This is a genomic window from Bacteroides congonensis, from assembly GCF_900130125.1.
Classification (GTDB): Bacteria; Bacteroidota; Bacteroidia; order Bacteroidales; family Bacteroidaceae; genus Bacteroides; species Bacteroides congonensis.
In genome coordinates this window covers 57,672-173,014 of sequence record NZ_FQXY01000009.1, presented here as the reverse complement: position 1 = coordinate 173,014, position 115,343 = coordinate 57,672, and the positions used below count along the sequence as shown (strand labels likewise).

At 45.1% G+C, this 115,343-nt stretch carries 98 protein-coding genes, 2 tRNA genes and 1 pseudogene (2 of these 101 cut by a window edge); 50 read left to right on the top strand and 51 right to left on the bottom strand.

The window, feature by feature from the left end; genetic code table 11:
• Window positions 1–1,569: the 3' portion of a PD-(D/E)XK nuclease family protein gene (locus BQ7997_RS07435; RefSeq protein ID WP_073345085.1), read on the top strand. 1,311 nt of this gene lie to the left of the window's left edge; only the last 1,569 of its 2,880 coding nucleotides appear in the window; its start codon lies beyond the left edge, outside the window; its stop codon occupies window positions 1,567–1,569.
• 204 nt (window positions 1,570–1,773) lie between these two features.
• On the opposite strand, the gene BQ7997_RS07430 is transcribed toward BQ7997_RS07435, so the two are convergent.
• Both BQ7997_RS07430 and BQ7997_RS07425 read right to left on the bottom strand, forming a co-directional pair.
• Window positions 1,774–2,907: a hybrid sensor histidine kinase/response regulator gene (locus tag BQ7997_RS07430; RefSeq protein WP_073345083.1), complete on the bottom strand. Its 1,134-nt coding sequence runs from the start codon at window positions 2,905–2,907 to the stop codon at window positions 1,774–1,776.
• Between the two features lie 30 nt (window positions 2,908–2,937).
• On the bottom strand, window positions 2,938–3,867 hold the full coding sequence (locus BQ7997_RS07425; protein ID WP_022139759.1) for a UDP-glucuronic acid decarboxylase family protein: 930 nt from the start codon (window positions 3,865–3,867) through the stop codon (window positions 2,938–2,940).
• A gap of 201 nt (window positions 3,868–4,068) precedes the next feature.
• Between BQ7997_RS07425 and BQ7997_RS07420 the strand changes: the two genes are divergently transcribed.
• Both BQ7997_RS07420 and BQ7997_RS07415 read left to right on the top strand, forming a co-directional pair.
• Window positions 4,069–5,028, top strand: coding sequence for a hypothetical protein (locus BQ7997_RS07420; protein WP_073346431.1), 960 nt, complete (start codon window positions 4,069–4,071; stop codon window positions 5,026–5,028).
• A gap of 239 nt (window positions 5,029–5,267) precedes the next feature.
• The gene (locus BQ7997_RS07415; protein ID WP_073346428.1) at window positions 5,268–6,227 is read left to right on the top strand and encodes a hypothetical protein; all 960 of its coding nucleotides are present in this window, start codon (window positions 5,268–5,270) and stop codon (window positions 6,225–6,227) included.
• Between the two features lie 78 nt (window positions 6,228–6,305).
• Here the strand turns inward: BQ7997_RS07415 and BQ7997_RS07410 are convergent, their stop codons facing one another.
• The 10 genes from BQ7997_RS07410 to BQ7997_RS07365 form a co-directional block, all read right to left on the bottom strand.
• Window positions 6,306–7,262, bottom strand: coding sequence for a FimB/Mfa2 family fimbrial subunit (locus tag BQ7997_RS07410; RefSeq protein ID WP_073345080.1), 957 nt, complete (start codon window positions 7,260–7,262; stop codon window positions 6,306–6,308).
• A gap of 138 nt (window positions 7,263–7,400) precedes the next feature.
• A complete protein-coding gene (locus tag BQ7997_RS07405; RefSeq protein ID WP_073345077.1) occupies window positions 7,401–9,035 on the bottom strand; it encodes an Mfa1 family fimbria major subunit in 1,635 nt (544 codons plus the stop codon).
• Between the two features lie 36 nt (window positions 9,036–9,071).
• Window positions 9,072–10,592 (bottom strand): DUF3868 domain-containing protein, encoded by a 1,521-nt coding sequence (locus BQ7997_RS07400; protein WP_073345075.1) that lies wholly within the window; start codon window positions 10,590–10,592, stop codon window positions 9,072–9,074.
• Window positions 10,593–10,599: 7 nt separating this feature from the next.
• Window positions 10,600–11,172 carry a DUF3575 domain-containing protein gene (locus BQ7997_RS07395; protein WP_073345072.1) on the bottom strand — a complete coding sequence of 191 codons (573 nt, stop codon included), beginning with the start codon at window positions 11,170–11,172 and terminating at the stop codon, window positions 10,600–10,602.
• 20 nt (window positions 11,173–11,192) lie between these two features.
• Window positions 11,193–13,034: a DUF4906 domain-containing protein gene (locus tag BQ7997_RS07390; RefSeq protein WP_073345070.1), complete on the bottom strand. Its 1,842-nt coding sequence runs from the start codon at window positions 13,032–13,034 to the stop codon at window positions 11,193–11,195.
• A complete protein-coding gene (locus tag BQ7997_RS07385) occupies window positions 13,031–15,826 on the bottom strand; it encodes a hypothetical protein (protein ID WP_073345067.1) in 2,796 nt (931 codons plus the stop codon). Before BQ7997_RS07385 ends, BQ7997_RS07390 begins: the two co-directional genes overlap by 4 nt.
• A 405-nt stretch (window positions 15,827–16,231) precedes the next feature.
• Window positions 16,232–16,774 (bottom strand): IbrB-like domain-containing protein, encoded by a 543-nt coding sequence (locus tag BQ7997_RS07380; protein ID WP_022139768.1) that lies wholly within the window; start codon window positions 16,772–16,774, stop codon window positions 16,232–16,234.
• Window positions 16,771–18,075 (bottom strand): DUF3440 domain-containing protein, encoded by a 1,305-nt coding sequence (locus tag BQ7997_RS07375; RefSeq protein ID WP_022139769.1) that lies wholly within the window; start codon window positions 18,073–18,075, stop codon window positions 16,771–16,773. Before BQ7997_RS07375 ends, BQ7997_RS07380 begins: the two co-directional genes overlap by 4 nt.
• Window positions 18,076–18,078: 3 nt before the next feature.
• Window positions 18,079–18,486, bottom strand: coding sequence for a hypothetical protein (locus tag BQ7997_RS07370; RefSeq protein ID WP_044653825.1), 408 nt, complete (start codon window positions 18,484–18,486; stop codon window positions 18,079–18,081).
• A gap of 111 nt (window positions 18,487–18,597) precedes the next feature.
• Window positions 18,598–19,005 carry a hypothetical protein gene (locus BQ7997_RS07365; RefSeq protein WP_073345065.1) on the bottom strand — a complete coding sequence of 136 codons (408 nt, stop codon included), beginning with the start codon at window positions 19,003–19,005 and terminating at the stop codon, window positions 18,598–18,600.
• Between the two features lie 472 nt (window positions 19,006–19,477).
• Here BQ7997_RS07365 and BQ7997_RS07360 point away from each other — a divergent pair, with 472 nt between their 5' ends.
• Both BQ7997_RS07360 and dnaB read left to right on the top strand, forming a co-directional pair.
• Window positions 19,478–20,095, top strand: a complete 618-nt coding sequence (locus tag BQ7997_RS07360; protein ID WP_073345062.1) for a hypothetical protein — start codon at window positions 19,478–19,480, stop codon at window positions 20,093–20,095.
• A 9-nt stretch (window positions 20,096–20,104) separates the two neighbouring features.
• Window positions 20,105–21,484, top strand: a complete 1,380-nt coding sequence (dnaB, locus tag BQ7997_RS07355; RefSeq protein ID WP_073345060.1) for a replicative DNA helicase — start codon at window positions 20,105–20,107, stop codon at window positions 21,482–21,484.
• A gap of 106 nt (window positions 21,485–21,590) precedes the next feature.
• On the opposite strand, the gene BQ7997_RS07350 is transcribed toward dnaB, so the two are convergent.
• Entirely contained in the window at window positions 21,591–21,854 is a 264-nt protein-coding gene (locus tag BQ7997_RS07350; RefSeq protein ID WP_022139774.1) for a DUF4248 domain-containing protein, read from the bottom strand.
• Between the two features lie 217 nt (window positions 21,855–22,071).
• Between BQ7997_RS07350 and BQ7997_RS07345 the strand changes: the two genes are divergently transcribed.
• From BQ7997_RS07345 to BQ7997_RS07335, 4 genes are all read left to right on the top strand, one after another.
• Window positions 22,072–22,554, top strand: a complete 483-nt coding sequence (locus BQ7997_RS07345) for an HU family DNA-binding protein (protein ID WP_073345057.1) — start codon at window positions 22,072–22,074, stop codon at window positions 22,552–22,554.
• Window positions 22,555–22,621: 67 nt separating this feature from the next.
• Window positions 22,622–22,723, top strand: a complete 102-nt coding sequence (locus BQ7997_RS25465; protein ID WP_159436750.1) for a smalltalk protein — start codon at window positions 22,622–22,624, stop codon at window positions 22,721–22,723.
• A 25-nt stretch (window positions 22,724–22,748) separates the two neighbouring features.
• The gene (locus BQ7997_RS07340) at window positions 22,749–23,207 is read left to right on the top strand and encodes an N-acetylmuramoyl-L-alanine amidase (RefSeq protein WP_073345055.1); all 459 of its coding nucleotides are present in this window, start codon (window positions 22,749–22,751) and stop codon (window positions 23,205–23,207) included.
• A gap of 323 nt (window positions 23,208–23,530) precedes the next feature.
• Window positions 23,531–24,535: a beta-ketoacyl-ACP synthase III gene (locus BQ7997_RS07335; protein ID WP_073345052.1), complete on the top strand. Its 1,005-nt coding sequence runs from the start codon at window positions 23,531–23,533 to the stop codon at window positions 24,533–24,535.
• Window positions 24,536–24,619: 84 nt separating this feature from the next.
• Here the strand turns inward: BQ7997_RS07335 and BQ7997_RS07330 are convergent.
• Window positions 24,620–24,693, bottom strand: a tRNA-Asp gene (locus BQ7997_RS07330).
• A 155-nt stretch (window positions 24,694–24,848) separates the two neighbouring features.
• On the opposite strand from BQ7997_RS07330, the gene BQ7997_RS07325 reads away from it, so the two are divergent.
• On the top strand, window positions 24,849–26,165 hold the full coding sequence (locus BQ7997_RS07325; protein ID WP_073345050.1) for a pyridoxal phosphate-dependent aminotransferase: 1,317 nt from the start codon (window positions 24,849–24,851) through the stop codon (window positions 26,163–26,165).
• Window positions 26,166–26,259: 94 nt separating this feature from the next.
• On the top strand, window positions 26,260–26,850 hold the full coding sequence (locus BQ7997_RS07320; RefSeq protein WP_073346425.1) for a YqgE/AlgH family protein: 591 nt from the start codon (window positions 26,260–26,262) through the stop codon (window positions 26,848–26,850).
• A gap of 12 nt (window positions 26,851–26,862) precedes the next feature.
• Here BQ7997_RS07320 and BQ7997_RS07315 read toward each other — a convergent pair whose 3' ends face one another.
• The 3 genes from BQ7997_RS07315 to recR are packed head-to-tail and all read right to left on the bottom strand — an operon-like array spanning window position 26,863 to window position 28,531.
• Complete coding sequence (locus BQ7997_RS07315; protein ID WP_044654032.1) at window positions 26,863–27,399, bottom strand: GNAT family N-acetyltransferase; 537 nt, start codon at window positions 27,397–27,399, stop codon at window positions 26,863–26,865.
• A complete protein-coding gene (locus BQ7997_RS07310) occupies window positions 27,396–27,854 on the bottom strand; it encodes a hypothetical protein (protein WP_073345047.1) in 459 nt (152 codons plus the stop codon). Before BQ7997_RS07310 ends, BQ7997_RS07315 begins: the two co-directional genes overlap by 4 nt.
• Before the next feature lie 59 nt (window positions 27,855–27,913).
• Complete coding sequence (recR, locus tag BQ7997_RS07305) at window positions 27,914–28,531, bottom strand: recombination mediator RecR (protein WP_022139783.1); 618 nt, start codon at window positions 28,529–28,531, stop codon at window positions 27,914–27,916.
• 90 nt (window positions 28,532–28,621) lie between these two features.
• Here recR and BQ7997_RS07300 point away from each other — a divergent pair, with 90 nt between their 5' ends.
• The 7 genes from BQ7997_RS07300 to BQ7997_RS07270 all read left to right on the top strand — a co-directional run bounded on the left by BQ7997_RS07300 (window position 28,622) and on the right by BQ7997_RS07270 (window position 35,762).
• Window positions 28,622–30,076 (top strand): sodium:solute symporter, encoded by a 1,455-nt coding sequence (locus BQ7997_RS07300; protein WP_073345045.1) that lies wholly within the window; start codon window positions 28,622–28,624, stop codon window positions 30,074–30,076.
• Window positions 30,077–30,200: 124 nt separating this feature from the next.
• Window positions 30,201–30,803 carry a ribosome biogenesis GTP-binding protein YihA/YsxC gene (gene yihA, locus BQ7997_RS07295; protein WP_022139785.1) on the top strand — a complete coding sequence of 201 codons (603 nt, stop codon included), beginning with the start codon at window positions 30,201–30,203 and terminating at the stop codon, window positions 30,801–30,803.
• A gap of 14 nt (window positions 30,804–30,817) precedes the next feature.
• Entirely contained in the window at window positions 30,818–31,417 is a 600-nt protein-coding gene (locus BQ7997_RS07290) for a DUF4923 family protein (protein ID WP_073346423.1), read from the top strand.
• A 99-nt stretch (window positions 31,418–31,516) separates the two neighbouring features.
• The gene (locus BQ7997_RS07285) at window positions 31,517–31,912 is read left to right on the top strand and encodes a DUF1573 domain-containing protein (RefSeq protein ID WP_022139787.1); all 396 of its coding nucleotides are present in this window, start codon (window positions 31,517–31,519) and stop codon (window positions 31,910–31,912) included.
• A gap of 104 nt (window positions 31,913–32,016) precedes the next feature.
• Window positions 32,017–34,005 carry an OPT family oligopeptide transporter gene (locus BQ7997_RS07280; protein WP_073345042.1) on the top strand — a complete coding sequence of 663 codons (1,989 nt, stop codon included), beginning with the start codon at window positions 32,017–32,019 and terminating at the stop codon, window positions 34,003–34,005.
• A gap of 6 nt (window positions 34,006–34,011) precedes the next feature.
• Complete coding sequence (locus BQ7997_RS07275; RefSeq protein ID WP_073345039.1) at window positions 34,012–34,794, top strand: DUF1460 domain-containing protein; 783 nt, start codon at window positions 34,012–34,014, stop codon at window positions 34,792–34,794.
• 2 nt (window positions 34,795–34,796) lie between these two features.
• Entirely contained in the window at window positions 34,797–35,762 is a 966-nt protein-coding gene (locus BQ7997_RS07270; RefSeq protein WP_073345037.1) for a PorV/PorQ family protein, read from the top strand.
• Here BQ7997_RS07270 and lipB read toward each other — a convergent pair.
• Complete coding sequence (lipB, locus tag BQ7997_RS07265) at window positions 35,719–36,402, bottom strand: lipoyl(octanoyl) transferase LipB (protein WP_073345035.1); 684 nt, start codon at window positions 36,400–36,402, stop codon at window positions 35,719–35,721. The genes BQ7997_RS07270 and lipB overlap by 44 nt on opposite strands.
• A 66-nt stretch (window positions 36,403–36,468) precedes the next feature.
• Between lipB and BQ7997_RS07260 the strand changes: the two genes are divergently transcribed.
• Complete coding sequence (locus BQ7997_RS07260; protein WP_073345033.1) at window positions 36,469–37,308, top strand: helix-turn-helix domain-containing protein; 840 nt, start codon at window positions 36,469–36,471, stop codon at window positions 37,306–37,308.
• Between the two features lie 136 nt (window positions 37,309–37,444).
• Here BQ7997_RS07260 and BQ7997_RS07255 read toward each other — a convergent pair whose 3' ends face one another.
• The 4 genes from BQ7997_RS07255 to BQ7997_RS07240 all read right to left on the bottom strand — a co-directional run bounded on the left by BQ7997_RS07255 (window position 37,445) and on the right by BQ7997_RS07240 (window position 42,871).
• The gene (locus BQ7997_RS07255) at window positions 37,445–39,661 is read right to left on the bottom strand and encodes a heavy metal translocating P-type ATPase (protein ID WP_044654024.1); all 2,217 of its coding nucleotides are present in this window, start codon (window positions 39,659–39,661) and stop codon (window positions 37,445–37,447) included.
• A gap of 100 nt (window positions 39,662–39,761) precedes the next feature.
• Window positions 39,762–40,085, bottom strand: a complete 324-nt coding sequence (locus tag BQ7997_RS07250) for a heavy-metal-associated domain-containing protein (protein WP_022139794.1) — start codon at window positions 40,083–40,085, stop codon at window positions 39,762–39,764.
• A 33-nt stretch (window positions 40,086–40,118) separates the two neighbouring features.
• The gene (locus BQ7997_RS07245) at window positions 40,119–42,341 is read right to left on the bottom strand and encodes a TonB-dependent receptor (protein ID WP_073345030.1); all 2,223 of its coding nucleotides are present in this window, start codon (window positions 42,339–42,341) and stop codon (window positions 40,119–40,121) included.
• Between the two features lie 131 nt (window positions 42,342–42,472).
• Entirely contained in the window at window positions 42,473–42,871 is a 399-nt protein-coding gene (locus tag BQ7997_RS07240) for a hypothetical protein (protein WP_044654035.1), read from the bottom strand.
• 125 nt (window positions 42,872–42,996) lie between these two features.
• Here BQ7997_RS07240 and BQ7997_RS07235 point away from each other — a divergent pair, with 125 nt between their 5' ends.
• From BQ7997_RS07235 to gcvP, 5 genes are all read left to right on the top strand, one after another.
• Window positions 42,997–43,230: a YecH family metal-binding protein gene (locus BQ7997_RS07235; RefSeq protein ID WP_073345028.1), complete on the top strand. Its 234-nt coding sequence runs from the start codon at window positions 42,997–42,999 to the stop codon at window positions 43,228–43,230.
• A 223-nt stretch (window positions 43,231–43,453) separates the two neighbouring features.
• Entirely contained in the window at window positions 43,454–44,305 is an 852-nt protein-coding gene (locus tag BQ7997_RS07230; RefSeq protein ID WP_073345025.1) for a DUF3298 and DUF4163 domain-containing protein, read from the top strand.
• Window positions 44,306–44,417: 112 nt separating this feature from the next.
• A complete protein-coding gene (gene rsmG / locus BQ7997_RS07225) occupies window positions 44,418–45,038 on the top strand; it encodes a 16S rRNA (guanine(527)-N(7))-methyltransferase RsmG (RefSeq protein ID WP_073345022.1) in 621 nt (206 codons plus the stop codon).
• A gap of 42 nt (window positions 45,039–45,080) precedes the next feature.
• The gene (locus BQ7997_RS07220) at window positions 45,081–45,719 is read left to right on the top strand and encodes an MBL fold metallo-hydrolase (protein ID WP_044655322.1); all 639 of its coding nucleotides are present in this window, start codon (window positions 45,081–45,083) and stop codon (window positions 45,717–45,719) included.
• A 21-nt stretch (window positions 45,720–45,740) separates the two neighbouring features.
• Window positions 45,741–48,590: an aminomethyl-transferring glycine dehydrogenase gene (gcvP, locus tag BQ7997_RS07215; RefSeq protein ID WP_073345020.1), complete on the top strand. Its 2,850-nt coding sequence runs from the start codon at window positions 45,741–45,743 to the stop codon at window positions 48,588–48,590.
• A 152-nt stretch (window positions 48,591–48,742) separates the two neighbouring features.
• Here the strand turns inward: gcvP and BQ7997_RS07210 are convergent, their stop codons facing one another.
• The 16 genes and pseudogenes from BQ7997_RS07210 to BQ7997_RS07130 form a co-directional block, all read right to left on the bottom strand.
• Window positions 48,743–49,312: a nitroreductase family protein gene (locus tag BQ7997_RS07210; protein WP_073345017.1), complete on the bottom strand. Its 570-nt coding sequence runs from the start codon at window positions 49,310–49,312 to the stop codon at window positions 48,743–48,745.
• A 30-nt stretch (window positions 49,313–49,342) separates the two neighbouring features.
• Window positions 49,343–50,428, bottom strand: a complete 1,086-nt coding sequence (locus BQ7997_RS07205) for an HpaII family restriction endonuclease (RefSeq protein ID WP_073345015.1) — start codon at window positions 50,426–50,428, stop codon at window positions 49,343–49,345.
• Window positions 50,429–50,479: 51 nt separating this feature from the next.
• On the bottom strand, window positions 50,480–51,262 hold the full coding sequence (locus BQ7997_RS07200) for a C39 family peptidase (RefSeq protein ID WP_073346420.1): 783 nt from the start codon (window positions 51,260–51,262) through the stop codon (window positions 50,480–50,482).
• A gap of 139 nt (window positions 51,263–51,401) precedes the next feature.
• Window positions 51,402–52,016, bottom strand: coding sequence for an IMPACT family protein (locus tag BQ7997_RS07195; protein ID WP_022139805.1), 615 nt, complete (start codon window positions 52,014–52,016; stop codon window positions 51,402–51,404).
• 283 nt (window positions 52,017–52,299) lie between these two features.
• Entirely contained in the window at window positions 52,300–53,547 is a 1,248-nt protein-coding gene (locus BQ7997_RS07190; protein ID WP_022139806.1) for a DUF1015 domain-containing protein, read from the bottom strand.
• Between the two features lie 85 nt (window positions 53,548–53,632).
• Window positions 53,633–54,553: an NAD(P)-dependent oxidoreductase gene (locus BQ7997_RS07185; protein ID WP_073345012.1), complete on the bottom strand. Its 921-nt coding sequence runs from the start codon at window positions 54,551–54,553 to the stop codon at window positions 53,633–53,635.
• A gap of 98 nt (window positions 54,554–54,651) precedes the next feature.
• A complete protein-coding gene (gene serC, locus BQ7997_RS07180; RefSeq protein WP_073345010.1) occupies window positions 54,652–55,719 on the bottom strand; it encodes a 3-phosphoserine/phosphohydroxythreonine transaminase in 1,068 nt (355 codons plus the stop codon).
• A 262-nt stretch (window positions 55,720–55,981) separates the two neighbouring features.
• On the bottom strand, window positions 55,982–57,316 hold the full coding sequence (locus tag BQ7997_RS07175) for a DEAD/DEAH box helicase (RefSeq protein ID WP_073345007.1): 1,335 nt from the start codon (window positions 57,314–57,316) through the stop codon (window positions 55,982–55,984).
• A gap of 6 nt (window positions 57,317–57,322) precedes the next feature.
• A complete protein-coding gene (locus BQ7997_RS07170) occupies window positions 57,323–57,502 on the bottom strand; it encodes a hypothetical protein (protein WP_022137688.1) in 180 nt (59 codons plus the stop codon).
• Window positions 57,503–57,800: 298 nt separating this feature from the next.
• Window positions 57,801–59,075: an NADH:ubiquinone reductase (Na(+)-transporting) subunit F gene (gene nqrF, locus BQ7997_RS07165; RefSeq protein ID WP_073345004.1), complete on the bottom strand. Its 1,275-nt coding sequence runs from the start codon at window positions 59,073–59,075 to the stop codon at window positions 57,801–57,803.
• 18 nt (window positions 59,076–59,093) lie between these two features.
• A complete protein-coding gene (gene nqrE, locus BQ7997_RS07160) occupies window positions 59,094–59,720 on the bottom strand; it encodes an NADH:ubiquinone reductase (Na(+)-transporting) subunit E (RefSeq protein WP_005676340.1) in 627 nt (208 codons plus the stop codon).
• A gap of 42 nt (window positions 59,721–59,762) precedes the next feature.
• The gene (locus BQ7997_RS07155; RefSeq protein ID WP_073345002.1) at window positions 59,763–60,446 is read right to left on the bottom strand and encodes an NADH:ubiquinone reductase (Na(+)-transporting) subunit D; all 684 of its coding nucleotides are present in this window, start codon (window positions 60,444–60,446) and stop codon (window positions 59,763–59,765) included.
• Window positions 60,447–60,464: 18 nt separating this feature from the next.
• Window positions 60,465–61,139 (bottom strand): Na(+)-translocating NADH-quinone reductase subunit C, encoded by a 675-nt coding sequence (locus BQ7997_RS07150; RefSeq protein WP_022137691.1) that lies wholly within the window; start codon window positions 61,137–61,139, stop codon window positions 60,465–60,467.
• Between the two features lie 13 nt (window positions 61,140–61,152).
• Entirely contained in the window at window positions 61,153–62,325 is a 1,173-nt protein-coding gene (locus BQ7997_RS07145; RefSeq protein ID WP_022137692.1) for an NADH:ubiquinone reductase (Na(+)-transporting) subunit B, read from the bottom strand.
• Between the two features lie 121 nt (window positions 62,326–62,446).
• Window positions 62,447–63,918: pseudogene (locus BQ7997_RS07140) on the bottom strand (Na(+)-translocating NADH-quinone reductase subunit A).
• Window positions 63,919–64,159: 241 nt separating this feature from the next.
• Complete coding sequence (locus BQ7997_RS07130) at window positions 64,160–65,560, bottom strand: C1 family peptidase (protein WP_073344999.1); 1,401 nt, start codon at window positions 65,558–65,560, stop codon at window positions 64,160–64,162.
• 165 nt (window positions 65,561–65,725) lie between these two features.
• On the opposite strand from BQ7997_RS07130, the gene BQ7997_RS07120 reads away from it, so the two are divergent.
• The 7 genes from BQ7997_RS07120 (at window position 65,726) to BQ7997_RS07090 (ending at window position 74,778) form a co-directional block, all read left to right on the top strand.
• Window positions 65,726–66,997, top strand: coding sequence for a BamA/TamA family outer membrane protein (locus BQ7997_RS07120; protein WP_073344997.1), 1,272 nt, complete (start codon window positions 65,726–65,728; stop codon window positions 66,995–66,997).
• 243 nt (window positions 66,998–67,240) lie between these two features.
• Window positions 67,241–67,987 (top strand): TolC family protein, encoded by a 747-nt coding sequence (locus BQ7997_RS07115; protein ID WP_073344994.1) that lies wholly within the window; start codon window positions 67,241–67,243, stop codon window positions 67,985–67,987.
• Window positions 67,988–67,999: 12 nt separating this feature from the next.
• Window positions 68,000–70,219 carry a GumC family protein gene (locus BQ7997_RS07110; protein WP_073344992.1) on the top strand — a complete coding sequence of 740 codons (2,220 nt, stop codon included), beginning with the start codon at window positions 68,000–68,002 and terminating at the stop codon, window positions 70,217–70,219.
• On the top strand, window positions 70,206–71,516 hold the full coding sequence (locus BQ7997_RS07105) for an O-antigen ligase family protein (protein ID WP_022140243.1): 1,311 nt from the start codon (window positions 70,206–70,208) through the stop codon (window positions 71,514–71,516). The genes BQ7997_RS07110 and BQ7997_RS07105 overlap by 14 nt, the downstream gene beginning before the upstream one ends.
• Window positions 71,513–72,436: a glycosyltransferase family 2 protein gene (locus BQ7997_RS07100; protein ID WP_073344989.1), complete on the top strand. Its 924-nt coding sequence runs from the start codon at window positions 71,513–71,515 to the stop codon at window positions 72,434–72,436. Before BQ7997_RS07105 ends, BQ7997_RS07100 begins: the two co-directional genes overlap by 4 nt.
• Window positions 72,437–72,441: 5 nt before the next feature.
• Window positions 72,442–73,638 carry a glycosyltransferase family 2 protein gene (locus BQ7997_RS07095; RefSeq protein ID WP_073344987.1) on the top strand — a complete coding sequence of 399 codons (1,197 nt, stop codon included), beginning with the start codon at window positions 72,442–72,444 and terminating at the stop codon, window positions 73,636–73,638.
• 21 nt (window positions 73,639–73,659) lie between these two features.
• Complete coding sequence (locus tag BQ7997_RS07090) at window positions 73,660–74,778, top strand: glycosyltransferase family 4 protein (protein WP_073344984.1); 1,119 nt, start codon at window positions 73,660–73,662, stop codon at window positions 74,776–74,778.
• A 108-nt stretch (window positions 74,779–74,886) separates the two neighbouring features.
• On the opposite strand, the gene BQ7997_RS07085 is transcribed toward BQ7997_RS07090, so the two are convergent.
• The 3 genes from BQ7997_RS07085 to BQ7997_RS07075 form a co-directional block, all read right to left on the bottom strand.
• The gene (locus BQ7997_RS07085) at window positions 74,887–75,336 is read right to left on the bottom strand and encodes an N-acetylmuramoyl-L-alanine amidase (protein ID WP_044655078.1); all 450 of its coding nucleotides are present in this window, start codon (window positions 75,334–75,336) and stop codon (window positions 74,887–74,889) included.
• A 241-nt stretch (window positions 75,337–75,577) separates the two neighbouring features.
• The gene (locus tag BQ7997_RS07080; protein WP_044655077.1) at window positions 75,578–76,105 is read right to left on the bottom strand and encodes an HU family DNA-binding protein; all 528 of its coding nucleotides are present in this window, start codon (window positions 76,103–76,105) and stop codon (window positions 75,578–75,580) included.
• A 224-nt stretch (window positions 76,106–76,329) separates the two neighbouring features.
• The gene (locus BQ7997_RS07075) at window positions 76,330–77,214 is read right to left on the bottom strand and encodes an Rpn family recombination-promoting nuclease/putative transposase (protein WP_073346418.1); all 885 of its coding nucleotides are present in this window, start codon (window positions 77,212–77,214) and stop codon (window positions 76,330–76,332) included.
• 227 nt (window positions 77,215–77,441) lie between these two features.
• On the opposite strand from BQ7997_RS07075, the gene BQ7997_RS07070 reads away from it, so the two are divergent.
• Window positions 77,442–77,699: a DUF4248 domain-containing protein gene (locus BQ7997_RS07070; protein WP_022140237.1), complete on the top strand. Its 258-nt coding sequence runs from the start codon at window positions 77,442–77,444 to the stop codon at window positions 77,697–77,699.
• Between the two features lie 121 nt (window positions 77,700–77,820).
• Here the strand turns inward: BQ7997_RS07070 and BQ7997_RS07065 are convergent, their stop codons facing one another.
• Both BQ7997_RS07065 and BQ7997_RS07060 read right to left on the bottom strand, forming a co-directional pair.
• On the bottom strand, window positions 77,821–79,617 hold the full coding sequence (locus tag BQ7997_RS07065; RefSeq protein WP_073344982.1) for a toprim domain-containing protein: 1,797 nt from the start codon (window positions 79,615–79,617) through the stop codon (window positions 77,821–77,823).
• Between the two features lie 339 nt (window positions 79,618–79,956).
• Window positions 79,957–80,934: a DUF7833 domain-containing protein gene (locus BQ7997_RS07060; protein WP_073346415.1), complete on the bottom strand. Its 978-nt coding sequence runs from the start codon at window positions 80,932–80,934 to the stop codon at window positions 79,957–79,959.
• Between the two features lie 151 nt (window positions 80,935–81,085).
• Between BQ7997_RS07060 and BQ7997_RS07055 the strand changes: the two genes are divergently transcribed.
• The 11 genes from BQ7997_RS07055 (at window position 81,086) to BQ7997_RS07005 (ending at window position 94,449) form a co-directional block, all read left to right on the top strand.
• Window positions 81,086–81,418, top strand: coding sequence for a helix-turn-helix domain-containing protein (locus BQ7997_RS07055; protein ID WP_073344979.1), 333 nt, complete (start codon window positions 81,086–81,088; stop codon window positions 81,416–81,418).
• 90 nt (window positions 81,419–81,508) lie between these two features.
• On the top strand, window positions 81,509–82,627 hold the full coding sequence (locus BQ7997_RS07050) for a glycosyltransferase family protein (RefSeq protein WP_073344977.1): 1,119 nt from the start codon (window positions 81,509–81,511) through the stop codon (window positions 82,625–82,627).
• Window positions 82,628–82,669: 42 nt separating this feature from the next.
• A complete protein-coding gene (locus BQ7997_RS07045; protein WP_073344974.1) occupies window positions 82,670–83,617 on the top strand; it encodes a glycosyltransferase family 2 protein in 948 nt (315 codons plus the stop codon).
• A gap of 71 nt (window positions 83,618–83,688) precedes the next feature.
• A complete protein-coding gene (locus BQ7997_RS07040) occupies window positions 83,689–85,143 on the top strand; it encodes a lipopolysaccharide biosynthesis protein (RefSeq protein ID WP_073344971.1) in 1,455 nt (484 codons plus the stop codon).
• Window positions 85,144–85,145: 2 nt separating this feature from the next.
• The gene (locus tag BQ7997_RS07035; RefSeq protein WP_073344969.1) at window positions 85,146–86,057 is read left to right on the top strand and encodes an SP_1767 family glycosyltransferase; all 912 of its coding nucleotides are present in this window, start codon (window positions 85,146–85,148) and stop codon (window positions 86,055–86,057) included.
• Between the two features lie 55 nt (window positions 86,058–86,112).
• The gene (locus BQ7997_RS07030) at window positions 86,113–87,237 is read left to right on the top strand and encodes a glycosyltransferase family protein (RefSeq protein ID WP_073344966.1); all 1,125 of its coding nucleotides are present in this window, start codon (window positions 86,113–86,115) and stop codon (window positions 87,235–87,237) included.
• 49 nt (window positions 87,238–87,286) lie between these two features.
• Window positions 87,287–88,441 carry a glycosyltransferase family 4 protein gene (locus BQ7997_RS07025; protein WP_073344964.1) on the top strand — a complete coding sequence of 385 codons (1,155 nt, stop codon included), beginning with the start codon at window positions 87,287–87,289 and terminating at the stop codon, window positions 88,439–88,441.
• A 14-nt stretch (window positions 88,442–88,455) separates the two neighbouring features.
• The gene (locus BQ7997_RS07020; protein ID WP_073346413.1) at window positions 88,456–89,313 is read left to right on the top strand and encodes a glycosyltransferase family 2 protein; all 858 of its coding nucleotides are present in this window, start codon (window positions 88,456–88,458) and stop codon (window positions 89,311–89,313) included.
• A gap of 56 nt (window positions 89,314–89,369) precedes the next feature.
• Window positions 89,370–90,584, top strand: a complete 1,215-nt coding sequence (locus tag BQ7997_RS07015; RefSeq protein ID WP_073344961.1) for a glycosyltransferase family 2 protein — start codon at window positions 89,370–89,372, stop codon at window positions 90,582–90,584.
• A gap of 74 nt (window positions 90,585–90,658) precedes the next feature.
• Entirely contained in the window at window positions 90,659–93,265 is a 2,607-nt protein-coding gene (locus BQ7997_RS07010; RefSeq protein ID WP_073344957.1) for a PAS domain-containing hybrid sensor histidine kinase/response regulator, read from the top strand.
• 83 nt (window positions 93,266–93,348) lie between these two features.
• Window positions 93,349–94,449 carry an endonuclease/exonuclease/phosphatase family protein gene (locus BQ7997_RS07005; RefSeq protein WP_073344954.1) on the top strand — a complete coding sequence of 367 codons (1,101 nt, stop codon included), beginning with the start codon at window positions 93,349–93,351 and terminating at the stop codon, window positions 94,447–94,449.
• A 98-nt stretch (window positions 94,450–94,547) separates the two neighbouring features.
• On the opposite strand, the gene BQ7997_RS07000 is transcribed toward BQ7997_RS07005, so the two are convergent.
• From BQ7997_RS07000 to ettA, 4 genes are all read right to left on the bottom strand, one after another.
• On the bottom strand, window positions 94,548–97,838 hold the full coding sequence (locus BQ7997_RS07000) for a TonB-dependent receptor (protein ID WP_073344952.1): 3,291 nt from the start codon (window positions 97,836–97,838) through the stop codon (window positions 94,548–94,550).
• Window positions 97,839–98,033: 195 nt separating this feature from the next.
• A complete protein-coding gene (locus tag BQ7997_RS06995) occupies window positions 98,034–99,944 on the bottom strand; it encodes a choice-of-anchor J domain-containing protein (protein WP_073344950.1) in 1,911 nt (636 codons plus the stop codon).
• A gap of 14 nt (window positions 99,945–99,958) precedes the next feature.
• Window positions 99,959–102,700 (bottom strand): TonB-dependent receptor, encoded by a 2,742-nt coding sequence (locus BQ7997_RS06990; RefSeq protein ID WP_073344949.1) that lies wholly within the window; start codon window positions 102,698–102,700, stop codon window positions 99,959–99,961.
• 219 nt (window positions 102,701–102,919) lie between these two features.
• Window positions 102,920–104,611, bottom strand: a complete 1,692-nt coding sequence (gene ettA, locus BQ7997_RS06985; RefSeq protein ID WP_022140219.1) for an energy-dependent translational throttle protein EttA — start codon at window positions 104,609–104,611, stop codon at window positions 102,920–102,922.
• A gap of 121 nt (window positions 104,612–104,732) precedes the next feature.
• Between ettA and BQ7997_RS06980 the strand changes: the two genes are divergently transcribed.
• Window positions 104,733–104,805: transfer RNA gene (locus tag BQ7997_RS06980), tRNA-Lys, on the top strand.
• A 52-nt stretch (window positions 104,806–104,857) separates the two neighbouring features.
• Here the strand turns inward: BQ7997_RS06980 and BQ7997_RS06975 are convergent.
• The gene (locus BQ7997_RS06975; protein ID WP_073344948.1) at window positions 104,858–106,726 is read right to left on the bottom strand and encodes a PAS domain-containing sensor histidine kinase; all 1,869 of its coding nucleotides are present in this window, start codon (window positions 106,724–106,726) and stop codon (window positions 104,858–104,860) included.
• Between the two features lie 193 nt (window positions 106,727–106,919).
• Window positions 106,920–108,305, bottom strand: coding sequence for a GDSL-type esterase/lipase family protein (locus tag BQ7997_RS06970; RefSeq protein WP_073344946.1), 1,386 nt, complete (start codon window positions 108,303–108,305; stop codon window positions 106,920–106,922).
• A gap of 91 nt (window positions 108,306–108,396) precedes the next feature.
• Between BQ7997_RS06970 and BQ7997_RS06965 the strand changes: the two genes are divergently transcribed.
• The 3 genes from BQ7997_RS06965 (at window position 108,397) to mtgA (ending at window position 111,352) form a co-directional block, all read left to right on the top strand.
• Window positions 108,397–109,749, top strand: a complete 1,353-nt coding sequence (locus BQ7997_RS06965; protein ID WP_073344945.1) for an MATE family efflux transporter — start codon at window positions 108,397–108,399, stop codon at window positions 109,747–109,749.
• Between the two features lie 162 nt (window positions 109,750–109,911).
• Window positions 109,912–110,628 (top strand): YiaD family glycine zipper/OmpA-like lipoprotein, encoded by a 717-nt coding sequence (locus BQ7997_RS06960; protein ID WP_044654338.1) that lies wholly within the window; start codon window positions 109,912–109,914, stop codon window positions 110,626–110,628.
• Complete coding sequence (gene mtgA / locus BQ7997_RS06955; protein ID WP_073344943.1) at window positions 110,606–111,352, top strand: monofunctional biosynthetic peptidoglycan transglycosylase; 747 nt, start codon at window positions 110,606–110,608, stop codon at window positions 111,350–111,352. Before BQ7997_RS06960 ends, mtgA begins: the two co-directional genes overlap by 23 nt.
• A 379-nt stretch (window positions 111,353–111,731) precedes the next feature.
• Here mtgA and BQ7997_RS06950 read toward each other — a convergent pair whose 3' ends face one another.
• Window positions 111,732–112,235 (bottom strand): RNA polymerase sigma factor, encoded by a 504-nt coding sequence (locus tag BQ7997_RS06950; protein WP_022140214.1) that lies wholly within the window; start codon window positions 112,233–112,235, stop codon window positions 111,732–111,734.
• Window positions 112,236–112,475: 240 nt separating this feature from the next.
• Here BQ7997_RS06950 and BQ7997_RS06945 point away from each other — a divergent pair, with 240 nt between their 5' ends.
• The 3 genes from BQ7997_RS06945 to BQ7997_RS06935 all read left to right on the top strand — a co-directional run bounded on the left by BQ7997_RS06945 (window position 112,476) and on the right by BQ7997_RS06935 (window position 114,722).
• Entirely contained in the window at window positions 112,476–113,036 is a 561-nt protein-coding gene (locus tag BQ7997_RS06945; protein ID WP_022140213.1) for a LemA family protein, read from the top strand.
• A gap of 35 nt (window positions 113,037–113,071) precedes the next feature.
• Window positions 113,072–114,034, top strand: a complete 963-nt coding sequence (locus tag BQ7997_RS06940) for a M48 family metallopeptidase (protein ID WP_073344942.1) — start codon at window positions 113,072–113,074, stop codon at window positions 114,032–114,034.
• Between the two features lie 193 nt (window positions 114,035–114,227).
• Window positions 114,228–114,722 carry a DUF4251 domain-containing protein gene (locus BQ7997_RS06935; protein ID WP_073346411.1) on the top strand — a complete coding sequence of 165 codons (495 nt, stop codon included), beginning with the start codon at window positions 114,228–114,230 and terminating at the stop codon, window positions 114,720–114,722.
• A 4-nt stretch (window positions 114,723–114,726) separates the two neighbouring features.
• Here BQ7997_RS06935 and BQ7997_RS06930 read toward each other — a convergent pair whose 3' ends face one another.
• Window positions 114,727–115,343, bottom strand: partial view of a trimeric intracellular cation channel family protein gene (locus tag BQ7997_RS06930; RefSeq protein WP_073344941.1) — the 3' portion only. It continues 22 nt past the right edge of the window; 617 of the gene's 639 nt are visible here — the last part of the coding sequence; its start codon lies beyond the right edge, outside the window — the gene reads right to left on this strand; the stop codon is at window positions 114,727–114,729.

Here is a 115,343-nt window from a genome sequence, read left to right as displayed (position 1 = left end):
AATTTGTGTGATTACCTTGTCGGATTAATTAAAGACATCTCAACCATATACCGCAAAGAAGGAGAATATAACGATATTTTCAACCAACTTTATAGAGAATCCCTCTTCCAAAGCCATCTTAAAATCAACCGTCTTTACAGTTTGATTGAAAGTGGAGAACTAAACGTGCGCACCGATACATTGAAAAGACTGATTAGCAAAGTGCTGACTTCTTCCAATATCCCTTTCCACGGCGAACCCGCTATCGGAATGCAAGTAATGGGAGTACTGGAAACACGTAACCTCGACTTCCGCAACCTGATAATGCTATCTCTCAACGAAGGACAACTACCTAAATCCGGTGGGGAATCCTCATTCATTCCATATAATCTCCGGAAAGCCTTCGGAATGACGACTATCGAACACAAGAATGCAGTATATGCCTATTATTTCTACCGTCTGATACAACGGGCAGAAAACATCACCCTTCTCTATAATACCTCTTCAGATGGTCTGAACCGTGGAGAAGAATCCCGCTTCATGCTGCAACTATTAGTAGAAGGCCCTCACGAAATCACCCGTGAATACCTGGAAGCCGGACAATCTCCCCAAAGCACCCAAGAGATACAGATTGAAAAAACACCGGAAGTACTAAGACGCATCCATCGTGCTTACGATAGCAGTAATCCAAAATCTGTAATCCTTTCCCCCTCTGCCCTCAACGCCTACCTCGATTGCCGGCTGAGATTTTACTACCGATATGTAGCCGGACTGAAGACACCGGACGAAGTCAGTGCGGAAATAGACTCCGCCTTGTTCGGGACAATCTTCCATCTCTCCGCCCAACTGGCATATACCGACCTGACAGCCAATAGGAAAATGATACAGAAAGAAGATCTGGAACGCTTGCTGCGTGATGAAGTAAAGCTGCAAAGTTACGTCGACCGTGCATTCAAGCAAGAATTATTCAAAGTGGCTCCCGAAGAAAAGCCCGAATACAACGGAGTGCAACTCATCAACTCCAAAGTCATTGTCTCCTATCTGAAACAGTTGTTGCGTAATGACCTTCAGTATACTCCTTTCGAAATGGTCGCCATGGAAGAAAAAGTTTCGGAAGAAATAACCATCCAAACCGGACAAGGGCCGTTCACTCTCCGTTTGGGTGGAACAATAGACCGCATGGATGCGAAGGAAGGCACGCTGCGAATCGTTGACTACAAAACCGGTGGAAGTCCTAAAACGCCCGCCAACATAGAGCAATTGTTTACCCCGTCGGAGACACGCCCGAATTACATCTTCCAAACATTTCTATATGCCGCCATTATGAGCCGGAAACAGCCGCTGATGGTAGCTCCCGCCCTGCTTTATATCCACCGTGCAGCATCCGAGAGCTATTCACCTGTCGTTGAAATGGGAGAACCCCGCAAGCCCAAAATACCTGTGAATAACTTCGCTTTCTTTGAAGATGAGTTCCGCGAACGCCTGCAAGCACTATTAAAAGAGATTTTCGATGAGAAAGAAGCCTTTACGCAGACAGAAGACATAAAGAAATGTTCATACTGCGACTTCAAAGCTATTTGTAAACGATGATTTTCACCACGGATTATACGGATTCACACAGATTAGAATTCACGTACCGATTAAAATTCACGAGCCAATTAAAACTTACAACTTGAATTCCGTAGCAACCATTCTCTCATCAGGATGAAAATAAAAAAGCACGATTTGCATATCCATGCAAACCGTGCCCCATTATTTTCTAATCTGTGTGAATCCGTGTAATCTGTGGAAAACTTATCTTTCCAACAACGGAACCGAGAAGCTGAATGTAGACCCCTCGCCTTTCTTTGAAGTAAACCAAAGTTTACCACCATTCTTGACAACAAAGTCCTGACACAACAACAGTCCGAGTCCTGAACCTTCTTCATTGTTTGTACCGAAGGTACTATAATGAGTATCCGTATGCAGCAACTTCTTCTGATTCTCTTCGTCAATACCGCAACCACTGTCCTTCACGCTGACGATTGCCATGCCATCTTCTTCCGTCAATGACACTATCACTTCCGCACCCTCGTTACTAAACTTGATCGCGTTGCTGATTAAATTACGGATCACCGTCTTAATCATATCAATATCAGCACGCACAGCTACACCTGCCACAGGCACATCCTGTACAATCTTAATATTTTTCAAACTCGCCACCATCGTGAAGATTTCACTCACACCCTCTACGACCTCTACCATATTGATATCCTGATAAACCACCTTCAGCTTGCCAATCTGGCTCTTCGTCCATTTCAGCAAGTTATCAAGCAATGAGAATACATCCTCGGTCGTTTGGTTAGCCATCGTCAGCAGTTCATACATCTCTTCGCCGATTGTTTCACTCGGCAGATTCAGGATCAGCATATTCAGTACCATCTTGATAGACCCCATCGGCGAACGTAAGTCATGCGCAATCACAGAATAGAGTTTGTCACGTCCCATGATCGTCTTGCGCAACTCTTCCGTTTGCGCCACGATAATCCGCTTCGCGGCAACCAGTGAAATCTGGTGCGTCACACGGATAATCAGTTCTTCCTTATTGAACGGCTTCGATATGAAGTCATTCCCACCCACCTGGAATCCTTTCACGATGTCCGCGGTGCTATTAAGTGCAGTAAGGAAAATGATAGGGATCTCAGACATTTCCGGATCCGCTTTCATCTGCTGCGCCACTTCAAACCCACTGATATCGGGCATCATGACATCCAGCAATACAAGATCCGGCTTTTCCTTCTTTACCTGTTCCAATGCTTGCGTACCATTGCCGGCAGTCACAATATTGAATTTCTCATTGGTCAAAAGTACCTTCAGCAAAAGCACGTTTGAGATCACATCGTCCACAATGAGTACTTTATATTCAGAAGGATTAATTTCCATATTCATAATAATCGCGTTATAATATTTTTTTACACATCAAACTTTTTTAAAATACTCAATCATGCGCTTCAACCCATCTTCCAGTTCGATGGTCGGTTCCCAATCGAGTTTTCTTTTTGCCAGTGTTATATCCGGTTGGCGTTGTTTCGGATCATCGTCCGGCAAAGCCTTGAATACAATTTTTGAAGAAGAGCCGGTCATGCTGATTATTTTCTCCGCCAAACCGAGAACCGGAAATTCATTCGGGTTCCCGAGGTTCACAGGCCCGGTAAATTCATCTTCCGTATCCATCATTCTTATCATCCCCTCAATCAAATCATCAATATATTGGAAACTGCGTGTCTGTTTCCCGTCACCATAAATGGTAATGTCTTCATTATTCAATGCCTGTAAAATAAAATTAGAAACCACCCGTCCGTCATTCGGCAGCATCCGCGGCCCATACGTATTAAAAATACGGATAATCTTCACACGTACTTCGTTCTGACGGTGATAATCCATAAACAAGGTTTCCGCACAACGTTTCCCCTCATCATAACATGAGCGATATCCTACCGGGTTTACGTTTCCCCAATAAGTCTCCGGTTGAGGATGTACAATCGGATCTCCATACACTTCACTGGTAGAAGCCTGTAATATTTTGGCATTCAGCCTCATTGCCAGTCCCAACATATTGATAGCTCCCATCACAGATGTCTTGGCCGTCTGGATCGGGTCATGCTGATAGTGGATAGGAGATGCCGGACAAGCCAGATTATAAATTTCATCTACTTCAGCAGAATAAGGGTAAGTGACATCATGCCTTACTACCTCAAAATGATGGTTGTTCATCAAATGGGCGATGTTATCTTTCGAACCCGTAAAAAAATTATCAAGGCATATCACTTCGTGACCGTCGTTTATAAGCCGTGTACAGAGATGTGAGCCTATGAATCCGGCTCCCCCACTTACCAATATTCTTTTCATTATACGTTTTTCTATTGTTTACTAAAGAGACGATGTCTCTCCGTTTTGTTTATGGTCACAAATGTAACCGATTTGATTAATATACACAATTTTCGGAAAGGATATTTTCTAAAAAAGAAGAATTAAATACTCTCATATTCTAAAACAAGTTGCCGCCGACACATGTTTATAATAGAAAAGTATTATTTATTCCCGATTATTATGATGACAAATAGTCCAAATGCAAACCTCATAGAAGCGATGAAGGATAAACTTCCGGTCAAAGGTAAACTGGCAGACATGTTAATGGATACGCTATATATAGGCAAAGAAGCTGTATATAGAAGACTGCGCGGCGAAGTCCCTTTCACCTTTCAGGAAGCGGCTCTCGTTTCAAGAAAACTGGGGATATCCCTGGATACTATTATAGGAAGCAGTTTTAAAACCAACGCGATGTTTGATATGAATATTGTAGATTACGACCATCCGTTCGAGAGCTACTATGACATATTGCACAAGTATGTCACATTGATTAATACATTGGAAGACGACCCGGATTCTTCAATGGGAACTTCCTCCAATATCATCCCCCAAACACTCTACCTGAAGCACGACCTTCTGGCAAAGTTCCGCTTATTCAAATGGATGTACCAGAATAAATATATCCAGTGCAAAAACTTCGAAGAACTGGAGATACCGCAGAAACTCGTCGACATCCAAAAAGACTACGTGAGTATGACACGGCATTTCCATTCCATAGATTACATATGGGACAATACGATTTTCCAGCATCTCATCAATGACATCCAATACTTCTACAGTATCCATCTTATTTCGGACGAAGCCAAAGAGGAAATAAAAAACGAGCTGTTCCTGCTTGCGGACGAACTGGAAGAACTCGCTACCAAAGGAAAAACGGATGATGGCGGCAAAGTCCGTATCTATGTGTCGCATATCAACTTCGAGGCGACATACAGCTATGTGGAGACTAACAATATCCAGCTCAGCCTGATACGTGTTTACTCTATTAACTCCCTTACCACGATGGATGCCGGAATTTTCCGCAGCTTGAAAGAATGGATTCAATCTTTAAAGAAATTTTCCACGCTGATTTCCGAAAGCGGTGAAATGCAGCGTATCCAGTTCTTTAAACAACAGAGGGAAATTATTGACACTCTATAATTTCATTCTTTTCGCAAAAAAGGAATATCCAGACTCCATAATTTCAATAAATGAAAGTAGATAAGCATATTATCTACTTTTTTTTCATTAAATGCCTTCAACTTCCGCCAATCCTATTAAATCAGAAAGACCATCTCCACCTCATACCTGTTTTCCCACACAAATCTTTCAAAGACAAGGCTTAATTTTGCATTAAATGTATCACGATGATTATTAATTTAAAAACCGAAGAACAAACAATGAAAAATGGTATTTTGAATGAACTGATTACAGTTATGAAAGAACGGGTTCCCCATGGACAAAATCTTGCCAGTATTCTGGCGGACATTTTGTGTATGGGCAAAGAAGCCGTTTATCGCAGGCTCAGAGGTGAAGTTTCTTTTTCCATTGAAGAGATAGCTGTTATATCGTCCAAATTAGGAATTTCTATTGATCAGGTTGTTGGCAGCCACAATTCCAATAAGGTAACTTTCGACTTGAACCTGCTTCATACGTCCAATGCGATAGAGAGTTATTACGAGATTCTGAACCGTTACCAGCAAATATTCGAATATGTGAAGGACGATAGTACGACAGAAATATATACTGCCGCCAATCTACTGCCTTTCACTCTTTATTCTTCATACGAATATTTGTCCAAATTCCGGCTCTGCCGATGGCTATACCAGCACGGGCAGGTCAGGACTCCCCATTCACTGTCGGACATGTATGTAGAAAAACGGATAGAGCAGGCACACAAGAGACTGAGCGAAAGTGCCAGGCAATTGCCGAGAACATATTTTATATGGGATGCCAACATCTTCCGTTCTTTCGTTAATGAAATCAGGTATTTTGCCAGCCTGAATCTTATTTCAGCAGAAGACGTGCGGTATATAAAAGAAGAACTTCACCAATTACTGGCAAGTATCGAGAACCTGTCAAGCAAAGGCGAGTTCAGTGAAGGACACAAGGTGTACTTCTACCTGTCCAACATTAATTTTGAAGCGACTTACAGTTATATTGAAAAAACGAATTATCAGATCAGTTTGCTGCGGGTGTACTCCATCAACTCAATGGACTCACTGAATCCGCATATCTGCCAGATGCAACGTGACTGGATTCTATCTTTGAAACGTCATTCCACCTTAATCTCGGAAAGCGGAGAAGCGCAACGCATTGTTTTCATGCAGAAACAACATGAAATAATCAATACCCTGTAAAAAAAAGACAGGTCGGGTTTATCAACAACCCGACCTGTCCGCTTTTCTCTCTCTCCTTTCTCTCTATATACTATCTTCTTACAACTCCCCCTCTATTTGAGAATAAACAGTCCATCCATTGATGATAATCCTCATGGCAAGCCAGGAATCAGATACAAAGAAAACGATATGGTAATTGCTCTGACGGTCAAAATATTCCTGCATTCCGATTTTCTGATCCTCCATATTAGTCATGGCAAGATAATCAATCAGATTGATGTCGAATACTCTTTTCCCCGAGCCTTTCTCCGTCACTACCAGGCGGGCTTTCCTGTCTTTCATCAACCGCATCGTGTTCAGGTCTACTGAAGCTGCCGAGGGATTCACCTGCTCTTTACGATAAGGCTGAAAACTCAGGATATCATCTTCCAGCAAAGAGTTATCATGCCCCAAATACCCGTTGGATTCTTGAATCTCATAATTGTAATCGTCTACATTCAGTTCCCAGTCATTGGTATAACCCTGAAAGATAAACCGTACTCTCTTTGTATCCCTTATCAGGTTGATTGTCTCCGTCTGATGAGCTGTACCGGAAAAATTCACATTAATAATCTCACCGTACCAAAGCGTCTCCAGTTGTTTGTCAATAATAAGGGATTCCTCACGTTTCAACTGCAATTTCAAGTCCGTAAGAGTAGAAACACCGGGAGTTAATGAAGTAATATCATATGAATCACGTGCACCTGCCCATGCCATAAACTGATACTCCCCCACCGGCAATGCCACTTCCATCAAATAATTCCCCGTCGACAGCGAACTGCCCTCTTCTGCCTGCTTGAACAGGAACTTTCCTTCCTTATCAAAAACATAAAGTTCCACTTTATCGACCTGCATATGAAAAGCATCTGCAAATTCCATATTATAGTCGTATTTAAACTTTACAGACAAGCGGCATTCCGGCAAATCTTCGTTAAAACTGTCGCAAGAAGTCATTATCCAGGAACCAACAACGAGAACTCCTAAGGCAATATGACATATAAGGCTTTTTAGGTTCATACTTATATACTTCTAAATTCTATCAATCTATTATTTTTCAATTTATTGATAGTTTTCGATTTCTTCTATTGTTTGTTTTATAGGTAAAGAGAGTTTCCCCTCTTTACCCCGATTTGTAATTAAACAATGAATATCAGTTTATAGAGGTTCAACTTGAGAATACCAAGTCCATGGGTTAACCTCAATCTTGATAGATAAATAACGGTCTTCTTCTTCATCCGGCGCACTTGGATCCGGATCCGGGATAGAAGGATAACCGGGATTGTTGATCTTGTTTACGGTAATATCATACACAGAGTTACGAACTACACCGAATTCACCCAGTTTATTCATTACGGTAGGACTGTCATCATGCTTAATCATAATTTTGTAATAACAGATACCTTTCGAATAATATTCAACACCTTTCAGGGCTTTACCACCTTCACTTGCTGTTGCAATACTGGCAGCCAATACCTCAAATTTGCCTTTAAGTTCTTCAGCCATTTCCTCCGCTGTTTTAGCATCGTCCTTGGCAGCAGGAATAGTTACCGGAGTCAGAGAAAGCGCTTCTATATATTCATTATAAGCATCCGTTATGTCCGTAGCATACTCAGCCGGTGCCTTGTGAGTATATTTATTTGTCAATTCTTCTTCAATATAAGTCAAGACCGAAGCCTGCGTATAGAATATACCATTCATATTGAACCAGTCTGTCCCATTGGCCAAAGTTACTTTTGTGTCATCCGCATTAGTAATAGTCGAAGGGGCATAACTGACTTTCAGCAAAGCCTGCGTTGTATAAGCGTGCTTATTGAAATCCTCATCCTGCGTATTCTCCAAGCAATATTTAGCAGTAGTATTCACTTTATTCCAAGCTATATCAGTATCTTTAGTAGCAGATGATACATAAAAATAGTTTTCAGCATATACACTCGGGTCACTATCACTCCATGCGCCGATAGCAGTACCCGTTCCGAAATTCGGATCTTTTCTGTACGAGCCAAGCCCATATTGGTCATAGGGTGTCCATGTGTTCATTGCAGTTTTCGTCCTTTTTGACGCAGGATAGAACTTTTTGTTCGTTACATTGAGATACCATCCTGTCCCGTCTGTGTCTATAGTAGCCACGTCACTGAGTTCTTCACCGCTATCCGCCTTTACATAAACGCGTACTTTAGCCGACACACGGTCAATTCTGATTGTCAGAGGAGAACTTGTCGCGGCAGTAGCCGTGCTAAACAATTCCAAGTCCTTCGGGCTACCGTCAGTATCCGACGGTTCCAAATCACCTTTAGCGTTTGTCATGACAAACCCGCCTGATTTTGCGACACCGGTGGTAACTTCAGCTTCCGTTGTGAGCGTCACAACCTTATTCACAGTCCCATAGGTATCATTCTCCTGGATAGTACGGTTCAAATTCTGCGGATTAGCGATAATCAATACAGCCTTCGACGTTTTAGGCACTTTGAATGCACTCGTTCTATTAGGCAGATTAGTAATATCATCATCCGTGAATTTTACAATTCTCGTTACTACACTCGCATCAGTGTGCCCAGTAAAAAAGACTGCGCTAACAGCAGTAATCGTACTTTCATCGGGCGTACCGTTTTCCTGGTTCGGAGTGTTTATCGCACGAGTTTTCGTTGATTGAACACTTAATGCAACCCATGCATCTCCTTCCAGGTTCACTACATCGTTATTATCCTCCCCACCAGGCACGATGTCTTCATTACTACATGCTGCAAATGTAAAAGCAGCAAGTGCCAACACTAAAAAATTCTTTTTCTTCATTGTCTACAATTTAAAATAAAAGCGTTTGTAATTAATTTATTTATCCCTATTTTTCTTTTCAATTTCCGCTGCGTTAGCCCTCTTCACGGCCAGTTCTTTCAGATTGAGTCCGGCAGCTTCAAGACCCTCTCTGTTTGCGTCATTCAGATATTTCTCCGCATATTCATATTCTCCTTTCAGTAACATTAGTACTCCCATTGCATTGCTATATTCCGGCAAGTTCTTTTTCAAACCGACAGCCTTCAGATAGCGTTCGGCAGAAACAAGGTCATTGCGTGAAAGAGCGGCAGTAGCAGCATTTATATTCGCAATCTCATCCTTCGGATACATCCTGACTGCCGTTTCAAATACATCAATAAAATCCTGAGAACCTGCCGGATAGGTATTGGCAACCAAGAACATCTCATTCAGGCTCAGATTCTGCGGACGTTTCTTTATTTCCTCCTTTGCTTCATCCACATTGAAGTTTCTGACTTCGTAATTCACTTTGCAGATGGCTACGCGCAGACTTGGAAATATATATTTCAGCAAGTACCGGTAAGGTGCTCCCCCACGTAGCTGCATCAGTTTTGTTTCTCTTCCTTTTTCAACCGGTATATTCCGGATAATATCCAGTACTTCATCCTTATATTCTATTTCAACCTTTTCAAGCGCCTTTTCCAGTCCTTCCCAGTTCTCACCGCCAAAGATGATAGAATACTGGTTTCGAGAAAAATCATATCTGGAAGCCAGATAATCACGCAACGCCATGGCACGTCCTTCGGACAAGCGCTTGTTAGCCGCCAATGTCCCTTCGGGAGAAGCATAACCTATTATATCCAACCGGTTCACTTTCACATTCGGATCCGACTTCAGTTCGTCTATCATCTTGCGGATTTTAGCCAGTTCCTGAGGATTGTTCATATATTCGGGACGGATATGTATCTTGTTCACTTCAAAATCGAGAAAACATTCCGCCTGTATATCCCGTTGCTTGATTTCTTCGGCCTTTGGCTGCAAATAAGCCAAATGAGGCGTTACGGCATAGGGCAGCAATACACGTTCCAATGTAACCTTATCTACCAAATGCTCTACCTTCATCAACTTGACCTCACCGCAACCGCACTCGTCACGCTGCACATCCAACCGCGCATTTTCCATCCACGGCTCGTAACGCACCACATATCTATATGGCAGAGTCCCGCTTTTCAGTTTGCTTCCCTTTTCTACCGTATATGGCTTGTCATAGTTCTTTTTCTCTTTTGCGCCCATCACCGCAATCCGGCGTTCATATGCCAGATACTCATCCCTCCCCTTAATAGATACTTTCGGAAGATTGAGCGTGCGTCCGGGAGCTACCAACCGGGGAATAAAGTCCACTCCACGGGCAGATTTCACTTTCACGTCCTTCAGGTCGAAATCAATGTCAACATGAAGAAAATCACCTTTTTGTTCCAGTAGCACCGGTTTCACGATGACAGTACCGTCATAAGAACGGGTCTGAGCCATAGCCGGAACAACATTCAGGCACAGGACAACCAACAGGCATACGGTGAAGTATATATTTCTTTTCATCATGATTCTACTATTTGATTACATAAATAAGTGATACACTTGCCTTGGTAGGCCCGAAATAATTCTTGCTTGTATCCTTTGATTTAGTACCACACGTTGCGCAAGGATATTTCTCATAGACGATATGCGCATACCCCAGTCCGACAGAGGCTTCAACGCTCCACCGCTTTTTCAGTATCCACGAATGTCCCACCGAGAATCCGGCGCCATACAAATGCCCCTGATAACGGTTCTTCTGCATATTCGTGCTGATAAACGACCAGTCGGGCCAACCGCCTACATTAAAATCGGCATAATGCCCGTGCAGTCCGATAAATGTCCGGTTGAAACGTTCGCAGAACCAGTAACGGACTTCCGGCTGAATCCCCCAGTGGCGCAGACGTTTACCGTCTTCCGGCTTCCAGGGATTATAGTTGACGGGGATATCCAGAGTCCATTTACGTGCCAGCCCTATCTCCAGTCCCAAGTTCAGGGTAGTGGTGGCATCATACAGAAGGTTGCTTTTAAGCGCGACTTTCTGGGCATGACTCTCAAGGACGAAACCTCCGGACATTAACAATATGAGTATAAGAACTTTCTTCATTTATAATATGGCTTTTACATTCATTGGGTTTTTCCCAATTGAGTAATATTGATTTTTATACGTTGCACACGATTATCCTCAGGCGTGCTATACGGAGTTATAGTAGCCAATGAAACACTGCCGGTTCTCGGCGAAGAATCTTCATTTGGCAGTATCTGGATGAAAATCTTTCCATCTTCTACAATGATATGGCCTGTATCTTCCCGGTCGACCATTGTAGACGGACGCAACTTAATCCAGTTCTTAGGATTGTCACCCTCTTCTTCCACCCTGCCTGTCAGGCAGAAATAATTCACTTCACTCACCGTCGGGTCTGTATTGCCGGTAGGCATAAATTTCAATACTGTCCCTTCCGGCGCTATCGCTTTCCTTTGTCTTATATGAACCTGTTTTTCCAAATTTCCAAGTTTTAATGTTATATATCCATTTTTTCTCATTACTCCGTCATCTCCCATAATGCCATCCTCATACCACATCAGCCAGTTCGTAATACGTACACCGATGGCAGTCGTACGTGGAGAGGAAATACCCGAACTTACTATCGGAATCTTTCCGTCGGCAGGACTCTCCAGTCTGAATGAACCGGGAGCTATTTCCGCAGAATTGTCAGTTATTGTCCTTGCGTCCGGAAATTCTACCGTACAATCCGTTATCAGGCTGAACGCCTCGTTGTAGATTGTAGTCACATTGGTATATGCCATAAAGACCGAATTACTCACTCCCAGAAAATAATCATTATTGGCGATAATCTCATAAGCATCACTCTCGTCTACCTGAATCCTGAAATCCAAAGCTGTATTTGACGCCTTCGATGCTTTGGCATCCTCCACCGTATCATATCCGGGCCCTTTGACTTTCGATATTGTAAATGTGTACTCACGGTTCCGCAATATGTCCATCAAATAACCATCCTTGTCAATGACAGCCATCTTGTAGTAATAATCTTTATTGGCATACGTCCCCTGAATAATCAGATATGTATTATTCCCTGTTGCCGATTCATAAAGGTACACCGGTTCGTCTTTCGTACTTTGCCCTCCGTCTGCCACAGCCGCGCCGGCTACAGGCGCCGAATACCCGGCATCATACTGATATTCCGTCAGGCCGGACGCGGTCGTGAGAGTGGTGACATCAAGATTGTGCAACCGCCCTTGCCGGGGTACATTGACTACGGCCGTAATCCCTTTCAACGTAAATTCAGGCGCAGTATTTACAAGTACCAACTTTGCTATGGCACGTGTCAGTCCCAATGGCGTCCCGTCACTATTCTCTATCTTTATGGAATTATCCACCCCGTCCACCGGAAGAAGATAACTCATCGGTATCGTATCAGCAGGGTTACTATAAGGAATAGCGCCGGCCGACGGGCTTGCCAACGGAGCAGTCATCATATCCCGACAGACATCCGACAATTTCGTTGTTCCGGCAATGATTTTCTCTTTTATCTTTGTGATATTGAATTCATACCCCGTCACGGCATCCCCATAATAGAACTTTTCCACAGGGTTGGCCAGAATCAAAAGCTGATATTTGCTGCCGTCAGTCTGCCTTGTCAACAATACATACCTCTTCCCGATAAGTTCAAAGGCCTGCACGGCTTCCACAAAAACGGCATCCGTCCCTTCTCCTCTGAACACGAACACCCAGGGATGCATGCCGACCGCATACTCGTTCCCTACCGCCCTTGTAGCAGGCAGGTTGTAGGATTTCGCCCGGGTAAATATCTCTATCCGCACTTTATCTTCCGGTATTTCCTCCTGTCCCGACGGAACCGAAATATCGGTTTCATGGACACAGGCCGATACCCCCAAAAGCAGGAACAGGCTGATTACTATATTTATATATACGAAAATTCTTCTCATTTCTTCTTCACACAACGAATTGAATAACCGAATTGGTGACCTGATGACATCGGGGTCGGAGTGGCATAACACAACTGTACTGCCCATATATTGCCATACCGGGCTCCTTTCTCTTCACCACTGCTCACGTCTGTCCATCCCGGAGCTACCGAGGAAGACCAATAATACCCCGTTTCGCTGGCAAACTCCAAACTGCCGTCCGAGTGCCATCTTCTTCCGGCTGCCGGAAAAAAGACAGAAGCTTTGGTATCGGGATTAAAAATCAATGTTCCAATATATGCCGCTTCCGTAGTATCGAGTGATACCCCTCTATATTGGCTGGTGGTTCCCGTGCCCCTTTCCAGTCCATTAATCATCGTCCTTTGCTGTATAGGCCGTCTGTCAAAATAGCCATCCGCATAGAATCCGTACATCACCTCTTCAAGAGGGGCAGCGTTATAAAATTCTGTTTTATACTCCGGATAAAACGGCATCTGGCTTGTTGTATAGTAACCATCCCCTCTCATCGGAGTGCGGAATATGGACATTCTCCAGTCCGACTGATAGATCTGATTACCATAACTGGGGTTACTGTTTACCACCATCCGGTCGGTCGGCCCGTCAGTCGGCCGGTAATATCCCTCAGGACATATTTCATATTCGTCCTCATATCCTTTTTCGGTATCCGTGCCTACCCAATACTTGTCCTCAGTCATAAATTTCATCGGCCAATAGGATGCTTCCCATTGAGTAGTATAGTTCTTATTAGTGGGATGATACGCATAGCGGGCTTCTTCGGCGTCTTTCATCGGCAGTCCCCAACGGAAATGCGCGCCTGCCTGAGTAGGGTATTCCACAAAGTCAACTTCATCCTGCAGATTACTATAATCAATCTTATACGCCTCCAGATCCGTTCCGGGATTTCTCCTGAACTCCTTGACAGTCAGGTTATACACAGAAAACTTGCTTCCATAATCCATGCCGGATGTACCGTCCCTCATAAGATAATCCGGCTCATCCCCCTGACGGATGAATAATTGAGTGTTAACAGGAGTATCCCCTTCATAATACACCAAATTCACCACACCATATTTCGGCTTACCCGTATCATTCTTACTTTTCAGCCCGATTCTGAAATAGATTCTTCCTCTTCCTGATACAGCAGTCCCATCTTCACCCTTCAACCCGTTGGGTACAACCGGATAATCTTCCGGATCTCCCGGATTATCAGTACCTACATGAGGGTCAAAGCTCGGACTGGTGCTCAGCACAATCCAATCCTGATACTCCGGCGGAACAGATACACTCCATCCCCACCAATAAGACCACCTTATACCACTAATTATCCTTTCCCCCACTTCATCATCTTTCCAGAAAGCCCCGATATAAGGAGTTGACCATAAATGCGCGGGGCCATTCTTATAAAACGGATACCTTGTACCCTCCTGTTTTACATGAACCTTGATTGTACGTTGCAATGCATTCGTGCCTTCATAATCTTCCGCAGCCATCAAGGTAAGCTCATAAGTTTCCTCACCTACCGTATTGGGCAAATCCAACAGGATGTCCATATACCCGGAACCTGTGCGCGGATTATATGAAATTCTTTCATCACCGTTCGGTTTCCATTCCTGACTGGACAAGGCATTGAACACATCATTGGTCAACGGAATCTCTCCGGTGCTTTTCACTTTTACATTTTCGAGCACCCGCACCACCGGCATATTCGACCAGAAAGAAATCCTCGCTCCATTAAAGTCCGTAATCCAGACTTCCGTATCCGACACATTCAGCATCCGGTTGCCCGAGATTTCCCATCCGTTTCCTGCCTTATCCCATTCCGATGCCTTGATATTTACTTCCAACGGCTCTTTGATAATCCCGTGGAAATCGAGCATAGTATTAACAGGAAGGCTGTAATTGACTGTCGGTTCAGGAGCAATCTTCAACTCGCAGGACGGACTGTAATTTTTTCCCATATTGACTGTGAAGACAACCGCTTTCTCTTTTTCATCGACCGAACTCAGTTCATTGGCCGGCAAAATAATCCGGGACACTTTTTTAGCCCACGCATTTCCTGTTGCAGGCGTCCCGTCAGAGAAATAGTTTCCGTCATCCTCGCGTGTAAACTTACGTATTTCCTCCCATTTTACTTTCGTTTCCTCACTATCCGCCACATAATTTGCCGTCAGAGGTACCCAATTAGGAATATTGCTGAATGTAACCCCTTCAAAAACTTCATCAAAATCATCTTCAGCTTCCAACAATACCTCTACTCGCACGGCCAACCGGTCAAGAGCCAGTTGCAGAATGGCAACCTCTGTGTTATCACTTAGTTTCGCACCTTTCCCGTCCGCCAACACCGTCACATCTTTTATTTCCTGAATCATCGGAATCAACTGGTCGGAAGAGAAGTAACTTGCCGGATAAGCGATATGATTCAAATCCGTGTAGACGGAAACGGCATTCAACTTATTTATAACAGGAATATTGGCAGGTTCATTGGCAAGGAACACGAAATCGTAATTGCCCACATCAATCTGATGACGTATGATGTCACCCTCCCATGCGCTGTATTTCTTGTTGGATTTGCATTCACCGGTCGCCTTGTCGAACGCCAGAATACGGAAATTACGAATGATGTAATCTTCCGAGCTTCCATAATCCGTCGATTTTTGAAGTCCTATCCCTCTTACCGAAATATATGTTCCTTCCACGTCACCAGTGTTGGTGAAAGTCTCATCAATGCAAGAAGAGAAAAACCATAAAATGCAAACTATACCTATATTTATCTTACCTATTTTCACAATCATCTAATAACCTTAAATTCGCGAGACTAAATTTTGTATCAATCTCATATTGCAAATTTCGGAATATTAAAGGAGATACAGAATTGTATTCATTTCTGTTACAGAGAATTGGAATCGGGAAATAAGGCTATTAATGTGATTTGCGCCCCGCGGGATTACGGAATATAAAATAAAAGGGCGGAATAAAAGGATTTTTTGCAGTATCCGCACGCTTTAAGAAATAACAGTTGCGAATATCAAAACAAACGAATAAGCAATGACTGATAATTTTTCATATCATATAGATACGATTCAGGCACAAATCAGACAAACATAAAGACGTATTTCGGGAGAAAAACGCTCCATATCTGGAATGATTTGTGCCTAAATGGTTAAATGTTGAAATCCTGTATATATATAGCTATCAGATTATAACACTTTACGCTCCGTTTCCGTAGGCGCCACCTCGTCAGGGATACTGAACTCACGGTTGGCAAAGAGGTCGGCAAGTCCTGAAATCTGTTTCAGGCGTAACAACTCGTCACGATCCATACCGATATTCTTCATAATCCACTGGTCGGACATGCCCGCCTTGTCGAGTTCCGCAACAATGTTGCACATCAATTCGATGTTATGCATCCCACGGGCACGGTTATGCCGGATCGTCGAACTCATACGGTTCGACAAATCCTTGTCTATCACCACAATCGGGAGCAGCCCGTTCTCGCGCTTGTAGATACGCTGTGAAGTTTTCAGTACCGTATAGCGGTGATAGCCGTCTACCAGGATATAACGGTCTTCATCCTTATTATAATAACATACACATGGCATCGTAAAGCCATCTTCCCAAATAGAAAGTTCGAGCAACTTCATTTCAGGCGGCGCAACGACATTCGGATTATAATCGTTCGCATATACTTTTTCTACCGGTACCGCCTTTACCTCGTAAACAGGGCTTTTATCTACACTCATGATACTATGATTCTATATTGTTCCATAATTTGACTTCTCTTACTCATCTCTTCCTTTGTCGGCGAGAATCCCATATACTTGCAGGCATGGTCATTCTTGATGATGCAGACGCACATCCGCTTGTAGGTAGGTATCTCCCTGAACTCGGGAATGTCAATATCATCCTGATATTCCATACGCACCGGCTTCTTCAGCGTCTTATAATTACTGTTGTCCATAACGATAATCGGCACTTTGGCATCAATCAATTTTTTGATGGTGGACTCACTCAGGCATCCGCCTTTCGTCCGCCAGAAGTTCACGCTCACCGACAGTTTGCGGAGATAATTCTTCCGTGCCCGTTCAGGCAGGGTGGACAACAGGAAGTACATGAACTCACGCCACGTATAGCCTTCGGGAAGTTTCACCGACTGCCATCCCATGGCATGCGTACCGCCATACATTCCGGTAAAGTTGACACCATTCACCCGTCCTATCATCTTGCCCCACGTATTGGGGTCGAGCACCCGGTAGAGCTGAAGGCTCTCCTGCGCCTCATTGATAAAGGGACTTGCCACACGCTGACGTTCCAGATTGACGCCCGCACGGTAATAAAGGTCATACAACGTATTATAATCCCATTGGAATTTTCCGTTGGCCGTCCATACGTCCGTCGTTTTCCAGTCGTAGATAGGATAAGCGTTATAAATGTCATTCCCTACTTTCGACGTCCATTTATACTTGTGATACATCTGGAACTTACGGCTCATATAGATACAGCGCCATCGGTTGAAACTCTCCTGGGTGCGGATACCGATCAGGCAACAAGTACGCACCGCATCTTTTTTATTATGTATCCATTGCGCGAAACGCATCTGGAATTCATAATCCCACATCGATGTGTTATAAAAAGGAAAATCATCTTTGGTCATCGCCTTTTTAGGCATGGAGCGCACCCATAGCTTCTTCTTGCTGTCCTCCCAGGGACGCCAGAATGACTGGTACATGGACGTACATGTGGCCACGCGGAAAGGAACACAAACGCGATATACGTCCAGAATGTCCTTATTCGCCTCCAGTATCCGGTCTACATAGTCAATGGTCATCTTATATTGAATCTCGTAATCCATATGAAAGACCCCGAGACGTATCTTCAGGTTATTCTTGCGGATATAGTCGATACACATACTCAGGAGTACCCCGCTGTCCTTTCCCCCTGAGAAAGACACATAGATATTATCAAATTCGTTAAATATAACTTTCAGTCGTTCTTGTGCTAATTCATATACATTCTTCGTTCCCGCTATTTTCTTTTTCCCCATATATCATCTATACATTTTAACATACCGTGTCCATTTCTTGTCCAGGGATGTAAATTCAAACTTCTCGAATATCTCTTTGTCTTGTATCAGTGTGATTGAATTGAGCAACCAGCTTTCCGGTTCGAATTCCGCTGTGACGGCAGGCAACAGAAGAGACAGTATTTCCTCCCGTTCGGCGCCTTCCGCCTTCACATAATAATTATTGATTACAGCTTTCTTCCGGTTCTTCTGCTCCACCGGAATGAATCCCACCACTTCCCTTTCTCTCAGCGCAATGAACCACACATACTCTTCGCTTGTTTTGAAAGGGTAATTATTATTGGCGCGTATTACTTCAGGATCCATAACCATCGGTGCCAAAAGCCGATACAAGTGTTTGTCTTTTCCTTTTAATTGTATTATCTGTATCATATCATTCAAAAATGGACATACAAAAATAAGGAAAAAATATCAATATAGTCACTTCTGTTCCTAAAACATTTGTTTTTCATGTTATTATCATTATATTCAATATTTTTAATGTCACGCATTTACCATTCCTCTTTCGCGTTTGAAGTAGGCCAGCACGGTGGCAAAACTGAGGTATTTCTGCCCGGGAGAGTGCGACCGGCTCCTGAATTTATAACGGGAGCATATAACCTCACATGCCAGTTTATATTTAAAAGTCTGATGCAAGCGGCGATGCAGATAATCGAACATCCGGGAGAAACAAGCAAAAGCGTCCCTCACTTTATCGTAGGCAATCTCCCGTGCTTCACGATTTGCCTTCTCCAGATGTTCCATCTCGCTTTGAAGGTATTCCAATTGCGTTACCTCTTCTTCCGTGTTTTGTATTGTGCGCTTCATTTGTTCCAATTTCTCGTTTTGGTGAATGAGTTGTTCCCGTTTTAATTGTAAACGTTCCTTTACTGTTTTTGATTCTTTCAAAATTATAAGTTTTAGTTATACATACATACTTCTACTTCGCTGCCAGTCAATCGGCGACAAGGTCATATAAAATCTATTTACGTATGCAAATATAGAGAAGATTGTTTAAATAATTAGATTTTCTTTTAAAAATATTCATACTAACCGCACTTTTAAATTACCGGCATCAAAAACTCGGTTTTTCCCTACAGCGCAATAAGGCTTACTTTTGCGGAGAATTAAAGATTGCGGACAATGATACGCGAAGAAAAGACGATGCCAGGCGAGGGAAAAATATAATGTATTTTAATACATTCTTTCTTTACTATATATATTAAGGGACGAAAAGGGGGCCGAAGTGAATTTACAGCAGCAACGCTCTCCCCCTTCAACAGGGCATTTGAGAGAAAATGGAAGTGGTCGGTTCAGGCGGTTCAAAAAAAACGTGCCAAACGGGCGGGACACTGTCATATAACATTCATAAATAATATAAATTATGAGCAAACCAACAGCAGAAATGCTAAAAAAGGGATATCTCCTCTTCCCTAAAGTATTATTCGAGGAGCAGATGAAGGCGACCAAAGGCGCAACGGGAAGTTTCGATGCCTTTATCCTGGTATTGACCCATGTCAATTACAGCACCACGACGTGTTGCATACACAATCACACGTTCGAGTGCCATCGCGGCGAATCCGTGATGTCGCTCACTCATTGGGCGAAATTGTTCGGATGGAAACGCAGCCGTACACGGTATTTCTTCAATAAGATGTACGAAGAGGGTATTATCGAGAGATTAAGCAACCCGTATATCACTCACATACGTATTCCCGATTACGATATGTTAGTCGGACAGAAACGCCGGGAGAATGCCCGCGAAGAAGCGGACGGGATGACTTTTGAGGCATTTTGGGAGAAGTATCATGAGGTGACCCGCACACCCAAGCGCAATATCGGGCGCGCGCGCCGTGAATGGAAGAAACTGTCCGCCCGCGAACGGAGTCTCAGCCTGAAGAATATTGATGAATATTATGACAACCTGAAAGATACGAAGTACTGTATGCAGGCAAGCACGTATCTGTCGGACAAGGCGTTCATGAATGAATATGATTATTAAGAAAAGAAAATGAGTGAAATTTTAAACCCGCAGGATGCCGAGCTCGAGGAAGTCGTACTCGGCGCCTGCCTGCTGGAAAGCAAAGCTATCACACTGGTTGCCGACATATTGCGACCGGAAGTATTTTACAATGAGGTAAACCGTGAGATTTATTCCGCCTTGCAGAGCATGTATCGTGCCGGAAAGGCAATAGACATCATTACCGCCAAAGAGGAACTGGCGCAACGCGGCAAACTTGAGTTCGTAGGCGGGGCTTACACAATAGTACGCGTCAGCTCCCGTGTAGTGTCCAGTGCCCATCTGGAATACCATGCCCGGATACTGAAACAGAAATATATCCGCCGTGAAGCGATTCTGGGATTCCACAAACTCCTGGCACTGGCGGCTGATGAATCAACCGACATAGATGATACGTTGGCAGACACCCATGCCCTGCTCGACCGGTTGGAGAAAGAATGCGGCAATGCCGAACATCTCCGTTCCATGGTGCAGCTTATGGAAGATACCGTCAGGCAGATAGAAGTCCGCATTGCTTCCAACAAGAATGGCGTCACGGGGATACCGACCGGATTTGCCGACCTCGACAGTCTGACGTGCGGCTGGCAGAACGGTGACGAGATAGTTTTCGCCGCCCGTCCCTCGGTAGGCAAAACGGCCGTCGCCCTGCACATGGCACGCGCCGCCGCCCTTGCCGGATACCATATCGCCGTATATAGCCTGGAGATGCAAGGTGAACGACTGGGCGACCGCTGGTTACTGGCTGCCGCTCCGAGGGTCAATCCCGCACATCTCCGCAGCGGACAGCTTACTCCCGACGAGGTACAGCAGATACACGAAGCATCCATAGAGTTGTCACGCCTGCCCATCCACATTGACGATAATCCGTCAGTGAGCATGGATTATGTACGCTCTTCCGCAAAACTGCTGCACAGCAAAGGGCAATGCGACGCCGTCATCATCGACTACCTGCAACTGTGTGACATGAAAAGTGACCAGAACAACCGCAACCGTGAGCAAGAAGTAGCCCAGGCAAGCCGTAAAGCCAAGATGGTGGCAAAAGAGCTGAATATCCCCGTGATACTTCTCAGCCAGTTGAACCGCAACGTGGAAGGGCGTCCCGACAATCGTCCCAGCCTGAGCGACCTACGCGAAAGTGGAGCTATCGAACAGGACGCGGACTTGGTGCTGATGCTTTCGCGCCCCGCCCTTTCCGGCCGTGAGACTGACCGCAAGAGTTCATATCCCACCGAAGGACTAGGCGTGATAGATGTTGTCAAACACCGCAACGGAACGACTAAGGAGCTTTACTTCAGACATGATCCGAGCATGACAAAACTGGAAGACTACGTACCCGGAATAGAGTGGATGAAAAAGAATACAACCGCCTGATTGTTCCCAACCAAGCGGTCGTTTTCATGCAAACGACCGTATATTTACAGCAAAACGACCGCTCCTTTCTATCAAAAAGAGCGGCCGTTTCCACATAAAGGAGCGGTCATTCCGCATCCATATGCTCATGCATGAGGAGATAGCCGTCCGGCTCTCCCAGATAACGGACGATAAGGCGGACTTCCCGTGCACTGAACATCTTCAGTTTCGGATGAAAATCTCCCGCCGTCAATTCTTCCATCAAAGGCATACAGTTACGCATCCAGCGGCGAAGTTTCGCAACGGATACGGGGTTACTCAAATTCGGGAAATACATCCTCGCCAATTCTATCTTATCATAGCATCTCACGCAAAATCTGACTTCTTCCATTTTAACCGGATTGTTTTGTTATTAATGCTATAAAGGTAGTCTTTTCTCCGTATATCAGCAAGCATTCAGTCAAAAATAATAACCATCGTCCAGTGTCGTTCACTGGCGTTCACTCCCCTTTTCCGATGTGGTATCTTTGCAGTGTAATCGATTACAGGAATATGTTTTTCAAGTAGTAAGTTTCAAGTATTCATTATTAATTAAAAAAGAAAGAAGTATGGCACAGAAGTATGTAGTGGTGGAGCGCAGAAATCCGTTGAAACCACAAGAACCTGCTAAGTTTTACGCGATGGCACGTAGTAACCGCAAGGTGGATACGGACGAGATTATCAGTCGTATCTCAGAGCGCTCTTCCTTTTCCATCGGTGAGCTGAAGGGTTGTATCACTGAGTTTTTGTTGGAAATGAAGAATCAGTTGGCGTTGGGTAATATTGTTCTCTTGGGTGATATGGGAAGTTTCCGTATAACGATTGCCACCAGTAACGCAACCGAAACGGCGGAGAAGTTCAAGGCTGCCACTTGCATCAAGATATCGCGTGTCCGTTTCCATCCGGGAGCTATGCTTACGGATATGTGCAAGGCGATGAAGTACACCTTAATCAAACCGGGGAAAGAGGAAGACGCCGGTGGTGATACCGAAATTCCTGATCCGAATCCGGACGACGGCAACGATGGCGAAACGCCGGATCCGGCCGCATAACGGCAACCGGTCAGTCTCATTCTTTATTCATCACGTATCATTATTCACTATCTAAAATAAAAAAATCATGAAAAAGTCAATCTGGAAACAAATCCTGCAAGTTATTATCACAGTAGCCACTTCTATCGTATCCGCCCTGGGAGTAACCTCTTGTATGGCTCAAATTTAAGCATACGGAAATCGACAGTATCATTATGAAAGAGCTGAAAGAGTTTTCATTGAAGGAAGAATATGTCCCGCGCAGCATTCAGTATATCGTCGTGCATTGCAGTGCTACACGGGTAACTATTCCCTTCACAGAGGAGCAATTGCTCCAATGCCACCTGAAACGGGGGTTCAAATGTATCGGGTATCATTTTTATGTGACAAAGGATGGGGTGCTCCACCACACCCGCCCGATGAGTGAGATCGGAGCTCATGCGCTGGGATTCAACTTACATAGTTTGGCCATCTGCTATGAAGGCGGACTGGATGAATCGGGAAAGCCTGCCGACACAAGGACTCCTTTACAAAAAGAGACGCTCCGGCGGGTATTGGGCGAATTGAAAGGGCTTTATCCCGAAGCGCGGATTGTAGGGCATTATCAGTTGAGCGCGGATGTCCACAAGGCTTGTCCTTGCTTTGACGCGAGAAAAGAGTATTCACAAATCTAGCCGGACATCCTAGTTACAAAAGGCGGGGGAACAGCATACGTTGTCTCCCGCCTTTTTACATTTTACTGATAACCAAGTGGAAAACTCCAAAGAAAAAGTATCAAGGCAGGAAGAAGCGTCAGACGCAATTCTTTCGGGCAAATAAAAAAATGCGACCAAATATTTTGCTAAAATTTGGTCTAATATTCCTTTTTATTAATTAAAAAGGAAACTGTTTACTAGACGTTTATTGTATTTCAGTCTCTTTTCTATATATTTGCGCCCGCATTTAGCATTTCTATAAACTACCTTATTCAAAAAAACAGCTAGATAAAATAGAACCGATGGATAAAATAAACGCAGTAATTACAGGAGTTGGCGGATATGTACCCGATTATATCTTGACTAATGATGAGATTTCCAAAATGGTTGATACCACCGACGATTGGATTATGGGACGCATCGGAATCAAGGAAAGGCATATCCTGAAAGAAGAAGGACTCGGCACTTCATATATAGCGCGCAAAGCGGTGAAGCAATTGATTCAACGCACGCAAACGAATCCGGATGATATTGACCTGATTATTGTCGCTACTACTACGCCTGACTACCGCTTTCCTTCGACTGCTTCTCTTCTATGTGACAGGCTGGGATTGAGAAATGCTTTCGCTTTTGATATGCAGGCCGTGTGCAGCGGTTTCCTGTATGCGTTGGAGACGGGGGCGAATTTCATCCGTTCGGGAAATTATAAGAAAGTGGTGGTCGTAGGGGCTGAAAAGATGTCGTCCATCATCAATTATACGGATCGGGCCACTTGCCCGATTTTTGGTGACGGCGGGGCGGCTGTCATGTTAGAGCCTACCACTGAGGATTTGGGTATCATGGATGCCGTGCTGAGAACAGACGGCAAAGGCTTGCCGTTCTTGCATATAAAAGCCGGTGGTTCGGTATGCGCCCCTTCTTATTATACATTGGATAATCAAATGCATTATATCTATCAGGAAGGACGTACCGTATTCAAGTATGCGGTAGCCAATATGTCTGACGCCTGCGAAGCCGTAATCGAAAGAAACCATTTGAACAAGGAAGATATCGACTGGGTGATTCCCCATCAAGCCAACCAACGAATCATCACTGCCGTGACCCAACGTCTGGAAATACCATCAGAAAAAGTAATGGTTAATATCGAGCGTTACGGTAACACAAGTGCCGGGACACTCCCGCTTTGCATGTGGGATTTCGAGGACAAATTCAAAAAGGGAGACAATGTGATCCTTACGGCGTTCGGAGCAGGGTTTGCCTGGGGAGCTATTTATTTGAAGTGGGGATATGACGGTAAGAAGGAATAAAAAAACAGGACTGTTCAGTTATAAAAGAAACCGCCTGATTCACTATGAGTCAGGCGGTTTCTTGTTTTTATTTCCTTTAAGAAGCGGTGCGTACGGGACTCGAACCCGTGACCCCATGCGTGACAGGCATGTATTCTAACCAACTGAACTAACGCACCAGAATTTCTTTTTAATCGCATCTCTCTCGATTGCGGTTGCAAAGGTAGATATTTTTTTGAAACCTGCAATAGCTTTCGTATCTTTTTTCTGAAAAAGTGGTTTTATTAAGAATTATCGTGTACATTTGCAGCTATTACATAAAATAGAAAATAGAATGAAAAATACACCAATTGAGCGACATCTGATTGATGAAACCATCAATGAGTTTCAAATTGTCGATTTTTCCAAAGCTACCATCCGGGAAGTAAAAGCTATTGCTTCTAAAGCGGAAGCAGCATCGGGAGTTGAATTTATCAAGATGGAAATGGGTGTTCCGGGACTTCCGCCGTCCGCCGTAGGTGTAAAAGCGGAAATTGAGGCATTGCAGAAGGGTATCGCCAGTTTATATCCTGACATTAACGGGTTGCCGGAACTAAAAAAGGAGGCTTCCAACTTTATCAAGGCATTTATTAATGTAGACTTGAGTCCGGAAGGATGTGTACCCGTGACAGGTTCCATGCAGGGAACATTCGCTTCTTTCCTCACTTGCAGCCAATGCGATGAAAAGAAAGATACGATTCTGTTTATCGATCCGGGATTTCCGGTGCAGAAGCAGCAGTTGGTAGTGATGGGGCAAAAATATGAGACGTTTGACGTATACGACTATCGGGGCGAAAAACTGAGAGAGAAACTGGAAAGTTACCTGAAAAAAGGAAATATATCGGCGATTATCTATTCAAATCCGAATAATCCCAGTTGGATTTGCCTGAAAGATGAAGAATTGAGAATCATCGGTGAGTTGGCTACACAGTATGATGTCATCGTTCTGGAAGATTTGGCATACTTCGCGATGGATTTCCGCCAGAATTTGAGCAAGCCGTATCAAGCACCGTTCCAACCGTCGGTTGCCCATTATACCGATAATTATGTATTGCTGATTTCAGGTTCAAAGGCATTCAGTTATGCCGGACAGCGTATCGGTGTGAGCTGTATTTCAGACAAGCTGTATCATCGGAGTTATCCGGGGCTGACCAAGCGTTATGGCGGCGGTACATTCGGTACTGTTTTCATTCACCGCGTGCTTTATGCGCTTTCTTCCGGTACAAGCCATTCCGCACAGTTCGCCATGGCCGCCATGCTGAAAGCTGCCAATGAGGGACAATACAATTTCCTCGACGAAGTGAAGATATATGGTGAAAGAGCGAAAAAGCTAAAAGAGATTTTCCTTCGTCACGGATTCCATCTGGTATATGACAACGATTTGGGCGACCCCATTGCGGACGGATTTTATTTTACCATCGGGTATCCGGGGATGACCAGCGGTGAATTGGCTAAGGAATTAATGTATTATGGTGTAAGCGCCATCTCGTTAGTTACCACAGGAAGCCATCAGGAAGGTCTGCGTGCATGTACCTCTTTTATTAAAGACCATCAATACGCGCAGCTTGACGAAAGGATGAAACTATTTGCGGAAAATCATCCGGCAGGCTAATCGTTTGGCAGAAGATATTCATAAAAGCTACACTTAAAATGAAAAAAAACGGAAAGAACGATTGTTATTCCGTTTTTTTTATTACTTTAGTGGCATGAATATAGACCTTGATATATTTAAGATTCAATCGAATAATGTGCTTCCGTCAAGAGGAAAGATTTTAATATCCGAACCTTTTTTACGTGACGCGACATTCGGCAGGTCTGTGATATTACTGGTCGATCATACGGAAGAAGGAAGTATGGGACTGATTATCAACAAGCAATTGCCGCTTCTACTCAATGATATTATCATGGAATTCAAGTATCTCGATGAGATACCTTTATATAAAGGTGGGCCTGTCGCCACTGATACATTGTTTTATCTCCATACATTAGCGGAAATTCCCGGTTCTATTTCTATCAGCAAAGGTCTTTATCTGAATGGAGACTTTGACGCAATAAAGAAATACATATTGCAGGGGAATAAAATAAGTGAATGTATCCGCTTTTTTCTGGGGTATTCCGGTTGGGAAAACGAACAGTTGCACAATGAGATTAAAGAGAACACATGGCTGGTTTCCGAGGAAGGGAAATCTTACCTGATGAAGGATAACACCAAAGACATGTGGCGGGAAGCACTGGAGAAGTTAGGCAGCAAGTATGAAACGTGGTCACGTTTCCCGCAAGTGCCTACTCTCAACTGATTGCTTCATTTCTTATTTCTTAGGATTCAAACACTGAAGGAGTGCCGCGTCTTTATAGCGACCCTCTACTTGCAGCCAGTTCTTTAATAATCCGCATTGGATGAAGCCACAAGAGGTGAACAGCTTCATGCAGACTTCGTTGTCTACTGCCACGTGTGCGTAAAGCTGATTGAAAGACAGGAAATCAAACGCATACTCACAAAGTAATTTCAATGCATCGGCGGCATATCCTTGTCCGCGGTAGTCTTTATGAATGGCAATTCCCACTTCTCCGCGTGAATGGAGAGGGACAAAATCCGTAATATCAATCGTGCCAAGTATACGATGGTCGGACTTGCCGGCAATCATCAGGCGCAACTGCTTGTCCGCAAACACATCACATTGCGAACCCTCGATATACTGGCGCAGCACGTAGCGGGAATAAGGAACTGTAAAGTTACTGATGTCCCACATGGAAGGGTCATTTTCCATCTCGTACATAATATCCATATCTTCCGGTTCTACCGCACGAAGATAGACACGGTCGTTCATCAAGAAAGATTGTCTCATTCGTCTTTTTCTTTGGTGATGTGAAGTTCGCTACGCAGTTTTTTCTCGCCCGGCAGACAGAAAAGGGAAGCTGTCAGCCCAATGAGCATACAAAGGTTGCCCGTGCTGCTCAACGTCAGGTAATAGCACAGGAGATTTACGACGACGGCAATTTCAAGTATTCCCAACCGGACGATGCTCATCTGCACATAACGTTTCAGCGCAAGGGTAATGGTCATGTGGTCTATCTTCTTTTTCAGTACAAGGCTGAATAGTTTCAGGGAAAGAGGTATGCACAAGGCCGTCAGCAGGATACCGGCCGTTTCAAAGTAATAAGTAGCCTGCACGTTCCCTTCAAGGATTCCTACAGGAATAAGTTCAAACTCTCCTGCCCCAAGCAGAAACGCAGGGAGCACCCAAAAGAGAACATAACTGATATTCAAGTTTCTGACAGCGCGTTTTATCTGTTCTTCCATGTTCGTTCTTAATTCTAAAGTTTTAAATTCTAATGTTCTTAATTCTAAAGTTTATTTGATTATATAGTTCCGGTGAAAACGGTACGGTTCACGATGCTGCGTCCCAAAGTCACCTCATCGGCATATTCCAGTTCGTCGCCAACGGATATACCGCGCGCGATTACACTCAGTTTGACTCCCAGTTTATCCAGTTTGCGGTAGATATAAAAGTTCGTGGTATCCCCTTCCATGGTAGTGCTCAAGGCTAGGATTACTTCCTTGATGCCCCCTTCGGATACCCGTTGTACGAGACTCTCTATTTGCAGGTCGCTCGGCCCTACCCCATCCATCGGAGAAATGACGCCGCCCAGGACATGATACAGCCCCCTGTATTGCTGGGTTGCTTCTACCGCCATCACGTCACGGATATTTTCCACGACACAAACAGTAGACGCGTCCCGTTGCGGATTCGCGCAAATCTGGCAAGTTTCGGTATCGGATATATTATGGCAGACTTTGCAATATTTCACCTCACGTTTCAGGGTGATGATGGAACTTCCGAACGCTTCCACGGTAGCCGTGTCCTGGCGGAGCAGATGCAGGACAAGCCGCATAGCCGTCTTACGCCCGATGCCCGGAAGTTTTGAAAATTCGCCGACTGCCTTTTCAAGCAGTACGGAAGGATATTGTTGGTTCATAGATAATAATTGCTATTCTATCGATATTTTGGCGCAAAGATACAGATTATTGTTTTAATACCTGCAAAAAATACTACCTTTGCAGCCGTTATGATGATACTTATTACTATTATAGGTTACTTTGCGGTATTATTATTAATAGCCCGTATCACCGGACGCAAAGGCGGTTCGAACGCAGCATTCTTCAAGGGAGAGAACAAATCGCCCTGGTATGTAGTCTCTTTCGGAATGATCGGCGCTTCCATTTCCGGAGTTACTTTCGTCTCTGTGCCGGGCATGGTACGCGGGATGGATATGACTTACATGCAAACGGTATCCGGATTCTTTTTCGGATATATGGTAGTGGCGCATGTGCTGCTTCCTTTATATTATAAGCTCAATCTGACAAGCATATACGGCTATCTCGGCACACGCATCGGAACACGAGCCTATCGCACGGGTTCTTTTTTCTTTCTATTATCGCGTATGCTGGGAACGGCCGCAAAGCTCTATCTGGTCTGCCTGATTCTCCATACTTATGTATTTCAAGAGATGCATGTTCCTTTCTGGGCGATTGCCGTCGGTTCGGTGGCACTGGTATGGATATACACTCATAAAAGCGGAATAAAAACCATTGTATGGACAGATACCTTGCAGACTTTCTGCTTGATTGCCGCGCTGATTTTCATCATTTATTTCACAATTCAGAAATTGGACTTGAATTTCAGCGGTATTGTCCGGACTATTCAGAGCAGTGAATACAGCCGGATTTTCGTACTCGATGACTGGGTATCCCGGCAAAACTTCTTCAAGCAATTCTTTAGTGGCATCTTTATCGTGATTGTGATGACGGGACTTGACCAGGACATGATGCAGAAGAATCTTTCCTGCCGCAACCTGCGCGAAGCGCAAAAGAATATGTATTGTTACGGATTCTCATTCATCCCGCTGAACTTTCTTTTCCTGTGTCTGGGAATCCTGCTGATAACACTGGCCGGACAGATGCACCTGGAACTACCTGCCATGAACGATGATATTCTGCCGATGTTCGCTACACAAGGTTATTTGGGACAATCCGTCCTGATACTCTTTACAATCGGAATCATTGCGGCTGCTTTCAGCAATTCGGACTCCGCCCTGACAGCCATGACGACAAGCGTATGCGTCGATTTGCTCGACACTGAAAAGGATACCGAAGAAGTAGCCCGCCGTAAAAGGAACAAGGTGCATTTATCGCTTTCGATTCTACTTGCTTTCTTCATTTGTCTGGTCGAAATGCTGAATAATAAAAGTGTAATTGATGCTATCTACATCATCGCTTCCTATACATACGGGCCGCTGCTCGGAATGTTTGCTTTCGGACTGTTTACCCGCAGGCAGACCAACGACCGCCGGGTGCCTTTCATAGCCATCGCCTCTCCCTTGCTCTGCTATGCCCTGGACTGGTGGATAGCCAAAGAAACCGGATATAAATTCGGTTATGAATTGCTAATATTAAATGGAACACTTACCTTTGCAGGATTAATAATAATGTCTCGAAAAGAGAAAACGCTGAAAGTACCATGAAAACAAGTACTCCAGCGTTTATAATAAATAATGGTAGAGTTTATTATAAACGACGCGATAGTTTATTATAAACGATGAACGAGTTTATTATAAATAATAGAACGAAGAAATAAATGACAAGAATATGGAAATATCAAGTGCAGAATTTGTGATTAGTAACACGGACGTGAAGAAATGTCCGGCAGGTATTTTCCCCGAATATGCCTTTATCGGCCGTTCCAACGTGGGCAAGTCCAGCCTTATCAATATGCTGACCAACCGTAAGGGGTTGGCTATGACTTCCGCCACACCGGGAAAGACGATGCTTATCAATCACTTTCTGATTAATAAGAACTGGTATATTGTCGACCTTCCGGGATATGGCTATGCCCGACGCGGCCAGAAAGGCAAAGATCAGATACGTACCATCATCGAAGACTACATTCTGGAACGGGAGCAGATGACAAACCTGTTTGTCCTGATAGACAGCCGTCTCGAACCGCAAAAGATAGACCTGGAATTTATGGAATGGCTGGGCGAAAACGGTATTCCTTTCGCCATCATCTTCACCAAGGCGGACAAGCTCAAGGGCGGACGCCTGAAAATGAATATCAATTCATATCTGCGCGAATTAAGAAAGCAATGGGAAGAACTCCCGCCTTATTTCATTTCTTCTTCGGAAGACCGTACAGGACGTAAAGAAATACTTGACTACATAGAAAACATAAACAAGAGTATCAATCAATGAAAAAGAGAATGAAAATGAAAAAGATTTTTTTATCACTTGCCTTTATGGCAGCATTCATGCTGACGGCTACTGACAGCCACGCGCAATCATGGGCGGACTTGTTGAACAAGGACAACATTTCAAAAGTGGTGAACGCCATTACCGGCAATACAGCGTCTATCGACATGACCGGAACATGGAGTTATCAAGGTTCAGCCGTCGAGTTCGAATCGGACAACCTGTTGATGAAAGCGGGCGGAGCTGCCGCAGCTACCATGGCGGAAAACAAACTGAACGAACAGTTGAGCAAAATCGGTATCAAGGAAGGCCAGATGAGCTTTACCTTTAATGCCGACAGTACTTTCACCAGTACCGTAGGAAAAAAGAAACTGAATGGTACTTACTCCTACAATGCTTCTACCAAACAGGTAGACTTGAAATACCTGAAATTGCTGAACCTGCACGCAAAAGTGAATTGCACTTCCAACTCACTGGAACTACTGTTCAACTCGGACAAGTTGCTGAAACTGATGGCTTTTATCGGCAGCAAGAGCAACAGCACCGCACTGAAAACAGTCAGTTCACTGGCCGACAACTATGACGGAATGATGTTGGGATTCCAACTCACCAAATAGCAAAAACGGAGCGTTTAATACTATTTCGCACTCCATAGAGTATATTTTAGGGGAAAAAGCATTACCTTTGGCACTTGTAATCAATAAAGAGAAGGAAAAATGAAAAAGATACTTTTTTTAATGACCTTATTAGTTATGGGTGTAAGTTTTGCATTTGCGCAAACAAATGCGGACATCAAGTTTGACAAGACAACTCACGATTTCGGTAAGTTTTCAGAAAACAGTCCGGTGGTCAGTTGCACGTTTACCTTCACTAATATAGGTGATGCTCCTTTGGTAATTCACCAGGCAGTAGCTTCTTGCGGATGTACCGTACCCGAATATACGAAAGAACCGATCATGCCGGGCAAAAAAGGCACAATCAAGGTGACTTATAACGGAACGGGTAAATATCCAGGACACTTCAAGAAGTCAATCACCCTGCGTACCAATGCCAAAACTGAGATGGTAAGATTGTATATCGAGGGCGATATGGAAGCAAAAGACGCAAAGTAGGAAAAAATAGACTATTACATAAAGGAGAATCTTTCGGTTCTCCTTTTTTTTTGTTTACTTTGAGGACGGAAATGTAAATTGACACATTAGCAAATTATAAAACTATGAAACAAGAAGAAGACAAATTCACCGGGCTACCCGAGAATGCGTTCAGAGAGTTGAAACCGGGGGAAGTATACAACCCGTTGATGAGTCCCTCGAAAAATTATCCGGAAGTTAATTTCTGGTCAGTAGCATGGGGTATCGCCATGGCAATCCTTTTCTCCGCCGCCGCAGCCTATCTGGGCTTGAAGGTGGGGCAAGTATTTGAAGCTGCTATTCCGATTGCGATTATCGCGGTAGGTGTATCAGGGGCAGCCAAGAGGAAAAATGCGTTGGGAGAAAATGTAATCATCCAGTCTATCGGAGCTTGCTCGGGAGTGATTGTGGCGGGAGCTATCTTTACCCTGCCCGCTCTTTATATCCTTCAGGCCAAATATCCCGAAATGACGGTTACTTTCATGCAGGTGTTCATCAGCTCTCTGCTGGGTGGCGTATTGGGTATCCTGTTCCTGATTCCTTTCCGGAAATATTTCGTCAGTGATATGCATGGCCAATATCCTTTCCCGGAAGCAACGGCTACCACACAGGTGCTGATTTCCGGCGAGAAAGGCGGTAGTCAGGCCAAACCGTTGTTGATGGCGGGTATGATTGGTGGATTATATGACTTTGTCGTAGCTACATTCGGCTGGTGGAACGAGAATTTCACGACGCGTGTATGCAGTGCCGGAGAGATGTTGGCAGAAAAGGCCAAACTGGTATTTAAAGTGAATACGGGTGCTGCCGTGCTGGGTTTGGGATATATCGTCGGACTGAAATATGCTTCTATCATTTGTGCCGGTTCACTGGCTGTATGGTGGATTATCATTCCGGGAATGTCCGCTATCTGGGGAGACAGTGTGCTGAATGCATGGAATCCCGAAATCACGTCTACCGTAGGAATGATGAGCCCGGAAGAGATTTTCAAATATTACGCGAAGAGTATCGGTATCGGCGGTATCGCCATGGCGGGTGTGATTGGTATCATCCGTTCCTGGGGTATTATTAAAAGTGCTGTCGGACTGGCTGCCAAGGAAATGGGTGGCAAGGGTAATGTGGAAAAGAGCATTATGCGTACACAGCGTGACCTTTCAATGAAAATTATCGCCATAGGTTCTATCATTACACTGATATTGATTGTATTGTTCTTCTACTTTGACGTAATGCAGGGTAACTTGTTGCATACATTGGTAGCGATTGTCCTGGTGGCAGGTATTTCATTCCTGTTCACCACAGTAGCTGCCAACGCGATTGCTATCGTAGGGACGAATCCTGTATCGGGAATGACGTTGATGACACTGATTCTGGCTTCTGTAGTAATGGTGGCTGTCGGTCTGAAAGGCCCTTCGGGAATGGTTGCCGCATTGGTGATGGGTGGTGTAGTATGTACCGCACTTTCAATGGCGGGTGGTTTCATCACTGACTTGAAAATCGGTTATTGGTTGGGAAGCACTCCTGCCAAACAGGAAACATGGAAGTTCCTGGGAACTATCGTATCGGCTGCAACCGTAGGCGGTGTGATGATTATCCTCAACAAGACATACGGATTTACGAGCGGCGCACTGGCTGCTCCGCAGGCAAACGCGATGGCAGCCGTTATCGAACCGTTGATGAGTGGTGTAGGTGCGCCCTGGTTGCTATATGGTATCGGTGCTGTGTTAGCTATTATTCTCACTCTTTGTAAAATTCCTGCATTAGCTTTTGCATTGGGTATGTTTATTCCTTTGGAACTGAATGTGCCGTTGGTAGTGGGTGGAGCTGTCAATTGGTTTGTGACCACTCGTAGCAAAGATGCAACATTGAATACGGAAAGAGGAGAAAAAGGAACATTGCTGGCTTCCGGTTTCATTGCCGGTGGTGCATTGATGGGGGTTATCAGTGCCGCTATGCGTTTCGGCGGAGTCAATCTGGTGAATGAAGCATGGCTGAACAATACCTGGTCGGAAGTGTTAGCATTAGGAGCATATGCGCTGCTGATTCTTTACTTTATCAAGGCTTCAATGAAAGTTAAATAAAATAGTATGAGGAGACTTTTATCCGTCATAGTATCGCTTGTCAGTGTAATGACCTTTGCACAGAAACAGTCTGCGGAGCTTGCTCCGCAGGACTCCGGCGATATGCTGCGAATCGGAAAGTCTTATCTGGGGACAAAATATGTAGCCAATACTTTAGACCGGGATGGAGAGGAAGAACTGGTCATCCGGACGGATGCGGTGGATTGTCTCACGTTCGTGGAATATACGTTGGCACAGGCCATCAGTCCTTCCTTTACAGAAAATCTGCAAAAGATACGGTATCGTGACGGTATCATCGACGGTTATCCTTCGCGATTGCATTATACGTCCGACTGGATTGAAAATGGTGTCCGCAATGGTTGCCTTACAGATGTCACTGCCGGGAACAGTACGTCTACAATGAAATTGTCCCTTTCATACATGTCCACCCATCCCAAACAATACAAGAAATTGGCTGATTCGCCGGAAAATGTGTTACGGATGGCTGAATATGAGAAAGCATTATCAGGAAAAACAGTACATTGGCTGCCGAAAAGCAAATTGCCGGAAAACGGATTGCCGTGGATTATGGATGGAGATATTATTGCTATCACAACAAAGTTGCCCGGACTGGACATTGCTCACGTAGGAATAGCGGAATATAAACGGGAAAAGTTACATCTGCTGCACGCTTCTTCTACATTAGGGAAAGTGGTTGTCAGCGATACGCCTCTCCGCCACATGCTTGACAACAATAAATCGTGGACAGGCATCCGTGTCGTCCGGATGTCGCACATTAAAAACAACTGATTATGAAACGAGTAAAACATTTCCTTTTTATTTTGTGCTTATTTCCTGTCTTAGCGGGAGCACAAAAAAGGGCAGGCGTTGACCTATTGGCATCAATTCCAAGTGCCTATTTTCTGGAACTTACCCCAGATGCTCAATCGGCGGGTATGGCAGGTACAGGATTGGCTATCACTGACAACGGAAGTACAGCAATCTTTCATAACGCTTCTGCTCTTGCATTCTCTATGGAAACAATGGGTGCAAGTTATTCATACGCCGACATTAATAAAGATTATGCGTTGCACAGCGCATCTCTCTTTTATAAGATCGGAAGAGAAGGGAAACACGGCTTTATGGTAGGATTCCGCCACTTCAAAGACCCGAAACAGGAATTAGACGGGGGGCTTAATACCGGTTTTCGTCCCTACATATGGGATTTAGAAGCCGGATATTTTAGAAATGTAGCAAAAAACCTGTCCCTCTCCTTAACTCTCAGATATTTGCAATCCAAATCCTGGCAAAGTGCAGACAGTGAGAATTCTGTTTGTCTGGATTTTGGGGCTACATACCACCGCAATATGGCTCTTTTGGACGAAATGGCATCATGGAGCATCGGTTTCCAGGCTGCTAATATAGGGAAAAAGTTGGACGGATATAAACTTCCCGCCAAGTTAGGATTAGGGGGAGCAATCGACCTGCCATTCAGCATGGAGAACCGTTTGCAGGTAGCACTTGACTTCAACTATCTGCTTCCTTCCGAAATCCGCCATTTGCAGGCAGGTATAGGAGCGGAATATAACTTCCTGAAATACGGAGTAGTCCGTGCCGGATATCATTTCGGAGACAAAGACAAAGGCGTAGGCAACTACGGCACTCTAGGCTGTGGAATCAACTTCTGGCCTATACGTGCCGATTTCTCTTACGCACTGGCAGATAAGGATTGCTTTATGCACCGAACCTGGCAGTTGGGAGTCGGAATAGTATTCTAAGCTCTTCTTCGAGGCGTCGCTTCACTTCGTCCATCGGCACATCGTGCTTCAGTTCCTGACGAAGTGAAGTGACGCCTTTGTCTATAAACCCGCAAGGATGGATATAGCTGAAATATCGTAAATCCGTATTTACATTCAAAGCCAGTCCGTGCATGGTGACATAGTGGCTGCTCCTCACTCCTATCGCACATATCTTACGGGCACGGGGGCTATCGCCTTCCAACCATACGCCCGTTGCTTTCTCCAGTCGTCCCGCTTCAATGCCATAAGATGCGCAGACACGTATCACTGCTTCTTCCAACAGATGGACGTATTCTTTCAGTCCTAACCCGAATTCTTCAAGATTCAGTATCGGATAGCACACTAATTGCCCCGGGCCGTGATAAGTGATGTCTCCTCCCCTGTCTATGTGGTAAAGGGTCGCATCAATCGCTTTCAACTGTTCGTCACTCAGCAACATATTATTTTCTTTCCCGCTACGTCCCAAAGTATAGACGTGGGGATGCTCGCACATAATAATACGGTTCTCATAGGCTTCATCCTGTGCTTTTGCACGGACAACGCCGTCAAACCATTCCGTCTGCCGTTGCCAGGCTTCGGCATACGGTATCAAATTCCAATCGACAAAAACTGTTTTCATAAAAACAAAGGTAAGAAATAAAAAGAAAATGTGTACATTTGTTGGCCGAATATAACAAACACAACTATGAAAATGGACTTTCCACAGGTAGACTTGCCTACCGAAGTATTAGCATGGACGAATGTCACGGAAGATATTCTGAACATTTATAAGCAATCCTGCCGACTGCAGGCATGTATTGTAGCTATTTGCACCGAAGGCTCGATGAAAGCTTCCATCAACCTGCTTGATTATGAAATACGCCCCAATGACCTGATCACATTATTGCCGGGAACCATCATCCAGTTCCGGGAGAAGACAGAAAAAGTATGTCTCTGTTTTGCCGGATTCTCCGCCCATTGTGCCGGACGAATCAATCTGATGAAAAGTATCGGAAATGCTTATCCTAAACTTATCGAACAACCGGTAGTTCCGCTTAATGAGGAAGTAGCCAGTTATCTGAAGGATTACTTCGCCCTGCTATCACGAGCCAGTTGCAATGAGAACTTTGATATGGATCCTGAACTGGTAGAATTGGCGCTTCAGACTATCCTGACAAGCATACGGCTGATATATCATAATTATCCGGGAGAGAGCAACAGCTCAAACCGTAAAAAGGAAATATGTCGGGAACTGATTCAATCTATCACCGAGAATTACAGAAACGAACGCCGTGCGCAGTTCTATGCGGATAAGTTGGGGGTATCTCTCCAACATCTGAGCACTACGGTGAGACAAGTGACAGGGAAAAGTGTATTGGATACGATTGCTTATATCGTTATCATGGATGCCAAAGCTAAATTGAAGGGTACGAATATGACTATCCAGGAAATTGCTTATTCGCTGAATTTCCCCAGTGCTTCTTTCTTCGGCAAATATTTCAGACGATATGTGGGAATGACGCCATTGGAATTCAGAAACGGGTAATAATATTTTCAGGCACGGATTACACGGAATACGCGGTTGCTTTGTACAACCATATTTCAGAAAACCGTGAAAACCGTGAAATCCGCGTAATCCGTGCCTGATTAAAACAGAATTATTTATTTTGAACCATCGCCAATTACAATCTCCTTTTTCCCAAACTCAGTGAATTAAGCACTACACTCACACTGGAGAAAGCCATAGCGGCACTTGCCAGCATCGGGTTCAATAACAAACCATTCAATGGGAACAGGATTCCGGCAGCGATAGGAATACCTATCAGATTATAAATAAATGCCCAAAAGAGGTTCTGATGAATCAGTTTGACTGTCTGCTTCGATAACTGGAAGGCTTTGGGAAGCAAGAGCAGGTCGGATGTCATTAAAGTAACCATGGCAACGTCCATGGCAATATCCGTGCCTTTTCCCATAGCAATGCTGACGTCAGCCAATGCCAAGGCTTGCGAGTCATTGATTCCGTCACCTACCATAGCGACTTTCTTTCCCTGCAATTGCAGTTCGCGTACAAAGTCGGCCTTATCGTCCGGCAGTGCGTCGGCAACGAAACGTTCGATTCCCAAACGGGAAGCGACAGCCAGGGCCGTCCGTTGTCCGTCGCCGGTCAACATACAGATGTCGATACCCTGACGTTTCAACTCTTTCACCGCTTCGGCAGAGGTCGCCTTTATCGGGTCGGAGACGGCAATGATAGCCAATAGTTCGTTCTCACGACCAAAATAGATGATGCCATTACCATCCGATTCGTAACGAACCAACATATCAGCCATTACATCACTCATCGTAGCGCTGAAATCCCTTAAAAGTTTATGGCTTCCTACCCAGTACACTTGTCCCTGATAGGAAACTTTGATACCTTTTCCTGTGATACTTTCAAAGCTATCCAATTTGGCGGGAGTTATCTTTTCCTCGTCCTGAAGCGCAGCGACGATAGCACCTGCGAGAGGATGTTCCGATTTCATTTCCGCAGCGAGGAGTACATCTTTATAATGTGGTTCCTGTGATTGCGCCCATAGCCATCCGGTAGCTGTGGGATGTCCTTCGGTCAGCGTTCCGGTTTTATCCAGTATTACGACATCGACCTTGCGCATTTGTTCCAAAGCGACGGCGTCCTTAATCAGTATATGCTGATTGGCCGCCTTACCGATTCCCACCATCAATGCGGTTGGCGTGGCAAGCCCTAAAGCACACGGACAAGCAATCACGAGAACAGACACAGCGGACAGAACTCCATAAGATATATATTCGCTGCCGCCAATGGTAATCCACAGGATAAATGTCAGGATGGCTATACCAAGCACGACAGGTACAAAAATACCGGTTATACGGTCAACGATACGCTGTACAGGCGCTTTACTGCCTTGTGCTTCCTGTACCATATGGATGATACGCGCCAATACCGTCTCACTGCCGACCTGTGCCGCGCTGATAATGAACGAACCGCGCTGATTGATAGTTCCCGCCAATACTTTATCGCCTTTCTTCTTTTCTACCGGAATAGGCTCACCGCTTATCATACTTTCGTCGACATATGAATCGCCTTCGGAAAGTTTACCGTCTACAGGTATCTGCTCTCCCGGACGAACGACTACCAAATCACCGACTTGCAGTTGCTCGATCAGAATCTCCTCTTCTACTCCGTTGCGCAGCACACGGGCTACTTTAGGTTGCATCCCCATCAGTTTGCGGATAGCGGTGGATGTATTTCCTTTCGCACGTTCTTCCATCAGTTTTCCGGTCAGTACGAAGGCGATAATCACCGCAGAAGCTTCATAATAGACGTGCGGTTCCAATCCACGGGCATACCAGAATTCAGGAAAGAAAGTATTAAACAGGCTGAACAGAAACGCAATGGAAGTACTCAGTGCAACCAAAGTATCCATATTGCTCCGCCCCATCTTCGCCTGTTTCCACGCTCCGGTAAAGAAGCCACCGCCGAAAAAGACCATGACAGGGATAGCAAGTACCAACTGAATCTCGTTAGAGTATGGCATATGCATCAATATCATGGAAAATACCAGTAATGGTACTACCAAAATCCATGCACCAATCACTTTCCGTTTCAAGCGAACGTAGCGTTTATGCTGCTCTTCTTCCTGACGTTCCTCTTTATGGGCTTCTTCTACAATCAGGTCGTAACCTGCCGAAAGCACCGCCGCACGGATTTCTCCGGGAGTCAGTTTGTCTTTCTCGTAAGAAATAGTCAGCATATTGGTGGCAAAATTAACGGAAGCCTCCATGACTCCCGGCAATTTTCTTACTGTTTTTTCTACATTATTAGCACAACCCGCACAATGCATATTGAGCACGGGAAATGCCTTTTTTACCATATTACCCATATATATTATTATTTTTCAGTCTTTCCCTGCACCTTTGATAAAGAACAGGGAAAGACCATTATTTACTTATAGAAACAAGCCAATACGGGTATTTGTTCAATTACTTCTTATCCGCTTTCTTATCGTCCTTCTTCGTTTCTTTCACAAATTCGGCTTCATAATTGAACTTCTTGAATCCCGCTTGCAAGTTCTTTACATTTGTCTTTTCAGCATCGTATGTGATAGTGACAGTCCGGTCTTTCACGACAGTGGAAACATCTTTCAGACCTTTCTCAAAACGCATGTTGTCCTTCACTTTCTTTTCACAGTTTTCGCAGTGCATCTGAGTCACTTTGAATACTACTACACGAATATCTTTCGCCATTACGGCAGCTACACTCAAAAGAGCCACCACGCAAGTGGCCATCCATCTTTTTGTTCTCATTTTTCTTATCAGTTTAAATGTAAGTTATTCTTTTTATTCACTGTTTCTAGCCAAGTTGAAACGCAGTCCGATATACGCCTTCGCACCGTGCATCGGCCCCCATATCATGGTAGAGTCAAAGTTATCTCCCCAAGGATTGGCTGCGTCGATAATCGGGTTCTTCTGCTTGAAGTTTGTCAGGTTCTCGCCGCCTACGTAGATAGACCAGCGACGGAAATAACGGGTTACTTGCAGGCTAAGTTGCTCAAAGCTGCCATAACGGCGATTCCATGACAGTTGCCCGTCTCCAAGTTCGTAAGGGGAAGGCATTCTGCCGCCGCCATTCAATTGCAACGTTGCGTCAAATTGCCATATTCCCAGTGGAGTTTGGTAAGAGGCAGTCAGCAGACCTTTGTATTTACTGGTCAGAGGTCTTTCCATCCGCTCGCCTTTGTAGGTGGTTTGCGCATCCGTCAGTCGGTAGGCACCCGTCAAGGTGAATCCCTTGAAGAACGGATAGCTTGCTTCTACCTGGAATACGTGCGAATATGAACGACCGTCCAAATTATAGAAAGATACTCCGTGGGGATTGCTATCCATATCTACTACGACTTGTTTCAAGAAGTCCGTATAATAGTACTCAGCGTTTATATTCAATGTTTTACCGAATATCGGGATGTAGGTAGACACACTTGCGCCATAATTCCATGCTTCTTCCATGTCCAGATTCTTCGCAATCTCCACTTTACGGCTACTGGAGAGCAGATAGTTATTTTCTGCCAGTACATGATTCGTCCGGTAGCCTTTTCCGGCAGAGAGACGGAAGTTTACATACTCATTCGGATTGTATTTGAGGTGCGCACGGGGAGTTACAAAGAATCCATGCTCGTTGCTATAATCCCCGCGAAGACCTGCCATCAGCATCCATTGGTCATTCAGATTCAAAGTGTACTGCACGTAAGCTCCAGGAACAGCTTCTTTCTCAAAGGCTTTGAGAGGAGTGTTATCCGCGTTGTTTTCCAAACGGTAGTGTTGGTCGTAAGCATCATAATTGAAACTTAATCCTGCGGAGAAACTGTTCTGTTTATTGAACTCCGTTTCGAACATCAATGAAGCGTAGACATTGGTTTGGTCTACGTTATAGAGTTTCAGTCCGTAATTGGCATCCTGATTATGTAAACTGGCAGAGAGAATCAAAGCCAGGTTGGTATTCTTCTCCTTATTAAATATATAGGCGTTCTTGGTGAAGAATTCATAGCGTTCGGTATCAATGTTCACTTTATAAGGGTTGTCGAAATGCATTCCGCCATGATTGGCTTGTCCGCTGGTACGTGTTTCGGAAAGGGCTTTGATGCCTGCCTGAAAGACATAATGATCGCCCATATACGCCCACCGGTTCCACACATTATATTGCTCCACCTGCGGAATATCTACAAATCCGTCGTCATTACCATCGTGAGCTTTCGTCTCGTTTTCATAATGTGCCAGCAGAGAAGTGCTCCAACGTTTGGAGATTTTCAGCGTGGCATCCGCATTGGCTTCATAACGATTGGTAGTGCTTGCGAAAAGATTGGCAGACACCCAGTCGGCTTCCGGCAATTGGGGTTTCTTGAACTCGACATTAATCTGTCCCGTAATGGCTTCATAACCGTTTTTTACGGAAGAAGTTCCTTTGGATACCTGTATGCTCTGCATCCATGGGCCGGGGACATAGCCCAAACCATAAGGAGCAGCAGCCCCGCGATAGTTCGGAATATTTTCCGTCAGCATTTGTACATAAGTACCGGAAAGTCCCAACAATTTGATTTGCTTGGCTCCCGTTGCCGCATCGGAATAACTCACATCAACCGAAGGATTCGTCACGAAACTTTCTCCCAGGTTACAACAAGCGGCTCTGCTCAACTCGGCACTGCTTATCATATCTTCATTCATCACGCTGCTACGCAGTTTCATTGTTCCCAGTCTTCGACTGACTACATTTACTTCATTCAGTTCCACTCCATCACGAAGCACAATATCCAGTTTCTGATTCTTACCGTTCACATGAACCGTATCGTTCTGAAAACCGATAAAACTGACTATCAACATATGGCTTTTTGAAGGTTTGGCGATAGAAAAACTTCCATCTTCCTTAGTAGTCACGCCTTGTCCCGTATTCATCCAAAATACGTTTGCTCCCGGAATAACCTCTCCGGTACTATCTTTTACCGTTCCGTGTACTTGCGCATGCATATTGCCGGCAAACAACAGGAACAGTCCTATTATCATATATTTCATTCTTTCTAAACTTTCTTTCGAGATACAAAATTAATTCATTTCTCATGCAACTTGGTTGCATTCAATTACACCTCACTTTCCTGCTTTAAATGCAGCAGAAAGCAAAGTCCCTAAAAAGAAAGATTTAGTGGCTAAATAATATAGGTGGAATATAGTGCCAGCTTCTGTCGGGAACAGAGAGGTGGCGGCGAAGTAATGGTAGTATATTCTACCGGTTTATCGAAATACGTAGAAGTCAGCAGATAGCAGAACTGTGCACAGAAAAGGTCGATCGCCTGAACTGAAACATTGAGTTCAGTAGTATGTTTCATCAAGTCCAGCTTATAGATAGTAGCCGTACAACCTTTTGCTTTGCAATCCTTTTTTGAGTCGCAAGTATGTGTTTTCTTACATTTCGGACAGCCTGTGTCACAACAGCTTTGCACCGTTTCGCAACGGGCACAGCAATAGTGCATAATAGATACTCCCGCTCCCGAATAAATAATCAAGAGTGAAAGAACCAATGCTGTTATGTAAGCTAACCTTTTCATATCAAGGGACAAAGATAATAATAAAATCAAATTAAATGCATATTTTTGCAAAAAAGAAGAAGAATGTCACATATGTTACAATCTATAAGTTATCTCATCCCTATCTTTGCAAAAAAAGATAGATTATGGAACAGTTACATGCACATGAAGTCCTTCACATGATGGAAGGAAATAGCTACTCGGAATCATCATTGCGAGCAGCAATCATCAAAAGGTTTGGTGAACAGCAACATTTCTACACTTGCTCGGCAGAAGATATGGATGTGGATACCCTTATAGAGTTCCTTAAGATGAAAGGGAAATTCATGCCTGCTGAAGATGGATTTACGGTAGATATAACAAAGGTTTGCAATCACTGATTCTTTTTTCTACCATTTTAAAAAGGAGAAGCTATGTACTTATTGTTTAGCATACATAAGTACATAGCTTTTTTCTTTAATCAGACCGACAATATCCGATATGCCTGTCTAAAGAAAAATAGCTGAATATTTTTCTGTTTTTATTAGTCCGATTCATGAATTTCATCTATATTTGTCAATAGTGAATGAGACAGTAAATGTGTAATTTATAGAAAAAACGAGTATGAAAAAACAATATGTCAGCCTGCTTGCTATTATACTTTCGGTAAGCGGCTTTTTGTTTTCTTGTCATGACAAGATGAACAAAAATACAGGCGCGTTACAATTCGATAGTATTCAGGTGAATGAGACGGCACACCTGTTCAACGATACAGCCAAACCGGCTTGTAATATTATTATCAATTTCGCCTATCCCGTCAAGTCATCGGATGATATGCTGAAAGACAGTTTGAATGCTTATTTCATTTCCGCCTGTTTCGGTGATAAGTACATCGGGGAAAAGCCGGAAGAAGTGATAAAACAATATACTGAAAATTATATCAGTGAATATCGCCGCGACCTGGAGCCGATGTACACAGAGGATGAAAAAGACAAGGAAGACGAAGCTTCCATCGGTGCCTGGTATTCTTATTATAAGGGTATCGAAAGCCACGTGCAATTGTATGAGAAAGACTTGCTTGTATATCGTATCGACTATAATGAATACACCGGCGGTGCACACGGCATCTATATGACAACTTATCTGAATATGGATCTTACTCTGATGCGCCCGCTTCGTCTTGATGATATCTTCGTCGGAGATTACAAAGACTCATTGACCGACCTGCTCTGGAACCAGCTCATGGCCGATAACAAAGTGACGACCCACGAAGCTTTGGAAGACATGGGATATGCTTCAACCGGTGACATTACCCCGACCGAGAATTTCTATCTAAGCAAAGAAGGTGTCACCTTCTACTATAATGTATATGATATTACCCCTTATTCCATGGGCCCCGTAAAGGTGACAATTCCATTCCCTATGATGGAACACCTTCTCGGCAGCAACCCGATTTTGGAAGAGCTGAAAGATTAAACTTCATAAAAGAACAAAACCCAATGAATATCCTGTTGTTACTACGCCAATAGTAATTATGAAGGATATTCATTTACTATAATTTATAATCCGTAATTTGTAATTAATAAAAGTGGAAATCATACAGAAATACTTCCCTGAGCTGACAGAAGAGCAACGCAAACAATTTGCGGCTCTATATGACCTCTATATCGATTGGAATTCGAAAATCAACGTTATTTCACGCAAGGACATCGAGAATTTGTATGAGCACCATGTGCTCCATTCGTTAGGCATTGCCAAAGTAATCCAGTTCCGTCCCGGAACCAGCGTCATGGACTTGGGTACGGGCGGCGGTTTCCCCGGCATTCCATTGGCTATATTATTTCCTGAAACAAAGTTTCATCTCGTGGACAGCATCGGCAAGAAAGTACGTGTAGCGACAGAGATAGCCAATGCCATCGGACTGAAGAATGTCACTTTCCGCCATGCCCGTGCGGAAGAGGAAAAACGTACATTCGACTTTGTTGTCAGCCGTGCCGTGATGCCTTTGACGGATTTGGTCAAGATTATCAAAAAGAATATTTCTTCCAAACAGCAGAACGCGTTGCCCAACGGGCTAATCTGTCTCAAAGGCGGCGAGCTGGAGCATGAGACAATGCCGTTCAAGCATAAAACAATGATTCACAGCTTGAGCGATAACTTTGAAGAAGAATTCTTTGAAACTAAAAAAGTGGTATATGTTCCGATTTAAAGACTATTAGTTCCGAATAAGATTTAATCATAGAAAAGAACCATGAAAATAAAAAGGTTTGAATTTAATATGTTTCCCGTAAATTGCTACGTATTATGGGACGAAACAAAAGAAGCAGTCGTCATTGATCCGGGCTGTTTCTATGAAGAAGAGAAACAAGCACTGAAGAAGTTCATTCTTACGAACGGACTCACCGTGAAGCATCTTCTGAATACTCACTTACATTTGGATCACATCTTCGGAAATCCTTTCATGCTGAAAGAATTCGGTCTGTCGGCAGAAGCCAACAAAGCTGACGAATACTGGATTGACGAAGCGCCGAAACAAAGCCGGATGTTTGGTTTCCAGTTGCAGGAAGCACCTGTCCCGTTAGGGAAATATCTGCATGATGGTGATATCATCACTTTCGGACACACCCAACTGGAAGCAATCCATGTACCCGGACACTCGCCCGGTAGCCTGGTGTATTATTGCAAAGAAGACAACTGTATGTTCTCCGGCGATGTCCTGTTCCAAGGCAGTATCGGCCGCGCCGACCTTACAGGTGGCAACTTCGACGAACTGATAGAGCATATTTGCAGCCGTCTTTTCGTCCTTCCTAACGAGACAGTCGTTTATCCGGGACATGGCGCTCCCACGACCATCGGAATGGAAAAAGCAGAGAATCCATTTTTCAGATAACACATAAAAATCCCTCATAATATGAAAACCGATTTGTTAGCTAGCCGTCACATCGGCATCAATGAACAAGACACAACCGTGATGCTCCGCAAAATCGGAGTAGAATCACTGGATGAACTTATTGACAAAACAATTCCTGCCAATATCCGGCTGAAAGAACCGTTGGCATTGACGAGCCCATTGACGGAATACGAATTTGGAAAACACATTGCCGCATTGGCAAGCAAAAACAAACTGTACACCACCTATATCGGACTGGGTTGGTATAATACAATCACGCCCGCCGTTATCCAACGGAATGTATTCGAGAATCCGGTGTGGTACACTTCTTACACTCCTTATCAGGCGGAAGTGTCTCAAGGACGCCTGGAAGCATTGATGAATTTCCAGACAGCCGTGTGTGACCTCACCGCCATGCCGCTTGCCAACTGTTCATTGCTGGACGAGGGAACTGCCGCTGCCGAAGCTGTCAGCATGATGTATGCCCTGCGCTCCCGTGCCCAACAGAAATCGGGTGCAAACGTTGTCTTTGTAGACGAAAACATTTTCCCGCAAACACTGGCTGTCATGACTACACGTGCCGTGCCGCAAGGTATCGAACTGCGCGTAGGTAAATATAAAGATTTCGAATCTTCACCGGAAGTATTCGCCTGCATCCTGCAATATCCAAATTCCAACGGAAGTGTAGAAGATTATGCCGCATTTACAGAAAAAGCACATGCGGCTGATTGCAAAGTGGCTGTTGCCGCCGATATTCTAAGTCTCGCCTTGCTGACTCCTCCGGGAGAATGGGGAGCGGATATCGTATTCGGAACAACTCAACGCCTGGGCACACCGATGTTCTATGGTGGCCCGTCCGCTGCTTACTTCGCCACACGGGATGAATACAAACGGAATATGCCGGGACGTATCATCGGATGGTCGAAAGATAAATACGGCAAGCTCTGTTACCGGATGGCTTTGCAGACACGCGAGCAGCATATCAAGCGCGAAAAAGCGACATCGAATATCTGCACGGCTCAAGCCCTGCTCGCCACAATGGCAGGTTTCTATGCTGTCTATCACGGCCAGGAAGGTATTTCAACCATTGCTTCACGCATCCACAGCATCACAGTTTTTCTTGACAAGCAACTGAAGAAATTCGGATATACGCAAGTCAACGCACAATATTTCGATACATTGCGTTTTGAACTGCCCGAACACGTTTCGGCACAGCAGATTCGTACGATTGCACTTAGCAAAGAAGTAAATCTACGTTATTATGAGAATGGGAATGTAGGTTTCAGCATTGACGAAACTACTGATATCGCAGCCGCTAACGTGCTGCTTTCCATCTTTGCCATTGCCGCCGGAAAAGATTATCAGAAAGTAGAGGATATTCCCGAAAAAAGCAATATCGACAAGGCGTTGAAGCGTACGTCTCCTTTCCTTACTCACGAAGTATTCAGCAAGTATCACACGGAAACGGAAATGATGCGCTATATCAAGCGTTTGGATCGCAAGGATATTTCATTGGCTCAATCTATGATTTCCCTTGGTTCTTGTACAATGAAGTTGAATGCCGCTTCGGAGATGTTGCCTTTGAGCTGTTCCGGATTTATGGGTATGCATCCGTTAGTTCCCGAAGATCAGGCAGAGGGATATCGTGAATTAATAAAGAATTTAAGTGAAGACTTGAAGATTATCACCGGCTTCGCAGGAGTCAGTTTACAGCCGAATTCGGGTGCTGCCGGAGAATATACCGGTCTTCGCGTGATTCGCGCTTATCTTGAAAGTATCGGTCAGGGACATCGTAACAAAGTTCTGATTCCGGCATCGGCTCACGGAACGAATCCCGCATCGGCTATCCAGGCAGGATTTACGACCGTCACTTGTGCCTGCGACGAGTTGGGAAATGTGGATATGGACGACTTGCGTGCCAAAGCTGAAGAGAATAAGGATGAATTAGCCGCATTAATGATTACCTATCCTTCCACTCACGGTATTTTTGAAACGGAGATAAAGGAGATTTGTGAAATAATTCATGCCTGTGGCGCACAAGTATATATGGATGGCGCCAATATGAATGCACAAGTAGGATTGACCAATCCGGGATTCATCGGTGCGGATGTCTGCCATCTGAATCTTCATAAGACCTTCGCTTCCCCTCACGGTGGCGGTGGCCCGGGAGTAGGCCCTATCTGTGTGGCGGAACACTTGGTGCCCTTCCTGCCCGGACATGGCATCTTCGGCAATTCACAGAATCAGGTTTCTTCCGCCCCGTTCGGCAGCGCAGGTATTCTGCCTATCACATATGGATATATCCGGATGATGGGTACGGAAGGTTTGACACAGGCAACTAAAATTGCCATTCTGAATGCCAATTACCTGGCTGCTTGCCTGAAGGACACTTATGGTGTCGTCTATCGCGGAGCAAATGGCTTTGTAGGACACGAAATGATTTTGGAATGTCGCAAAGTACACGAAGAAACCGGTATTTCGGAGAATGATATTGCAAAGCGTCTGATGGACTACGGTTATCATGCTCCTACCCTATCTTTCCCTGTTCACGGTACACTGATGATTGAACCGACGGAAAGCGAGAGCCTTGCCGAACTGGATAACTTTATAGATGTCATGCTGAATATCTGGAAAGAAATCCAGGAAGTGAAGAACGGCGAAGCGGACAAGAATGACAATGTATTGATTAATGCCCCTCATCCCGAATATGAAGTGGTTAATGACCGTTGGGAACATTCATACACACGTGAAAAGGCAGCTTATCCGATAGCAAGTGTACGTGACAATAAATTCTGGGTAAACGTAGCACGTGTAGATAATACCTTGGGTGACCGCAAACTGTTGCCGACCCGATATGGAACATTCGATTGATTATGTGTCTCTGAGGTAACTTGGAGAACATGACGTTTCATAAAATATAAAGCGGCGTTTTAGGAGTCCTAAAGCGCCGCTTTAAATGTTGTAAAGCACCGCTTTATGAATCGTAAAGCGTTGCCTCAAAATAATAAGTCGGCTGATATTCTCTATTTGACAATCGTCACCGTACCCGCCTTCACTTTTTTCTCTTTCATCGGAATCTTTGGGTCAGCATATCCCAAAGCTACGCAACCATACACCTTATGATTTTCCGGTACTCCAAGTGAAGTAATAAATTCGCGGACTTCAGGATCATCACACGTTGTACCTAACTGATTAATCCAACAAGAACCGATTCCCAAAGACTGGGCGGCAAGGAACATATTCTCGATTGCACAGGCACAATCCATACCTGCCCACCATTGGGTGGGTTCATTAGATACAATCACCAAAGCCGGAGCATGATAATAACAACAATAAGTCTTGCTATGACCACGTTCCTGCAAACGGGTATCATCACTTTTTGCGAAAGCTCCCTTAATACGTTCGTTCAGTTCCGCCAGTTTGTCGGTATTCTGAATAGCCGTGAAATGACAGGTTTCCAAATGCATTCCACTCGGAGCATAAGTCGCCGCTTCCAAAATCGCCTGCAAATCTTCTTCTGAAACTTGTTGATTCGTATAGGCCCGTACACTACGACGTGCTTTGATGTTTTCTAAAATCTCATTTGTTTTCATACTATGTTTTGAGCTTATCTTGTTTAGAACCTATCTTTTAACCAGACCAATCTTCGCATTCAGCTTGAAATAATATACTCCGTTCTCCCTTTCCAGGAATCCGTATTTATCCTTATCCAAAGAACCTTTCTCCAGCCGGGTATTCAGGAACAAGAAGTCTTCCATCACTTGTTTCTCCGATTTATGATAACAGAGTACATTGCCGTTGCCATCCACCAATAGTATACCTTCTACTGCCGAATCCTGTCCGTTATAGATTTTCGCAGGACGCATACCCAATGCCAGTGCCATCAAGAACTGCTTCATCTTAAATTCATAGAACTTATGCTTGTTTATCAGTTCATCTTTAATCTTCAACGGGTTTATCTGTTTGATAATCTCCGTCAGTTCACTGATACGGGATATACCATCCAGATGCATGATGCGCACCATTTCCGTCAAGACTCGCGGGAAATGCAAGTCAATCATCAACAGATTGCTACGGAATACACGGTCGGCCACATCCGAATATTTGAGTACACCACCCAAACGTTCAATCATCATCATTCGCTCGGCTACCTCATTAGGAGATTCAGGCAAAGCATTAATCTTGTTCACTGTCGGAGTGGCAAATTTAATTCCACTCTGTTCCAACTTAAGATTCGCGGCACGTCCCCCATCCAACAACGGATTCATTGCACTCAATCGGGAACGGACATTAAATCCTCTCAACGGTGCTTCCGGATGCCAAAAAGCGACAGAGAAGTCTGTACGGTCTTCCGTCTTTGCTTCCAAATCGTAGATACCCGCTTCGTCCAAAAACTCTTCCACTCCGTCCGGTGAGGTAACGTCATTCTCCGAAGAAGATTTAACGGCCTGTAATATCAATTCGGCCACAATGCCGAAATCCTCGCGAGGCATGGACTTAATCCCTGTTTCTCCTTCGATGCGAATCGTTTCTTCTTCAATATAATACCGGCGTGTTCCGTCATGTTCTTCCCGTTGAATCATTGCCACAGGCCAGGAAATCTCTCCTGCTTTCGCCTCTGCCGTACCTAATACAACCTTCCCGTCCGCCAACAGGCGGAAGAAAGTATATAGTTCACACCACTCTTTTTTAGTTGCTTCAAATGCCATATATCTTGTTCTTCTTTATTTTACTAATGATGTTTTATAAATGCATTGCTTTTATTGACTGATAACCCGTGGCAACTCCATAGACGAAATAAAAGGGGGAACTACATAAGTCACCTCTTCCAATGGCGGCAATTTTCCCACTTGTGCAAAGAGCGGATTACGTATCCATTCTTTGGGGGTAACCACGATAAAACGCCCTGTCCAGCAGCCATCAAAATAAGAGGGATTACCCGTTTGTTTCTTTATGGGATAGCAGATATTCTCACCTTTACTCCGCATCTCCGGCGAACGGCCGGGGTCATTCACCCACACATGTTTATCATCAATGCCGCGAAGTACCATCCAATGTCCTCTCGGCCCGGGACGCAAGCCACGAACTGCACCTGTATATCTTACATTCACCAACACAGGAATACCACGGTCGATATAATCTTTCAATATCCGGTAATCTTTCTTTTGGAAATGCTCGGCACTTACCATATTTTCGTAATAACGCGCCAGTGAATCTATCTCGAAAGAATAATAACCACCCTGCCCTATCGAAGTACGCCGACGGAAAGGAGCACGCTTTTTCAGGAAGTAGTTCCGCTGATATTCTACCAGTTTCTTTTCCGCATCTTGAGCCGACCGTTGTTTGTCGGTCGTCATCCCTTTAAAATAGTCGAATACCATCAAAGAGGAAGCCAGGGAACAATGCGAATAAGGACACCCCGTGATTTTCTGCGAATACCAGGGAACGGGAATATTATTAGGAGCTGACTTCTGCGCTTCCTGAGGCTTCTGCGTCTCCTGAATCTTCCGAGTCTCTTGAGTCGTTCGAGTCTCCTGAATCATTTGAGTCTCCTGTGCACAAACAACCCGAGCACTCCCCCATGCAAGGAAACTCAAAAGCAGAATATAAAATATGCAGTATTTCTTTCTCATTCAAATTCAATCTAATCGACCTGTTCCAACTATCACTACTTTCTACACGTCAGTTCTCTTCATCATCAAGAATCCGCGCTGTCTCCACCTTTTCCAGTCGTGCACGCAGTTTCGGCATCATCGAACGGCGAATCCGCAGTGTCATGCTGCAATCCATGTCATACGACTGGTTGAGAATCTCCGGTTCTTCTTCTTTTACAATGCGCATGATGTCATTCATAAAAGGATATTCGAACATGACTGTCACATCATCATCTACCGTTTTCTCTATAATCGTAGCGGCAGCGATAGCTTCGGCAGCAGCAGCCTTATAAGCAACAATCAATCCACTGGTTCCTAACTTGATTCCACCGAAATAACGGACTACGATAATCAGAATATCCGTCAGTTCATTGGAATTAATCTGTCCGAGAATAGGCTTGCCTGCCGTGCCGGAAGGTTCTCCGTTGTCATTGGCACGAAAATCCTTGCGTGCCGCACCCAACATATAAGCATAACATACATGGCGGGCATCATAATACTTCTTCTGATACGTTTCAAGATGTACCTTTATCTCGTCGATAGTACGCACAGGAAGGGCGATAGCAATGAACTTGCTTCGCTTTTCTGTATAAATACCTTCGGAAGGTTCTGTAATGGTTTTATAAGTATCTTCAGCAGTCATGGCGCAAAGATACGGCTTTATTGAGAAAATTCAATCTATCATTTGGAAATATTAAGTGATGTTCATTCATCAATATGCGGTCGAATTGATGCAAACGAGCGGTCGTTTCAGTATAAATGAGCGGTCGTTTTACTGCAAACAAACGGTTATTCTATTACAAACGAACGGTTATTCCATTATAAACGAACGGTTATTCCATTATAAACGAACGGTCGAACTGCTACAATCGGTTGTATGATTGTAACGGTTCGACCGCTTGATTTTATTAAATAAGATTTATTCTTTAATCCAACTTATGAATAACCAGTCCCGAGCGGAGTTTAGGTTCAAACCAAGTGGTCTTGGGCGGCATGATATTACCTGTATCCGCAATATCCATCAGTTGTTTCATAGACACAGGATAAAGTGCCAGAGCAACTTTCATTTCACCGCTATCCACACGTTTCTTGAGTTCGCCCAATCCACGGATACCGCCAACAAAGTCGATACGCTTATCCGAACGCAAGTCTTTTATTCCCAGGATTTCATCTAAAATCAGATTAGAAGAAATGGTAACATCAAGTACACCGATAGGGTCATTATCGTTGTATGTTCCGGCTTTGGCAGTCAGGCTGTACCATTTATCATTCAAGTAAAGAGAGAAGTTATGCAAACCGGATGGTTTGTAAATATCCGCACCTTTCTCTTCTACGACAAAGTTCTTTTCCAATGCAGCAAGGAACTGTTCGGGAGTCAATCCGTTGAGGTCTTTCACTACACGGTTGTAATCAATGATAGTCAGTTGATTGGCGGGGAAGCAAACGGCCATGAAGTAATTATATTCTTCATCACCGCGATGATTCGGGTTCTGCTTCGCTTTCTCTGCCCCTACCAATGCGGCAGCAGCGGAACGGTGATGCCCGTCGGCGATATACAGAGCCGGCATCTTCGCAAATTCAGCCGTAATGACAGCAATATCCTCGTCCTGGTCAACAATCCAAAAAGTATGGCCGAAACCATCACCCGGAGCTATAAAGTCATAGACAGGCTTTTCCGCAGTATATTTTTTGATAATGGCATCCAACTTATCGTTATCAGGATAAGCGAAGAAAACAGGCTCGATATTCGCATTATTCACACGGACATGCTTCATACGGTCTTCTTCCTTGTCACGACGGGTAAGTTCGTGCTTCTTGATAACTCCATTCATATAATCGGGAACATAAGCACCGACAACCAGTCCGTACTGTGTTTTCCCATTCATCGTTTGAGCGTAGATATAATAGTTTTCCTTCGTATCCTGCACCAACCAGCCTTTGTCCTGAAACGCCTGGAAGTTCTCGGCAGCCTTGGCATACACCGGCTCGTCATGTTCGTCCGTGCCAACGGGAAAATCAATTTCAGGTTTAATGATATGATAAAGAGACTTTTCGTTACCTTCCGCTTCAAGGCGGGCTTCTTCTGAATTCAAGACATCGTAAGGACGGGAAGCAACCTGTTCCACCAACTCCTGCGGTGGACGAATGCCCTTAAAAGGTTTAATTATTGCCATGATATTAGTATTTAATATGTAAAAAATTAAAGCCACAGACTTATTGAAAATCTGTGGCTCAAATATACTACTATTTCTATGAATATTATTTATTCACGCGGAATTTTTCGCAACCGTCTTTCAAGAAACCAACGATTTGTTGGGCAGCAGCAATACCGGCATTGATATTTGCTTCGGCAGTCTGTGCACCCATCTTCTTCGGAGTTGAGAAATAACGTCCGGCAAACTTCTCCGCAAATTCTGCGTTGGCAGCAGGCATGATGTCTGTGATGTATTTGAAGTCGTCACGGTCTTCCATCAACTTAATCAGTTCGGCTTCATTGATAACTTCCTTACGGGCAGTGTTTACCAACATCGCGCCCTTCGGCATATCTTTCAGCAAAGCATAATTGATAGAATTCTTAGTTTCGGCAGTTGCAGGAATATGCAAAGATACAACCTGGCAAGTCTTATAGAGTTCTTCTGCCGAATCAAGTGCTTTCACACCGTCTTTTTCGATTACTTCTTTCGGGCAGAATGCGTCATAAGCATACACTTCCATTCCGAAGCCTTTGGCAACACGAGCCACATTGCGGCCTACGTTTCCATAAGCGTGGATACCCAGTTTCTTGCCCATCAATTCCGTACCGGAAGTTCCGTTATAGAAGTTGCGAACAGCATACACCATCATGCCCAAAGCCAGTTCGGCAACAGCATTCGAGTTCTGTCCCGGAGTGTTCATCACACATACATTGTGGGCAGTGGCAGCAGCCAGGTCTACGTTATCGTATCCGGCACCGGCACGAACTACAATCTTCAGTTCCTTGGCAGCGTCAAGCACTTCGGCATCAATAATATCACTACGGATAATGATAGCGTTAGCATCTTTCACTGCATCCAGCAACTGAGCTTTATCTGTATATTTCTCGAGTAAAGCAAGCTCATATCCGGCTGCTTCTATTTCTTTACGAATACCGTCTACCGCAACTTTTGCAAACGGTTTTTCAGTAGCTACAAGTACTTTCATAATTTAATTCTGTTTATAAAGACTCACCACAGGTTACCCGGATTCTCACAGAATTAAAAAATCTGTGTCCATCTGTGTAATCTGTGGTGAAAATATTATTAATGAAGTTTTTCAAATTCCTGCATGCAATCAATCAAGGCCTGTACGCTTTCTTTCGGCATAGCGTTGTAGCAAGATGCACGGAAACCACCTACTGAACGGTGTCCCTTGATACCTACCATACCCTTTTCAGTAGCAAACTTCATAAAGTCAGCTTCAAGGTCTTTGTATTCGGGAGCCATTACGAAACAGATGTTCATGCGTGAACGGTCTTCCTTGGCAGCAGTACCTACGAACATTTTGTTGCGGTCGATTTCCGCATACAGCATATCAGCCTTTTCGATGGCACGACGTTCCATTTCCTTCACACCACCCTGTGCTTTGATCCAACGAAGATTCAGCATGGCAGAATAGATAGGTACTACCGGCGGAGTGTTGAACATAGAACCACCATCAATGTGTGTCTGATAATTCAGCATTGACGGAATGTAACGTGACACCTTACCTACCGCATCATTCTTCACGATAACGAATGTAACACCTGCGGGAGCCAAGTTCTTCTGTGCACCACCATAGATACAGATATATTTAGAAACGTCAATCGGACGTGAGAAAATATCAGAAGACATATCGGCAACCATCGGAACCGGAGAATCGAGATCTTCCTTTAATTCCGTACCATAAATCGTATTATTGGTAGTGATGTGGAAATAATCTGCGTCTGTCGGGATTGTATAATCTTTTGGGATATAAGTATATGTAGCTTCAGCAGAAGAAGCGACTTCTACAACTTCACCAAACCCCTTAGCTTCTTTCATTGCTTTTTTTGCCCATACACCTGTGTTCAGGTAAGCAGCCTTTTTCTCAAGGAAGTTGAAAGGCACCATGCAGAACTCCAGACTGGCACCACCACCAAGGAACAGCACCGAATAACCTTCGGGGATATTGAGTAATTCCTTGAATAATGCCACTGCTTCGTCAACCACAGGTTGGAAGTCTTTGGCACGGTGACTGATTTCCATTATAGAAAGACCAGAGCCGTTGAAATCTAAAATAGCCTTCGCTGTGTCTTCTATCACCTCACGCGGAAGAATGGAAGGTCCTGCATTGAAATTATGCTTTTTCATTTGAAGTTTGTTTTTGGTTTAACAATTTCGTTACTTTTGTCCTTTGACTTTGCGAATTTACGAATTTATTTCCGGTGCACAAATCTTTCCTTATAAAAATACTGTTTTAAAGCAGATTTTCCTTTCTTTTTATTGGTTTATACAGGATATATACACCATATTGTTATCTACGGATATCAAGTAAGGGATAAAGGTCGAAATATAAACATTGTATGGGGGAGTTACTAATAAAGTGAAAGCGAAATGCAATAAAAACGTATATTTATTTAGCTTCTTCAATAATGGTCTTCATTCCTTTAATCTTCTCTCCGTGAATCAAGTTCAAGAGTTGTTTCACCTTTGCCCGGCGAACGGCAACGAAAGCATAATGTTCCTTCACATCAATCGCACCCACGTCTTCACGAGCCAGGTTTCCTTTCTTATATAGGAATCCGGCAATATCCATCCGGTTCAGTTTTTCCTTCTTTCCCTTACCTATATATATAGTAGCCCAGAGAGATTTCGGCGGACGGGGCGGATTTTCAGGCAAAACGACTGTTTCCATATCTTCGGGAATATAAGCAGGCAATTTTTCTTCCTCGTGGAGAATCAGATAAGATGTTCCGGTAGCGTCCCAACGTGCTGTACGTCCATTCCGGTGCGTAAAGGCTTCTTCATTCACCGGCAGGTGATAATGAATGATGTGTTCAATCTCCGGAATATCCAGCCCACGCGCTGCCAAATCGGTAGAAATCAGTAAATGGCAACTACCATTACGGAATTTGTATAAAGCACGCTCCCGATCCGGCTGTTCCATGCCGCCGTGAAAACGTTCGGCTACCAGTTTCTTTTCCGCCAATAGTTTCTGCACACGGTCTACCGCATCCCTGTGATTACAAAAGACGATGCTTGAACTGCTTCCTAATGAGCAAAGCAGGTTATATAAAGTATCAATCTTGTCTTTCGCAGGAGACATCACCTTCATTAATGTCAAGCGGGATTCCTGTTCTTCAGAAACGTCCGGCAGGAAATCCAGTTTGACCGTCCGGTTCAGTCCTGTAAATTCGGGAATCTCCTCTGCATCCGTAGCCGAGAGCAGCATACGCTTTTTCAGCCCCGGAAGTTGCGTGATAATCTCCGCCATTTCATCATGGAAACCAAACTCCAAAGACTTGTCGAACTCATCAATGATTAAAGTTTCAATCGTTTCGGAATTGAAGTTTCCTTTAGACAAATGGTCGGTGATACGCCCCGGAGTACCGATAATGATAGCGGGATGATTCCCTTGAATACTCTTCTTTTCTTCCGCAATGGGATGACCGCCATAGCAGCAACAGGTCTTCCAGGAAGTTCCCATTGCCTTAAACACGGTATCAATCTGCAAAGCCAACTCACGCGAAGGAACGAGAATCAAGACCTGCACATTTCCGTCATCCGGTTTCAGGGTAAGTAATAAAGGCAATAGATAAGCCAGTGTCTTGCCCGACCCTGTCGGAGACAATAATATAACGTCTTTCCTTCCGGTTGCTTGTTCAAGTGATGCTTCCTGCATCGGATTCAGCTCCTCAATCTTCAGGTTGCGAAGAGCCGACTGTATAATTTCATTTTTCTCTAACATGGGGACTTACACTTTAGCCATACCGGTCAAGATATACCGTCCTTTCAGATTATTCTCCCGCATATAAATGGTAACTTCCGCGCGGCAGGCTGATATTAATGCATATCCGGTCAGTTCCGAACTCATGGCTTTGACAAATGTGTACTCCGTATCGTCGTGAATAAAAGATATACGATGGTATTCCATAACCTGTAATGTATTTAAGTTCTATTGGGCAGTCAAATATACGAATATAATAAATAAGTATAGGCAAAAACAGGAGATTATCTTCAAAACGGACACAAAAAAGCCGAATGGCATAGCGGAAAGACAGGTAGGAAAAAGCACAAAAAGAAAAAGCACAAAAGAAGAAGTGTAACAGAAGAAGCGTAACAGAAGAAAAAGCGGGAAATCTGAAAAAGCTGATATGCTTTTCAGGTTTCCCGCTCTATTCTTATGTTATCTTTCCGGTCATTTCGCCGACCGGAAGTTAACTTCCGGAGAATTATCCGCCGAAGTTATCGAACATCAAGTTCTGCGCCGGTACGCCAAGGTCGTCGAGCATCTTCTCAACAGCTTTCGACATCGGGCCAGGGCCACACATGTAGTATTCAATATCTTCAGGAGCTTCGTGGTTCTTCAAGTAAGTTTCATAAATTACGTTGTGAACGAAGCCTGGAGTATATTTCACGCCCGCAGCATCGGCAGCAGGATCCGGACGGTCAAGTGCCAGATGGAAGGTGAAGTTCGGGAAGTCTTTTTCGATTTGCAGGAAGTCTTCCAGATAGAACACTTCGTTCAGTGCACGGGCACCGTAGAAGTAAGACATCTTACGGTCGGTAGTATGCAAAGTCTTCGTCAAGTGCATAATTTGCGCACGCAACGGAGCCATACCTGCACCACCACCAATCCACATCATTTCCTTGTTGGAATCGAAAATCGGGTGGAAATCTCCGTAAGGACCGCTCATGATAACCTTGTCACCCGGTTTCAGGGTAAAGATATAAGAAGAAGCGATACCCGGCATTACATCCATAAATCCGGGACCTTGTTCTTTCGGCTTGAACGGCGGAGTAGCGATACGCACTGTCAGCATGATACGGTCACCTTCGGCAGGATAGTTCGCCATAGAGTAAGCACGGATGGTTTCCTCATCGTTTTTACATTTCAAGCCCAGCAGACCGAATTTCTCCCATGCAGGCAGATACTCGTCACCAATCAGGCTCTTGTCGATATCCTTATCATAGTCCATTGAGAATTTAGGAATCTTAATCTGTGCGTAAGACCCCGGGATAAAGTCCATGTGTTCGCCTTTAGGCAGAGCCACGATAAACTCCTTGATAAACGTAGCCACATTCTTGTTGGAGATAACTTCGCACTCCCACTCTTTCACGCCGAGTACAGATTCGTCAATCTTGATAGACATATCACTTTTCACTTTCACCTGACAGCCCAGACGCCAGTGGTCTTGCTGCTGTTTGCGACTGAAGTGAGGAACCTCGGAAGGCAGGATTTCGCCGCCCCCTTCGAGCACCTGGCATTTGCACTGTCCGCAAGAACCCTTACCACCACAAGCGGATGACAGAAATACTCCGTTTACAGACAGCGTATTCAGTAAAGTAGAACCGGAAGCCACTTCCAACTCCTTTTCACCGTTGATTGTCAGTTTCACGTCTCCTGATGGTACCAGGAAATTCTTGGAAACCAACAAAATCACAACAAGCAGCAGAATAACCACAAGGAATACCCCAATGCTCGCTAATATTAAATTCATATCCATTGTCTTATTCCTTTCTTTTTAGATGTTCAAACCAGAGAAACACATGAATGCGATTGCCATCAGACCTACTGTGATAAATGTGATACCCAAGCCCTTCAACGGAGCAGGCACGTCAGAGTAAGCCATTTTTTCACGGATAGCAGCCAGGCCGACGATAGCCAGCAACCAACCGATACCCGAACCGAGTGCATAAGAAAGCGCATCCCAGATGTCACCAATATATTTCGGATCACTCGGACCGAGGTTGATACGTTGCTGCATGAACAGGGAAGCACCCATGATAGCACAGTTAACGGCAATCAACGGCAGGAAGATACCCAGTGAAGCGTACAGCGACGGGCTGAAACGTTCTACCACCATCTCCACCAATTGCACGATACCGGCAATAACGGCAATGAAAAGAATAAAACTCAGGAAGCTGAGGTCAACGCCTTCGATGATAGCATTGGCAGCCAGCACCTTGGTTTGCAACAGATAGTTGACCGGCAACGTCACCAATAACACGAAAGTCACGGCGATACCCAGTCCTACGGCAGTCTTCACATTCTTCGATACAGCCAGGTATGAACACATACCGAGGAAGAACGCGAATATCATGTTGTCCACAAAGATAGAGCGGACGAATAAACTTAATAAATGTTCCATATCTTCAATTAAGAATTAAGGATGAAGAGTTCTTCATCTTTATTAATTACTTTCTTCTTGCAGTTCTTTGTGACGTGCACGTTGATACCAGATGATGCAGGCTACGATAATCAACGCCATCGGCGGCATCAACATCAGGCCGTTGTTCACATATCCCAAATCATACAGCCAAGTACTTGACACATCAAGATGAACATACCAAAGAGCCTTTGCTATTAGTCCTTGAATATCAAAACCGAGCAGAGTTCCCGAACCCAGCAGCTCGCGGAAGAAAGCGACGATTACCAGAATCTTGGCATATCCCAAACCATTACCGACACCATCCAGGAAAGATTCCCAAGGACCATTCTGCATGGCAAATGCTTCCAAACGTCCCATGAGGATACAGTTGGTAATAATCAGACCCACATATACAGAAAGCTGAACGCTTACGTCATAAGCAAACGCTTTCAGAATCTCACTTACGATAGTAACCAAGGCAGCTACCACCACCAACTGAACGATGATACGGATACGGTTAGGAATGGTCTTGCGCAACAGTGAAATAACAACATTAGCAAATGCCGTGATAACCGTTACCGAAAGTCCCATTACGATAGCAGGCTCCAGTTTTGCGGTAACAGCAAGTGCAGAACAGATACCAAGCACCTGTACGGTAACCGGATTATCTATTCCCAACGGAGCAGAGAATACTTCTTTATTCTTCTTTGAAAACAGTTGTCCCATATTCTTTTCTTCTCCTTATTATTTAGTTAAAAAACTCATGTAACTACCCAGACAAGCTTTCAGCATGGCATCCACACCTACAGAGGTGATTGTACCACCCGAGATACCGTCCACCTGATATTCAGGTTTCTCTACCTTGCCGTTCTTCACAACTCCCAAAGCGACAGAACCGCCTTCCAACGTCTTCTTACCTACGAATTCGTTCTGGAAATGGTCGGTTGCGATTTCAGCACCCAGACCCGGAGTCTCACTTGCATGGGAGAAATAAGTACCGTAAACAGTATCCTTGTCTTCGTTCAGCGCAACGTATCCCCAGATAGCGCCCCAAAGACCGGCACCGTAAACAGGAACTACATATTTAGTCTGACCGTCCACTTCGCATACAAATACGTGAAGACGTTGTTGTTCTTTTGCCTCTTTTTCGTAGTTGGTAGCAAATTCGCCTGTATTTTCAGTCAGCGTACCGTCTACGTTCATCAGCATGTCACCTTTTACATATTTCTGATATTCGGCATCCGCATCTTCCACATTCTTGATATTCAAAGCAGCAAGAATCTGCTTCTTCGTGTCGAGCTGCACGTTTTTGTCTTGTGTAGCTTTCAGTGAAGAACTAACGAATGCCAGCAGGAATGCTACGATAATAACCATTACCGAAGCATAAATGATAGTATAACTATTACTATTTGTATTCATTTTCATCCGGTATTTATAGGTTAGACTTGATAGCACGTTTTTCGCGGCGGCTGATATTACCCTGTACTACACAGTAGTCAATCAGCGGAGCGAAGATGTTCATCAGCAGGATGGCAAGCATCATACCTTCAGGGTAACCCGGGTTCAGGACACGGATGACGATAGCCATCACACCGATCAGGAATCCGAAGATGTATTTGCCCCTTTCCGTACGTGCGGAAGTTACAGGGTCGGTAGCCATAAACACGGCACCGAAACAGAAACCACCGAGAACGAGGTGTTCGTACCAAGGCATGTTAGCCATAGCGTTGCCTTCAATGCCGATTGCATTGAATACCCAAGCCATGAATGCACCACCGACAAATACGGAAATCATTGTCTTCCAGCTTGCAATACCTGTCCACAAAAGGATAACGGCACCAATCAGGATGGCAATCACACTTGTTTCACCGATAGAACCCGGAATAAGACCTGTCACCATATCCATGTTGAATGCAGGGGCAGCGCCTGTTGTAGCGGCTTCTCCCAGCGGAGTGGCAACGGTTAGTCCGTCTACTGACTGTCCCAGGCCGAAGATGCTGTCGCCCGATACCCAAACGGCATCACCGGACATCTTGGTCGGGTATGCGAAGAACAGGAATGCACGGGTAATCAACGCCACGTTGAAAATGTTCATACCTGTACCACCGAATACTTCTTTGGCGAAGATTACAGAGAATGCAGTAGCTACGGCAAGAATCCACAACGGACAGTCTACCGGAACGATCATCGGGATCAGGATACCTGAAACAAGGAACCCTTCCTGAATTTCTTCTTTCTTCCATTGGGCTACAACGAACTCAATGCCAAGACCTACTACATAAGATACGATAATTTTGGGCAGTACTGCCAGGAATCCGTAGATGAACATTTCGAAGAAGCTGCCTGCGGCACCTGTATGGGTGAAATGCTGGTAACCTACATTGTACATACCGAACAGCAATGCCGGTACTAACGAAATAACCACAATCGACATGATGCGTTTGCTGTCAATCGCGTCGTGTATATGCGTTCCCGTTTTCGCAGTCTTGCTGGGCACGAACAGGAATGTTTCGAAGCCGTCGAACACCGACTGGAATGCGTGGAATTTGCCGCCTTCTTCAAAGTTCGGCTTTATCTTATCGAGATAATTTCTTAACGCTTTCATTTATTAAATTGAGAATTGAGAATTGAGAATTGAGAAATAACTACGCTGTGTTTACCGGAAGACGATTTCACAAAGTCCCAACTATCATTTTTTAATTTTTAATCTTTAATTATTAATTCTCTTATGCCATTTCCGAGCGAAGCATGTCGAGTCCGACACGAACGATGCGTTGCAGTTCCATCTTTGAAGAGCAGACAAATTCGCAAAGCGCGAAGTCTTCGGGAGCTACTTCATAGATGCCGAGCGCTTCCATGCGGTCGATGTCGCCGGCGATGATGGCCTTAATCAGGAATTCAGGCAGAATGTCCATCGGAAGCACTTTGTCGTACTCGCCGGACATGATCATATGGCGTTCGCCACCCTTGATACGTGCGTCCAGTGTGTATTCCTTCTTCCCCATCAACCAGCTAAAGTATGAGCGGTTGACGCTATACTGATTGAAACGCGGCATGATCCATCCGAGCATTTCGTGAATGTCGTCTCCTTCGGGGATGACTGTCACCTGGCTGTGGAATGCGCCTAAGAATCCGTTCGGGGACACTTGCTTTCCTGTCAGCACGTTACCGCTGATGTAGCGCAGGTCTTTGCCTGTTGTTACGTTGCCGGCAAACACGTTGGTGAGCAGTGCGCCTACCTGAAGTTTGCAGTATGCAGGTTTCAGCACTTCGGAACCTGTCACGGCTACTGTGCGCGTGAAGTTTACGCGGCCTGTATTGAAGAGACGGCCGATGAAGATGACAGCTTGCGGATCAATTGTCCATACTGTTTCGCCCTTGGATATGGGATCAAGATGGTTGATCTGAACGCCCACGTTTCCTGCAGGGTTCGGCCCGTCAAATGCGGTAACTGTAACGTTCTTTGCCTGTGTCAGCGCGGCAGCGTTCTGCTTCACGCTAATGTTCAGGTAAGTTTTTGCCATCTTGGCGAGGGCATCGAGTCCTGTCTGGAAATTTGCTTCTTCGCCTTTCAGCGCAAATTCGAAGTCGGGTGCCAGCGGATTGCTGTCGAATGCGGATACGAAGATTCCCTTCGGGAAACCCGACGGATCTGCGATGATGTCATAAGGACGCTGTCTGATGAACGCGAACAGTCCGGCATTCAACAAAGCAGCTTTCACTGAATTGCCGTCCATCACGTTGACATCCATCTTACCGAACTCTTCGTAGTCCTGCTCTGCAGCAGCTTCCACCACGATGTTCAGTACCTTACGACGGGCTCCACGCTCTACACTTGTCACTACGCCGCTCACGGGCGAAACAAATTTTACTTCAGGATGATACTTGTCGATAAACAAGGGTCCACCAGCCATCACATACTCCTGCTCTTTTACGACTACCTTCGGCGTCACTCCAGGAAAATCATCGGGTACGAGTGCGTAAAATCCCGGCTCTTTCACTGTTGTGTACGTCTCTGCAGCCGTACCTTTCAGGTTTATGTCAAGGCCTTTGCGTAACTTTATTACATTTGCCATGCTATAAATAAAATAATGGTTTCATAAATTTGCCGCAAAAGTAATAAATAATAATGTGATTAAAGAGGAAAAAAGAAAGGAATTACGGAAAAATATCCGTAATTCCTTTCGTGTTCGTACACACAATCATCTTTCTTTTGTCTTGAAACAAAAGAAAGAAGCAAAGAAAAATTCAAGGCTTACTTTTTTCTCCCACTCTCTTCCTGCACTTCGCTAAAGGGCAGAAACTCGCTACGCTCAAACAGTCTGCCCTTCTTAACGCTACGTTTCGGGCGTTCGCTTGACGGAGAAAAAAGTAGGCCGATCCCCATGCGGCGTGTTCGCTGCTGAGGACATGTTACTGGTTGAGTCCTCAAAACAAGGTTATTTTTCTTCCGCAAACATGGGGTCCCAAGCCGGAAGGCGGATGGGTTTCTGCTTGAGGATTTCAGAGACTTTCTTCGTGGCGTATTTTGTTTCTATTACAAGGCGGAACATATATTCGTTGAACCAGTCGTCGGTCATGATGAGATGGCCTTGATAACCGGAAGCGGCGCCCCAACTATTTTCAACCATCCATTTGGTTGAGTTTCCATTTTTGTCGAGGTCTACCGCCATGAGTGTCATGGCGTGGCTTGAGCCGCTGGCAAAGCTTTGGATGCGCTGCTTCTTGTTCATGCCGAACGTAGTGCCCATGAGAGATTCGTAGTCGTAGTTTTTAACATCCAACAAACCACGGTCGGAGTTGAGGAATTTGCCTACGTCGCAAGAGAAATACATCATGGTGCTGTCTTTGAGAGAGGTTATAGCCATCTCTTTGATGTCTTCGATGGGGAGGTTGACATAGGTCCAGTTCTTGCCGTCGTAACGATGGCGGTCGTAGTCTATTTCATAACACTTGTAATAATCGCGGCTGGGGTCATTCATGAGCATGACGTAATTCCCGATGAGGTTTTCGTCACCATACTTCTTCAAGAAAGAAAGCGGGGTGTAGGTTTCAGTAGAGACGGGCTTGCCTTGGGCGTTGTATTCCGTCCAGGTAAATTCAGTGGGGGGAACACCTAAATTTAAGACAAGCATGCGGTAGATGGTACTGAGCATTTCGGTCTTAGTCTTTTCGAGGGCTGCCGGTTTTGTGCCTTTGGCGGCAAGGTCGCGGAGTTGAAGCCCTTGTTCGCGGAGCTTCAAGGTAATCAGGTTCGCCATGCGAGATGTGCTTTCGCTGCTGTTCGTTTCGGGCATTACGTCTTTGGGGACAAGTCCGTATTTACTCACGATGTCGGCTACGCCGGTAAAGGTACCACCGTCACTCAAAGGATGACGGAAAAGCCATTCCACCATTTTGTCATCCATCGGTTTGTCGCTGGTGTCGATGATGCCTTGCAGGAAAAGGTTCGCTTTCTCCAGTTGGTCGAAGAAGAAAGGGTAAGTTTGTGAGAATTCGAATGAGCCAAGGTTGTGCTGGGCGATGGCTTTGGCACGCATCACGTTCAGACCGGTGAAGAGCCAGCAACGGCCGGAAGATTTCTGGTCGGTGATACCTTTGGAATTCACTTTGATAGAAAAGTGCGTATCCATACCTTTCAGGTTGTCCTGGTTCAGAGCCAGTTTGCGGATGTCGTTGTTGCCGATGGCGTTGCGGATGGCCTTGTCATTCGGGGTGTTCTGGTAACTCTGCTTGATTTGCTGCATCATGTCGTCGCTGATGCCGCCTTTCACTTCTTGCGCTTGTGTGGAATAATAGAAAGCACAGAAAACAAAAACTGATAAAATTCGTTTATTCATTCGTATGATAATTTAGTTTAAATAGTTTATTAATCAATTACACTTCGGATATAGTAATAGAAAATCGCAAATTTACGATTCTTTTTTAGAATTATTATCTAAGAGTATCAAAACTAATCAAAATAAAAGAGTTTTCTTTGCAGTCGAATTCCTCAGAAAGAAATTATGAAGAAATATATAATAGGTGTATTGATGATGTTCCCGTCCATCAATAGTATGTCGGCTACGGCTGACAGCACAGCAGTAAGAAGCGACGAACTGCCAATGTCTGCAACTTCTATCAGTGATGATATCCGGACAGATAGTAACGGCACTTTGTCAGATACCATCCCCACCCTCTCCAAACGGGAGTTACGCCGCCAACGTGTGGCAAAGCGGAATCTTCACTATAATATATTAGGTGGGCCCAGCTATACGCCGGACTTCGGTCTGTTGGTAGGCGGTAGCGCGTTGATGACGTTCCGGATGAACCCGAGTGATACCACCCAGCGACGTTCTGTGGTGCCGATGGCCATTGCGCTGATGTTTAAGGGCGGGTTGAACCTGATGACGAAACCGCAACTGTTCTTCAAAGGCGACCGTTTCCGCATTTTCGGGACATTCTCCTATAAAAATACGATTGAGAATTTCTACGGTATCGGATACAGTACCAATAAAGACTATCCCCGTGGTGAAGATACCAGTGAATATCGTTATAGTGGCATTCAGGTGAACCCGTGGTTCCTTTTCCGGCTGGGTGAAAGCGATTTCTTTGCCGGCCCGCAAGTCGACTTGAATTACGATAAGATTACTAAACCTGCGGAAGGAATGGTTAATCAGCCATCCTATATTGCAGCAGGCGGAACGGAGCATGGATATAAGAATTTCAGTTCGGGACTCGGCTTTCTGCTGACCTATGACACACGTGACATTCCCGCTAATGCTTATCGGGGAATGTACCTGGATTTCCGCGGGATGATGTATAACAAAGCATTCGGCGGTGATGATAATTTTTACCGTTTGGAGTTTGATTACCGCCAATACAAGACTGTCGGAAAACGGAAGGTAATCGCCTGGACGGTGCAGACGAAAAACGTATTCGGAGATGTACCGTTGACGAAATACGCGCTTAGCGGAACGCCGTTCGACCTTCGCGGATATTACATGGGACAGTTTCGCGACAAGTCATCTCATGTAATGATGGCAGAATACCGCCAGATGATAAATACGGACAAGAGTACATGGGTGAAAAAGATGCTCAATCACGTAGGTTATGTGGCTTGGGGCGGATGCGGATTCATGGGCCCTACTCCGGGCAAGATAGAGGGCGTTCTTCCTAATCTTGGCTTAGGTTTGCGCATCGAAGTACAGCCCCGGATGAATATACGTCTCGACCTCGGTAGAGATATGGTGAATAAGCAGAATTTGTTCTACTTTAATATGACGGAGGCGTTCTGATACAAGCCGGTGTGGAAAGAGTTTCTGTTCAGCCATAAGGACTTTCTGTTCAGCTATAAAGACGTTCCGGATTGGTATGCAAGCATTCCGTTTCGGAACGATGGAAGTATTATAAATAAGTATTCGTGTACAATTTAAGGGGAAAGAATATAAAATAGATAATAAAAGACTGCTCACAAATGAAATTAATCCTTATATTTGCGCAAGCTATAGCACAGCAAGAGCAAATAATAGGATTTTTTTATGAAGCAATTTATATGTTTTTTTTCGGGGTTACTACTCTTATTCACTTCCGCCACTCATGTGGTTGCACAGGAAGTCGGTAACTATTCCCAGTTAAGTGAAGATGATTACAGCAATATAGTCCTTCCCCCTTTGGATGTTTTATTCGAGAATGCCAAGAACAATCCCATTTATGAAATGGCGGATGTAAAGGCGGCAGTAGAGCGTAAATTACTAGCTAAAGAGAAACGCGCTTTTCTCGGTTTCTTTTCTCTAAGAGGAAGTTATCAATACGGAATGTTCGGCAATGAGTCCACATATACAGATGTGGCGATTGCCCCCTACCTCACCTATTCCACCCAGGCACAGAACGGATATACGCTAGGTGCGGGAATAAATATCCCTTTGGATCTGCTCTTTGATCTCAAAGCCCGTGTCACCCGGCAAAGGCTTACCCTTCGAGGAGCAGAGTTGGAACGGGAAATCAAGTATGATGAAATCAAGAAAAACATCATTGAAACATATGCAGCGGCCATTTCCCAGATTAAGATTCTTAAAATGAGAAGTGAAAGCCTGATACTCGCCAATGTGCAATACGAAATATCCGAAAAGAACTTCGCCAACGGAACCATCGAGTCTACAGACCTGGCAACGGATAAAGAAAGACAGTCTCAGGCGCGTGAATCATACGAAAACAGTAAGTTTGAGTTGACAAAGAGCCTGATGGTGCTCGAAGTTATTTCACGCACCCCCATTATAAGAAAATAAAAAGACCAAGATATGAATTTCATCATCTCTATCATACAGACCCTGTTCCGCCATCGCTGGTTGATACTATTAGGGACTTCTATCTTCACTTTACTGGTCATCTTCTACACACGGCATATGCGTGGGGGATATGACGTAAAAGCCACCTTATACACAGGCGTAGCATCGGGCTACAATCTCGAAAGCGACAAACGCACCGACTGGGCTACGGTGCAGAACTCAATGGACAACCTGATAAGTATCATGCAAGCCGAGAGTACACTAAAGAAAGTGTTCCTGCGGTTATTCGCACGAGTTCTTATTCAGGGAAACGCAGAGAAAGAGAATGACGGAATCACGCCTTCCAGCTACAGTTACACCTATAACCATCTGAAAAACAGCCCTCACGGGCCGGAGATACTGAAACTAATCGACAAATCGAGCGAAGACAAGACCGTAGCAAACCTCGAAGCGTACATGCGTCCACACAAGGGCAACTATATCTACGAGATGTTCTACTACAACCACCCATATTACAGCTATAACGCATTGAAGAACATCAAGGTACAGCGCCGGCTGACAAGTGACCTGCTCGACATCAGCTACACTTCCGGCGACCCCGGCATCGCTTACAATACCGTCAGTATCCTCATGGATGAATTCGTCAACGAATACCGCCGCATCCGATATGGAGAAACGGACAAAGTGATTGCCTATTTCAAGTCGGAGCTAGACCGTATCGGCAAACAGCTCCGTACAGAAGAAGAAGACCTGACCAAATATAATGTAGAAAAACGCATTATCAACTATGTGGACGAAACCAAAGAAATAGCCGCCATCAATAAAGAATACGAGCTGAGAGAGCAAGACGCGCTCTTTGCATTCAACAGCACCCGCTCCATGCTCGAAGAGTTGGAAAAGCACATGGACAGCAACGCCAAGCAAGTGCTCAAGAACCTCGAATTCGTTGACAAGCTGAGAGAAGCGTCCACCCTTACCGGAAAGATTTCGGAAGCCGAAGCCATGTCCAGTTCCCAGACAGACAACAATGCCAGGATAGGAAACGACAAAAAGAAACTGGGTGAACTCAGACAAGAACTAAGAGAACTGACAGACTCCTATGTGGGACACAAATATACCAAAGAAGGAGCTTCACGAACCGACATCATCAACCAATGGCTCGAACAGACCTTGTTGTACGAGAAAGCAAAGGCTGAATTACAAGTCGTACAAGCAGCCCGGCAGGAACTCAACGGGCGGTATGTATTCTTTGCCCCCGTAGGCACCACCATCAAGCAGAAAGAGCGTTCCATCAACTTTACCGAACGCAATTATCTGTCCATTCTGCAAAGCTACAACGAAGCCTTGCTGAGAAAGAAGAACCTGGAAATGACTTCCGCCACACTGAAAGTGCTGAACGAACCTACCTACCCGATTGCGTCCAATTCGACCAACCGGAAGCAAATTGTCATTGCCGCCTGTGTAGGCAGTTTCCTCTTTATCATCGCCATCTTATTACTTATAGAGATGCTGGACAGGACACTGCGCGATGCCAGCCGCACCAAACGAGTGACAGGCTTTAAGGCAATAGGCGCCATCCCCAGCCTTTCATCTCCCCGTTATGGCGGGCTGACGAAGACTTATATACATTACTCCGTCCGGGAGCTTACCAACTCCCTGCTCCGTTTCCTTACGAAGCGGAAATCTCCCGGTGTGTTCATCATCAACTTGTTCAGTACCTGTGAAAACTCCGGTGAGGAAACAGTAGGCAACCTGATTTGCGGATATATGCAAAGCCGCATGCTGAATACAAGGTTCATCACCTACGGGACAGACTTCAACAGCAATTCCACCCAATACCTGCTAGCCAAAAGCGTCACCGACTTTTACACCTTGCAAGGAGAAGACATATTGATAGTCGCTTATCCGCCACTACGTGAGAGCAATATTCCAAGCGCACTGCTGCACGATGCCAATGCCAATATCCTCGTGGCTCCGGCAGACCGGGGATGGAAGACTATCGACAAACAGCTATGCGAACAACTCATGGCACAACTGGGCAAGACAGATGTCCCGTTCCGTATCTGCCTGACCAATGCCAACCGTGCAGCAACGGAAGAGTTTACCGGCCAACTTCCGCCATATACCCTGCTTCGCAGGCTCAGCTACCGGTTCAGCCAATTATCACTAACAGAAAAAATCATATTCAGCTTCAAGAAAAAAGAAAAGGAAGAAGAAGATGATGACGAATAGGATAATAACGTTCCATATTCTGCTCGCCATCCAGTTTCTGCTGGTTGCGGCAGGCATATTCCTGAACATCAAGGTAGGACTGTTCTCAATGGTGTTTACCGTCTTGTGCACCGCTACCTGCATCGTACAGCTCAGCAACGACAACCGTACAGACTGGAAAATCGGGCAGAACACAATGACCTATATGTTTGTCGCCTGGTTCGCCTACTACATTCTTGAAATCCTGAACCCCAACAATGTGATGGAAGCATGGAATATCAACATCATGCCCTATGCCTTCATACCCCTGATATGCGCATTTGTCATTCCGCTTGTCATCCGCACCAAGAAAGACATTGAATTATTGCTGTTCATCTGGTCTGTCTTTGTCCTGATATTCACCCTCAAAGGCTACTGGCAGAAAAGCCACGGCTTCAGTTCGAAAGACCTCTATTTTCTATACACCCTGGGCGGATGGCGTACCCACATCATCTGGTCGGGGATACGTTATTTCTCCTGCTTCTCCGATGCGGCAAACTTCGGGGTGCATGCGGCGATGTCGTCAGTAGTTTTCGCCATTTCCGCCTTCTTTGTAGAAGCAAAATGGAAACGGCTTTATTTCCTTTTCATAGCATTCTGCGGGCTCTACTGCATGGGAATTTCCGGCACACGCGCCGCTATGGGCGTTATCATGGGCGGCATGTTCATGATAACCATTATCGCCAAAAACTGGAAAGCAATCATAGGGGGCGTCTTTATATCTATCTCCGTCTTTTGCTTTTTTTACTTTACCAGTATCGGGAGCGGCAACCAATACATCCACAAGATGCGTTCCTCTTTCCACCCGTCCAAAGACGCATCGTACCAGTTGCGTGTCGAGAACCGGATGCGGATGAAAGAACTGATGGTAAGAAAACCTTTCGGATACGGAATCGGGCTGTCCAAAGCAGGCAACTTCCAGTCGAAAGAGCAGATGCCCTACCCGCCCGACTCGTGGTTAATCAGCGTATGGGTGGAAACCGGCATTGTGGGGCTGATAATCTATCTTTCGATACACGGCATCCTCTTTGCCTGGTGCTCATGGATACTCATGTTCAAGGTGCGCGACAAGAGTCTCCGCGGACTGATAGCGGCGTGGCTTTGCATGGACGCCGGATTCTTTATAGCCACCTATGTCAACGATATCATGCAATATCCTAACCAACTGCCTGTCTATATAGGGTTCGCGCTCTGTTTTGCCGCCCCGCATATCGACAAGCGAATCAGAGAAGAAAAAGAACTATCCATACCCAACAAAGAAACTGACAAACAAGAATGACAAACAATATTCCCGACATATCATTCATCACCATCTGTTACAACGGGTTCAAAGACACCTGCGAACTGATAGAGTCACTGCACAAAAACCTGCAGTCCGTGAGTTATGAAATCATAGTGATAGACAACGCTTCGCGTGAAGACGAAGCGGCAAAGATACAAAAGCTGTATCCCACGGTCGTTGCCATCCGCAGCGATATAAACGGGGGATTCTCCGGCGGCAACAATATCGGAATCCGTGCGGCAAAAGGCAAATACCTTTTCCTGATAAACAACGATACGTACATCGAATCGGACGACGTCAGTTACCTGATAGAACGCCTGGAAAGCCGCCCGGAAATTGGCGGTGTATCGCCGAAGATACGTTTCGCCTTCCCGCCGCAACACATCCAGTTTGCGGGGTTCACCCCCCTGTCACAGGTTACGTTGCGCAACACCATGCTAGGGTTCGGCTGTCCGGACGACGGAAGTTACGACACTCCCCACTCCACCCCTTATCTTCATGGAGCTGCCATGATGATAAAACACGAAGTCATCGAAAAGGCAGGCATGATGCCTGAAATCTTTTTCCTCTATTACGAAGAACTGGACTGGAGCACAAGCATGACGCGTGCCGGTTACGAGCTGTGGTACGAACCGCGCTGCACCGTTTTCCATAAAGAAAGCCAGAGCACCGGGCAACTAAGCAAACTGCGCACCTATTACCTGACGCGCAACCGCCTGCTCTATGCCCGCCGCAACCTGAAAGGAACCGCCCGTTTTCTCTCCGTACTCTACCAGAGCACGGTCGCTGCCGGGAAAAACAGTCTGGCATACGCATTGAAAGGTCGTTTCGACCTCTTCTTTGCCGTCTATTGCGGAGTAAACAGAGGGCTGTCCATGCCTGCCGCCGCCCCAAATTGTAAAACGCATAAATTCTAAATACTATGAACATCATTGACTGGATTCTCTACATCCCTCTTGTGTTTTGCGTATGCTATCTATTGCTATACGCCATCGCATCCAAGTTTTACCGGGCTCCCCATTATCCTGAAGCCCGTACACTCCGTCGTTTCGTCGTACTCTTTCCCGCTTACAAGGAAGACCGCGTGATTCTCTCTTCCGTACGCAGCTTCCTCGAACAGGACTACCCGAAAGAGCTTTTTGAAATCATAGTCATCTCCGACCAAATGCAACCGGAGACAAACGAAGCACTGCGTGCCCTGCCCATCCGCCTGCTGATAGCAGATTATACGGAGAGTTCCAAAGCCAAGGCACTGGCCATGGCAATGGACAGTATAGACACGCGCGACTATGACATAGTAGTCATCATGGATGCCGACAACCTGACCACTGCCGACTTTCTATCCACCGTCAACCGTGCCTTCGACAGTGGCGTGAGATCCATACAGGCGCACCGTACCGGAAAGAACCTGAATACAGACATCTCCATCCTCGATGGCGCCAGTGAAGAAATAAATAACGGCTTCTTCCGTAGCGGGCACAATGCAGTAGGGCTTTCTGCCGGATTATCGGGCTCGGGAATGGCTTTCGAAGCCGAATGGTTTCACCAAAACGTGAAATATCTCCAGACAGCAGGTGAAGACAAAGAACTGGAAGCCATGCTTTTACAGCAACGCATCTATACGGCATACCTGGCAGACTTGCCCGTTTTTGATGAAAAGACACAGAAAAAAGAAGCCATCAGCAATCAGCGTAAGCGTTGGATAGCCGCACAATTCGGTGCACTCCGGGCTTCACTGCCACACCTGCCGAAAGCATTGCTCGAAGGAAATTTCGACTATTGCGACAAGATACTTCAATGGATGCTCCCGCCACGTTTAATCCAGCTAGCGGGAGTCTTCGGTCTGACATTCGTGTTCACCATTATCGGCATCGTACTAAGCGTGCACAGTGGCGGCGGATATGAGTGGACAATGGCAGTCAAATGGTGGATATTGTCGGCAGCCCAAGTAGCCGCCATGACACTCCCCGTACCGGGCGGGCAGCTCTTCACCAAGCAAGTGGGGAAAGCAATCATGAAAATGCCTATGCTTGCCGTCACCATGATAGGCAACTTGTTCAAGCTAAAGGGAGCAAACAAAAAATTCATCCATACAGAACATGGCGAACACCATCAATAAGGACTTAATAAACAAACATTTATGAAAATCGCTATTGAAGCCCAACGCATCTTCCGCACGAATAAACACGGAATGGATTTCGTAGCTCTCGAGAGTATCCGTGAATTGCAAAAGATAGACCACGAAAACGAATATTTCATATTCGTCAGTCCCGGCGAGGACAAATGTCTCAAAGAGTCAGCCAATATGCATATCATCGAGTTGAAGAGCACCATTTACCCGCTATGGGAACAAGTACTGCTTCCCCGCGCGGTAAAGCGTGTCAAGCCCGACTTGCTGCATTGCACCAGCAATACAGCTCCCATGCACTGTTCCGTACCTCTGATACTGACATTGCATGACATCATCTATCTGGAGAAACGACAATCATCCAGTGCATCATGGTATCAGGAAATGGGATGGTATTACCGCCGGTTTGTCGTTCCGCGCATAATTCCCGAATGCGAAAAGATTATCACCGTCTCGCAGTTTGAGCGGAAGCGCATTCTTGATGCCCTGCACCTGCCCGACGAACAACTGGTAGCCGTGTATAATGGTTTCAGCAATCATTTCCACCTGCAACCCAAAGCTCCGGAGATTACGCGGAAGTATATCGACACAGACGATTACCTGTTCTTCCTGGGAAACACAGACTCCAAAAAGAACACTCCGAGAGTGCTGAAAGCATACAGTGATTATCTGAAAAAATCAACTAAGAAACTACCGTTACTCATCGCCGACCTCAAGGAAGACGCTATCGACCGGATACTGGAAGAAGAGAAAATCACGGAAATAAAAGGCTCACTCCGTTTCCCCGGATACATTGCGAATACAGACCTTGCAGCACTTTATGGTGGGGCATTCGCATTCCTGTATCCTTCGCTTCGCGAAAGTTTCGGCATTCCGATGCTTGAAGCAATGGCTTGCGGAACGCCCGTCATTGCGGGAAATACTTCCGCCATGCCCGAAATAGCAGGTGAAGGGGCTTTGCTGGCAGACCCGTTCAATGCGGAAGATATTACAGACAAGATACTGCAATTAGAGAGTGACGACGCCTTCTATCGGCAACAAGTGGAATATGGACTCAACCGCAGCCGGATGTTCTCTTGGCGGAACACAGCCGAATCGCTGCTAAAAATATACAAAGAATTTGCCAAATAGAAATAACTTTATATTATTCAGGCACGTATTATACAGATTACACGGTTTAAGATGATTGATAAGCCACATAGCTCACATAATCCGTGCCTGAATATAAATGGAATGACATTACCTTTCCGAATACTCGTCCTTCACCTCAAAGCAAGGACAAGCCTTCACCCACTCTTCCGGCTCAATCTCCCCGTTCCCGTTCAGGTCGGGACTCAGGTCGCGATGTCCGCAAATGCGGCAGCCGGGATAATCACGCAGCAGCGTGAGGATAAGCACATGCATCGAATGAACCTGCCATTCGGTACGGGTATCGGCAGGGCGACCGTGGCAGTCGAGTCCGCCCTCATAGCAGATGCCTATCGAGTGAGCGTTGTGTCCTTTCGCATGCGCACCGACCTTTTCGATGGCACGGGTAGTCTTTATGTCCCCATTCTTGCGGATATAGAAATGATACCCCACACCGTTGAAACCACGTCGCCGGTGGCACACATCCAAATCATCTTCGGTGAAATCCCTGTCCGCCCTGGTGGCGGAACAGTGGATTACAATCAGGTCAATCTTCCTCATCGACCTGTCCTTTCACTCTTTTTACCCTTTCTCTTTCTGCGAAAGAAGAACAGGACTTCCAATACAATGTCTAAGATTCTGTCAATCATTTTTTCTGCATTTTATAGTTTAACTTTGTTGATATGAAGGCGGAAGAGCCGTGCACAAGCCTTCCGCTGGAAAATGCCTTTCAATCAGGGATACGGCCGGGCTGTCCGCTAATCAGGAATACGGCCGGACTACCCGCAAACCGGAGAGACGGCTAGGCTGCCGGATCGGGAGTTTCCCCGTTGTCACCGCCATCCCCTTTGCCGGAATCACCGGAATCATCGGAGCCACCGTTTCCGCCGGCAGCGGACTTCTTGTCCGTGTACAGCTCGAAGACCATATTATTATCACCGCCACGAGTGGTTGCCGTACTGTCATTGGCAAGGCGCAGGGAATTATCGACCTTGAAACGGAGATTGATACGCGAGATACTCTTCACGGTGCAGTCCTTTTCCACTTCCACGCCGGGACAAGTCAGCGTAGTGTAAAAGATGCCCAACCCCTCTACTTTCACCTTATCACCCGACACAAGGACTTTCTTCATCGCACGGACAAAGGACTTCATGACGTGCGACACATCTTCCACCGAAAGAGACCCGATAGACTCGATTTCGCGTGCCAGCGTCTCAATTGAATAGATTTTCGCCTCTCCTGACTTGGGTTTGAGGGCGTACACCATCGGAGATTCTTCATCAGCGATTCGTTTTCTGCGCTTGTAGCGCACTACTGTAACTGTTGCCATACTTACATAAATTTGTTTCTACGAAAGGAAGGACATTCTCCCTTTCTGATGGTGAAACAAAGATACGGCAACGCACCGGCAGCCCGGCGGGTTACATCGGACTACGTAGGATTAAGAGGGAATAAAGGGGAATAAAAACGGGCATTACTGTTTTAAAGGCTCAAGATACAAAAATGGCAGCATGAACTTCGGATTCATGCTGCCATTCCTGTAAGTGCTTATCATCAGATATTTTCAATTTCTTCTACGGAAAGTCCGGAAGCCTGAGAGATAGTGTCGGCAGGAACCCCTAATTTCTTAAGGTTACGGGCAATTTCCCGGCTCTTTTTCTCCATGCCTTTTTCCATACCTTTCTCCATACCTTCCTCTATCCCTCTCTCCAGTCCTTTTCGCCAGCCTTTTTCTTCCGCGAACGAGATGGTAGCCAGTTGGTCACGAAACACTTTGATACTCTCATCGTATTTCATGCGTTCTTCTTTAGTCAGGGAAGCAATGTCCACAATCTTCTCCAACTTTTCGAAGACCGATTTTCGTGCCTTGAAAGGCATTCTTTTCAATGTGTCCATATTCTTCAATACATAAATCCAACGTTCAAAATCAGTTTCACATTCCGATTCCTCTTTGTGAAAAGAAGGAAGCTCGATAAAGATAAAACGTAACTTATCCGAAAATGTTTCATGCGTATCACGGTCAGCCAATACCACGTCCGTCCGGAGTTTGTGCGGAGCGTCCGCCAGACAGAAGTTCAGGAAAAACACGCCATATACCGCTTTCAAGTCAAACTGCCAATGAGCGCCCCGTTCTCCTTGTCGGGCAATAGTATGAGACAAGTAAAAAAGAGCCCGCTCCTTGAAATTCGTCTGCTGTTTGTTCTGCATCTCCACAATGAACTGTTCACCGCTCTCTGTCGTGCAATAAATGTCGTAAATAACTCCGCGGTCACCCATGTATTCAGGAAGCAGTTCCTTATCCAAAAAGGTTATATCTGTGATACTCTTCTCGTTTACAAGCAGACCGTTCAAGAAATCAATCAGCAAGTCTTTCGTTATTTCCTGCCCGAATATTTTCTTAAAGCCTACATCCGTGAACGGATTGATAAATTTTCCCATTTTCTTTGTTTTACGTTTGTATAGACCGGAATGCATCCAGTCTATACAAAGATACTATATTTTTCAAAGTGAGCGGTTTCTTTTCCTTTTTTTAACGCCTATCCATTCCTTTTCAACCTTCCCTAATGTTTTCAACTTCCCTCAAATGAAATGACCCGAAACTTGCACAACTCAGTAAAAATGCGTAACTTTATAGCTGGTAAATACAAACTCAATCCTCATTATCAATGAAAGCAAAACCCGAAAACCTTTCCGAACAGGAAGAAGAAAAAACATTCCAATACCGCAGCTACGGAAAAGGCGAACTTGCCGCATTATATCTCCCCTACATCAAGCAGCAGAGCGCGGTAGCCCGCTTCAACGAATGGATAGACGCTGCTCCGGGACTGAAAGAGCGCCTGCTCGCCACCGGCATGAATCCACAGAGCAGACGCTACACTCCCGCACAGGTACGGCTCATCGTGGAAGTGCTCGAAGAGCCGTAATTTAGTGGTTAACGGAGTAGTGACTAGTGATTAACGGACTGCGCAATTGGTGCGCAAACTCATGCCACTGGGGGTATAATCATTAATTCCGTTAATCACTAGTCACTACCCCCGTTAACCACTATTCAAACAGCTCCTTTTCCGGCAACCAGCAGGAATTGTCGAAGACAGTATTCCGTGCACGCTGGTCGACAGGCACGGCGGGGTCATGAGATTCTTCGCAAGGGAGATACCGCCCGCTGACGGGGTCGTAGACGAAAGCAGCCACGCCGCCCGTTCCGAGATGCTTGAATTTCACCTTCTCCACATATACGCGGGTGATGCCGATTTCCTTGTCGCGCTCGACGACGATTCCGTAATCAGCCTTGTTGTAAAAATCCGCGGAACCGTTGATGTCATACATTTCCACACGCGGAGTGACGCCCGTTGCAGGGTTGCGGTTCATCTTGCGCGGATGGGCGACGACTATCAGCAGACAATTGTTCTGAGTAGCAAATTCGGTGAACTTATTCAACAAGTTGGAGAGATATTGCGTCTCCGACTGCCCCGGCTTGGGGTCGTGGTCGAAGCGGTTGAACGGGTCGAAGACGAAGATGCGGCAGCCACGGCGCACGACGAGCTCACGGGCTTTGGCTATCACACGCTCGGGAGTGGCATCGCCTTTGAGGGAAATATGCGAAACGTTCTCCGTCAGAAACTCTTCGGAACGTGCCAGAAGGCTTTCCGTCATGCCGCAGCCGTTCTGGAAGCGGTGGGCGGTGAGCTTCTCGATCAGTTTGCGGAGATGGTAGGCGATAGGGACATTCTCCGGACTGAAAAAGCCAATCTTCCATTGATGCCGCAGGCAGAGACGCAGCACCAGTTCGTCCACCCATTCGGACTTTCCCGCGCCGGGGATGCCGGTGACAATGACGACGCGGCGGCGCTCGTAGGTACAGATTTTATCCATCTCTTCCCAACCGGTTTCCGCGCCGGGGCCGAAGCCGTTGTCGAACAGGGCACGCAAGTCGCCGTGCAAGTCGGCGGCGGTGAAGATGCCTTCCAGCGGCACTTCCGCCGCTTGTTCGATGGCGATGCGGAGACTTTCGATTCCATATTTGACGAGATGTTCGTTGGCGTCCTTGCAGCCGGGGCCGTACGTGACGATACGGCAGCGTTCGGCGCCCATGCGGTTGACAAGCTCGTCACGCAGGCGGATTCCGGCCGAATCGGTGTCTACGGCGATGATGATTTCTTTCAAGTCTTCGAAATGGGTTTCCATGAAACGGTCGAGCCACGAGAGATTGGAGTTGGCACCCGCAGGAACGGAAATGACGCTTTCAAATCCGGCAGCGATGGAAGAGGCGGCATCCAGTTCGCCTTCGTGGATGATGCAGGACGTCTGCCCTACGACGGAGTCGATGTTGTAGGGAATCAGTTCGGCTCCCTGCACCATTTTGAAATGCTTCTTGCCACTGCGGAATTTCGTGTTCACGAGTTGCCCGCCCTCGAAGTAGTTGAAGCAGACGCAACGCTCCTTCGCGGCGGACTCCGGCATAAATTCTTCCTGCTCCGTGATGCGCAGCGCGGCTATGACGGGCTGCGGGATGCAGCGCGTTTCGACCAGCCAACGCTCTGTAGCTTCGGACAGCGTGGTCTTCGAAGCGTCAAACACCGGACGACGGAAATGCTGCGGAACGGCTGCCGCACGGCGCTGGCGGGCTGCACGGCGTTCTGCCTTCTCTCGTTCTTCATTGTCGTCGGGGACGTAGAAGTCGGCCCCGCAATGGTAGCAGTGGCAATGTCCGGTGTCGATATTGACACGCAGCGAACGGTCGCGCTTGTTATGTCGCGTCGGGAGACATTGATTACAGATTGTCTTGATTACTCCACTCGTGCGATGACGTACATCGACTTGGTGACTGGCAAAATTTCTCATAATTTTTGTTTTACTTTTTTAGATTGAATACTTCATCACAGTTTTAATGATAATTTATTTGCAGACAGAATAATAATTTTCTTTTTAGACAGAAGAACATAAGAACAAAAGATGAAACAACAGTAGTAGTTTAATGACCGGCAGAAATAATTTTCCAAGCGCAGCCTTTATGTTCTTTTGTTCTTATGTCTAAATTAAATTCCCAATTCCGTGTCATCCGGACGTGGGGTGAGTACCTGCCGGACGTGGGGCGAGCAACCTTTGTGTGTGGGGCGGACAAGCCCCGGACGCAGGCTGAAGGACATCCATCCCCCGTCCGGCGAAGGATGAAAGCCGGACTCAGTGCACCCACCTCTTGCGCACGTCGTCCCACACTGCCGAGCTGTCCGGCCGCGGTGGCGCGTCGTCCGGAATGACATGTCCCAGATATGTCCGCTGCCCGCCGGCTATGCTCTCAAACCGGTTCATATTCCCGCTATCCCTCTCCTTGAGCTCCTGTAGCAATACATCGCGCAACCTGCCGCAAGTGGGAGAACCTGCCGCGACATAGTTGGAGAAATAACGCCGCACATCCTCAAGAAACAGCAGTTCGCCCCCCTTGCCGTAGAGCCGGATATGGTTCTTGAACAGCATGATGACCTGTTGCTGATGCTCAAGAAAAAGCAGCCCCAAGCCCGAATGCTGTCCCGCCAGCTCCATGTACGTCCGTGAAGCGGCAAGCTCGTCCACCAGTTTCTCCCATGGAAGCACCTGTTGCAACGGACGTCCGCCGGCCTTTTCCGCCGGAACAATCCTCATACCAGCGGCAGCAACAGCAGCAGTTTCCCGTTTTCCGCCGGTATTGCTACTGTTGTTCACAACAGGAGTAATACTCTTGTTCTCTTCTCCTCTCTTCTCTTGGGTTTCATTCGGTTTTTGCCCCTTGCTGGCGGGCGTTTCAGCGCTTTTCACAGCCTTCTTCGGGCGACCGCCTTTTTTGCCGTTTTCGGCATTCAGCCGCCACTTCGCTTCCAGGTTTTTCATCACCTTGTCCAGGTAAGGAGCACGAAACGTCTGCCGCTCCTCATCCACCTCGAAAAGGTTGAATTCGCGGAGCACGCGTCCTATCAAATCCAAGTCCATATCATAGCGCCTGGCAAGCGCCTGCAACGGAAGCAGCTTGCACGAGGCTTCGTAATTGTCCTTCGTGCGCAGATGCAACAGCAGCATCACGTAAATTCCGAGGGCTTCCGCAGCCCCCAACTCCAACATCATGCCGGCAATATTGTCGTCACTCAATAAATTTACCTCCAAATTGAAATACTGGTCTTTTTTCATCGCGACAGCTAAGTGTTTAAAATTCAACATGTAAATCTTTCGGCCGCAAAGGTGTGGAATATTTTATATACCATCGGTCGCATATCTGCGACATGCCGAATCTTATTTTATCGGAACTTTGCATCATTATTTACAAATAACCATTCCTATAATGAAACAAAAATGCAATCATACACTCGCTGAAATAGAAGAAAACAATATCGTAGACCGGATATACAACAACCAGATCCTATTGATAAAAGAATTGCTTCATGCATCCGGATTGACAACCGAAGACCTGTGCGTACATCTCGACATAGACAAATCCACCTTCTACAGATGGTATCAGAACAATCATCCTGTCAGAATAGACTCCCACACATACATACACGCCTGCATCTTCCTCCAACAGCATATGGCAGAACACAAAATCCCTTTTACGGAAGAAATAATCAAGCTGATAGAAGATACAGAACTATTCTGCCCTCATCCAATAATGTCCTGACATGAATTTAGACAGGAAAAAAAGATAGAATTATCATATCTTTTCATACCTTTGTGGCAAAGCTCAGTTTATTAAGGCTCAGAAAAAAACATGAATGACAGTGAAGAAACAAGCAGTCCGGCGATAAAAGCACTTATTGTATTCAGAGAAGATGGGGACACAGACAATCTGTTCGTCCCCATCTTGTGCGATGCCATCCGTGCGGGCGGCATCGACGTGCGATGTTCAACAAAGGAATTCTGGGAATCGGACAAGACTTATGACATCATCCACTTCCAATGGCCGGAAGAAGTGGCGGGCTGGACGTGCGACGACTCCGGCATCATCCGCCGGCTCGAAGAACGGATCCGCTTCTTCCGCTCGCGGGGGGCACATTTCGTCTATACACGCCACAATGTACGGCCGCATGATGCCAATGAGGTTATCAGCCGGGCGTATGACATCATCGAATCGCAAAGCGATGTCGTGGTGCATATGGGGCGGTTCAGCCGCGACGAATTTGCCGCCAGGTATCCCGGCAGCCGGAATGTCGTGATTCCCCACCATATTTACCAATATACCTATCAGGAGAATATCAGCGTAGAGCGTGCACGCCAATACCTGCGGCTTCCACAGGAAGCGTTCGTTGTCACTTGTATCGGGAAATTCCGCAACCGCGAAGAAAGACGCATGACACTGGATGCATTCCGCGCCTGGGACGAGCCGCGCAAATTACTGTCAGCCCCACGTTTCCACCCTTTTTCCCGACACGACAGCTACGAGCGGAACTTTCTGAAACGATGGGCGTCAAGAGCCGGATATTATCTGCTGATGCCGCTACTCAACCGTGCGCTGAAGCTGAAAGCCGGTGCCGGTGACGAACGGATAGACGACTGTGACCTGCCTTATTACATTGCCGCCTCGGACGTGCTGCTGATTCAGCAAAAGGACATATTGAATTCGGCCGACGTGCCTCTCGCGTTCCTCTTCCGTAAAGTCATTATCGGGCCCGATTGCGGAAATATCGGCGGGTTGTTGAAAAGTACAGGGAATCCTACTTTCCACCCCGGCAGGAAAGAAGACATCATATGGGCACTGGAAGAAGGCAGGCGCCTGTCCGTCCGGGGAAAAGGAGAAATGAACTATGCGTATGCCATGGAAAACATGTGTGTAAGCAAAGTGGGTAAACAATATGCCGCACTCTACAAAGAGCTGGCAAACAGGGCATGATACGGGAAAGTATCCGTCAGCGCCATAAAAATTACAGAAAGCATGGAAAACAAGAATATAAAAGTCAGCGTTGTCATCCCTGTTTACAATACTGAAAAATATGTCCGGGAAGCGGTGGAAAGCATTATGCGCCAAAGCCTGAAAGAGTTGGAAATCATCATTATCAACGACGGGTCTACCGACGGAAGTCTCCATATAGCAGAAGAACTGAAAAGCGCGGACAACCGTATCAAAATATACTCGCAGGCAAACCAGGGACTATCAATGGCACGCAATGCCGGTATCTTACATGCTCACGGTACATATATTTATTTCATGGACAGTGACGACCTGTTGGAAAAAGACGCCATGCAACTGTGCTACCGCAAATGTGAGGAAGAAAAGCTTGATTTCGTTTTCTTCGACGCGCAAAGTTTTTTTGACGGCAACCTGAAGAATGCTCCTTCACTAAGTTACAATCGCACGGACAAACTGGAAGATAGAACCTACACCGGGAATGAAGCGCTCAAGACACAGTTGGAAAACCGGGAATATACCCCTTCGGCATGCCTGAACTTTATCCGCCGGAGTTTTCTAGAGAAAAACGGGTTGCGGTTTTATCCCGGCATCGTGCACGAAGACCAGCTGTTCACCACCCTGCTTTACCTGCAAGCCGGAAAAACCGCCTGCATCAAGCGGACATTTTTCCAACGGCGCATGAGAGAAAACTCTATCATGACAGGCAAGTTCACCAACCGGAACATCGAGGGATATCTTACCGTCACGCGGGAGATACTCGATTTCAAAAAGCGGACAGTGGAACGCAAAAACGGAGCAATCATCGACCTGTATCTCTCGCAGATGCTCGATGCCGCCATGTGGCAGGCACATACGCTCAGATTGCCGGAACGGCTCAGACTGGCATGGCTATGCCTGCACAAGTACCGGAAATATGTGTCGGCAAGGACAATAGGGACGCTATTATTCAAGTCACTGCTTACTAACCGTTAATAACAACAATCTTAAATAATGAGTTAAAACAATAACCATTAACAATGAGTTAAGAATAACAACTATCAACAATGACAAACAATATCAAAGGACAACTCTTCTCCGGAGTATTTTACACCGCACTCGCCAAGTACAGCGGCGTCATCATCTCGCTTGTGGTGGCAGGCGTACTGGCACGCCTGCTCTCGCCGGACGACTTCGGAGTGGTGGCCATCGCTTCCGTGATTATCGCGTTTTTCAACCTTTTCACCGACATGGGGGTGTCCCCTGCCATCGTGCAGCATAAGTCGCTGACCAAAGAGGAACTGTCGGACATCTTCTCGTTCACGGTGTGGACGGGCATCGGTATCAGTGTGCTGTTCTTTGCCGCGTCATGGCTCATCGCCGACTATTACGGGAGCGAAATCCTGCGCACGCTGTGCCAACTGCTCTCCGTCAACCTGCTTTTCGCTTCCGCCACCATCGTGCCCGGAGCGCTGTTCTACCGCAACAAGGAGTTCAAGTTTATCGCCATCCGCAGCTTCGTCATACAACTGTCCGGCGGTGCAGCAGCCGTGACCGCAGCCCTCTGCGGGGCGGGACTGTATGCACTGATTATCAACCCGATACTTTCCAGCGTCCTGATATTCGCCATCTCCTACCAGCGTTATCCGCAGCGGTTGCGCTTCACGTTGGGACTGACGCCGCTACGGAAGATTTTCTCCTACTCCGCCTACCAGTTCCTGTTCAACGTCATCAATTATTTCAGCCGCAATCTGGACAAACTGCTGATTGGCAAATACATGGGTATGTCCCCCCTCGGATATTACGAAAAATCCTACCGCCTGATGATGCTTCCCCTGCAAAACATCACGCAAGTCATCACGCCCGTGATGCACCCCATTTTCAGCGATTTCCAGAACGACAAAGGAAAACTGGCCGGCTCTTACGAACGCATTGTCCGCTTCCTTGCGTTCATCGGCCTGCCGCTCAGCGTGTTGCTTTTCTTTACGGCGGAAGAAGTGACGCTGATTATCTTCGGCGACCAATGGCTGCCGTCCGTACCCGTATTCCGGATACTGGCGCTTTCGGTCGGGATACAGATTATCCTTTCCTCGTCCGGCTCCATCTTTCAGGCGGCAGGCGACACACGCAGCCTGTTCGTCTGCGGCGTGTTCTCGTCCACACTCAACGTAGCGGGGATACTGCTCGGAATCTTCCATTTCGGCACACTGACAGCGGTAGCCGCCTGCATCGTGGTGACGTTCACCATCAATTTCGCGCAGTGCTACTGGCAGATGTACCGGGTGACTTTCCGGCAGAGCGCGTGGCCGTTCATACGTCAGCTTATTTCGCCGCTCGCGGTCAGCCTGCTGATGGCGGCGGCACTCGTCCCCATGCAATGGGCGATGGAAGGTATGAACATATTTTTTACAATTATAGCCAAAAGTATCGTTAGTTTTATTATCTTTGGCATTTATATACAGATGACACGCGAGTACGATATTATCGGAAAGGTGCGGTCGCTGACAAAAAAGTCTATATAACTATGAATATACGGAACATTTTTATAACCATACGCTATAAGATAAGATATGGCAGCACGGTAGAGTGGTACAATTTCTGGTATCTGGCGTTAAGGAAAAAACATGGAATTGTACCGCAAGTGGCATCTATCGGCGATACAATCCGTAAAATCATAGACGACCGCTGCTCTGTCAGCCGCCTGGGCGATGGAGAAATCCTGCTGACCAGACCGGACAAGAAACTCAAGTTCCAGACGGGGAACCCGCTACTGGCACAGAGATTGGTGGAGATACTGGCAAGCAATGAGGAAGGGCATATCGTCTGTATTCCAGATACATTCAGCAATCTTTACCGCTATATAAGGAAGAGCCGGCGGTTTTGGCGGACACATTTCTTTATTTACGGTTCGTGGTGGGACAGGTTGCTCGTGCCCGGACGGAAGTATTATAACGCATTCGTCACGCGTCCCTACATGGATTTCGCCGACAAGGAGAATGCCGGCCGGTGGTTTCACGACATGAAGCAAATCTGGGACGACCGGAATGTCGTTTTTATCGAAGGGGAGAAAAGCCGTCTCGGTGTAGGCAACGACCTCTTTGACAATGCCCGGAGTATCCGGCGTATCCTCTGCCCGTCCCGGAACGCGTTCGACCGCATAGACGACATAAGGCAGGAAGCCTGCAAGCAGGATAAGGACGTGCTGTTCCTGATTGCCCTCGGCCCCACTGCCACGGTGCTTGCCTACGACTTGCACAAAGCCGGATACCAGGCGATAGACGCAGGACACATGGACGTGGAATATGAATGGTGGCGGATGGGGACACGGAAGAAAGTGAAACTGGCACGAAAATATGTAAACGAGACTGCCATCGGCAGCGAAGTGTCCGACGCCGGCGACGAATACCGGGAACAAATCATTGCCCGAATCGTTTGAATCAGAGAGTAAAAAAGCAAAATAAACAATCTATTGAATACAGAGAAAAGAACGAATGAAAGCCTTATTCATCATATTTCACGGCTTTAACGAAGCCAACGGAATCAGCAAAAAGATTCATTATCAGGTGAAAGCCCTCAAAGAATGCGGAGTGGACGTACACTTGTGCCACTACAACGTCACCCCCTACGGCGAACGCCGCTGGATGGTGGACGATGAAGTGATTGCTGATTTCGGCAAGGGATTCACCGCTAAATTATGGAAACGGGTTTACTACTCCCCCATCATCGAATATGCACGCCGCGAGGGAATCGGACTGGTGTATATCCGCTCTTATCATAATGCCAACCCTTTCACGCTGCGGCTGGCGAAACGATTGAAGCGTACCGGCGCAAAGGTAGTCATGGAAATTCCGACTTACCCTTACGACCAGGAATACGTCACCCGGTCGATGAAACTGGGACTGGCCGTCGACCGCTTTTTCCGTCGGAGCCTGGCGAAGAGACTGGACGGCATCGTCACTTTTTCCAATGCGGAGACTATCTTCGGCGGGCGCACGATACGTATATCCAACGGGATAGATTTTGATGACATCCCGATGAAGCGGCACTGCAACGACACTTCACACGAGCTGCACCTTATCGGCGTGGCCGAAGTGCATTACTGGCACGGATTCGACCGCCTCGTGCGCGGACTGGCGGAGTATTACCGGACGAATCCCGAATATAAGGTTTATTTCCATATCGTAGGGCCGCTGACCGGTGAACGGGAACGTGCGGAAATCCTGCCGGTCATTCAGGAGAACCATCTGGAAGAGTATGTCCGCATACACGGGCCTTTGCACGGCGAAGAGCTGGACACACTGTTCGAACAGACGGATTTCGCCATCGGCAGCCTGGGACGCCACCGAAGCGGAATCACCTACATCAAGACGCTGAAAAACCGTGAATACGCTGCGCGCGGATTTGCCTTCACTTACTCGGAGACGGACGAGGACTTCGAACGGATGCCGTATGTGTGGAAAACGCCACCGGACGAATCGCCCGTGGATATCGGGAAACTGATTGATTTCCAACGGAATCAATCTATGACTCCCGCGGAAATCCGTGAATCCGTCCGCCCGCTCTCATGGAAAGCGCAAATGCAAAAGGTCATCGACAAAGTGGGTGTCTCCATATAGGGCAGGTATTTTTTAGTAGTTATAGAACAAACAATATATTGATAAAACAATGAAAATAGCTTATTGTATCCCTGCACTCTACTATCCCAGCGGCATGGAACGGGTGCTGACACTGAAAGCGAATTATTTTGCCGAAGTGTTCGGTTACGAAATACATATCATCATGACGGAAGGCAAAGACCGGAAGCCATATTATGACCTGCACCCGTCCATCATCCTTCACCAGCTTGACATCGACTACGACCAACTGAACGGAATGCCGCTTTACAAAAGGCTTCCGAAATATATCGTCAAGCAAGGGCTTTTCAAGAGGAAACTGAACGAATGCCTGCATCAGATCAAGCCGGACATCACCATCTCCCTGCTCCGCCGCGACATCAACTTTATCAACAGCATGACGGACGGCAGCGTGAAACTGGGCGAGATACATTTCAACAAGTCCAATTACAGGGATTTCAGCAACAGCCGCCTGCCCGCCTTCATACGGGCTATCGCAAGGCGGTACTGGAGAGCGCAATTGTACCGTCAGCTCCGCCAACTGGAACGTTTCATCGTGCTGAGCCACGAGGACGCGCGCGAATGGACGGAACTGTCGAACGTGGAAGTGATTCACAACCCGCTTCCTTTCTTTCCGGACAAGGTTTCCGACGGGAACAGCAAACAGGTGATTGCCGTCGGGCGTTACGTCCCGCAGAAAGGGTTCGACCGGCTGATTCCCGCCTGGCAAATCGTAGCCCGGAAGCACCCGGACTGGGTGTTGCGCATCTACGGGGACGGGATGCGCGAACAACTTCAGCAGCAGATTGACTCGCTGGGAATCACGGATAGCTGTATCCTCGAACCTACCGTGCCGGACATTGTCAACAAATATTGCGAGAGTTCCATATTCGCCCTGTCGTCCCGCTTCGAAGGGTTCGGAATGGTCATCATCGAAGCGATGGCATGCGGCGTGCCGCCCGTCTCGTTCACGTGTCCTTGCGGGCCGAGGGATATTATCGACGACGGAAAGGACGGCTTGCTGGTGGAAGACGGAAATATAGAAGAACTGGCCGGGAAGATTTCGTATCTGATCGAGCATGAGGATATACGCAAAGAGATGGGACGGCAAGGACGAATCGACGTCCGGCGGTTCCGGATAGAAAATATAGCCGGGCAATGGAAACGACTGTTCGAGAGTCTTGTTCCGGCATCCGATAACAAATAAAGCATCCAATGTCTATGAAATGGTATTCCAAGTATTTACAGGTATACGAAAAACCTTTTGCGGAAGCCCCGCAGTCCGTTATCGAAGAGGTGCGCCGCAATCTCGCAGGATTGCAGAGCAAGGAACCGCTTGTCACGGTGTCCCTCATCGGATACAATGAAGAAAAGCATCTGCTTGCCTGCCTCTGGTCGCTGAGCGAGATGCAGTGTAAATATCCCGTAGAAATCATCGGTGTGGATAACGAATCGAAAGACCGCACGGCGGAAATCTATGAGGCATGCGGAGTGCCTTATTTCACGGAAACACGGCATAGTTGCGGCTTTGCCCGTCTCTGCGGATTAAATCATGCGCGGGGCAAATATCATATTAATATTGATTCTGACACCATGTATCCGCCGAGGTATGTCGAAACGATGGTGGATGCGCTTGAAAAGCCCGGTATAGTAGCTGTCAGCTCACTGTGGAGCTACATTCCGGACAAAGAGCATCCCTGGCTGGGACTGAAATTCTATGAAGCAACGCGCGACCTGCATTTATGGTTGCAATCTTTTAAACGTCCTGAACTTAGTGTACGCGGGCTCGTGTTTGCCTACCGCACGGACTTTGCACGAGAAACGGGGATTCGCACGGATATTATCCGGGGCGAGGACGGGTATCTGGCTCTGCAACTGAAGGCGTACGGGAAAATCGCTTTTGTACGCAAAAGGCGGGCAAGGGCTGTGACCGGATATGGCACTGTGGGGGCTGACGGTTCGTTGTTCGATAGTTTCAGGGTGCGTGTCGTCAGCAGGCTGAAAGGTATCGGCGGGCTTTTCACGAAAAAGAAGGAGTATAAGGATGAGGACAGTAATCTTGTAACAAAGAAGAAATAGAAAGATGAATGATTGAAACGAATTGAATAATATCCATTTAAACAAATAATACGACCATGAACGATACCCTTACTCTTTGGCTTGAAATTATATTTTGGTTTGCCCTGTTCATCGTGTTCTATACATATCTGGGCTACGGGATTGTGCTGTATATTCTGGTCAAGCTGAAGGAGTTTTTCGTGAAGCCGGTGAAGCGCTCGCTGCCGGCATCGGACGAGGAACTGCCGGAAGTGACGCTCTTCATCACTGCCTTCAACGAGGAAGACGTGGTGGATGAGAAGATGGAGAATAGTCTTGAGCTCGATTATCCTGCGGATAAGTTGCATATTATCTGGGTGACGGACGGCAGCGATGACGGTACGAATGAGCGTTTGCAGACTCGCTGGGCAGGAAAGGCGACGGTGTATTTCCAACCGTTGCGACAGGGAAAGACGGCAGCAATGACACGAGGAATGGCGCTTGTGGATACGCCGCTCGTAGTCTTTACGGATGCCAATACGATGGTGAACCGCGAAGCGATACGGGAGATTGTGCTCGCTTTTCAAGATGAAAAAGTCGGTTGCGTGGCGGGTGAGAAACGGATTGCCGTGCAGACGAAGGACGGGGCGGCTGCCGGTGGCGAAGGGATTTACTGGAAGTATGAGTCGACGTTGAAGGCGTTGGACGCACGGTTGTATTCGGCCGTGGGGGCTGCGGGAGAGCTGTTTGCCGTACGCCGGAAGTTGTTCGAGGCGATGGAGCCGGACACGTTGCTGGATGATTTTATTCTTTCGTTGAGGATTACGATGAAGGGATACACGATTGCTTATTGCACCAATGCGTATGCCATCGAGAGCGGGTCGGCGGATATGCGGGAAGAGGAAAAGAGGAAGGTGCGCATTGCTGCGGGCGGGTTGCAGTCTATCTGGCGGTTGCGCCCGTTGCTGAATCCTTTCAGGTACGGGGTGTTGAGCTTTCAATATACGTCGCACCGGGTGTTGCGGTGGTCGGTCACGCCGTTTCTGCTGTTCGCACTGCTCCCGCTCAATGTGGCGATTTTATTACTGGGCGGCTCAACGGTATTTTATGGGGTGTTGCTCGGGTTGCAGGTTCTCTTCTATATTTTAGGGTATTGGGGGTATTACCTGTCTACCAAGCAGATAAAGAACAAGTTGCTTTTTATTCCGTATTATTTCCTTTTCATGAATGTCAATGTGTTGAAAGGGATACGGTATCTGAGAAAGAAGAAAGGCAGCGGGGCTTGGGAAAAGGCGAAGCGGGCGGAGAAGTAGAAACAAATCTCAAAATCTTTTGTTAACTTAAATGAGACACGACTGTCTCAATCATCTTAAAAAAGAAAACAGACATGGACAGAACATTACATGATGCAAGTAATGCACAGAGAATATTGGAACTGACAGCGGATACGATGCTATTAGTGGACAGGAATGGCGTCTGCGTGGACATCGCGCCCCAATGTGACACATGGTTTCTGCAGGAAGATGTACTTTTAGGGAAGAATATATTCAAACTTCTGCCGGAATATACACGGGAGAGGGTAATGCCAGTCTTCCGGGAAGTGCTTGAAGAGCAAAGAAGTATCAGCAAGAATTTCAAACTGGTGCTGAAAGATGAGACGTATTATTTTAAATGTCTGATGTATCCTTATGACGACATGGTGCTCTGCCAGTATCGGGACATCACGCAAAGAAGTAACGTAAAACGCAAACTGGAGCATACGAACCGCACGCTACGGGAGATTCAGAAAGTGGCTCAAATCGGGCAATGGACGTATAATACGAATGAGAATGTCTTTCATTATCAAGGTTACACGGGTGTGCTGGCAAAAGAGGAAGTGCAGCATATCTCGTTTGACAAGTACAAGGAACTGATTGTGAAAGAAGACCAGCATATGTTTGTGGAATGGTGCAACAGGAACCTGAAGGATTTCTACACGGAAAGTATCAGTTACCGTATCCGCCTGGACGGGAAGATTTTTTATATGACTATCCAGACATATCTGCGCGAACAACTGCCGGACGGCAGCCTGAATCTTGAGGGATATATACAGAATATTACGGATATACAGCTCCGGAGAAATGACATAAATACACTGACTCATGCCATCAACAACGCGAAAGAGAGTATCTTTGCCGCAAAACCCGATGGCACGATTATCTTTGCCAACCGTCGCTTCCTTCACAATCACGGCATCGCGGAGAACAAGGACATCAGTCAGTTGAAGATATACAACATCGCCGCAGACTTACCTACGCAAGAGGCGTGGCACACCCGCTGCAAAGACGTTACGGATGGCGGTGAGAGCAATTTTATCGCGCATCATCCGTCGAAAATCAACAAGGACATATTGGCGTATGAATGTACGATGTACAAGGTCACCAATGATTCGGGAGAAGATAGTTACTGGTCGTTCGCGCACGATATCTCAGAACGGATGAGGTATGAGGCTCAAATCAAGCGCCTTAACCTGATTATGGATACCACTATTAATAATCTTCCCGCAGGGATTGTAGTGAAGGAAATTAATAATGATTTCCGGTATATCTACCGGAATCGTGAATCGTACAACCGGGATGTCTTCAACGATTCCTCTATCGGAATGAATGACTTCGACTATTATCCGTTCATCGTGGCAGAGAAGAAGCGGCAGGAAGATATTCAGGTGGCCAGTACCGGAAAAGGGATGCACTGGACGGCGGAAGGCAAGGACAGGAACGGGAACCTGATTATCCTCGACAAACGGAAGATACGGGTGGACGGCGACGAACTCTCCTCTCCTATTATCGTCAGCATCGAATGGGATGTCACGGAACTGGAAATAATGAAGCGGGAACTCATGTCGTCCAAAGAGAAAGCGGAAAAGTCTGACAACCTGAAATCGGCTTTCCTAGCCAATATGAGCCATGAGATACGTACTCCGCTGAATGCGATTGTCGGCTTCTCGCATCTGATAGCCGAAAGTGACGACGCGGAAGAGAGAAAGACGTATTACGATATCGTGGATGCCAACAACGAACGGCTTCTGACACTGATTAACGAGATTCTCGACTTGTCGAAGATTGAATCGGGGACTATCGAGTTCTCTTACGGGCCTGTCAACCTGCATCATTTGTGCAGGGAAGTGCATGATGCGCATATCTTCCGTACTCCGCAGGGAGTGAACCTAGTTTACGAGCCTTCGGACGAGAGCCTGATGATTGAAACGGATAAGAACCGGGTGTTCCAGGTGATCTCGAACCTGATAGGAAATTCGGTGAAATTCACGAAAGAAGGGAGTATCAGTTATGGGTATCAACTGGTGGATAATCAGATTGTTTTCCATGTGACGGATACTGGTACGGGCATTGAACCGGAGAAAGTGGGACGTGTATTTGAACGTTTCGCCAAACTGAATCAGCATGCGCAGGGTACGGGATTGGGATTGTCTATCTGTAAGTCAATCGTCGAACGGCTCGGCGGGCAGATTTCTGTCAGCTCGGAGTATGGAGCGGGAACAACGTTTACGTTTACTTTGCCGTACAAGGCTACGAGGGTCGGAGAAAAGGATTTGCCTGCGGATGTTGAAGCGGAAAAAGATGGGGATAATGTTAAATCAGCCTGTATTTTGGTGGCAGAAGACACGGACAGTAATTTCGACTTATTGGAAGCTATTCTTGGTAAAAAGCATCGTCTTGTCCGTGCGCATGATGGTATGGAAGCGGTCACGATGTATGATGAGGTGAAGCCGGATCTTATTCTGATGGATATAAAGATGCCGAATCTGGACGGACTGGAAGCTACGAAAATCATTCGCGAACTGTCTGCGACGGTTCCTATTATTGCTCAAAGTGCTTTTGCTTATGAACAGGATCGGAAAGCGGCACAAGAAGCGGGATGTAATGATTTTATAGCTAAACCGATAGCACATGACAAGTTAAAGGCGGTGATAAAGAAATGGTTACCACTTCCGTAAGGTGTATGAAGCATAGTTATACAATGCGATACATGGATATACAACACGTTGCTTAGATTATAGTAAATAACTTATTTAATTAGATGAAAGCCTTTTACAGACTATTTTACTACATATCTATCCTGCTGACCGGTGTCTTGGCAGGTATAACAATAGTCGGTGCCTTTACAGGCAGCGCTACACCGGATAGTTTTAAATTGATGCCTTTCATCGGTTTAGGTTTGCCCATTCTTCTGTTGGCTAACCTTGCCACTGCCATTTATTGGACTGTCCGCTGGCGCTTTTGGGTTTTCATCCCTTTGATTGCTATATTCTGTAATTGGGGGTATATCAGTTGTGTTCTCCAGTTCCCTCTTTTCAGTCCGGCTTCGAAGCCAACGGTCAAAATCGGTGGATATACTCCGGGAGTTTTAACCATAGCTACTTACAACGTCGATGCTTTCAATCACGAACATACCGGATATTCATGCAAGGAAATCGCTTCTTACATGAAGAATCAGAAAGCGGATATTCTTTGTTTCCAGGAGTTTGGTATCAATGATGAATTTGGGATTGACAGTCTTTGCGTGGCTCTCGCCAATTGGCCTTATCACTATATCCCTTCATCTCCCGAAGGGATGAATCTCCTGCAACTGGCTGTTTTCAGCCGTTACCCCATCAAAGAGGAAAATCTTATTATCTATCCTGATTCCAAGAATTGTAGTCTTTGGTGCGATATTGAAATCAATGGAAAAGTGCTCCGTCTATTCAATAATCACCTCCAAACAACGGAAGTGACTCAAAACAAACGTAAACTGGAAAAGGAACTCCGCAAGGATAATACGCAACGGGCAGAACGTGCAGCACTTACTCTTATGGACGGATTGCACGAGAATTTTCAGAAGCGTGCCATACAGGCCAATCTTCTCAATCAACTGATTACCACTTCCCCCTATCCTACTCTGGTTTGCGGTGACTTCAACTCGCTGCCTTCGTCTTATGTGTATCATACTGTGAAAAGTGACAAATTGCAGGATGGATTCAAGACAAGCGGGCACGGGTATATGTACACTTTCAAGTATTTCAAGCATATGCTGAGAATCGACTATATCCTACATTCACCGGAATTGAAGAGTATGGATTACTTTTCACCGGATTTGAGTTATAGTGACCATAATCCGGTGGTGATGAGGGTGAAGATGTAATAACACCAATATTAAATACCAAAAAGAGAGGATGTATTCACTGTGTGATACATCCTCTCTCCTTTTGTATATCTCAGAAACGTTCTTCCCTGCAACTATCAGTTGAAAATATAACGCAGACTGAACATTACACGGTAAGTAGAAGCCGTGTTTTCGTAATTCTTATAAGTAGAATTCAGGACTTGACCACTGGCTTTCTGCATTGTAAATGTTCCGTCGCCATTGTCCATCAATGGTGTAGTAGAATTAACTGTCTTGTATAATCCCCAGTTCTTGTTTAACAGATTGGCAATGTTCTGAATATCCACACCAAATTGCAACAAATTCTTCTTACCGCCTATCATCATATAGAAATCTTGATTGAACTTGAAATCTAACTGATGATGCCAAGGCATCACAGCACCACCACGTTCGGCATATTTGCCCAAACGTTTTTTCAAATATTTGTCTTGCTGAACAAAGTTCCAGAAATCTTCTTTCTGCTGCGCAGCCGAATATGTCACTTCACCTGTTTTCTCTGAAATTACATCTTTGAATGTCAACTCATCTTTAGTAGCAGGTATATACAACAAATTATTAGCACCGCCATCACCTACTATATTTTTAGTGTATGTGTACGAATAACGGGAATAAGAATAGCTTCCACCTGCATAACCTAACGGTGCGCCTTCATAAATAAAAGATACGCTCGACCTGAAATGTTTAGCATAAGCCTTTGAATAACCCAATGAAGCAAGAATACGATGAGGTGCCACGTATGTACCGTAACCAAGTTCATGGTCATTAATACCATTGATAGAATAAGTATTAGTTCTATAAGCAGAAGTTACTTGATCGCCAATACCATCACCATAGGAGCGTGCACGAGAATAGGTATAAGAGAAAGAGGCATCCAAACCGAAATCAAACGACTTATGCAACTGAGCGGTTAATGACATATAATAAGCTTTTGAACCGCCATTTTCGATTAAGAAAGCATTAGAGTTATTATACTTTTTATAAGCAGTACGCGTATCATTGGGACTGATTGTTTTCGTCCCGTCAGCATAGATATTAGCATTGGAGATAACTGCCGGATTGAAGTCACGATTGTAGATTCCTTCCAACGTAAAATCAATATCACCGGGCAACTTGGCGTCAAAGGCCAAAGAGGTTTTCCAAGTAGCAGGCATCTTCAAATTCTTGTCTATAATAGTAGGATCACCAGGAAGGCTAACACTTGGAGTAAATCCACCATGATAAATATCTTCTAAAATGTCCTTTGCATTCACATGGAAATTGGGGGCAACCGCACCAACTGTTGAACTATTACCGATATTATAACCATATTGCGTTTGACCTACACCCGAATTTCCCACTGCTGACACTAACCACACGAATGGCAACCGCCCCACGAAATATCCTGTACCACCGCGCAATACATATTTGCGCTCACCGGTAATATCCCAATTAAAGCCTACGCGCGGAGAAACTGAAATTGAATTATCAGGCACTTGGTCTGTTGAAAACTTACGATTACCAAACTCTAATTTCGCATATTCAGCATTATAATTATCCTTCAACGATGGATAAACAGGTAATTCAAAACGCAAACCGGCAGTCAATTTGAAATTTTCATTGATATTCCACTGGTCCTGAATGTAAGCAGAATACTGCATCTGCTTCATCTGAGAAGTAAACTGCGACAAATCAGCAGAATTGGAATGAGTAATCAAGAACGAAGAAGGCTTATTACCATCTACAAAATCTTTCCAAGATTTAAATATATATGCACCATTCGCACCTTGCATATAGCCATTCACCGCTTTATTATGTTCAAACTGCAAACCAGCCATAAAGTTATGTTTACCCCATGTCCAAGTAGCTTCATCCGTTATAGTAAACGACTTTACTTGACGGATATTTCCTTCTGTAAATAGCTCTGTACCGAACATGGCATATACTGCACCTTCTTCCAAAATATAAGTAGTCGGAAAACTGCCGCCATCATATGAACGAGGTTCATCCTGGTATGAATAAGTGCCACGTAATGTATTATTTACCAAACCCCATTTTGCATTCCATTCAGTAGCGACAGATGTAAATCTCTGCTCCTGAAAATAACGTGTATTCCTGAAATATAAGCCTTCATCATTGCTGGCTCCTTTTCCCGATGAAATCGTACCATTATTACCTGGAAAAATCGTACTTGCAGTCATAGGATTTACAGATGTGGAAGGAGAGGCATTATATTTGTTGTTCGTTTTAGAAAAACGAACATTCACTTTATTGTTTTCATTAATGTTCCAGTCCAAACGTGCTAGAAACTTATACGAAGGTACAGTTACATTATACCCTTGATATGCTCCCGGATCGTAATCATATTTATTAATCAGATAGTCACGTATTTCATCCATCTTGGAAGCTACAGGACGATGGATACCATTTACCCCATATTTCTCGCTTTCATCATTTCGTGCACGGGCAATAGGTCCTGCCGTCAAGTCATTTTCATATTCTCCATTCACGAAAAAGAACAATTTGTTCTTTATTATGGCTCCACCCAAAGTAGCTCCATAAGTATATTGATGGGACTTCTCAAGTTCAATGGAGTTATCACCCACTCTATCACCAATCAAATTATTGTTCGTGAGGAATGTATAAGCAGAACCTGTCAGTTCGTTTGTACCGGATTTAGTAACTGCATTGATAGCCGCACCTGTAAAACCGCTTTGACGAACATCATATGGAGTGATTGAGACGGATAACTGTTCCAAGGCATCCAAAGAGATGGGAGCACCGCCCGCCGGTAAATTAGAACCAATACCGAAAGCGTTGTTGAACGAAGCACCGTCCACTGTCACAAATGACTGGCGATAGTTACCACCACCGGCAGCAAAACCATTGGATGTTGTGTTTGATTGCGGAGATAAACGCATAATATCGTTCATACTACGGCTCACTGTAGGGATAGAAGCTATTTTTGAACTAGTAAGATTGGTTACAGCCCCTGCCCTGTCAGACTTCATATTACTATCTTTCGAAGCAGTCACTACTACTTCATCCAATAGTTCAGAACTTTCTTTTAGAGACACATTCAAAACATAATTTTCTCCCAACAAAAGGTTGATACCTTTGTAAATAGCAGTTTGATAACCGACATAGGAGATCTCCACCTTGTATGGGCCACCGGTACGCATACCTTGCAAAGTGAATTGTCCGCTGACATTAGTCACAGTACCATAGCGAGTTCCTGACGGCTCGTGAATGGCTACGATTGTCGCCCCAATAATAGGTTCATCTTGTGCTGTTACTTTACCACTCATGGTAGCTGTGGTTACCTGTGCGCTTACTGAAAGTGTCACCAGCAACATTACCAGCACTAAAAAAGATCTCATTCTCCTACACATACTCTAAATTGTTAGTTAATACAAATTGTTTGTTCTTTGAAATTGCGGGCAAATATAATTAATATTATTTAGACTTACATTACGAAGATACTACATTTTTTTAAGAGAGATAAACGTTTCATTGCTTTATGAAACACAAAAAGAGGGTTCACCGCTATTGAAGTGTACCCTCTTCCCGTTAAAATGTCTATCTGATTACTCCTGCTTCTGCAAAGAATCTGCTATGTATTCAAACTTGCCTTTTCCTACCACTTTATATTTAATCGTATAGGTAGGAGCAGGATTTGTTCCTTCATAAACAGCAAAATTAATAGTATAAATCACTTCTATGCCGGAAACCATATCTGCATCTGCATAAAGGCTTTCCAAAGCACGAATGAAAGCTTCAGGCAATCTATCCCACATGAGTTTCTTAACTTCTTCTTCACTCTTTCCATCATAGTAATCCTTCCATGCGCTATAACGGAAATCAAAATTGTTCTGATAATAGGAAGAACCGTAATAGTACTCATTGTTACCAAACGAGGTAACAAATTCTTTATGGTTACTCTTTACCCACTCTACAATAGCTGTATAGAAAGTAGTGGCTTCCATATCCGTTTTATCAGCATTCAAGGTAATTACTGTACTAGGATCATAGTTCCACTGACCATCCGACAAGACATATTGCTCGGTCTTACTTACTATACGAGAGTTCGCAATCCATTTTGACGCTTCGGAAGAATATACATATTCATCACTTCTTGCTGTGGTTTGCTTGCCGTCGTTATATCTGTATACAACTACACGCACATCACCATCAAGAGGATAAGCTACTTGAGAAGCCAGGTAGGTCGGTATATAGTTCACTGCAGGTTTTTCTGACGTAAAGTTAAGACTGTACAATCCCATCTCTATATAATCAGCATACGAAAGCAGGCATACATTTTTATTCTGACTTTCCCATTTTCCTTTATTGTATACTTTCAATCCATACGCAGGCTCCGAATTCAAACCACTACCGACAGGTAATTGAGTACCAATCATAATATTATCTATTTGATAAGTAGTCGTTTTTTTATTTACCCCGTCACCTGTATATTTAAAAGCAATATATACTTTCTCTCCGTTATAAGAAGCTAGTGAAAACTTCCCGGCAGAAGCAAAATCGCCATATCCCTTGCTTGGCGCACTTGGAATAATAAACTGATCTGTTATATCTGTCCAGATATCAGCTGCATCTACATTGCTTCCATCAAAATCTTTACTGATTAAAACAGTCAGACAATCAGCATTCCAATTACCAACTTTTACATCAAAGCTCAAATAATCATCTGTCCCAAGAGTTATCTCAGGCGTAACCAACCATGCTATGCACTCACCTTCTGTTTTATAGGCAGAATATTGCAGATAGTTATTATTATCATAAGAAGTTACTTTCCACTCTGTTCCACCTTTTGAACTAATGAACCAATCACCACCATTCTTCCAATCTTTCAATGTAGTAAGATCACCTGTTGCAATATTACTAAAATTCTCCCATAACAATGGGTCTTTCAAATAGTCGTCAGGCGATGTTCCGTTCGCAACTCTATAATCTATAAAGACGACATCACCCTCTTCCGGTTCTTTATATCCATCAAGTAAATCAGAAAGTTTATTCTTTGTGTCCGCATTCAAATATGGTGCGAAAGCAGTAGCACCGTAGATTGCTGCGTAATCCTGATTTGTCGGTTCGTAGATCTTTATTGAAGAGTAGTCCGACAAGAGTTCAGACTTATTCTCTTTATAATTAAACGTAACTTTCACACTAGAGCCATTATCGGCCGTATAGTATTTATTTGCCAGAAACGCTGGCACATAAGTAGCAGCAGGAGCGTCTTCCGTGAAATAATGGTCATTCTTCACATACCCCAAAGCTTTGTCTTTTCCGGCTTCTTTAGCTATACTCTGATTGGTCTTATTATCGCTGATTGCTGCATAATCCGCGTCAATTAACGTATAATTCAATTTTATCACATTCGCAGGCTCGGTCATTTCATCCAAGCCGTCAAAGTATTTATCATTATAATCGCAGCCTGCCAATGATAACACGGCAACTATCGATAAGAATAGATTCTTCTTCATTCTTTCTATTAGGTTTAGAAGTTTATTTTTAATCTCACATTAAACGTACGACCGAATCCGTAATATACTCCGTATGCAGTCTTCCAGTCATGGTTCACGCCATCATTCGCGTCGGTAATATATTCTTGATCGAATACATTATTTACATTACCCGAAATCACTGCATCACACTTTGCAATAGTGAAACGATAGCTTGCATTCAAATCAAATATGCTTGCAGAAGGGATTCTCCAAGGAGATTCATAATTTTTCACGCTGTTTTGCTCGATTTCAGTAGTACTCGGAAAAGCCCAGTCTGAATAATTCCTTGCATATAAAGTCCAGTCGACACCCAGACGGAACGCTTTTGCTATATGAAAGGTAGCGCCTAATGCAGCAGTGGTTTGTGCTGAACCACCTACCTTCACGTCTTTCAAATTAATAGTCATGCTGGCATGGTCTTCAGCTTGAATACCTGAAGCATGTGTGATCTCACCCGTCTTCGTATTATATGATTTTACCGGTTGACTGGTTGAATCATAAAAATATCCCTTTGAATTGCTTGTCCATCTCCAGTTTCCTATGGAGAACATACCATTAATATCCAACCAGTAAACAGGTCTAGCTACAAAGTCGAATTCAACACCTTGGTGAAGGGCGTCCAATCCACTCATATTTAAACTCAAACGATCGGCTAATTTACCGTCAACGACCAAATCAATTCCTCTTGAAAGAGTCTTGTTCATCCATTTCGTATGGTAAATATTCAAATTTGCAGTCAGAAAACGAGAACGGAAGCCATAACCGATTTCCGCAGAAAAGACTTTCTCGTTAATAGCATCAGGGTTAGTGGCATTACTGGTGGCCGATTGCAAAAAGGCACCTCCTGAGAAAAATGGAGCACGACTGATATAACCTATATTAGCAAATACATTATGGTTTTCTGTAAGGTTATAATTCACACCACCTTTTGCCGTCCATCCCAGGAAATTGATAGTTTCGGATTTAGCATGAGCTTTATCATAATAGAAACGGTCGTATCTCCAATATCCTGTATTGGAAAGTGAGCCGGCAACAAACACACTGATTTTATCTTTACTATATTCAGCTTGGGCAAATGCGCCTTCGGAAAGTACATATCCGTCAAAATCACGATAGACGATATCACCTACCTTCAATTTCTGATTAACATAAGCATCTCCTGCAGAGGCTGCAGAATTATACTGGGCAAGCACATTACTTCTGGAAGAAGAGTCCACATAATAATCTCCTCCATAAAGGTCTATCAATTCATTGTTGTGCTTTCCTTTATAATAACGGAGATCTATACCACCGTAAATATCAAAATTCTCTCCTAACTTTGTAGTATAAGTAGATATTAAACCATACCAGTTGTGAAAGTTATTTTGTTTAGACATTGCCATTACAGAACCGTTCTCACTGGCTTCGTTCAAATCATAAATCTCATCATAAGCAAATGTTCCGTCTGATTTACGAAAAACGGTATTCAAGGAACCTTTATAAGATCCATACCAATTATTTCTATCCGTACTCGTAAGTCCTTGTCCACCATAACCATAGCCACGACCAATGGAAGCATAAAGTGCAGTACTTAAACTAGACTTATTATCAATCTGCCACAAATGATTCAATGAAAGTTGAGGTTTATTGTAGACATTATATGCAGAGGTTTTGCGTTCACCGTTACGTCCAAAACCATAAGTCGGATTGTATTTATAAGGACTGTCACCATTCATATAGTCTTTGGCAACTGTCTGCCACTGTTCTATGGTCAAACCGTCTTTATTACTGCGTTGGTTGTGCCATTGCGGTGCTCCAAATGCGGTAAAAGATAATTGATGATTGTCATTAAAACGCTTGGTCAGATTCACAAACCAGTTATAACTTTCAAATTCTGTACCCTGAATATAACCGTCTCCCCAAGTTTTAGAACCCAGTATGGATAGAGCCCAACCTGACTTACTCAAACCTGTAGAAACATTGAACGCAATCTTATTGTAGCCATCATTTCCCAAGGCATAAGACACCGAACCGCCTTTCTTTGCATCCACTGTCCTCGTAACAATATTGATAGAACCGCCGACCGAAGGAGCCGATACTTTAGAAGCACCTAATCCACGCTGAGTCTGCATGCTACGAGTTACGTCTGTAAGCCCTGCCCAATTAGACCAGTAAATACCACCCCACTCCATATCATTCATCGGAACACCGTTGATCATTACAGCGATATTTTCTGTCTTGAAGCCACGCATATTGATTTTAGAATCCCCAAAACCACCCCCTTGCTTTGTAGCATATACACCAGGAGTAGACTTCAGAATTTCAGGAAATTCCTGCGTCCCCAACTTTTCCTCTATAAAAACAGGATCAATAGTGGATACTGCTACAGGAGTCTTGCGAGCAACTGCCACTGACGAAGTTATAGTCACGTCATTCAAGGCTACCGCATCCGCCACCAATTGAATAACGCCTAATTCAACTGTACCTTTCTGAAGTATTTTCTTCTTAAAATCCTTATAACCAAGGTATTTGATTACAATAGTAGCATTGTTTCCCACTTTCTGGATAAAATTACCATCCATATCAGTAATACTACCCTGCGTAGTTCCTGCTACCGTCACTGATGCCCCAATCAAAGGATCACCAGTCTCCGCATCCACAACTTGACCTTTCACTGTTGTTTGGGAAAAGGCTGTAGCAGTAGTACATACCGCCAATACCATGACCAACAGGAAATGAATTAGATGTTTTCTCATGTTTCTCTTTTATTTATTAAATAGTATATATTGTATAATAACTAAATACGTAGACAAAGGTAATTAAACTTTTTTAGATGTAGGTTACAAAGTGACTACATTTTTTTAAGGAAGATAAACACATTCTACTAACTAATACAAAAAAAGCTTCACAATTTCTTGTGAAGCTTTCCTTTTAGTAGTTTTTCTATCGCAACGACTACAATTTATTATCAAATCCTAGTCAGTCATTAGCTTTCTATAACGAACACGCTTCGGCTCTTCATTTCCCAAACGCTTCAATTTATTTTCTTCGTATTCAGAATAAGAGCCTTCAAAGTAGAATACGTTGGAGTCTCCTTCGAAAGCAAGAATGTGTGTACAGATACGGTCGAGGAACCAACGGTCATGGGAAATGACTACCGCGCAACCTGCGAAGTCTTCCAGACCTTCTTCCAGTGCACGCAATGTATTTACGTCGATGTCATTGGTAGGTTCGTCGAGCAACAGTACGTTACCTTCTTCTTTCAGTGCCATCGCCAGATGCAGACGGTTTCTTTCACCACCGGAAAGGACGCCGCAGAGTTTTTCCTGATCGCCGCCGGAGAAGTTGAAACGGGAAAGGTAGGCACGGGCATTTACATCGCGTCCACCCATACGAATCAGCTCATTACCGCCGGAAATAACTTGATAAACGCTTTTGTTCGGGTCGATGTCACGGTGCTGCTGGTCTACATAAGCCACTTTTACAGTCTCTCCTACTTCAAATTCGCCTTTGTCTACTGTATCCAAGCCCATAATCAAACGGAATAAAGTAGTTTTTCCCGCACCGTTGGGGCCGATTACGCCGACGATGCCGTTAGGGGGAAGCATGAAGTTCAAGTCGTCAAAGAGCAGTTTGTCACCGTAGGCTTTGGCCACATGTTTGGCTTCAATTACTTTATTGCCCAGACGAGGGCCGTTCGGGATAAAGATTTCGAGTTTCTCTTCTTTCTCTTTTACGTCTTCATTCAGCAATTTGTCGTAAGAGTTAAGACGGGCTTTACCCTTTGCCTGACGGGCTTTTGGAGCCATGCGCACCCATTCGAGCTCGCGTTCCAACGTCTTGCGACGTTTGCTGACTGTTTTCTCTTCCATTTCCATACGTTTGGTTTTCTGTTCCAACCAGGATGAGTAGTTACCTTTCCAGGGGATACCTTCGCCACGGTCGAGTTCAAGAATCCATCCGGCAACGTGGTCAAGGAAGTAACGGTCGTGGGTGACGGCGATAACGGTTCCTTCGTATTGTTGCAAATGTTGTTCCAACCAGTCGATAGACTCTGCGTCCAAGTGGTTAGTAGGCTCATCAAGTAACAGGATGTCGGGTTTCTGCAACAGCAGACGACAAAGGGCTACGCGGCGACGTTCACCACCGGAAAGATTTACGACCGGTTGGTCTTCGGGCGGGCAACGAAGGGCATCCATTGCACGTTCCAGTTTACTGTCGAGATTCCATGCATCTGTTGCGTCAATAATATCCTGCAATTCGCCTTGACGGGTAAAGAGGGCATCCATTTTGTCCTGATCCTCATAGTATTCCGGCAAACCGAATTTCTGATTGATTTCTTCGTATTCTGTCAGTGCGTCAACAATAGGTTGCACACCTTCCATTACTACTTCTTTTACTGTTTTTGTGTTGTCCAGATGAGGTTCCTGTGCCAGATAACCTACAGAGTATCCGGGTGAGAACACCACTTCCCCCTGATAGGATTTCTCCAAACCTGCAATAATCTTCAATAAAGTAGACTTACCGGAACCATTCAAACCGATAATTCCGATTTTCGCTCCATAAAAGAATGACAGGTAAATGTCTTTCAGCACATTCTTATTCGGAGTGAATGCTTTGCTCACTCCAACCATTGAGAAGATAATTTTTTTATCGTCAGCAGCCATATATTAATAATGTATATTGTTGATAATGGCACAAAGATAAGAAAAATGTTTGAATTCCTTTGGAGTTATAAAAAAATGTTCTACCTTTGCACCCGCATTCGAAAGAAAGCACATAAGGATTGATTCAGTAGCTCAGCAGGTAGAGCACAACACTTTTAATGTTGGGGTCCTGGGTTCGAGCCCCAGCTGGATCACAAAAAGAAGATTAATCTCTTGATAATTAAGTATTATCAAGAGATTTTTATTTTATGCCAGAACAGATTGGCAAGGCAACTCAACAACAAAAGTACTACCTGCCCCCAGTTGGGAGTCTATCAATATCCGTCCGTTCATTTTATCAACAATAGATTTACAGATAGACAAACCCAACCCTGCGCCTTGGGCAAAAGAGTCTACTTTCTCAAATCTTTCAAATATTTTATCCTGCATATTCTGAGGAATACCACCGCCGGTATCGCGGACACCGATACGTACATAATGGGAAGCTACTTCATAGAACACTTCTATGTACCCAAAGGATGTATTCTTGAAAGCGTTCGAGAGAAAGTTATTCAAGACTTGTTTTATCCGTAACCTGTCCAAATCCACTAAAAAATCCTGCTCGGGATAGTTAGTCCGGAGTTCGACGCCGGAAGGTACTTGACAGGCATATTCCGCAACGCTCTCTTCAAGAAGCTCTGTCAAGTTAAACCAATTCGGATGCAACTCAAAATATCCGGATTCTATCTTGGCAAGATCGAGAACATCGTTTACCAGATTGAGTAGGAGTTCGTTGTTGTGGCTGATTAACGAATTATAAAGTTCTTTCTCCGCCACATCTTCGGTGTTCGCCAATAGGCTCGAAAAGCCGACAATAGCATTCAAAGGAGTACGAATCTCATGACTCATATTAGCCAGAAAAGCAGATTTCAGACGGTCGGACGCTTCGGCTTTATCGCGGGCCTTGACAAGTTTCTCTTCCGTTTCCTTCAGTTCGGTAATATCATAGTTGATACCGATTAGCTCGATAATATTATCTTGCGGAGCGTATTTCTTGACTAGCAGGTTGACATGCGTCCACGTATATGCGCCATCCGCCCTAAGGACACGTATTTCACGATTGAATTTGGCAGTTGCATCTTTCCGCGCATTTTCCAAAAAACGAATCATTGATTCACGGTCGTCAGGATGCAAGTGCCGATAGATACCAAAGATTTCAGACAATGGCGTACCGTCCGTTTCACCCATATTCCTATACCAACTCTTTTGGGCATAGCCCTGCCTGTTCAAAATATTATAATGAACATAACCCACTTTAGCGTAATCACCGACCAGTTCGAAAAACTCTTCAAACTCCTGAATCTTATTATAAGCGACAGTGGTTTCCGTCTTGTCTGCATTAATCAGCAGATAACTTACCGGATTGAGAGCATCATCATACAGGGTAGTTACCTTTGTCACTAAATCAATCGTTCCTTCTTTCTTCGAATTCTGATAATACTGTCCTACTTTAGAGAAATCATAGCGGAAAGTAAAATCGGCATCTTCATTATTCCGCAGCCGTTCCTTCATCTCTTCCGGAAAGATAGGGTTATCGAATATATTGATACCCAAGATGTCTTCCTTCTTATCTACATGAAACATTTCGAGTTCCTTATCGTTCAGATCCATCAAGAATCCATCTTTATTGTATAGTTCGATACCTACGGGAAGATGCTTGAAAAATTTGCGCAAGAGCCGTTCGCTATATTGCAAAGCCTGATATGCCGATGCCATATCGGGAGCGTCCTGTATTTCGACTATGCCGTAAACTATTGTATTTCCTTCTTCGTCCGTTTCTTTAAAGCAAACTTTGCTCCGTACCCAAACAGCACCTTTCTTTGTATCAAGCAAGTATACGGATTCCGGTATTTGAAGAACACCTAAAGAATAAATTGCCGTGAGGTGTTGCTCCCCTTCCAATATACGTTTATCGAAGTCCTCGAAACTGATAATCCCCGTTTTGTCCAAACCTAAGAGTTCTGATATATGTTCAGAACATTCATAATTCGCAGTTGCTAAATTGGCCTTCCACCACCCCATGTTAGCGTGAGCCATCAACTTCGAGAAAAACTTACAATCTTTCTGTTTATTCATAACATCCACTACTCATTTTAACATAGTTAAGTGCACAAAGGTAGAGTTTCTATGGAATTGAGGTTTGCTAAAAGCCACATTTTTAGCATATTATAAGAAGATTATTCGTCCTTAAACTAAAAAATGCCCGATTGGAAAAGCTCTCTTCACGAGAGAATTCCAACCGGGCATATTGTAATTGCTGTATTTCTTATTACTTCTTCAAGGCCTGATAAACGGCTTTTGCCATTATTTCAGCTCCCGCTTCGTTCGGATGAATCTTGTCCGGGAAAAATTGGGGAATTCCGTCCATTGCCGTATGAAGGTCGATAACTGGCAGGTTGTTTTTCTTGGCAACCTTCCTTATCATCGGAATGATTTCTTTGGAAATAATATCATCGTTGATATTGTCACCAGTCTGATAAGCTTTGGAAGGATAGCAGAGATAAATTTCAGGTTGGGCAGGCAGGGCTTTGAAAGCATCCACCATTGTTTGCAAGTCTTTTGTGAAGTCTGCTTTATACTTCCAGTTAAATGATTTACTGTCATTTGTGCCAAGTTTAATGACTACGATATTGGGATTGAAAGCCAGTGCATCCTGATAGGCTTTTTCGTTCATATAAGGATGGTCGCCCTTATTTAACAAGGTACGGGCGCTTACTCCGAAATTCTTTACCCAATAAGCATCGCCCATCATACGACTCAATACGGCAGGATAACTGTCGCGGTTACGATCCTTGATGCGGGCTCCGTAGGTAATACTGTTACCGATGCAGGCAACACGGATAGCATCTTTATGAGGGACTTTAAAACTACGTAGCCACGAAGTCAGCTCGTTCAACATCTCATTCTTATAAAGGAAACTTTCACGGATTCCCCAGCCATGTCCGCCGGAAGGATAGATATGTAGAACGGAAGGAACTTTGTGCTTGTTCAGGGCGAGGTAATAGTTCACTCCATTGGCGGGTGGAACAGCCTTGTCGTCGTCACTATAAACGATAAAGGCACGGGGTGTATCCTTCGTCACTTGCTTTTCATTGGAATATTCAGCTTCCAGTTCGGCGGACGCATCCTTACCCAAAAGGTTATTGTGAGAACCCATATGAGTATAAGATTTATCCATCGTAATCACCGGATAAAAAAGAATCTGGAAATTCGGACGAAGTTCGGGTTTAGCATGGGTAGCAATGGTCGATGCCAAGTGACCACCGGCGGAAGACCCCATGATACCAATGTCATTCGGATTCAGATTCCATACATCCGCACTGTCACGAACTATCTTCATGGCAGCTTCGGCATCCGAAATAGGAAGCGTGCGGTCACCTTTCGGCAAGCGGTATTTTAGGACAATCAGTGCAATACCTTGTTTGTTGAAATACGGTGCCCAGTCATAACCTTCGTGGTCAACAGCCAAGTGAGAATATCCGCCACCCGGGCAAGCTACAACGGCACGTCCCGTTGCCAGTTCCGGTGCAGGAAGGAATACACGAAGCGAAGGTTGTTCAATATCAAATGGTTTCGGAGCATTTTGGGCTACCACCCGGGAACCTGCCAACAAAAGCAGCAGCAGGAAGAAAATAGTAGAAAACTTCTGTTTCATAGTATCTATGTACTTTGATTAATGAATAATTAGACGTGCGAAGATAGTAATTTTGTGTATCTTTGCACCCCATTTTGATTATAAAAATTATATGCAAGGAATAAAGAATCTCACGCAAGGCCCTATCAACCGTCAACTGTTCAATCTGGCAATGCCTATCATGGCAACCTCATTCATTCAGATGGCATATAGTCTTACGGATATGGCTTGGGTGGGACGACTGGGAAGTGAAGCCGTAGCCGCCATCGGCTCTGTCGGAATTCTGACATGGATGTCAGGTTCCATTTCCCTATTAAATAAGGTAGGATCCGAAGTCAGCGTCGGACAGTCCATCGGCGCACAGAGCCAGGAAGACGCACGGAACTTCGCGTCCCACAATATTACAATTGCATTGGTTATTTCCGTATGTTGGGGAGCATTGCTTTTCGTTTTCGCAGAGCCTATCATACGTATCTATGAGCTTGAAGAACATATTACTGCCAATGCCGTCCAATACCTGAGGATTGTTTCGACCGGATTGCCGTTCGTATTCCTCTCCGCCGCCTTCACAGGTATTTATAATGCGGCAGGACGCAGTAAAGTTCCCTTCTTTATAAGCGGTACGGGATTAATACTGAACATCATCCTCGACCCTCTGTTTATATTCGGATTCGGACTGGGAACAAACGGCGCAGCTTATGCCACCTGGATTGCAGAAGCGAGTGTATTCCTTATCTTCGTCTATCAGTTGCGTCACAGAGATGCTTTGCTCGGCGGATTCCCCTTCTTCACCCGTCTGAAGAAAAAATACACACGGAGAATCTTAAAGCTGGGACTCCCCGTAGCTACTTTGAACACTCTATTTGCTTTCGTCAATATGTTCCTTTGCCGCACGGCTTCAGAACAGGGCGGACACATCGGCCTGATGACTTTCACCACCGGCGGACAGATAGAAGCCATCACCTGGAATACTTCTCAAGGGTTCTCCACCGCACTAAGTGCCTTTATCGCCCAAAACTATGCGGCCGGACGAATCGAACGGGTACTTAGAGCCTGGCACACAACCTTATGGATGACAGGAATTTTCGGAACATTCTGCACGTTGCTTTTCGTTTTCTTCGGAAATGAGGTCTTTTCCATTTTTGTCCCTGAACAAGCGGCTTACGAAGCCGGAGGTGTATTCCTGCGTATCGACGGATATTCGCAGCTCTTTATGATGCTCGAAATCACCATGCAGGGAGTATTCTATGGCATCGGACGTACAATACCGCCTGCTGTTATCAGTATCGTCTGCAACTATATGCGTATCCCGCTTGCCATCCTGTTTGTACGGATGGGCATGGGAGTAGAAGGCATTTGGTGGGCTGTCTGCGTCACTACGGTTGCCAAGGGACTGATTCTTTTAAGCTGGTTTGTCATCATCAAGAAAAAGTGTTTGGGCATCCCAACTGTGGTTAAAGAATAGCTCCCAATTCTTTTTATTAACACACGAAAAGAATCGTCCGAGTTATTTTAACTTAAAAAGCACCCCTATGCCAAATAATATGTATCTTTGCGGTGTTATTCATAATACGATATGATTCGTATTAAACTATATTTTATAAACAATTTAAAAAACATCTACATTATGAACAAGATGAAATTTATGGTTCTCTTCATGAGTATTGCCATGATATTTGGTAGCTGTGGAAGTATGAACAACACTGGTAAAGGTGCTGCTATCGGTGGTGGTTCGGGCGCTGCGCTAGGTGCAATCCTGGGTGGTGTTATCGGTAAAGGTAAAGGTGCTGCAATCGGCGCTGCCATTGGTACGGCGGTAGGTGCGGGAACCGGCGCGCTTATCGGTAAGAAGATGGATAAGGCAGCAGCAGAAGCAAAACAGATTGAAGGCGCACAAGTAGAACAGATAACAGACAACAACGGATTGCAAGCCGTGAAAGTTACATTCGATTCAGGTATTCTTTTCACAACAGGCAATGCAACCTTGAGTGCTGCCGCCAAGTCTGCTTTGAGCAAATTTGCCAACAATGTGCTTAATCAAAACCGTGACATGGATGTATCTATTTATGGATATACCGACAACCAGGGTTGGAAGAACAGTACTGCCGAACAAAGCCGTCAGAAAAACCTGAACCTGTCACAGGAACGTGCACAGAGTGTATCCAGTTACCTGCTGAGTTGTGGTGTTTCTACAAATCAGATTAAAAGTGTACAAGGAATGGGCGAAAGCGACCCTGTTGCAAACAATGACACAGCAGCCGGTCGTGAGCAGAACCGTCGTGTAGAAGTTTACATGTACGCTAGCGAGCAAATGATTAGAGATGCACAAGCCGCTTCTCATTAAAAAATTACTGCGTTATACGCGCAACCTGCTGATATTCTTCTTTGCATCGACCTTACTGGTGGTCATTATTTACCGGTTCATGCCGGTTTATATCACACCGTTAATGGTTATCCGAAGCGTTCAGCAGATTTTTTCAGGAGATAAACCCACGTGGAAACACACGTGGGTTTCTTTTGATAAGATATCTCCCAGCCTGCCGATGGCAGTCATTGCTTCCGAAGACAACCGTTTTGCCGAGCACAACGGGTTCGATTTCGTAGAAATCAAGAAAGCGATGAAAGAGAATGAAACACGCAAACGGCAACGGGGTGCAAGCACCATCAGCCAACAGACAGCCAAGAATGTATTCTTATGGCCGCAGTCTTCGTGGGTACGGAAAGGACTTGAAGTCTATTTCACGTTCCTGATCGAAACATTCTGGTCAAAAGAGCGAATCATGGAAGTCTATCTCAACTCTATTGAAATGGGAAAAGGCATCTACGGTGCACAAGCTACCGCGGAAAATAAGTTCGGCACAACAGCTGCCAAATTAACGAAAGGCCAATGCGCGCTCATAGCCGCCACCCTTCCCAATCCAATACGGTTTAATTCGGCGAAACCTTCGCCATACATACTAAAACGACAAAATCAGATATTACGGTTGATGAATCTGGTTCCCAAGTTCCCGCCGGAAGAGAAAACTACAGAAAAGAAAAGCAGCAAGAGTAAGAAAAAGAAGCGGTAGACAGATGCCGTGACTATTCACCTATATTCCTGCACATATAAATGTTGCATCAAAATTAAATGATAATTTAGGGGCGTAGCGCCCCGGCAAGGTTTCCTTGCGGATAGTCGGTAGTAATTCCAAATTTATTTGCATACAGACTAATAAATTTCTTTTTAGACAGAAGAACATAAGAACAAAAGATGAAACAGTAGTAGCTTAATGACTAGCAGAAATAATTATCCAAGCGCAGCCTTTATGTTCTTTTGTTCTTATGTCTAAATAAAATTCCCATTTATAAAACTAATCTATAAGCCAGTACAAAAAAGAAGGAGCAACGGGAATCTAATTCTCTTGCTCCTTTTATATCAGTAAGCTTGTTTGTATGCGTTATCCTCATTTATACGAAGTCCTTCAATTCTTGTTGTAAACGTTGGCGTGTGAAGAAAATGCGGCTTTTCACCGTTCCTAATGGCAAACCTAGCTTCTCTGCGATTTCGCGGTATTTAAAACCGGATACGTGCATGGAAAAAGGCACTTTATACTCTTTGGGCAACGCGTTGACAATACGGTGCATTTCCTTCAAGTCATAGGCACCTTCCGTGCTTTCGAATCCTGAATCTTGAGGCAGGTTCAAGTGATAATAATTATCGGTGGGGTCTACAAAAGTCTGATCGCGTACAATTTTCCGGTAGTTATTAATAAAGATGTTACGCATGATAGTATACATCCATCCCTTGAAATTTGTGTCCGGAGCAAATTTTTCCTCGTTATCCAAGGCTTTTAAAGATGTTTCCTGCAACAAATCATTCGCTTCCTCACGGTTGGCCGTCAGTTTATAAGCGAAACGCAGCAACTCTTCCTGAACTCCAATTAAATCTTTTCTGAAACTTAAACTTTTCATACTTTAAGGGTTTTATGGTTAATATTTCGTTTTTCTCGTCGGTTGCAAGTTTAAAGGTATTTTGCGTCTTATACAGGGGAATTTCAATCATTTTTTAGGGGTTATTTCTATCAAATGATAGTTTTCGGGTGCTTTCTGATAGTTTTCGGGTGATATTTGAAGAAAAATCTCTCATTCATTTGCTTAAAAGAATCAAATAGATTACTTTTGATTAACATTAATCTAATAAATTAAAAGACGATGACTATACTTATTGTTGTAGGAATTATTGTATTGCTGGGCATCATTTTTGCATCCATGTACAATTCGCTAGTGAGACTAAGAAACAACCGTGAAAACGCATTTGCCGACATCGACGTACAGTTGAAGCAACGCCATGACCTGATTCCCCAATTGGTAGATACCGTGAAAGGATATGCCGCACACGAAAAAGAGACACTCGACCGTGTGATTCAGGCACGTAACGGCGCTGTCAACGCTAAGACTATCGACGATAAGATAGCGGCTGAAAATCAGTTAAGCTCTGCTCTCGCAGGACTGAAAATCACATTAGAAGCCTATCCCGACCTGAAAGCGAATCAGAATTTCCTGCAATTACAGGAAGAAATAGCCGATGTGGAGAATAAGCTGGCTGCTGTCCGCCGTTATTTCAACTCGGCAACCAAAGAGTACAATAACGCCGTGCAGACCTTCCCTTCAAATATCATAGCAGGCATGACCGGATTCCAAAGGGAAATCATGTTCGACTTGGGTAAGAACGAACGCGCCAATTTGGAACAGGCTCCCAAAATCAATTTCTAATCCACCATTCACTCACTGCATAAATCAAACACGCGATGCAATACGTCGGAATCCAAACACAGCAGAGCCGGAACAACTTACGTTCCGTGTTCCTATTAATCCTTTTTCCTTGTCTAGTGACAGCACTCCTGTATCTGTCCTGCTACCTGCTGATTCTTTTCGGATACGGAAAAAGCATGGAAGTTGAAATGATGCCTATGGTCAATCATTTATTCCTTTCTTCCCTGCCATATACTTTAGGAGTAGTGCTGATTTGGTTTCTTATTGCCTATTGGGCTAATACAAGTATTATCAATTCCGCCACAGGTTCCAAACCGCTAGACCGCAAAGAGAACAAACGCGTTTATAATCTGGTGGAAAACCTCTGTATGACTCAAGGGATGAGCATGCCAAAGATAAATATCATCTATGATAATTCGCTGAATGCATTTGCAAGTGGCATCAATGACCGTACATATACAATCACTCTTTCGGAAGGCATCATCAAGAAACTAAATGATGAAGAACTGGAAGCGGTCATCGGACATGAACTGACTCATATTCGTAACCGGGATGTGCGCCTGTTGATTATCTCCATCGTATTTGTAGGCATCTTCTCCATGCTGACGGAAATCACGTTTTATGCAATAACACATATACGTGTACGTAGCAACAGTAAAGGTAGCGGAGGAATTTTCCTCTTTATGCTTGTTGCTTTGCTGATAGCTGCCATCGGTTTTCTTTTCTCTAGCCTGATGCGTTTTGCCATTTCACGCAAGCGCGAATACATGGCAGATGCAGGTTCGGCAGAAATGACGAAGAATCCGTTGGCGCTCGCCAGTGCTTTGCGTAAAATATCTGTCGACCCGGCGATAGAAGCTGTTGAACGGAAAGATGTAGCCCAATTATTCATTCAAAATCCTAAAAAGAAAACAAAAGGATTATACAGCCAACTAAGTGGTTTGTTCGCCACTCATCCCCCTATTGAAAAGCGGATTGAGATATTGGAACAGTTCTAAGTTCCCTTATATAAGTCTAAGTTCTCCTTATATATAAGGTATAGGCAAGACATATCGGAACATAAGGTAAGGCATACATTACGGCAAAGGTCAGGATTTCTGTTTAATTTTCATTAAAGAAAAGAGAAGAGTTCCTGACTTTTTAGTATATTTGATTGTTATACATGTAAATATCAACCTAAATGCAACTGATATGAAAACGAAGAAACAAATCTTAATGTTGCTGCTAGCCCTGCTAGTAGGCTTCCCTACCCTTTCGGCTCAAAGTAAAAAGGAGAAAAAGGAACAAAAGAAAGAAGCTGTAAAAAAGATCATCGCATCCGAGAACTATAAGATAGATGTACAGACCGCCCTGCCGATGCGCGGACGTTCCATTCCTCTGACATCTCCCTACTCATTGGAGATTAGAAATGATTCGGTCATTTCCTATCTGCCTTATTTCGGACGGGCTTACAGTATCCCTTATGGTGGCGGGGACGGACTGAACTTCCGGGCACCCCTCAAGGAATACAGCATGGAAATGGATAAGAAAGGAAATGCCATCATCGAATTCATCGCCCGGAATCCCGAAGACAGATTTGAATTCAGGGCAAAAGTGTACTCCAACGGTTCGGCAAGCATTGATGTGAATATGCAGAACCGGCAATCCATCAGTTTTCAGGGAGAACTGGAAATGAAAGACGAGTAAGCCCCTACTCCTCTTTTACATCTTCTTTTATATCTTCCCCACCTTTTAATATAGGCAGGCAGATGTGATATTTTACAGCCAGGATGCGGGTCAGGAATACGGCCGACCCGCCGATTAGCTGGCATGCGTACGACTCAAGTCCTGCGACATCGCAAAGCCAGTAGGCAATGCCGCCTACCACACAGGCCATCGCATAAATTTCTTTTCGGAATATCAGGGGAATTTCGTTGATAAAGACATCACGAATCACACCACCTGCCGCTCCCGTGATGCTACCCATAATGATTGCCACCCAAAAAGGATAGCCCAAGGCAATGCTTTTACCCACACCTACCACAGTGAACAACGCCAGTCCGATGGAGTCGAAGATAAAGAACGTATTGTTGAGCCGGATAAGCCAGCGTCCGAAGCAGATAACCCATAGCAAAGCCAGTCCCGTACAAATCAGATAAATGGGATTTGTCATCCATCCCGGAGTAACATCGAGCAGGACATCACGAAGAGTACCACCACCGATAGCCGTAGCAAGTCCTACAACATAGGCTCCGAACCAGTCGAAACGTTTTGCCGAAGCGAGCCGGATACCACTAATAGCAAAGGCAAATGTGCCTATAAAATCAA

Bases quoted from the DNA above. Each gene is read 5' to 3' on its own strand.
- BQ7997_RS07430 (WP_073345083.1), bottom strand. From the start codon at position 2,907: ATGAATATGGAAATTAATCCTTCTGAATATAAAGTACTCATTGTGGAC.
- BQ7997_RS07425 (WP_022139759.1), bottom strand. From the start codon at position 3,867: ATGAAAAGAATATTGGTAAGTGGGGGAGCCGGATTCATAGGCTCACAT.
- BQ7997_RS07420 (WP_073346431.1), top strand. From the start codon at position 4,069: ATGATGACAAATAGTCCAAATGCAAACCTCATAGAAGCGATGAAGGAT.
- BQ7997_RS07415 (WP_073346428.1), top strand. From the start codon at position 5,268: ATGAAAAATGGTATTTTGAATGAACTGATTACAGTTATGAAAGAACGG.
- BQ7997_RS07410 (WP_073345080.1), bottom strand. From the start codon at position 7,262: ATGAACCTAAAAAGCCTTATATGTCATATTGCCTTAGGAGTTCTCGTT.
- BQ7997_RS07405 (WP_073345077.1), bottom strand. From the start codon at position 9,035: ATGAAGAAAAAGAATTTTTTAGTGTTGGCACTTGCTGCTTTTACATTT.
- BQ7997_RS07400 (WP_073345075.1), bottom strand. From the start codon at position 10,592: ATGATGAAAAGAAATATATACTTCACCGTATGCCTGTTGGTTGTCCTG.
- BQ7997_RS07395 (WP_073345072.1), bottom strand. From the start codon at position 11,172: ATGAAGAAAGTTCTTATACTCATATTGTTAATGTCCGGAGGTTTCGTC.
- BQ7997_RS07390 (WP_073345070.1), bottom strand. From the start codon at position 13,034: ATGAGAAGAATTTTCGTATATATAAATATAGTAATCAGCCTGTTCCTG.
- BQ7997_RS07385 (WP_073345067.1), bottom strand. From the start codon at position 15,826: ATGATTGTGAAAATAGGTAAGATAAATATAGGTATAGTTTGCATTTTA.
- BQ7997_RS07380 (WP_022139768.1), bottom strand. From the start codon at position 16,774: ATGAGTGTAGATAAAAGCCCTGTTTACGAGGTAAAGGCGGTACCGGTA.
- BQ7997_RS07375 (WP_022139769.1), bottom strand. From the start codon at position 18,075: ATGGGGAAAAAGAAAATAGCGGGAACGAAGAATGTATATGAATTAGCA.
- BQ7997_RS07370 (WP_044653825.1), bottom strand. From the start codon at position 18,486: ATGATACAGATAATACAATTAAAAGGAAAAGACAAACACTTGTATCGG.
- BQ7997_RS07360 (WP_073345062.1), top strand. From the start codon at position 19,478: ATGAGCAAACCAACAGCAGAAATGCTAAAAAAGGGATATCTCCTCTTC.
- dnaB (WP_073345060.1), top strand. From the start codon at position 20,105: ATGAGTGAAATTTTAAACCCGCAGGATGCCGAGCTCGAGGAAGTCGTA.
- BQ7997_RS07350 (WP_022139774.1), bottom strand. From the start codon at position 21,854: ATGGAAGAAGTCAGATTTTGCGTGAGATGCTATGATAAGATAGAATTG.
- BQ7997_RS07345 (WP_073345057.1), top strand. From the start codon at position 22,072: ATGGCACAGAAGTATGTAGTGGTGGAGCGCAGAAATCCGTTGAAACCA.
- BQ7997_RS25465 (WP_159436750.1), top strand. From the start codon at position 22,622: ATGAAAAAGTCAATCTGGAAACAAATCCTGCAAGTTATTATCACAGTA.
- BQ7997_RS07340 (WP_073345055.1), top strand. From the start codon at position 22,749: ATGAAAGAGCTGAAAGAGTTTTCATTGAAGGAAGAATATGTCCCGCGC.
- BQ7997_RS07335 (WP_073345052.1), top strand. From the start codon at position 23,531: ATGGATAAAATAAACGCAGTAATTACAGGAGTTGGCGGATATGTACCC.
- BQ7997_RS07325 (WP_073345050.1), top strand. From the start codon at position 24,849: ATGAAAAATACACCAATTGAGCGACATCTGATTGATGAAACCATCAAT.
- BQ7997_RS07320 (WP_073346425.1), top strand. From the start codon at position 26,260: ATGAATATAGACCTTGATATATTTAAGATTCAATCGAATAATGTGCTT.
- BQ7997_RS07315 (WP_044654032.1), bottom strand. From the start codon at position 27,399: ATGAGACAATCTTTCTTGATGAACGACCGTGTCTATCTTCGTGCGGTA.
- BQ7997_RS07310 (WP_073345047.1), bottom strand. From the start codon at position 27,854: ATGGAAGAACAGATAAAACGCGCTGTCAGAAACTTGAATATCAGTTAT.
- recR (WP_022139783.1), bottom strand. From the start codon at position 28,531: ATGAACCAACAATATCCTTCCGTACTGCTTGAAAAGGCAGTCGGCGAA.
- BQ7997_RS07300 (WP_073345045.1), top strand. From the start codon at position 28,622: ATGATGATACTTATTACTATTATAGGTTACTTTGCGGTATTATTATTA.
- yihA (WP_022139785.1), top strand. From the start codon at position 30,201: ATGGAAATATCAAGTGCAGAATTTGTGATTAGTAACACGGACGTGAAG.
- BQ7997_RS07290 (WP_073346423.1), top strand. From the start codon at position 30,818: ATGAAAAAGATTTTTTTATCACTTGCCTTTATGGCAGCATTCATGCTG.
- BQ7997_RS07285 (WP_022139787.1), top strand. From the start codon at position 31,517: ATGAAAAAGATACTTTTTTTAATGACCTTATTAGTTATGGGTGTAAGT.
- BQ7997_RS07280 (WP_073345042.1), top strand. From the start codon at position 32,017: ATGAAACAAGAAGAAGACAAATTCACCGGGCTACCCGAGAATGCGTTC.
- BQ7997_RS07275 (WP_073345039.1), top strand. From the start codon at position 34,012: ATGAGGAGACTTTTATCCGTCATAGTATCGCTTGTCAGTGTAATGACC.
- BQ7997_RS07270 (WP_073345037.1), top strand. From the start codon at position 34,797: ATGAAACGAGTAAAACATTTCCTTTTTATTTTGTGCTTATTTCCTGTC.
- lipB (WP_073345035.1), bottom strand. From the start codon at position 36,402: ATGAAAACAGTTTTTGTCGATTGGAATTTGATACCGTATGCCGAAGCC.
- BQ7997_RS07260 (WP_073345033.1), top strand. From the start codon at position 36,469: ATGAAAATGGACTTTCCACAGGTAGACTTGCCTACCGAAGTATTAGCA.
- BQ7997_RS07255 (WP_044654024.1), bottom strand. From the start codon at position 39,661: ATGGGTAATATGGTAAAAAAGGCATTTCCCGTGCTCAATATGCATTGT.
- BQ7997_RS07250 (WP_022139794.1), bottom strand. From the start codon at position 40,085: ATGAGAACAAAAAGATGGATGGCCACTTGCGTGGTGGCTCTTTTGAGT.
- BQ7997_RS07245 (WP_073345030.1), bottom strand. From the start codon at position 42,341: ATGAAATATATGATAATAGGACTGTTCCTGTTGTTTGCCGGCAATATG.
- BQ7997_RS07240 (WP_044654035.1), bottom strand. From the start codon at position 42,871: ATGAAAAGGTTAGCTTACATAACAGCATTGGTTCTTTCACTCTTGATT.
- BQ7997_RS07235 (WP_073345028.1), top strand. From the start codon at position 42,997: ATGGAACAGTTACATGCACATGAAGTCCTTCACATGATGGAAGGAAAT.
- BQ7997_RS07230 (WP_073345025.1), top strand. From the start codon at position 43,454: ATGAAAAAACAATATGTCAGCCTGCTTGCTATTATACTTTCGGTAAGC.
- BQ7997_RS07220 (WP_044655322.1), top strand. From the start codon at position 45,081: ATGAAAATAAAAAGGTTTGAATTTAATATGTTTCCCGTAAATTGCTAC.
- gcvP (WP_073345020.1), top strand. From the start codon at position 45,741: ATGAAAACCGATTTGTTAGCTAGCCGTCACATCGGCATCAATGAACAA.
- BQ7997_RS07210 (WP_073345017.1), bottom strand. From the start codon at position 49,312: ATGAAAACAAATGAGATTTTAGAAAACATCAAAGCACGTCGTAGTGTA.
- BQ7997_RS07205 (WP_073345015.1), bottom strand. From the start codon at position 50,428: ATGGCATTTGAAGCAACTAAAAAAGAGTGGTGTGAACTATATACTTTC.
- BQ7997_RS07200 (WP_073346420.1), bottom strand. From the start codon at position 51,262: ATGATTCAGGAGACTCGAACGACTCAAGAGACTCGGAAGATTCAGGAG.
- BQ7997_RS07195 (WP_022139805.1), bottom strand. From the start codon at position 52,016: ATGACTGCTGAAGATACTTATAAAACCATTACAGAACCTTCCGAAGGT.
- BQ7997_RS07190 (WP_022139806.1), bottom strand. From the start codon at position 53,547: ATGGCAATAATTAAACCTTTTAAGGGCATTCGTCCACCGCAGGAGTTG.
- BQ7997_RS07185 (WP_073345012.1), bottom strand. From the start codon at position 54,553: ATGAAAGTACTTGTAGCTACTGAAAAACCGTTTGCAAAAGTTGCGGTA.
- serC (WP_073345010.1), bottom strand. From the start codon at position 55,719: ATGAAAAAGCATAATTTCAATGCAGGACCTTCCATTCTTCCGCGTGAG.
- BQ7997_RS07175 (WP_073345007.1), bottom strand. From the start codon at position 57,316: ATGTTAGAGAAAAATGAAATTATACAGTCGGCTCTTCGCAACCTGAAG.
- BQ7997_RS07170 (WP_022137688.1), bottom strand. From the start codon at position 57,502: ATGGAATACCATCGTATATCTTTTATTCACGACGATACGGAGTACACA.
- nqrF (WP_073345004.1), bottom strand. From the start codon at position 59,075: ATGGATATGAATTTAATATTAGCGAGCATTGGGGTATTCCTTGTGGTT.
- nqrE (WP_005676340.1), bottom strand. From the start codon at position 59,720: ATGGAACATTTATTAAGTTTATTCGTCCGCTCTATCTTTGTGGACAAC.
- BQ7997_RS07155 (WP_073345002.1), bottom strand. From the start codon at position 60,446: ATGGGACAACTGTTTTCAAAGAAGAATAAAGAAGTATTCTCTGCTCCG.
- BQ7997_RS07150 (WP_022137691.1), bottom strand. From the start codon at position 61,139: ATGAATACAAATAGTAATAGTTATACTATCATTTATGCTTCGGTAATG.
- BQ7997_RS07145 (WP_022137692.1), bottom strand. From the start codon at position 62,325: ATGAAAGCGTTAAGAAATTATCTCGATAAGATAAAGCCGAACTTTGAA.
- BQ7997_RS07130 (WP_073344999.1), bottom strand. From the start codon at position 65,560: ATGAATAAACGAATTTTATCAGTTTTTGTTTTCTGTGCTTTCTATTAT.
- BQ7997_RS07120 (WP_073344997.1), top strand. From the start codon at position 65,726: ATGAAGAAATATATAATAGGTGTATTGATGATGTTCCCGTCCATCAAT.
- BQ7997_RS07115 (WP_073344994.1), top strand. From the start codon at position 67,241: ATGAAGCAATTTATATGTTTTTTTTCGGGGTTACTACTCTTATTCACT.
- BQ7997_RS07110 (WP_073344992.1), top strand. From the start codon at position 68,000: ATGAATTTCATCATCTCTATCATACAGACCCTGTTCCGCCATCGCTGG.
- BQ7997_RS07105 (WP_022140243.1), top strand. From the start codon at position 70,206: ATGATGACGAATAGGATAATAACGTTCCATATTCTGCTCGCCATCCAG.
- BQ7997_RS07100 (WP_073344989.1), top strand. From the start codon at position 71,513: ATGACAAACAATATTCCCGACATATCATTCATCACCATCTGTTACAAC.
- BQ7997_RS07095 (WP_073344987.1), top strand. From the start codon at position 72,442: ATGAACATCATTGACTGGATTCTCTACATCCCTCTTGTGTTTTGCGTA.
- BQ7997_RS07090 (WP_073344984.1), top strand. From the start codon at position 73,660: ATGAAAATCGCTATTGAAGCCCAACGCATCTTCCGCACGAATAAACAC.
- BQ7997_RS07085 (WP_044655078.1), bottom strand. From the start codon at position 75,336: ATGAGGAAGATTGACCTGATTGTAATCCACTGTTCCGCCACCAGGGCG.
- BQ7997_RS07080 (WP_044655077.1), bottom strand. From the start codon at position 76,105: ATGGCAACAGTTACAGTAGTGCGCTACAAGCGCAGAAAACGAATCGCT.
- BQ7997_RS07075 (WP_073346418.1), bottom strand. From the start codon at position 77,214: ATGGGAAAATTTATCAATCCGTTCACGGATGTAGGCTTTAAGAAAATA.
- BQ7997_RS07070 (WP_022140237.1), top strand. From the start codon at position 77,442: ATGAAAGCAAAACCCGAAAACCTTTCCGAACAGGAAGAAGAAAAAACA.
- BQ7997_RS07065 (WP_073344982.1), bottom strand. From the start codon at position 79,617: ATGAGAAATTTTGCCAGTCACCAAGTCGATGTACGTCATCGCACGAGT.
- BQ7997_RS07060 (WP_073346415.1), bottom strand. From the start codon at position 80,934: ATGAAAAAAGACCAGTATTTCAATTTGGAGGTAAATTTATTGAGTGAC.
- BQ7997_RS07055 (WP_073344979.1), top strand. From the start codon at position 81,086: ATGAAACAAAAATGCAATCATACACTCGCTGAAATAGAAGAAAACAAT.
- BQ7997_RS07050 (WP_073344977.1), top strand. From the start codon at position 81,509: ATGAATGACAGTGAAGAAACAAGCAGTCCGGCGATAAAAGCACTTATT.
- BQ7997_RS07045 (WP_073344974.1), top strand. From the start codon at position 82,670: ATGGAAAACAAGAATATAAAAGTCAGCGTTGTCATCCCTGTTTACAAT.
- BQ7997_RS07040 (WP_073344971.1), top strand. From the start codon at position 83,689: ATGACAAACAATATCAAAGGACAACTCTTCTCCGGAGTATTTTACACC.
- BQ7997_RS07035 (WP_073344969.1), top strand. From the start codon at position 85,146: ATGAATATACGGAACATTTTTATAACCATACGCTATAAGATAAGATAT.
- BQ7997_RS07030 (WP_073344966.1), top strand. From the start codon at position 86,113: ATGAAAGCCTTATTCATCATATTTCACGGCTTTAACGAAGCCAACGGA.
- BQ7997_RS07025 (WP_073344964.1), top strand. From the start codon at position 87,287: ATGAAAATAGCTTATTGTATCCCTGCACTCTACTATCCCAGCGGCATG.
- BQ7997_RS07020 (WP_073346413.1), top strand. From the start codon at position 88,456: ATGAAATGGTATTCCAAGTATTTACAGGTATACGAAAAACCTTTTGCG.
- BQ7997_RS07015 (WP_073344961.1), top strand. From the start codon at position 89,370: ATGAACGATACCCTTACTCTTTGGCTTGAAATTATATTTTGGTTTGCC.
- BQ7997_RS07010 (WP_073344957.1), top strand. From the start codon at position 90,659: ATGGACAGAACATTACATGATGCAAGTAATGCACAGAGAATATTGGAA.
- BQ7997_RS07005 (WP_073344954.1), top strand. From the start codon at position 93,349: ATGAAAGCCTTTTACAGACTATTTTACTACATATCTATCCTGCTGACC.
- BQ7997_RS07000 (WP_073344952.1), bottom strand. From the start codon at position 97,838: ATGTGTAGGAGAATGAGATCTTTTTTAGTGCTGGTAATGTTGCTGGTG.
- BQ7997_RS06995 (WP_073344950.1), bottom strand. From the start codon at position 99,944: ATGAAGAAGAATCTATTCTTATCGATAGTTGCCGTGTTATCATTGGCA.
- BQ7997_RS06990 (WP_073344949.1), bottom strand. From the start codon at position 102,700: ATGAGAAAACATCTAATTCATTTCCTGTTGGTCATGGTATTGGCGGTA.
- ettA (WP_022140219.1), bottom strand. From the start codon at position 104,611: ATGGCTGCTGACGATAAAAAAATTATCTTCTCAATGGTTGGAGTGAGC.
- BQ7997_RS06975 (WP_073344948.1), bottom strand. From the start codon at position 106,726: ATGAATAAACAGAAAGATTGTAAGTTTTTCTCGAAGTTGATGGCTCAC.
- BQ7997_RS06970 (WP_073344946.1), bottom strand. From the start codon at position 108,305: ATGAAACAGAAGTTTTCTACTATTTTCTTCCTGCTGCTGCTTTTGTTG.
- BQ7997_RS06965 (WP_073344945.1), top strand. From the start codon at position 108,397: ATGCAAGGAATAAAGAATCTCACGCAAGGCCCTATCAACCGTCAACTG.
- BQ7997_RS06960 (WP_044654338.1), top strand. From the start codon at position 109,912: ATGAACAAGATGAAATTTATGGTTCTCTTCATGAGTATTGCCATGATA.
- mtgA (WP_073344943.1), top strand. From the start codon at position 110,606: ATGCACAAGCCGCTTCTCATTAAAAAATTACTGCGTTATACGCGCAAC.
- BQ7997_RS06950 (WP_022140214.1), bottom strand. From the start codon at position 112,235: ATGAAAAGTTTAAGTTTCAGAAAAGATTTAATTGGAGTTCAGGAAGAG.
- BQ7997_RS06945 (WP_022140213.1), top strand. From the start codon at position 112,476: ATGACTATACTTATTGTTGTAGGAATTATTGTATTGCTGGGCATCATT.
- BQ7997_RS06940 (WP_073344942.1), top strand. From the start codon at position 113,072: ATGCAATACGTCGGAATCCAAACACAGCAGAGCCGGAACAACTTACGT.
- BQ7997_RS06935 (WP_073346411.1), top strand. From the start codon at position 114,228: ATGAAAACGAAGAAACAAATCTTAATGTTGCTGCTAGCCCTGCTAGTA.